The sequence below is a fragment of the Micromonospora sp. NPDC048986 genome, from assembly GCF_040649335.1.
Lineage (GTDB): Bacteria > Actinomycetota > Actinomycetes > Mycobacteriales > Micromonosporaceae > Micromonospora > Micromonospora alfalfae.
Window position 1 is genome coordinate 115,344 of the sequence record NZ_JBEZFJ010000003.1, and the last position, 113,507, is coordinate 228,850.

At 71.2% G+C, this 113,507-nt stretch carries 106 protein-coding genes, 3 tRNA genes and 3 pseudogenes (2 of these 112 cut by a window edge); 57 read left to right on the top strand and 55 right to left on the bottom strand.

Annotation, left to right across the window (positions count from 1 at the left end):
- Positions 1–550: the end of a PQQ-dependent sugar dehydrogenase gene (locus tag AB0B94_RS08360; protein WP_357270148.1), read on the top strand. It extends 623 nt beyond the left edge of the window; the window shows 550 of its 1,173 coding nt (coding positions 624–1,173); the start codon falls outside the window, past its left edge; it ends in the stop codon at positions 548–550.
- A gap of 60 nt (positions 551–610) precedes the next feature.
- Positions 611–2,215 carry a metallophosphoesterase gene (locus tag AB0B94_RS08365; RefSeq protein ID WP_357270151.1) on the top strand — a complete coding sequence of 535 codons (1,605 nt, stop codon included), beginning with the start codon at positions 611–613 and terminating at the stop codon, positions 2,213–2,215.
- A 44-nt stretch (positions 2,216–2,259) separates the two neighbouring features.
- On the opposite strand, the gene AB0B94_RS08370 is transcribed toward AB0B94_RS08365, so the two are convergent.
- Positions 2,260–4,617 (bottom strand): pyruvate dehydrogenase, encoded by a 2,358-nt coding sequence (locus tag AB0B94_RS08370; RefSeq protein ID WP_357270154.1) that lies wholly within the window; start codon positions 4,615–4,617, stop codon positions 2,260–2,262.
- Between the two features lie 125 nt (positions 4,618–4,742).
- The gene (gatB, locus tag AB0B94_RS08375) at positions 4,743–6,242 is read right to left on the bottom strand and encodes an Asp-tRNA(Asn)/Glu-tRNA(Gln) amidotransferase subunit GatB (protein ID WP_357270157.1); all 1,500 of its coding nucleotides are present in this window, start codon (positions 6,240–6,242) and stop codon (positions 4,743–4,745) included.
- Between the two features lie 121 nt (positions 6,243–6,363).
- Between gatB and AB0B94_RS08380 the strand changes: the two genes are divergently transcribed.
- Positions 6,364–6,609 (top strand): hypothetical protein, encoded by a 246-nt coding sequence (locus AB0B94_RS08380; protein WP_357270160.1) that lies wholly within the window; start codon positions 6,364–6,366, stop codon positions 6,607–6,609.
- Positions 6,606–7,163, top strand: a complete 558-nt coding sequence (locus AB0B94_RS08385) for a hypothetical protein (RefSeq protein WP_357270163.1) — start codon at positions 6,606–6,608, stop codon at positions 7,161–7,163. The genes AB0B94_RS08380 and AB0B94_RS08385 overlap by 4 nt, the downstream gene beginning before the upstream one ends.
- Positions 7,164–7,235: 72 nt before the next feature.
- On the opposite strand, the gene gatA is transcribed toward AB0B94_RS08385, so the two are convergent.
- The 4 genes from gatA to ligA form a co-directional block, all read right to left on the bottom strand.
- Positions 7,236–8,711 (bottom strand): Asp-tRNA(Asn)/Glu-tRNA(Gln) amidotransferase subunit GatA, encoded by a 1,476-nt coding sequence (gatA, locus tag AB0B94_RS08390; RefSeq protein WP_357270166.1) that lies wholly within the window; start codon positions 8,709–8,711, stop codon positions 7,236–7,238.
- 76 nt (positions 8,712–8,787) lie between these two features.
- A complete protein-coding gene (gene gatC, locus AB0B94_RS08395; RefSeq protein WP_357270168.1) occupies positions 8,788–9,093 on the bottom strand; it encodes an Asp-tRNA(Asn)/Glu-tRNA(Gln) amidotransferase subunit GatC in 306 nt (101 codons plus the stop codon).
- Positions 9,094–9,238: 145 nt separating this feature from the next.
- Complete coding sequence (locus AB0B94_RS08400; protein ID WP_357270171.1) at positions 9,239–11,917, bottom strand: EAL domain-containing protein; 2,679 nt, start codon at positions 11,915–11,917, stop codon at positions 9,239–9,241.
- Between the two features lie 157 nt (positions 11,918–12,074).
- A complete protein-coding gene (gene ligA, locus AB0B94_RS08405; RefSeq protein ID WP_357270174.1) occupies positions 12,075–14,210 on the bottom strand; it encodes an NAD-dependent DNA ligase LigA in 2,136 nt (711 codons plus the stop codon).
- A 326-nt stretch (positions 14,211–14,536) separates the two neighbouring features.
- Here ligA and AB0B94_RS08410 point away from each other — a divergent pair, with 326 nt between their 5' ends.
- On the top strand, positions 14,537–15,109 hold the full coding sequence (locus AB0B94_RS08410) for a type II toxin-antitoxin system PemK/MazF family toxin (protein WP_357270177.1): 573 nt from the start codon (positions 14,537–14,539) through the stop codon (positions 15,107–15,109).
- Between the two features lie 264 nt (positions 15,110–15,373).
- Here the strand turns inward: AB0B94_RS08410 and AB0B94_RS08415 are convergent, their stop codons facing one another.
- The 7 genes from AB0B94_RS08415 to AB0B94_RS08445 form a co-directional block, all read right to left on the bottom strand.
- The gene (locus AB0B94_RS08415; RefSeq protein WP_357270180.1) at positions 15,374–16,378 is read right to left on the bottom strand and encodes an ADP-ribosylglycohydrolase family protein; all 1,005 of its coding nucleotides are present in this window, start codon (positions 16,376–16,378) and stop codon (positions 15,374–15,376) included.
- A 39-nt stretch (positions 16,379–16,417) separates the two neighbouring features.
- Complete coding sequence (locus tag AB0B94_RS08420; protein WP_357270183.1) at positions 16,418–16,783, bottom strand: VOC family protein; 366 nt, start codon at positions 16,781–16,783, stop codon at positions 16,418–16,420.
- A 36-nt stretch (positions 16,784–16,819) separates the two neighbouring features.
- Positions 16,820–17,824 carry a methionine synthase gene (locus AB0B94_RS08425; RefSeq protein ID WP_357270186.1) on the bottom strand — a complete coding sequence of 335 codons (1,005 nt, stop codon included), beginning with the start codon at positions 17,822–17,824 and terminating at the stop codon, positions 16,820–16,822.
- A 37-nt stretch (positions 17,825–17,861) separates the two neighbouring features.
- Positions 17,862–18,935, bottom strand: a complete 1,074-nt coding sequence (gene mnmA, locus AB0B94_RS08430) for a tRNA 2-thiouridine(34) synthase MnmA (RefSeq protein ID WP_357270189.1) — start codon at positions 18,933–18,935, stop codon at positions 17,862–17,864.
- A 245-nt stretch (positions 18,936–19,180) separates the two neighbouring features.
- Positions 19,181–20,356, bottom strand: a complete 1,176-nt coding sequence (locus tag AB0B94_RS08435) for a cysteine desulfurase family protein (RefSeq protein WP_238670980.1) — start codon at positions 20,354–20,356, stop codon at positions 19,181–19,183.
- Positions 20,357–20,460: 104 nt separating this feature from the next.
- Positions 20,461–21,114 carry a class F sortase gene (locus AB0B94_RS08440; protein WP_357270193.1) on the bottom strand — a complete coding sequence of 218 codons (654 nt, stop codon included), beginning with the start codon at positions 21,112–21,114 and terminating at the stop codon, positions 20,461–20,463.
- Positions 21,111–21,941 carry a DUF4397 domain-containing protein gene (locus AB0B94_RS08445; protein WP_357270196.1) on the bottom strand — a complete coding sequence of 277 codons (831 nt, stop codon included), beginning with the start codon at positions 21,939–21,941 and terminating at the stop codon, positions 21,111–21,113. The genes AB0B94_RS08440 and AB0B94_RS08445 overlap by 4 nt, the downstream gene beginning before the upstream one ends.
- A gap of 230 nt (positions 21,942–22,171) precedes the next feature.
- On the opposite strand from AB0B94_RS08445, the gene AB0B94_RS08450 reads away from it, so the two are divergent.
- Both AB0B94_RS08450 and AB0B94_RS08455 read left to right on the top strand, forming a co-directional pair.
- On the top strand, positions 22,172–22,774 hold the full coding sequence (locus tag AB0B94_RS08450; protein WP_357270199.1) for an RNA polymerase sigma factor: 603 nt from the start codon (positions 22,172–22,174) through the stop codon (positions 22,772–22,774).
- Positions 22,728–23,537, top strand: coding sequence for an anti-sigma factor (locus AB0B94_RS08455; RefSeq protein ID WP_357270203.1), 810 nt, complete (start codon positions 22,728–22,730; stop codon positions 23,535–23,537). Before AB0B94_RS08450 ends, AB0B94_RS08455 begins: the two co-directional genes overlap by 47 nt.
- A gap of 94 nt (positions 23,538–23,631) precedes the next feature.
- Here AB0B94_RS08455 and AB0B94_RS08460 read toward each other — a convergent pair whose 3' ends face one another.
- The 4 genes from AB0B94_RS08460 to AB0B94_RS08475 all read right to left on the bottom strand — a co-directional run bounded on the left by AB0B94_RS08460 (position 23,632) and on the right by AB0B94_RS08475 (position 26,780).
- On the bottom strand, positions 23,632–24,591 hold the full coding sequence (locus tag AB0B94_RS08460) for an electron transfer flavoprotein subunit alpha/FixB family protein (RefSeq protein ID WP_238670975.1): 960 nt from the start codon (positions 24,589–24,591) through the stop codon (positions 23,632–23,634).
- A gap of 14 nt (positions 24,592–24,605) precedes the next feature.
- A complete protein-coding gene (locus AB0B94_RS08465) occupies positions 24,606–25,385 on the bottom strand; it encodes an electron transfer flavoprotein subunit beta/FixA family protein (protein ID WP_112582103.1) in 780 nt (259 codons plus the stop codon).
- Between the two features lie 187 nt (positions 25,386–25,572).
- A complete protein-coding gene (locus tag AB0B94_RS08470) occupies positions 25,573–25,986 on the bottom strand; it encodes a hypothetical protein (protein ID WP_357270206.1) in 414 nt (137 codons plus the stop codon).
- Positions 25,983–26,780, bottom strand: coding sequence for a GNAT family N-acetyltransferase (locus AB0B94_RS08475; protein ID WP_357270209.1), 798 nt, complete (start codon positions 26,778–26,780; stop codon positions 25,983–25,985). The genes AB0B94_RS08470 and AB0B94_RS08475 overlap by 4 nt, the downstream gene beginning before the upstream one ends.
- Positions 26,781–26,822: 42 nt before the next feature.
- Here AB0B94_RS08475 and AB0B94_RS08480 point away from each other — a divergent pair, with 42 nt between their 5' ends.
- Genes AB0B94_RS08480 through AB0B94_RS08490 form a run of 3 tightly spaced genes read left to right on the top strand, consistent with a single transcriptional unit; the run spans position 26,823 to position 27,958 of the window.
- Positions 26,823–27,215: a DUF202 domain-containing protein gene (locus tag AB0B94_RS08480; protein ID WP_357271009.1), complete on the top strand. Its 393-nt coding sequence runs from the start codon at positions 26,823–26,825 to the stop codon at positions 27,213–27,215.
- A complete protein-coding gene (locus tag AB0B94_RS08485; protein ID WP_357270212.1) occupies positions 27,212–27,517 on the top strand; it encodes a DUF202 domain-containing protein in 306 nt (101 codons plus the stop codon). The genes AB0B94_RS08480 and AB0B94_RS08485 overlap by 4 nt, the downstream gene beginning before the upstream one ends.
- A gap of 27 nt (positions 27,518–27,544) precedes the next feature.
- A complete protein-coding gene (locus AB0B94_RS08490) occupies positions 27,545–27,958 on the top strand; it encodes a PLD nuclease N-terminal domain-containing protein (protein ID WP_357270215.1) in 414 nt (137 codons plus the stop codon).
- A 48-nt stretch (positions 27,959–28,006) separates the two neighbouring features.
- Here AB0B94_RS08490 and AB0B94_RS08495 read toward each other — a convergent pair whose 3' ends face one another.
- Both AB0B94_RS08495 and AB0B94_RS08500 read right to left on the bottom strand, forming a co-directional pair.
- On the bottom strand, positions 28,007–29,629 hold the full coding sequence (locus tag AB0B94_RS08495) for an acetolactate synthase (RefSeq protein WP_238670970.1): 1,623 nt from the start codon (positions 29,627–29,629) through the stop codon (positions 28,007–28,009).
- Positions 29,630–29,778: 149 nt separating this feature from the next.
- Positions 29,779–30,552 (bottom strand): enoyl-CoA hydratase-related protein, encoded by a 774-nt coding sequence (locus AB0B94_RS08500; protein WP_357270220.1) that lies wholly within the window; start codon positions 30,550–30,552, stop codon positions 29,779–29,781.
- 98 nt (positions 30,553–30,650) lie between these two features.
- On the opposite strand from AB0B94_RS08500, the gene AB0B94_RS08505 reads away from it, so the two are divergent.
- From AB0B94_RS08505 to AB0B94_RS08520, 4 genes are all read left to right on the top strand, one after another.
- Positions 30,651–31,130: a DUF6232 family protein gene (locus tag AB0B94_RS08505; protein WP_357270223.1), complete on the top strand. Its 480-nt coding sequence runs from the start codon at positions 30,651–30,653 to the stop codon at positions 31,128–31,130.
- 499 nt (positions 31,131–31,629) lie between these two features.
- Entirely contained in the window at positions 31,630–32,112 is a 483-nt protein-coding gene (locus tag AB0B94_RS08510; RefSeq protein WP_238670967.1) for a DUF6232 family protein, read from the top strand.
- A complete protein-coding gene (locus AB0B94_RS08515; RefSeq protein ID WP_357270226.1) occupies positions 32,109–32,498 on the top strand; it encodes a hypothetical protein in 390 nt (129 codons plus the stop codon). Before AB0B94_RS08510 ends, AB0B94_RS08515 begins: the two co-directional genes overlap by 4 nt.
- A gap of 47 nt (positions 32,499–32,545) precedes the next feature.
- Positions 32,546–33,274, top strand: coding sequence for a hypothetical protein (locus AB0B94_RS08520; protein WP_357270229.1), 729 nt, complete (start codon positions 32,546–32,548; stop codon positions 33,272–33,274).
- A gap of 45 nt (positions 33,275–33,319) precedes the next feature.
- Here AB0B94_RS08520 and AB0B94_RS08525 read toward each other — a convergent pair whose 3' ends face one another.
- Together AB0B94_RS08525 and AB0B94_RS08530 are read right to left on the bottom strand one after the other, a co-directional pair.
- Positions 33,320–34,216, bottom strand: coding sequence for a ribokinase (locus tag AB0B94_RS08525; protein ID WP_266303494.1), 897 nt, complete (start codon positions 34,214–34,216; stop codon positions 33,320–33,322).
- A 23-nt stretch (positions 34,217–34,239) separates the two neighbouring features.
- Complete coding sequence (locus tag AB0B94_RS08530) at positions 34,240–35,082, bottom strand: ABC transporter ATP-binding protein (protein ID WP_091397101.1); 843 nt, start codon at positions 35,080–35,082, stop codon at positions 34,240–34,242.
- A gap of 131 nt (positions 35,083–35,213) precedes the next feature.
- Between AB0B94_RS08530 and AB0B94_RS08535 the strand changes: the two genes are divergently transcribed.
- Together AB0B94_RS08535 and AB0B94_RS08540 are read left to right on the top strand one after the other, a co-directional pair.
- On the top strand, positions 35,214–36,212 hold the full coding sequence (locus AB0B94_RS08535; protein WP_357270233.1) for an ATP-binding cassette domain-containing protein: 999 nt from the start codon (positions 35,214–35,216) through the stop codon (positions 36,210–36,212).
- A complete protein-coding gene (locus tag AB0B94_RS08540; RefSeq protein ID WP_357270236.1) occupies positions 36,209–37,219 on the top strand; it encodes an ABC transporter permease subunit in 1,011 nt (336 codons plus the stop codon). The genes AB0B94_RS08535 and AB0B94_RS08540 overlap by 4 nt, the downstream gene beginning before the upstream one ends.
- Positions 37,220–37,337: 118 nt before the next feature.
- Here AB0B94_RS08540 and AB0B94_RS08545 read toward each other — a convergent pair whose 3' ends face one another.
- Positions 37,338–38,513, bottom strand: a complete 1,176-nt coding sequence (locus AB0B94_RS08545; RefSeq protein WP_238670961.1) for an ROK family transcriptional regulator — start codon at positions 38,511–38,513, stop codon at positions 37,338–37,340.
- A 169-nt stretch (positions 38,514–38,682) separates the two neighbouring features.
- Between AB0B94_RS08545 and AB0B94_RS08550 the strand changes: the two genes are divergently transcribed.
- The 4 genes from AB0B94_RS08550 to AB0B94_RS08565 all read left to right on the top strand — a co-directional run bounded on the left by AB0B94_RS08550 (position 38,683) and on the right by AB0B94_RS08565 (position 41,994).
- On the top strand, positions 38,683–40,137 hold the full coding sequence (locus AB0B94_RS08550; RefSeq protein WP_357270239.1) for a glycoside hydrolase family 3 N-terminal domain-containing protein: 1,455 nt from the start codon (positions 38,683–38,685) through the stop codon (positions 40,135–40,137).
- 135 nt (positions 40,138–40,272) lie between these two features.
- Complete coding sequence (locus tag AB0B94_RS08555; RefSeq protein WP_357270242.1) at positions 40,273–40,842, top strand: hypothetical protein; 570 nt, start codon at positions 40,273–40,275, stop codon at positions 40,840–40,842.
- On the top strand, positions 40,839–41,333 hold the full coding sequence (locus AB0B94_RS08560; protein ID WP_238670958.1) for a DCC1-like thiol-disulfide oxidoreductase family protein: 495 nt from the start codon (positions 40,839–40,841) through the stop codon (positions 41,331–41,333). Before AB0B94_RS08555 ends, AB0B94_RS08560 begins: the two co-directional genes overlap by 4 nt.
- A complete protein-coding gene (locus AB0B94_RS08565; RefSeq protein WP_357270245.1) occupies positions 41,296–41,994 on the top strand; it encodes a TetR family transcriptional regulator in 699 nt (232 codons plus the stop codon). Before AB0B94_RS08560 ends, AB0B94_RS08565 begins: the two co-directional genes overlap by 38 nt.
- A 341-nt stretch (positions 41,995–42,335) precedes the next feature.
- Here AB0B94_RS08565 and AB0B94_RS08570 read toward each other — a convergent pair whose 3' ends face one another.
- The gene (locus AB0B94_RS08570) at positions 42,336–42,998 is read right to left on the bottom strand and encodes a GNAT family N-acetyltransferase (protein WP_357270248.1); all 663 of its coding nucleotides are present in this window, start codon (positions 42,996–42,998) and stop codon (positions 42,336–42,338) included.
- Positions 42,999–43,169: 171 nt separating this feature from the next.
- On the opposite strand from AB0B94_RS08570, the gene AB0B94_RS08575 reads away from it, so the two are divergent.
- Positions 43,170–43,364 (top strand): DNA repair protein, encoded by a 195-nt coding sequence (locus tag AB0B94_RS08575; protein ID WP_357270251.1) that lies wholly within the window; start codon positions 43,170–43,172, stop codon positions 43,362–43,364.
- 152 nt (positions 43,365–43,516) lie between these two features.
- Positions 43,517–44,035, top strand: a complete 519-nt coding sequence (locus tag AB0B94_RS08580; RefSeq protein ID WP_357270254.1) for a hypothetical protein — start codon at positions 43,517–43,519, stop codon at positions 44,033–44,035.
- 10 nt (positions 44,036–44,045) lie between these two features.
- On the opposite strand, the gene AB0B94_RS08585 is transcribed toward AB0B94_RS08580, so the two are convergent.
- Positions 44,046–44,774: a Clp protease N-terminal domain-containing protein gene (locus AB0B94_RS08585; protein WP_357270257.1), complete on the bottom strand. Its 729-nt coding sequence runs from the start codon at positions 44,772–44,774 to the stop codon at positions 44,046–44,048.
- A gap of 59 nt (positions 44,775–44,833) precedes the next feature.
- Complete coding sequence (locus AB0B94_RS08590; protein ID WP_357270260.1) at positions 44,834–45,844, bottom strand: glycosyltransferase; 1,011 nt, start codon at positions 45,842–45,844, stop codon at positions 44,834–44,836.
- A gap of 124 nt (positions 45,845–45,968) precedes the next feature.
- On the opposite strand from AB0B94_RS08590, the gene AB0B94_RS08595 reads away from it, so the two are divergent.
- Complete coding sequence (locus tag AB0B94_RS08595; RefSeq protein ID WP_357271012.1) at positions 45,969–46,784, top strand: DUF72 domain-containing protein; 816 nt, start codon at positions 45,969–45,971, stop codon at positions 46,782–46,784.
- A gap of 9 nt (positions 46,785–46,793) precedes the next feature.
- Here the strand turns inward: AB0B94_RS08595 and AB0B94_RS08600 are convergent, their stop codons facing one another.
- Positions 46,794–48,623, bottom strand: coding sequence for a glycoside hydrolase family 15 protein (locus AB0B94_RS08600; RefSeq protein ID WP_357271015.1), 1,830 nt, complete (start codon positions 48,621–48,623; stop codon positions 46,794–46,796).
- Positions 48,624–48,791: 168 nt separating this feature from the next.
- Between AB0B94_RS08600 and AB0B94_RS08605 the strand changes: the two genes are divergently transcribed.
- A complete protein-coding gene (locus tag AB0B94_RS08605; RefSeq protein ID WP_357270263.1) occupies positions 48,792–49,217 on the top strand; it encodes a VOC family protein in 426 nt (141 codons plus the stop codon).
- A 68-nt stretch (positions 49,218–49,285) separates the two neighbouring features.
- Here the strand turns inward: AB0B94_RS08605 and AB0B94_RS08610 are convergent, their stop codons facing one another.
- The 3 genes from AB0B94_RS08610 to AB0B94_RS08620 form a co-directional block, all read right to left on the bottom strand.
- Positions 49,286–50,500, bottom strand: a complete 1,215-nt coding sequence (locus AB0B94_RS08610) for an FUSC family protein (protein ID WP_357270266.1) — start codon at positions 50,498–50,500, stop codon at positions 49,286–49,288.
- A 65-nt stretch (positions 50,501–50,565) separates the two neighbouring features.
- Positions 50,566–50,862, bottom strand: coding sequence for a DUF6582 domain-containing protein (locus tag AB0B94_RS08615; protein ID WP_238670950.1), 297 nt, complete (start codon positions 50,860–50,862; stop codon positions 50,566–50,568).
- Between the two features lie 352 nt (positions 50,863–51,214).
- Positions 51,215–53,917 carry a ricin-type beta-trefoil lectin domain protein gene (locus AB0B94_RS08620; protein ID WP_357270270.1) on the bottom strand — a complete coding sequence of 901 codons (2,703 nt, stop codon included), beginning with the start codon at positions 53,915–53,917 and terminating at the stop codon, positions 51,215–51,217.
- A gap of 1,078 nt (positions 53,918–54,995) precedes the next feature.
- Between AB0B94_RS08620 and AB0B94_RS08625 the strand changes: the two genes are divergently transcribed.
- The 4 genes and pseudogenes from AB0B94_RS08625 to AB0B94_RS08640 all read left to right on the top strand — a co-directional run bounded on the left by AB0B94_RS08625 (position 54,996) and on the right by AB0B94_RS08640 (position 58,497).
- Entirely contained in the window at positions 54,996–55,598 is a 603-nt protein-coding gene (locus AB0B94_RS08625) for a DUF4956 domain-containing protein (RefSeq protein WP_357270273.1), read from the top strand.
- Positions 55,595–56,416, top strand: coding sequence for a polyphosphate polymerase domain-containing protein (locus AB0B94_RS08630; protein WP_357270276.1), 822 nt, complete (start codon positions 55,595–55,597; stop codon positions 56,414–56,416). Before AB0B94_RS08625 ends, AB0B94_RS08630 begins: the two co-directional genes overlap by 4 nt.
- A pseudogene (locus AB0B94_RS08635) lies at positions 56,413–56,820 on the top strand (chitobiase/beta-hexosaminidase C-terminal domain-containing protein); the annotation flags it as partial. The gene AB0B94_RS08630 and the pseudogene AB0B94_RS08635, both read left to right, overlap by 4 nt.
- Before the next feature lie 129 nt (positions 56,821–56,949).
- Complete coding sequence (locus AB0B94_RS08640; RefSeq protein ID WP_357271018.1) at positions 56,950–58,497, top strand: CotH kinase family protein; 1,548 nt, start codon at positions 56,950–56,952, stop codon at positions 58,495–58,497.
- Between the two features lie 52 nt (positions 58,498–58,549).
- Here AB0B94_RS08640 and AB0B94_RS08645 read toward each other — a convergent pair whose 3' ends face one another.
- Positions 58,550–61,534, bottom strand: coding sequence for a glycoside hydrolase family 3 C-terminal domain-containing protein (locus AB0B94_RS08645; protein ID WP_357270279.1), 2,985 nt, complete (start codon positions 61,532–61,534; stop codon positions 58,550–58,552).
- A 12-nt stretch (positions 61,535–61,546) separates the two neighbouring features.
- Here AB0B94_RS08645 and AB0B94_RS08650 point away from each other — a divergent pair, with 12 nt between their 5' ends.
- On the top strand, positions 61,547–61,672 hold the full coding sequence (locus tag AB0B94_RS08650) for a hypothetical protein (protein WP_357270282.1): 126 nt from the start codon (positions 61,547–61,549) through the stop codon (positions 61,670–61,672).
- 156 nt (positions 61,673–61,828) lie between these two features.
- Here the strand turns inward: AB0B94_RS08650 and AB0B94_RS08655 are convergent, their stop codons facing one another.
- Together AB0B94_RS08655 and AB0B94_RS08660 are read right to left on the bottom strand one after the other, a co-directional pair.
- Positions 61,829–62,179 carry a DoxX family protein gene (locus AB0B94_RS08655; protein WP_357270285.1) on the bottom strand — a complete coding sequence of 117 codons (351 nt, stop codon included), beginning with the start codon at positions 62,177–62,179 and terminating at the stop codon, positions 61,829–61,831.
- A gap of 76 nt (positions 62,180–62,255) precedes the next feature.
- Positions 62,256–63,191, bottom strand: coding sequence for an oxidoreductase (locus AB0B94_RS08660; RefSeq protein WP_357270287.1), 936 nt, complete (start codon positions 63,189–63,191; stop codon positions 62,256–62,258).
- A gap of 95 nt (positions 63,192–63,286) precedes the next feature.
- Between AB0B94_RS08660 and AB0B94_RS08665 the strand changes: the two genes are divergently transcribed.
- The 4 genes from AB0B94_RS08665 (at position 63,287) to AB0B94_RS08680 (ending at position 65,549) form a co-directional block, all read left to right on the top strand.
- Entirely contained in the window at positions 63,287–63,922 is a 636-nt protein-coding gene (locus tag AB0B94_RS08665) for a TetR family transcriptional regulator (RefSeq protein ID WP_357270290.1), read from the top strand.
- Between the two features lie 469 nt (positions 63,923–64,391).
- A complete protein-coding gene (locus AB0B94_RS08670; protein ID WP_357270293.1) occupies positions 64,392–64,724 on the top strand; it encodes a hypothetical protein in 333 nt (110 codons plus the stop codon).
- On the top strand, positions 64,721–65,170 hold the full coding sequence (locus tag AB0B94_RS08675; RefSeq protein WP_357270296.1) for a MerR family transcriptional regulator: 450 nt from the start codon (positions 64,721–64,723) through the stop codon (positions 65,168–65,170). Before AB0B94_RS08670 ends, AB0B94_RS08675 begins: the two co-directional genes overlap by 4 nt.
- Positions 65,171–65,204: 34 nt before the next feature.
- Positions 65,205–65,549 (top strand): YnfA family protein, encoded by a 345-nt coding sequence (locus tag AB0B94_RS08680; protein WP_357270299.1) that lies wholly within the window; start codon positions 65,205–65,207, stop codon positions 65,547–65,549.
- 239 nt (positions 65,550–65,788) lie between these two features.
- Here the strand turns inward: AB0B94_RS08680 and AB0B94_RS08685 are convergent, their stop codons facing one another.
- The 4 genes and pseudogenes from AB0B94_RS08685 to AB0B94_RS08700 all read right to left on the bottom strand — a co-directional run bounded on the left by AB0B94_RS08685 (position 65,789) and on the right by AB0B94_RS08700 (position 67,581).
- Complete coding sequence (locus AB0B94_RS08685; RefSeq protein ID WP_357270302.1) at positions 65,789–66,358, bottom strand: kinase; 570 nt, start codon at positions 66,356–66,358, stop codon at positions 65,789–65,791.
- A gap of 15 nt (positions 66,359–66,373) precedes the next feature.
- Positions 66,374–67,036, bottom strand: a complete 663-nt coding sequence (locus AB0B94_RS08690; protein ID WP_357270305.1) for a pentapeptide repeat-containing protein — start codon at positions 67,034–67,036, stop codon at positions 66,374–66,376.
- 59 nt (positions 67,037–67,095) lie between these two features.
- A pseudogene (locus tag AB0B94_RS08695) lies at positions 67,096–67,257 on the bottom strand (YdcF family protein); the annotation flags it as partial.
- 248 nt (positions 67,258–67,505) lie between these two features.
- A tRNA-Lys gene (locus tag AB0B94_RS08700) sits at positions 67,506–67,581 on the bottom strand.
- A 187-nt stretch (positions 67,582–67,768) separates the two neighbouring features.
- Between AB0B94_RS08700 and AB0B94_RS08705 the strand changes: the two genes are divergently transcribed.
- Positions 67,769–69,031: an Ig-like domain-containing protein gene (locus tag AB0B94_RS08705; RefSeq protein ID WP_357270308.1), complete on the top strand. Its 1,263-nt coding sequence runs from the start codon at positions 67,769–67,771 to the stop codon at positions 69,029–69,031.
- Between the two features lie 249 nt (positions 69,032–69,280).
- Positions 69,281–70,573: an Ig-like domain-containing protein gene (locus AB0B94_RS08710; RefSeq protein WP_357270312.1), complete on the top strand. Its 1,293-nt coding sequence runs from the start codon at positions 69,281–69,283 to the stop codon at positions 70,571–70,573.
- Positions 70,574–70,683: 110 nt separating this feature from the next.
- Here the strand turns inward: AB0B94_RS08710 and AB0B94_RS08715 are convergent.
- Positions 70,684–70,759, bottom strand: a tRNA-His gene (locus tag AB0B94_RS08715).
- Between the two features lie 104 nt (positions 70,760–70,863).
- A complete protein-coding gene (gene orn, locus AB0B94_RS08720; protein ID WP_308193549.1) occupies positions 70,864–71,454 on the bottom strand; it encodes an oligoribonuclease in 591 nt (196 codons plus the stop codon).
- Positions 71,455–71,526: 72 nt separating this feature from the next.
- On the opposite strand from orn, the gene AB0B94_RS08725 reads away from it, so the two are divergent.
- The gene (locus tag AB0B94_RS08725) at positions 71,527–72,810 is read left to right on the top strand and encodes a glycosyltransferase 87 family protein (RefSeq protein WP_357270315.1); all 1,284 of its coding nucleotides are present in this window, start codon (positions 71,527–71,529) and stop codon (positions 72,808–72,810) included.
- 381 nt (positions 72,811–73,191) lie between these two features.
- Here AB0B94_RS08725 and AB0B94_RS08730 read toward each other — a convergent pair.
- From AB0B94_RS08730 to AB0B94_RS08740, 3 genes and pseudogenes are all read right to left on the bottom strand, one after another.
- A pseudogene (locus AB0B94_RS08730) lies at positions 73,192–73,407 on the bottom strand (hypothetical protein); the annotation flags it as partial.
- Positions 73,408–74,099: 692 nt separating this feature from the next.
- A complete protein-coding gene (locus AB0B94_RS08735) occupies positions 74,100–74,834 on the bottom strand; it encodes a YcnI family protein (RefSeq protein WP_357270317.1) in 735 nt (244 codons plus the stop codon).
- A gap of 17 nt (positions 74,835–74,851) precedes the next feature.
- On the bottom strand, positions 74,852–76,519 hold the full coding sequence (locus AB0B94_RS08740; RefSeq protein ID WP_357271021.1) for a copper resistance protein CopC: 1,668 nt from the start codon (positions 76,517–76,519) through the stop codon (positions 74,852–74,854).
- Between the two features lie 172 nt (positions 76,520–76,691).
- Between AB0B94_RS08740 and AB0B94_RS08745 the strand changes: the two genes are divergently transcribed.
- From AB0B94_RS08745 to AB0B94_RS08760, 4 genes are read left to right on the top strand one after another with little or no spacing between them, the layout of a single operon-like run.
- Positions 76,692–77,282 carry a sigma-70 family RNA polymerase sigma factor gene (locus AB0B94_RS08745; RefSeq protein WP_357270320.1) on the top strand — a complete coding sequence of 197 codons (591 nt, stop codon included), beginning with the start codon at positions 76,692–76,694 and terminating at the stop codon, positions 77,280–77,282.
- 32 nt (positions 77,283–77,314) lie between these two features.
- Positions 77,315–77,839: a MauE/DoxX family redox-associated membrane protein gene (locus AB0B94_RS08750; protein WP_238670924.1), complete on the top strand. Its 525-nt coding sequence runs from the start codon at positions 77,315–77,317 to the stop codon at positions 77,837–77,839.
- Positions 77,832–78,548 (top strand): thioredoxin domain-containing protein, encoded by a 717-nt coding sequence (locus AB0B94_RS08755; protein ID WP_238670923.1) that lies wholly within the window; start codon positions 77,832–77,834, stop codon positions 78,546–78,548. Before AB0B94_RS08750 ends, AB0B94_RS08755 begins: the two co-directional genes overlap by 8 nt.
- Entirely contained in the window at positions 78,545–79,627 is a 1,083-nt protein-coding gene (locus tag AB0B94_RS08760; protein ID WP_357270324.1) for a hypothetical protein, read from the top strand. The genes AB0B94_RS08755 and AB0B94_RS08760 overlap by 4 nt, the downstream gene beginning before the upstream one ends.
- 88 nt (positions 79,628–79,715) lie before the next feature.
- Here AB0B94_RS08760 and AB0B94_RS08765 read toward each other — a convergent pair whose 3' ends face one another.
- From AB0B94_RS08765 to AB0B94_RS08780, 4 genes are read right to left on the bottom strand one after another with little or no spacing between them, the layout of a single operon-like run.
- The gene (locus AB0B94_RS08765) at positions 79,716–80,474 is read right to left on the bottom strand and encodes an ABC transporter ATP-binding protein (RefSeq protein WP_357270327.1); all 759 of its coding nucleotides are present in this window, start codon (positions 80,472–80,474) and stop codon (positions 79,716–79,718) included.
- Complete coding sequence (gene cbiQ, locus AB0B94_RS08770) at positions 80,471–81,241, bottom strand: cobalt ECF transporter T component CbiQ (protein WP_238670920.1); 771 nt, start codon at positions 81,239–81,241, stop codon at positions 80,471–80,473. Before cbiQ ends, AB0B94_RS08765 begins: the two co-directional genes overlap by 4 nt.
- Positions 81,242–81,255: 14 nt before the next feature.
- Positions 81,256–81,681, bottom strand: coding sequence for a PDGLE domain-containing protein (locus AB0B94_RS08775; RefSeq protein ID WP_357270330.1), 426 nt, complete (start codon positions 81,679–81,681; stop codon positions 81,256–81,258).
- Positions 81,678–82,394, bottom strand: coding sequence for an energy-coupling factor ABC transporter permease (locus AB0B94_RS08780; RefSeq protein WP_112582195.1), 717 nt, complete (start codon positions 82,392–82,394; stop codon positions 81,678–81,680). The genes AB0B94_RS08775 and AB0B94_RS08780 overlap by 4 nt, the downstream gene beginning before the upstream one ends.
- A gap of 174 nt (positions 82,395–82,568) precedes the next feature.
- Here AB0B94_RS08780 and bcp point away from each other — a divergent pair, with 174 nt between their 5' ends.
- The 4 genes from bcp to AB0B94_RS08800 all read left to right on the top strand — a co-directional run bounded on the left by bcp (position 82,569) and on the right by AB0B94_RS08800 (position 84,373).
- Positions 82,569–83,045 (top strand): thioredoxin-dependent thiol peroxidase, encoded by a 477-nt coding sequence (gene bcp, locus AB0B94_RS08785; protein ID WP_357270333.1) that lies wholly within the window; start codon positions 82,569–82,571, stop codon positions 83,043–83,045.
- 30 nt (positions 83,046–83,075) lie between these two features.
- A complete protein-coding gene (locus AB0B94_RS08790; RefSeq protein ID WP_357270336.1) occupies positions 83,076–83,672 on the top strand; it encodes an HNH endonuclease in 597 nt (198 codons plus the stop codon).
- Positions 83,663–83,736 (top strand) — tRNA-Leu (locus AB0B94_RS08795). Before AB0B94_RS08790 ends, AB0B94_RS08795 begins: the two co-directional genes overlap by 10 nt.
- Before the next feature lie 109 nt (positions 83,737–83,845).
- Positions 83,846–84,373 (top strand): GNAT family N-acetyltransferase, encoded by a 528-nt coding sequence (locus tag AB0B94_RS08800; RefSeq protein WP_357270339.1) that lies wholly within the window; start codon positions 83,846–83,848, stop codon positions 84,371–84,373.
- A 4-nt stretch (positions 84,374–84,377) separates the two neighbouring features.
- Here the strand turns inward: AB0B94_RS08800 and AB0B94_RS08805 are convergent, their stop codons facing one another.
- From AB0B94_RS08805 to AB0B94_RS08815, 3 genes are all read right to left on the bottom strand, one after another.
- Entirely contained in the window at positions 84,378–85,364 is a 987-nt protein-coding gene (locus AB0B94_RS08805; protein WP_357270342.1) for an expansin EXLX1 family cellulose-binding protein, read from the bottom strand.
- A gap of 111 nt (positions 85,365–85,475) precedes the next feature.
- A complete protein-coding gene (locus tag AB0B94_RS08810) occupies positions 85,476–86,294 on the bottom strand; it encodes an MOSC N-terminal beta barrel domain-containing protein (RefSeq protein ID WP_357270345.1) in 819 nt (272 codons plus the stop codon).
- A 4-nt stretch (positions 86,295–86,298) separates the two neighbouring features.
- Positions 86,299–87,132, bottom strand: a complete 834-nt coding sequence (locus AB0B94_RS08815; protein ID WP_357270348.1) for a class I SAM-dependent methyltransferase — start codon at positions 87,130–87,132, stop codon at positions 86,299–86,301.
- Positions 87,133–87,542: 410 nt separating this feature from the next.
- Here AB0B94_RS08815 and AB0B94_RS08820 point away from each other — a divergent pair, with 410 nt between their 5' ends.
- The 6 genes from AB0B94_RS08820 (at position 87,543) to AB0B94_RS08845 (ending at position 95,032) form a co-directional block, all read left to right on the top strand.
- Entirely contained in the window at positions 87,543–88,445 is a 903-nt protein-coding gene (locus tag AB0B94_RS08820) for an LCP family protein (RefSeq protein WP_357270351.1), read from the top strand.
- A gap of 86 nt (positions 88,446–88,531) precedes the next feature.
- A complete protein-coding gene (locus AB0B94_RS08825; RefSeq protein WP_357270354.1) occupies positions 88,532–90,205 on the top strand; it encodes a sugar transferase in 1,674 nt (557 codons plus the stop codon).
- A 91-nt stretch (positions 90,206–90,296) separates the two neighbouring features.
- Positions 90,297–91,262, top strand: coding sequence for a glycosyltransferase family A protein (locus AB0B94_RS08830; RefSeq protein ID WP_238666457.1), 966 nt, complete (start codon positions 90,297–90,299; stop codon positions 91,260–91,262).
- Positions 91,262–92,329, top strand: coding sequence for a glycosyltransferase (locus AB0B94_RS08835; protein ID WP_357270358.1), 1,068 nt, complete (start codon positions 91,262–91,264; stop codon positions 92,327–92,329). The genes AB0B94_RS08830 and AB0B94_RS08835 overlap by 1 nt, the downstream gene beginning before the upstream one ends.
- Entirely contained in the window at positions 92,326–93,687 is a 1,362-nt protein-coding gene (locus AB0B94_RS08840) for a polysaccharide biosynthesis C-terminal domain-containing protein (protein WP_357270360.1), read from the top strand. Before AB0B94_RS08835 ends, AB0B94_RS08840 begins: the two co-directional genes overlap by 4 nt.
- A gap of 1 nt (position 93,688) precedes the next feature.
- On the top strand, positions 93,689–95,032 hold the full coding sequence (locus tag AB0B94_RS08845) for an O-antigen ligase family protein (RefSeq protein WP_357270363.1): 1,344 nt from the start codon (positions 93,689–93,691) through the stop codon (positions 95,030–95,032).
- A gap of 63 nt (positions 95,033–95,095) precedes the next feature.
- On the opposite strand, the gene AB0B94_RS08850 is transcribed toward AB0B94_RS08845, so the two are convergent.
- Positions 95,096–97,234, bottom strand: coding sequence for a sialate O-acetylesterase (locus AB0B94_RS08850; protein WP_357270366.1), 2,139 nt, complete (start codon positions 97,232–97,234; stop codon positions 95,096–95,098).
- 182 nt (positions 97,235–97,416) lie between these two features.
- Here AB0B94_RS08850 and AB0B94_RS08855 point away from each other — a divergent pair, with 182 nt between their 5' ends.
- Positions 97,417–98,445: an acyltransferase gene (locus AB0B94_RS08855; protein WP_357270369.1), complete on the top strand. Its 1,029-nt coding sequence runs from the start codon at positions 97,417–97,419 to the stop codon at positions 98,443–98,445.
- Here the strand turns inward: AB0B94_RS08855 and AB0B94_RS08860 are convergent.
- Together AB0B94_RS08860 and AB0B94_RS08865 are read right to left on the bottom strand one after the other, a co-directional pair.
- Positions 98,442–100,430 (bottom strand): trypsin-like peptidase domain-containing protein, encoded by a 1,989-nt coding sequence (locus AB0B94_RS08860; RefSeq protein WP_357270372.1) that lies wholly within the window; start codon positions 100,428–100,430, stop codon positions 98,442–98,444. The two genes, AB0B94_RS08855 and AB0B94_RS08860, sit on opposite strands and share 4 nt — an antisense overlap.
- Before the next feature lie 90 nt (positions 100,431–100,520).
- Positions 100,521–102,041: a DUF6541 family protein gene (locus AB0B94_RS08865; RefSeq protein ID WP_357270374.1), complete on the bottom strand. Its 1,521-nt coding sequence runs from the start codon at positions 102,039–102,041 to the stop codon at positions 100,521–100,523.
- Positions 102,042–102,256: 215 nt separating this feature from the next.
- On the opposite strand from AB0B94_RS08865, the gene AB0B94_RS08870 reads away from it, so the two are divergent.
- The 6 genes from AB0B94_RS08870 (at position 102,257) to hutH (ending at position 110,296) form a co-directional block, all read left to right on the top strand.
- Positions 102,257–103,108 carry a MurR/RpiR family transcriptional regulator gene (locus AB0B94_RS08870; RefSeq protein WP_357270377.1) on the top strand — a complete coding sequence of 284 codons (852 nt, stop codon included), beginning with the start codon at positions 102,257–102,259 and terminating at the stop codon, positions 103,106–103,108.
- Between the two features lie 17 nt (positions 103,109–103,125).
- A complete protein-coding gene (hutU, locus tag AB0B94_RS08875; protein ID WP_357270380.1) occupies positions 103,126–104,784 on the top strand; it encodes a urocanate hydratase in 1,659 nt (552 codons plus the stop codon).
- Positions 104,781–105,983, top strand: coding sequence for an allantoate amidohydrolase (locus AB0B94_RS08880; protein WP_357270383.1), 1,203 nt, complete (start codon positions 104,781–104,783; stop codon positions 105,981–105,983). Before hutU ends, AB0B94_RS08880 begins: the two co-directional genes overlap by 4 nt.
- Before the next feature lie 232 nt (positions 105,984–106,215).
- A complete protein-coding gene (locus AB0B94_RS08885; RefSeq protein WP_357270386.1) occupies positions 106,216–107,577 on the top strand; it encodes a formimidoylglutamate deiminase in 1,362 nt (453 codons plus the stop codon).
- Entirely contained in the window at positions 107,574–108,761 is a 1,188-nt protein-coding gene (gene hutI / locus AB0B94_RS08890; protein ID WP_357270389.1) for an imidazolonepropionase, read from the top strand. Before AB0B94_RS08885 ends, hutI begins: the two co-directional genes overlap by 4 nt.
- Positions 108,758–110,296: a histidine ammonia-lyase gene (gene hutH / locus AB0B94_RS08895; protein ID WP_357270392.1), complete on the top strand. Its 1,539-nt coding sequence runs from the start codon at positions 108,758–108,760 to the stop codon at positions 110,294–110,296. The genes hutI and hutH overlap by 4 nt, the downstream gene beginning before the upstream one ends.
- 62 nt (positions 110,297–110,358) lie before the next feature.
- Here the strand turns inward: hutH and rdgB are convergent, their stop codons facing one another.
- The 4 genes from rdgB to AB0B94_RS08915 form a co-directional block, all read right to left on the bottom strand.
- Positions 110,359–110,976 (bottom strand): RdgB/HAM1 family non-canonical purine NTP pyrophosphatase, encoded by a 618-nt coding sequence (gene rdgB, locus AB0B94_RS08900; protein WP_357270395.1) that lies wholly within the window; start codon positions 110,974–110,976, stop codon positions 110,359–110,361.
- Between the two features lie 49 nt (positions 110,977–111,025).
- On the bottom strand, positions 111,026–111,751 hold the full coding sequence (gene rph / locus AB0B94_RS08905; protein ID WP_238666472.1) for a ribonuclease PH: 726 nt from the start codon (positions 111,749–111,751) through the stop codon (positions 111,026–111,028).
- A 119-nt stretch (positions 111,752–111,870) separates the two neighbouring features.
- Positions 111,871–112,614: an MBL fold metallo-hydrolase gene (locus AB0B94_RS08910; RefSeq protein WP_030331266.1), complete on the bottom strand. Its 744-nt coding sequence runs from the start codon at positions 112,612–112,614 to the stop codon at positions 111,871–111,873.
- Between the two features lie 223 nt (positions 112,615–112,837).
- A protein-coding gene (locus AB0B94_RS08915; RefSeq protein WP_357270400.1) for a pyridoxal-phosphate dependent enzyme crosses the window boundary here: on the bottom strand, positions 112,838–113,507 show its 3' portion. The gene runs 296 nt beyond the window's last position; 670 of the gene's 966 nt are visible here — the last part of the coding sequence; its start codon lies beyond the right edge, outside the window — the gene reads right to left on this strand; the stop codon is at positions 112,838–112,840.

A 113,507-nucleotide genomic window follows, 5' to 3' on the forward strand; every position in this document is an offset into this window, starting at 1 on the left:
CGGCAAGATCCTCCGGATCACCCCGGACGGCAAGCCCGCCGCCGGCAACCCGTACCCCAACTCCCCGGTCTGGTCCCTGGGGCACCGCAACGTGCAGGGTTTCGCCTGGGACGCCGCGAAGCGGATGTACGCCGTCGAGTTCGGCCAGAACACCTGGGACGAGATCAACCAGATCACCAAGGGCGGCAACTACGGCTGGCCGGAGGTCGAGGGCCAGGCCGGCGACAAGCGGTTCACCGATCCGATCGCACAGTGGGCGACGTCGGACGCGTCCTGCTCGGGTCTGGCCGCCACGGACCGGCTGCTGGTCACCGGCTGCCTGCGCGGCAAGCGCCTCTGGGTGATGGAGCTGACCGACACCGGCACCCTGCTCGGTCAGCCCAGTGAGCTGCTCACCAACCGCTACGGTCGACTGCGTGCGGTGGCCGCGGCACCGGACGGGTCGCTCTGGGTGAGCACCTCCAACCACGACGGCCGGGGCGACCCGGCGGGCGACGACGACCGGCTCCTGCGGGTGGTCTTCGCGGGCGGTGACGGCGGACGCAGCTGATTGCGTCACCATCCGTTCAGGTTTGCCAAGATCTTCCGACGGGCAGGTCAGACTTTCAGCATGGACGGGCAACGCGACGAGCGGCACGACGACGCCGATGACCGGGACGACCCGGTGACCGGCGGCGATCTGCCGCGCCGGACGGGTTGGTGGGTCGGCGCCGCCGGCCCGCTGCGCCGCCTCGGGCTGATCGTCGCCGTCCTCGCCGTGGCCCTGGCCGGGGCGGTGCTCGGGGTGTTGGCCGGCGGCCAGGTGAGCACCGACATCGGCCCGTTCCGGGCCAACCTCAGCATCTCCCCCGCCCGGGACGGCGGCACCACCGTCGACATCCCGCCGCTCGGCGCGCTGCTGCTCGACAGCCACAACGGGCCGACCCATCTCACCGTCCGGCTGGGCGCCCTCGACCAGGGGCGCACCGAGGCGTTGATCGACGACCCGGCCAGCATCAGCCGGGCCAGTCAGAGCGCCGTGGAGGACGTCCGCTCCGGGGTGATGCGCCTCGGCCTGCGTACCCTCGGCGCGTCGGTGCTCGTCACGTTGATCCTGGCCGGGCTGATCTTCCGCGACGTCCGGCGGACCGCCTGGGCCGGAGGGTTGGCGCTGCTGGTCACCGCCGGCAGCCTCGGCACGGCGGCGGCGACCCTTCGCCCACAGGCCATCGAGGAACCCCGCTACGAGGGGTTGCTGGTCAACGCGCCGGCCATCGTCGGTGACGCCCGACGGATCGCCAACGACTACACCAAGTACGCCGAACAGTTGCAGCGCCTGGTCGGCAACGTCAGCCAGCTCTACACCACAGTGTCGGCGCTTCCGCTGTTGGAGCCGACCCCGGGCACCACCCGGGTGCTGCACGTCTCCGACATGCACCTCAACCCGACCGGCTGGCAACTGATCCGGACGGTGGTGGAGCAGTTCGGCATCGACGTGGTGATCGACACCGGGGACATCACCGACTGGGGCAGCGAACCGGAAGCCTCCTTCGTGGCCTCGATCGGCCTGCTGAAGAAGCCGTACGTCTTCATCCGGGGCAACCACGACTCCGGCAAGACCGCCGCCGCGGTGGCCCGCCAGCCGAACGCGATCGTCTTGAACAACACGACCACCACTGTCGCCGGGCTGACCATCGCCGGCATCGGCGACCCGCGCTTCACCCCGGACAAGAACACCTCCCCGGCCGGCAGCGGGTTGACCCAGCAGGTGGCCGACCAGGTGATCGCGGCCGGCAACCAGCTCGCCGCGACGGTCCGCAGCTCACCGCGACCGGTAGACATCGCGCTCGTGCACGACCCGGCGTCGGCCGGGCCGCTCGCCGGCACCTGCCCGCTGGTGCTGGCCGGGCACACCCACTCCCGGCAGGTCTCCGAGCTGCCACAGGCGCCCGGGCAGCAGCGCACCACGCTGATGGTGGAGGGCTCCACCGGCGGCGCCGGGCTGCGCGGACTGGAGGGCGAGAAGCCCACCCCGCTGTCGATGAGCGTGCTCTACTTCGACCAGCAGAAGCTGCTCCAGGCGTACGACACCATCACCGTCGGCGGCACCGGGCAGGCCCAGGTCAACCTGGAACGTCGCCTGGTGGAGAACCCGAGCGCCGGCGTCCCCGCCACACCCACACCGACGCCGAGCGGCGGTGTCCCCGCCACACCCACGCCGACGCCGACCGGCTGAGCCGACGTCGACGCCCGCCAGCCGACCGGCGGGCGGTCGACGGCTCAGCGGAGGGCGATGGCGGCCAGCGCGGCGTTGACGATGCTGCCGGGCAGCAGGTCGTGCAGTTCGTACAGCTCAGAAACGCTGCCCGACTGGCCGAACTCGTCCACGCCGAGCGGCACCGCCGGTGCGCCGACCGCCGAACCGAGCCAGGCCATCGCGTGCGACGCGGCGTCGTGCACCGTCACCACCGGCACCCGATCGGCGAACGCGGACCGCAGCGCGCCCGGCACGCTGGGCACCGTGGCCGTCCGTACGCCCTGACGAAGGGTGCGCTGCCAGGCCCGGTACAGCCGGTCGAGACTCGTCACGTCGACAACGTGCGCGGCGACGCCCTCGTCGGCCAGCTCCGCCGCCGCGGCCAGCACCTCGGGCAGCACCGCGCCGGAGGCGGCAAGCTGCACCACCGGGGCGTCGACCAGGTGCGGATACGCCTGGTGCGCGTCGACCAGCCGGTACGCCCCGGCGACGACCTGCCGGCGCAGCACCGCGTCACCGAGCCGGGCACGGGCCGCCTCGAACGGCGCCTGATCCAGCGGTCGGGTGCTCAACCGGAAGTAGTACGCGCCGTCCTCGGCGGGTGCTGCCGTCGCGGCCGGAGCCGCCCCACCGGCGATCTGACCGAGCGCGTCGCAGAGCAGCCAGTCGAGGGTGGCCGCGTACGCCGGCTCGACGAACGTCACCCCGGGCAGCTCCAGGCCGACCGACGCGGTGATCGTGGACTGGTGGGCGCCGCCCTCCGGGGCGAGGGTGATACCGGACGGGGTGCCGGCCACCACGAACCGGGAGCCGGAGTAGGTGCCGTACAGGAACGCGTCGAGGCCGCGCAGCACGAACGGGTCGTAGACGGTGCCCACCGGCAGCAGCGGCTGCCCGGACAGGTCCCAGGACAACCCGAGCTGGCCGAGCAGCAGGAACAGGTTCATCTCCGAGATACCCAGCTCGATGTGCTGCCCGGCGGGGCTCTCCGTCCAGCGCAGCATCCGGTCCTCGGTCCAGGAACGCTGCTCGGTGGGGGCGAACACCCCGGTCTTGTTGATGAACCCGGCGAGGTTGGTGGAGGTGGCCACGTCCGGGGCGGTGGTGACCAGGTAGCGGCCCACCTCCCGGTCCCGCGCCAGGTCCACCAGCACCCGACCGAACACCTCCTGAGTGGAGATCGGCTTGGTTGCGCGTACTCCAGTGCTCTCCGGAACGGTGACCCCCAGCGCGCGCTCGCGCGGCGCGCGGGACAGCGCCTCCCGGCGGGCGCCGGCCTGGATCCCGGCGGGTGACGCCGGGTCGAGGCGGTCCCACTCGGTCTCGGCGGTCAACCCCTGCGCGGCGCGCAACGTGTCGACCTGCTCGGAGCTGAGCAGCGCGGAATGGTTACGCGGATTGCCGGCGATGGGCAACCCCCAACCCTTGACCGTGTACGCGAAGACGACGCTGGGCCGGTCGGTGACCGCGTCGCACTGGGCGTACGCGTCAAGCATCGCCTGAAGGTCGTGCCCGCCCAGGTCGGTGACGAGCGGGCCGAGCTCCTCGTCGGATACGTCGGCGATCAGCTCGGCGACGCCGGCCGGAGCGCCGTCCAGGAACTGCTTGCGCAGCGCCGCCCCGACCAGCCCGAACAGCGACTGGTACTGCTCGTTCGGCATCGCGTCGATCCAGTCACGCAGCGCCTCACCACCCGGCCGGGCGTACGCCTCGGCGAGCCGACGGCCGTACTTGACCTCCACGACGTGCCAGCCGGCCGCCTCGAACTGGCCCCGCCACTGGTTGATCCGGATGCCGGGGACCACCCGGTCCAGCGACTGGCGGTTGAAGTCGACCAGCCACATGACGTTGCCCAGCCCGGTGGTCGCCGGGTCGGCGACCGCCTCCCAGATGTTTCCCTCGTCCAGTTCGGCGTCGCCGATCAACGCCACGAACCGGGAGTGCGGGCGGGCCCCGAAGTGCGCGTCGACGTACCGCCGGGTGGCGGCGGCGAAGAGCGGCGCCGCCGCGCCCAGGCCGACCGAACCGGTGGAGAAGTCCACAGCGTCCGGGTCCTTGGTGCGCGACGGGTACGACTGGAGGCCGCCACGGGCCCGCAGCCGGGGCAGGTAGGAGCGGTCCAGGTTGCCGAGCAGGTACTGGATGGCGTGGAACACCGGGGACGCGTGCGGCTTCACGGCGACCCGGTCCTCGGCGTCCAGGTGCGCGAACCAGAGCGCTGTCATCGCCGTGACCAGCGAGGCGCTGGACGCCTGGTGGCCGCCGACCTTCACACCGTCGCCGGTGGCCCGGTCATGGTTGGCGGCGTCCACGATCCGGGTGGCGAGCCAGAGCACCCGCCGCTGGATCTCGTCGAGGACATCGAGGTCGTGCTCGGTCACGGTGGCTCCATCCAGGCGTCGTCGTTGACGCCCTCGCGAGGGGTGCGGGGTGGCCGCGTGGGTCGACAGGGGGTGGCGGAAGGCCGCCGCCGGGTCGCGGCGGCGGCCTGCTCCGGGTGGGTCTCTCAGCCCTGGACGCCGAGGCGCTCCAGGATCAGCTCACGCAGGGTCTTCGCGTCGGCCTGCCCACGGGTGGTCTTCATCACCGCGCCGACCAGCGCGCCGACCGCAGCGACCTTGCCGCTACGGATCTTGTCGGCGATGCCCGGGTTCGCGGCGATCGCCTCGTCCACGGCGGCGGTGAGCGCGCCGGTGTCCGACACGACCTCCAGGCCCCGGCTGGTCATGATCTCGGTGGGCGAGCCCTCACCGTCGACAACACCCTCCAGCACCGTGCGGGCCATCTTGTCGTTGAGCTTGCCGGCGTCGACAAGACCCTGAAGCTCGGCGACCTGGGCGGGCGTGGCTCCGATCTCGGCCAGCTCCACGCCGCTCTCGTTGGCCCGGCGGGACAGCTCACCGAGCCACCACTTGCGGGCCGCGGCCGGAGTGGTGCCGGCGGCCACCGTCGCCTCGATCAGCTCGACCGCGCCGGCGTTCAGCACCGACTGCATGTCCAGGTCAGAGAGGCCCCACTGCTCCTGGAGCCGATGCCGGTGCACCCGGGGCAGCTCCGGCAGGGCGGCCTTCAGCTCGGCGACCCAGACCGGGTCCGGGGCGATCGGCACCAGATCCGGCTCGGGGAAGTACCGGTAGTCGGTGGCCGTCTCCTTCGAGCGACCCGGCGTGGTGTCACCGGTGTCCTCGTGGAAGTGCCGGGTCTCCTGGGTGATCCGGCCGCCCGCGTCGAGCACCGACGCCTGCCGCAGCATCTCCGAGCGGACCGCCCGCTCCACCGACCGCAGCGAGTTGACGTTCTTGGTCTCGGTGCGGGTGCCCCACTCCGCGCCCGGCAGGTTGAGCGAGGTGTTCACGTCACAGCGCAGCGACCCCTCCTCCATCCGCACGTCGGAGACGCCGAGGGTGCGGATCACGTCGCGCAGCTCGGCGACGTACGCCTTGGCCACCTCGGGGGCGAGCGCACCGGTGCCCGTGATCGGCTTGGTGACGATCTCGACCAGCGGGATGCCGGCCCGGTTGTAGTCGACCAGCGACTCCGTCGCGCCGTGGATGCGGCCGGTGGCGCCGCCGACGTGCAGCGTCTTGCCGGTGTCCTCCTCGAGGTGCACCCGCTCGATCTCGATCCGCACCGTCTCACCGCCCACCTCGACGTCCAGGTAACCGTCGACGCAGATCGGCTCGTCGTACTGGCTGATCTGGAAGTTCTTCGGCATGTCCGGGTAGAAGTAGTTCTTCCGGGCGAACCGGCACCACTCGGCGATCGAGCAGTTCAACGCCAGGCCGATCCGGATGATCGCCTCGATGGCCGCCTTGTTGGCCACCGGCAGCGAACCGGGCAGGCCCAGGCACACCGGGCAGACCCGGGTGTTCGGCTCGCCGCCGAAGTCGGTCGGGCAACCGCAGAACATCTTGGTGTTCGTGCCCAGCTCGACGTGGGTCTCCAGGCCGATCACCGGTTCGAAGCGCGCAACGACCTCGTCGTACGCGGGCAGTGTCGTGGTCATGAGACGCTCCAGGCGCGATCCGGGACAGAACCTGTCCAGCCTAATGGGGTTGCCCGATCAATCCTCGGCCGGGTTTCGTCCGGCGTGCGTGGCGTCGCCACCGGCAGGGTACGGAGCGACAATGACGAATACGGGGAGAGAGCGAGGAGTGCGGATCCGGCCGGTGCTCGTCGGGGTGGTAGCGGTGTGGGCGGTGGCCGTCGTGGTGACACTGGTCGGCTGGTTCGCCTACGGGGAGGACCGCCAGCCGGACACGGCCGTCGAGCTGGTGATCGGCATGGTGCTGCCCGGGGTGGTGGCGGTGGCGATCGCGTACGCCGTTGTGCACCTGGTGAACCGGCGGCGCGTTGATCGGGGGCGGCCGTGACGAGCGGGGGACGTGTCGCCGCTGACGAACAGGTGCCGCGGCGGCGGCAACGCCGCAGCACGTACGTCGTCGCCGCGGTCGTCGTGGTCGCCACCGCCGCGCTGGGCACCGCCACCTTTGTCGGCCGCGACACCGTGAAGTCCGACCAGTTGCTCGTGTCGTTCGGGCTGATGCTCATCCCGCCGCTGGTCGGCGCGGTCGTCGCCCTCGCCTTCGGCCGCCGGCTGATCAGGCGGCTGCCCCGGACGACCGGTGCCGACCCGGCGACGAAGCGGCAGGTCGCGCAGGTGTTACGCGACGGGTCCACCGACGACCCACGTCTCGACGCGCTGGCTCGCAGTGAGGCTCGGTCCCGCGTCCGTCAACGCTGGTTGCTGGTGCTGTTCACGGCAGGCTTCCTCAGCCAACTGCCACCCCTGGTGAGCCCGGTCCGCCCGTTCACCCGCGTGCTGGCCGTACTACTGCTCCTGCTCTGGGGAGGTGCCGCCTGGTATCGCTGGCGTGGCCTGCGGGAGGCCCGCCGCTACCTCACCGGGCCGCCGAGCCAGCCCTGATCGACACCCCACCTGCCCGGACGCGCGATCGGCGCCGAAGGACACGTCCCTCGGCGCCGATGCGGTTGCGGTCTAGAGCGTCGGCGGGGTGAACGTGCCGACGGCGGACTCCAACGCGGCGGCGACCCGGTACATCCGGTCGTCGGCCATCGTCGGGGCCATCACCTGCATACCGACCGGCAGCCCCTCGGAGAGCCCACAGGGCACCGAGATGCCCGGCCCGCCGTACAGGTTCGTCGGAATCGTGTACAGGTCGGCCAGGTACATCTGGTACGGGTCGGCGGTCCGCGCGCCGATCGGGAACGCCACCGACGGGGTGGTCGGCGAGATCAGCGCGTCGACCCGCTCGAACGCGGCGGTGAAGTCCCGGGTGATGAGCGTCCGGACCTTCTGCGCCTGCCCGTAGTACGCGTCGTAGTAACCCGACGACAGCGCGTACGTGCCGATCATGATGCGGCGCTTGACCTCCGGGCCGAAGCCGGCCTCCCGGGTCAGCGACATGACCTCCTCCAGCGACCGGTTGCCGTCGTCTCCGACCCGCAGGCCGAACCGGACACCGTCGAACCGGGCCAGGTTGGAGGAGCACTCGCTCGGGGCGATCAGGTAATACGCCGGCAGCGCGTACGCGAACGTCGGGCAGGACACCTCGACAACCTCGGCACCCATCTTGGTCAGCGCGTCCACCGACTCACGGAACGCGGCCATCACACCCGGCTCGGCGCCCTCGCCGACGAACTCGCTCACGATGCCGAGCCGCACACCCGTCAGGTCGCCGGTGGCACCGAGCTTCGCCGCGGCCACCACGTCCGGCACCGGCTGCGGGATGGACGTGGAGTCGCGCGGGTCGTGCCCGCCGATCACCTGGTGCAGCAGGGCCGCGTCGAGCACCGTCCGGGCACACGGGCCGGGGGTGTCGAGCGACGAGGAGAACGCCACCAGCCCGTAACGGGAGGTGCCGCCGTAGGTGGGCTTGGCGCCCACGGTGCCGGTGACCGCACCGGGCTGGCGGATCGAGCCGCCGGTGTCCGAACCGATCGCCAGCGGCGCCTCGTACGCGGCCAGCGCGGCGGCGCTGCCACCACCCGAACCACCGGGGATCCGGCTCAGGTCCCACGGGTTGTGCGTCGGGCCGTACGCCGAGTATTCGGTGGAGGAGCCCATCGCGAACTCGTCCATGTTGGTCTTGCCGAGCATCACGGTGCCGGCGTCGCGCAGCCGCTGCACGATCGTCGCGTCGTACGGCGGGCGCCAGCCCTCCAGGATCTTCGACCCCACGGTGGTCGGCACGCCCCGGGTGGCGAGCACGTCCTTGACCGCGACCGGCACACCCGCGAGCGGGCCCAACTCCTCGCCGGAGGCCCGGCGCTGGTCCACCGCCCGGGCCGCGGCGAGCGCGCCCTCGGTGTCGACGTGCAGGAAGGCGTGCACCCGGTCGTCGACAGCGGCGATCCGGTCCAGGTGCGCCTGGGTCACCTCGACGGCGGAGGTCTCGCCCCCGGCGACCAGGGCCGCGATCTCCGTCGCGGTCATTCTGATCAGATCGCTCATGCCGTCACTCCGCTTCGCTCCGCGACGCCATGAGGCACCACCGCGCTGCACTGCTGATTCGCTCGCTGCCGCTCGCTCATGAGGCCACATCCTCGGTCAGGATCCGCGGTACGCGGAACCGCTGGTCCTCGGCGTCGGGCGCGCCCGACAGCGCTTCCTCCGGGGTCAGGCACGGCGTGACGACGTCCTCGCGGAAGATGTTGGTCAGCGGCACCGAGTGCGAGGTCGGCGGGATGTCCGCGGCGGCGACCTCGCCGACCTGGGCGACCGCCTGGAGGATCCCGTCGAGCTGACCGGCGAACGTGTCCAGCTCCTCCTCGGTGACGGCGAGCCGCGACAGGCGCGCCAGGTGCGCGACCTCCTCGCGGGAGATGGCGGCCATCAGTGCCCCCTTCTGAATTCCTGCTGGTCGGGCGGTGTGCCGGCCGCGCGACAGGTGGAGCGTGACACGCGGTGACCGGAGCGAGTCTATTGTTCCGCTCCGGTGCCGCGTCCCCGACTCCCCCTCCGGCGGCCCTCGTGCGGGGTCAGCGGGTGGGGCGGCGAGCGACATCCGGCTGTGGGAGCCCGCCGGTCGGGCGCACCGGCCGGTACCGGGCCAGCCAGGTGACCAACTCCTCGGCCGGCATCGGGCGGGCGTAGAACCAGCCCTGAGCGGCATCGCAGCCGGCGGCGTGCAGCATCCGCCAGGTCCGCTCGTCCTCGACACCCTCGGCGACCACCCGCAGCCCCAGCGCGCCGGCCAGCTCGATCATGGATCGGACGATCGCCGCGTCGTCGGCGTCGTCGGCCATGCCGAGAACGAACGACCGGTCCACCTTCACCTCGGACAGCGGCAGGCGGCGCAGGTGCTGGAGCGAGGAGTAGCCGGTGCCGAAGTCGTCGAGCGCGATGGCCACCCCGATCCGGTGCAGCCGGGAGATGGTGGCCAGCACCCGACGCGGGTCGGCCATCAACGCGCCCTCGGTGATCTCGACCTGAAGCCGCTCGGCCGGCACCCCGTAGCGGGCCAGCCGATCGGCGATCTGGTCGGCGATCTCGCCGGTGTGCAGGTCGCGCACGCTCACGTTCAGCGCCGCGCGCAGGCCGATGCCGGCCGCCGACCACTTGGCGAGCTGTTCCACCACGTCGTCGACGACACGACGGGTGAGCAGTCGCATCACGGCGCTCTGCTCGGCGACCCGGATGAGTTCCTCCGGGTCGACCATGCCCCGCCGGGGGTGCCGCCACCGCAGCAGCGCCTCGACGCCGACCACCTCGCCGGTCGCGATGGCGATCTGCGGCTGGTAGTACATGGTGATTTCCCCGGCGTCGTCGGCCGGCTCATCGTCCGCGTGCGCCCACCCGGTCGGTTCCAGTGGCTGCCCGGACGCACCCGGCCCGACGTCCCGCCGCCCCCTGGTCCGGCCCCTGCCCACGGCGCTTCCGTTCGGGGACCGCCGACCGACCCCGCCCCCGGCGCGCCGCTCCCGGGCCGAGCCGGAACGGGCGCCGGCGACAGTGGCACGGGCGTTGCGGCCCCGAATGGGGTCCGCTCCGGTGGCGATCCGGTTGATCAGCTCATCGGAGTGCATCAGCTCGGCGTCGGTGCGCCGACGCCGTGGCCACCACCTTGCCGCTCCCGGTGACGCCGGGGCGAGCGTCGGCGCCGGGTCCGTCGCTGGCGCGGACCGGTCCGACGCCGCGGTGGGCAGCGCGCCCTCGGCCGGGGCGCCGGTGGGCAGCGCCGCCCCGTCACCGCCGCGCACCTCCGCCGACGCGACAAGGGGTACGTCGGCGGTCCGCTCGGCGTCGCCCGGCACGCCGTGCCGGCCGTTCCCGTCCGGCTCCACACCCTCGCCCTGGCCCTGGCCCTGAACAGCCGACTCGGCGTCGCCGTCGAACGGCCCTTCGGCCGAGGGGCTGGTCTCCAGTACGCGGCGCAGGTCGGCGAGGAGGCCGAGTCGCTCGGCGGAATTGTGGTCGGACTCCGGGGCGTACACGGCCACCGTGTCGTTGCGGTGTTTGGCGTCGTACATCGCCACGTCGGCGTGGCGCATCAGGGTGGCGAAGTCCTCGCCGTGCTCCGGGAACAGGGCGATCCCGATCGACCCGCCCACGTCCAGCGGCAACCCGTCGAGCGGCACCGGCTCGGCCAGCGCCTGAACCACCCGGTCGGCCAACTCCCGCGCCTGACCGACGTCGGTCAGCCCGGTCATCACGATGGCGAACTCGTCACCGCCCAGCCGGGCGATCATCTGCGGCCGGGGCTGCATGTCGGTGAGCCGGGCGCTGACCTCGACCAGCAGCCGGTCGCCCACGGCGTGCCCAAGGGCGTCGTTGACGTTCTTGAAACGGTCCAGGTCGATGAGCAGGAGCGCGAGCTGCCCGTCGGGTTCACCACGGGCGGTCCGCTCCGCATGCAGGTGCACCTGCTCGGCCACCTCGGCCAGCAGTGCCTTGCGGTTGGGCAGCCCGGTCAGCGGGTCGGCGGCGGCAAGGTGCTGCTGTTCGTTCGTCAACCGCGCCATCCGGTAGACGGCGAAGAGCGGCACCAGCACCAGCGGGATCAGCGCGGCGCTGACCCGGGCCGCCGCGACCAGCACCGGGGCGAGCAGCAGCAGCGAGCCGGTGGACAGCAACTCGAAGCCGAGGCCCTGACGGACGGTGGGCCACCAGCGGTCCCCGAACCGCAGCCGCACCGCCCAGCTGACCAACCCGTAGTTGACGACGAACCAGGCCAGCACGGCACCGCCGACGGCGGCCACGTCGGTCCAGTGCAACCGCCCGCCGGAGAAGATGGTGCCGGAGCTGAGCTGGATCACCCCGTACGCGGCGGCGAGGGCACACGCGTACTGGCCGACGTTGAACGCCGTGCGCCACGCCGCGTGCCGCATCCGCCAACCCGAGACGACGACGCCCACCGCCTGCACCACCACCGCCGGGCCGAGACCCCAGCCGAGCAGGATCGCGAAGGTGAAACAGGTGGACGGAAACACCGCCGACGTCTGCCGGCGCCCCGGTGGCACGAACGGGCGCGCGTCACAGATCACGGCGAGCGCGGCCATCGTCCAGAACGCCACCGGCAGCTCGGACAACTCGCCGGGGAGCGTCGCGAGTGGAACGGCGGCGGTCAGCGCGGCGACCGCCAGGATGCCGGCGACGAAGGCGGCGAACGGTGCGACCCGTCCCGCAGGAAGCGAGTTGCGTGGGTCGGCGACCTCCACCACACCTCCCGACCGACCATCGGCGCGCCGGTGCGCGCGCCGTGACCCAATGAAACGCCCTCGGCCCCCAGTTTCCCGGTATGACAGTCACGAATCGGTCGTAGTCGTAATTAAGTTGGTATACGCGGCCAGTCGCCGTTCCCGGCCGCCGGCCGGCTCAACCCCCCGTCTGAGCGACCTCCCGGGCGGCGTCCGGGCCCGCGTCCAGCAGGAGCCGGAACCCGTCCTCGTCGAGCACCGGCACCTTGAGACTGACTGCCTTGTCGGCCTTCGAGCCGGGGTTGTCCCCCACCACCACGAAGCTCGTCTTCTTGGAGACCGACCCGCTGACCTTGCCGCCCCGGCTCTGCACGGCCTCGGCGGCCTGGTCCCGGGAGAAACCGGCGAGGGTGCCGGTCACCACGACTGTCAACCCCTCCAGCGGGCGCGGGCCCTCGTCGACCGCCTCCTCCGCCATCCGTACGCCGGCCTCAGCCCACTTGCGGACCACCTCGCGGTGCCAGTCCACAGCGAACCACTCCCGGATGCTGGCGGCGATGGTCGGCCCGACCCCGTCGACGGAGGACAGCTCCTCCTCGGTGGCCGCGTCGATGGCATCCATCGAGCGGAAGTGCCGGGCGAGCGCCTGGGCCGCGGTCGGGCCGACGTGCCGGATGGAGAGCGCCACCAGCACCCGCCACAGGTCCCGTTCCCGGGCGACCGCGAGATTGTCCAGCAACTTGGTGGCGTTGCTGCCCAGGCTGCCGTCCTTGTTGACGAAGAACGGCGACCGGGACAGCTGCTCGGCGTCGAGGTGGAAGAGGTCGCCCTCGTCGCTGATGATCTCCGCGTCGAGCAGGGCTGCCGCGCCCTTGTAGCCGAGCACCTCGATGTCGAAGCCACCGCGGCCGGCGAGGTGGAACACCCGCTCCCGCAACTGCGCCGGGCAGCTGCGGGTGTTGGGGCAACGGATGTCCACGTCGCCCTCCTTCGACGGCGCGAGCGGGGTGCCGCAGGCCGGGCAACTGGTCGGCATCACGAACGGCCGGGCATCGGCGGGCCGCAGGTCGACCACCGGGCCGAGCACCTCGGGGATCACGTCGCCGGCCTTGCGCAGCACCACCGTGTCGCCGATCAGCACCCCCTTGCGCTCCACCTCACGGGCGTTGTGCAGGGTCGCGAGCGCGACAGTGGAACCGGCCACCCGCACCGGCTCCAGCACGGCGAACGGGGTGACCCGGCCGGTGCGCCCCACGTTGACGTCGATGTCGAGCAGCTTGGTGGTGACCTCCTCCGGCGGGTACTTGAAGGCGATCGCCCAGCGAGGGGCACGACTGGTCGACCCGAGCCGGCCCTGGATGGAGACCGGATCGACCTTGACCACCACGCCGTCGATCTCGTGCTCGACGTCGTGCCGGTGCTCGGCGTAGTAGGCGATGAACTCCGCCACGCCGGCCAGGTCCGGGACGACCCGCCACCGGTCGCTGGTCGGCAACCCCCACGACTTGAGTGCCGCGTACGACTCGGACTGCGCCGTGGGCTGGAACCCACGGCGGGCGCCGATGCCGTGCACCACCAGGCGCAGCGGCCGGGTGGCGGTGACCCGTGGATCCTTCTGCCGCAGGCTGCCGGCGGCGGCGTTGCGGGGGTTGGCGAAGGGCGCCTTGCCCTGCTCCACCAGCCCCGCGTTGAGGTCGGCGAACGCGGCGATCGGGAAGTAGATCTCGCCCCGGACCTCCACCAGCTCGGGAACGTCCGGGAACTCGCCGGACGGTACGAGCTGGCTGGGCACGTCCCGAATGCTGCGCACGTTTGCCGTGACGTCCTCACCGGTACGCCCGTCGCCTCGGGTGGCGGCCCGGACCAGCCGGCCGTTCTCGTAGGTCAGGTTGATCGCCAGCCCGTCGACCTTCAGCTCGCACAGGTAGGGCACCGGACCGCCCGCGTCCCGTTCGACGCGCTCGGCCCAGGCCGCCAACTCCTCGTCGGCGAAGGCGTTGTCGAGCGAGAGCATCCGTTCGGCATGGGTGACCGGCGTGAAGTCGGTGGAGAACGTGCCACCCACCCGTTGGGTCGGCGAGTCGGGCGTCCGCAGCGCCGGAAACTCCTCCTCCAGTGCCTCCAGCTCGCGCAACTGCCTGTCGAAATCGGCGTCGGGGATGGTCGGCGCGTCCAGCACGTAGTAGCGGTACTGGTGTTCGGTCAACTCCTGGCTGAGCGCGGCATGCCGTTCCCGGGCCTGCGGCGTCGGCTCAGCCCCGGCCGCCGCCTCCTGCGCCGGGCTGACCTGCTGACCGATCTGTTCCTCGGACACACCGCCACCTTCGGACACGCCTGCGACCTCCCTGATCACGCTACTCCGGCACCGTATCGGTCCGGTGGGACAATCCGTCGCCCACCCGCGCCCGACGCGACCGCGCACTCAGCCGCGTCCGGTGATCGCGTGATGCTCAGCAGGCGTCGGCGGGCCGATCCAGCTACCGACCATCAAGTGATCGAGGGCGACGGCCGGGTGGCCTGGCGGCGTCGAGGTGGTCGTGCCGCGCGGCGGTGGGGCGGTGGCCGTGCAGCGCGGCGGTGGGGCGGTGGCGGTGTGGTTGGCGGGCGGCACGGGCGAGGGCGTGCAAGGATCGCCGGACGGTGCGACCGGTCGGTCGCCGGGACGCGGAGGTACGGATGCGCGAGGCACTGCTCTGGGCGGTGGCGATCCTGCTGGCCGTGGCCGCCGGCTGGGCGTGGAACAGTTGGCGGCACCGGGTGGCCAACCGGCGTCCGGGCACCCGGCCGGGCGCGGACGGCACCGGTGGCCGTCGTTCCACCCCGCCGCGGCCCCGTGGCGCCGAACGGCCGTCCAGCAGACCCCGCTCGCGCGACACCGACCGGCGCGGCGACAGCCCGTCGCCCGGCGAGATCTGGTGGGCCGACGTGCCGTACGCCGACGGCAGCGGGTCGAAGGTGCGCCCGTGCCTGGTGCTGCGCGCCGACTCCCGGGGCGCCGACGTCCTGAAGATCACCAGCCAGGACAAGAGCGACAGGGACGACCACGTGCGGATTCCCACCCGGGACTGGGATCCGGGCGCCGAGCACGACAGTTACCTCAGCCTCACCGAGCCGATCCGACTCACCTCGGCCGCCTTTGCCGACCACGCCGGCCGCTGCGACGCCGACCTGTGGCGCAAGGTCCGCAGCCTGCGCCACCTCCCGACCGCCTGACCACCCCGCGACCGCCTCCGCGACCGCTCACCGACCGCTCGCCGGGCGTGATCGAATCGCGTTCCTGAAAGTCGCGGTATCCCGAGGCCCCGGATGCCCCGACTTTCAGAACCCCGAGTCGATCATCGAGGCCAGACCAGCCGGGCCCAGACCAGGCCGGCCGCGCCGGGCCGGCCAGCCGCGCCGGGCCAGACCGGACCAGGCCAGACCGGACCAGGCCAAGCCGGACCAGGCCAAGCCGGGCCGGGCCGGCACCGCGCGGGGTCAGTCCCAGGTCGCGCCGAGCGTGGCCAGTTGGTCGGCGTACTCGATGCGGTTGGCCCATTCGCGCGGCCAGGCGGCCATGCCGACGGCCGCGCCCACGAACGCGCCGGCCAGTGCGGCGATCGAGTCGGAGTCGCCGGCGGTGGTGGCGCCCCGGGCCAGCGCCGCTACCGGGTCGTCGGCGTGCCGTACGGCGCAGAGCAGCGCGGTGGCCAGCGCCTCCTCGGCCACCCAGCCCTCCCCGGTGGCCTGACACGGGTCAGCACCGTCGTCCGGCCGCGTCAGGGTGTCTGTCAGTCGGCCCAGCACCGCCAGGCACTCGTCCCAGCCCTGGGCGATGAACTCCTGCGGAGAACCGGAACCGGCGTGTTGCCACAGGTCACCCAGCCACCGCTCCCGGTAGACCAGGCGCTGGGACAGTGCCCGCTCGGTGAGCACCGCCGGAAGGTCGCTCAGCGGCGCTCCCGCACGCAGAACGAATACCGCGTACGCGGTGAGTTCGCTGGCGGCCAGCCCGGTCGGATGGCCGTGGGTCAGCCCGGCCTGCAACTGAGCCAACCCGGCGAGCGTGTCGAGGTCCACGTCGAGCAACCCGACCGGGGTGACCCGCATGTTGGCCCCGCAGCCCTTTGAGCCGACCACGGTCGCCTCCTGCCACGGCACCCCGCGGCTCAGCTCGGCGCAGGCGCGCAGGCAGGTCACGCCCGGGGCACGGTTGTTGTCAGGGCTGACCGCCCAGGCCAGGAAGCGTCGCCGCAGCAGTGGCTCCACCGCTTCCGGCGTGAACGACGACGCCGCCTCGTGCAGCGCCCAACCCACAGCCAGGGCCATCTGCGTGTCGTCGGTGACCAGGGCGGGCTCGCCGGACAGCTCGCGTGGACCGGTCGGGCCGTACCGGCGCTCGATCTCGGCGACGGTGAGGAACTCGGTCGGCTTGCCCAGCGCGTCACCGTAGGCGAGGCCGAAGAGCGAACCGGAGGCCCGAAGCGCAGAGGTGTGGATCACGGCGGCAATGATGCCCGGCCGCCGCAACCCACGACGAGCTCAGTCCCAGCAGAGGCAGAACGGGTGGCCGGCCGGGTCGGCGTAGACCCGGAAGCCCTCGCCCTCGCCTGGCAGCCGCCGAGCACCCAGCGCCAGCGCCGCCTTCTCGGCGGCCTCGATGTCGTCCACAGTCACGTCGAGGTGGAACTGCTGTGGGCGCTCGGGATCCGGCCAGGCCGGTGGGCGCAGGTTGGGCGCCTGTTGGAAGGCGAGGCGCGGCTGGTGACCGGGTGGGCCGCCCAGCACCACCCAGTCGTCATCGGAGTCACCCTCGGCGAGCGGTACGCCGAGCAGCTCGGCGTAGAACGCCGCCAACGCCCGCGGATCCGGGCAGTCGATCACCACTGAACGCAGCTGTCCAATCATGACCGTCATCCTGCCCACCAGGTACGACAGGAAACCTCACACCTCGGCGAGGCGCCGGCCAGCGTCCCGGCACGCGGCGAGCACCGCCCGCGCGTACTCCGGGGTGGCCCCGGCGAGGCCGCAGGCCGGGGTGACCACCACCTGCTCGGCGAGTTGGCGACGCGGGAAGCCGAGGCGGTCCCAGACCTGGCGTACCCGATCGGCGATCTGCGCGGAGGTCGGCGCGCCACCGGCCGACGGCGCCCGGGTCGGCGCGGCCCCGGCCAGCAACCCGAGGCCGGCGTCGATCGCCTCGCCCAGCGGGTCGAGCTTGGTGACCAGGTCCAGGTCGAGGGCGACCGCGACGGCGCCGGTGGAGCGGATCAGCTCCAGCGGCACGTCCGGGGCGCAGCAGTGCACCAGCGTCGGCACGCCGACCGCCTCGACGACAGTGCGCAGCAGGGCGGCGGCGTCCACCGACTCGACCGCCCGGTACGCGCCCAGACCGCTCTCGGTCGGCACCCGCCCGGCCAGCACGGTCGGCAGTGACGGCTCGTCCAGTTGCAGCAGCACCGATGCCTGGGGCAGCCGGCGGGCGACCGCCGCGACGTGCGCGCGCAGCCCCTCGGCGAGGGAGCCGGTCAGGTCACGGACCGCGCCGGGATCGCGCAACAGTCGGCCACCGATCGGCAACTCCAGGGAGGTGGCCAGCGTGAGCGGGCCGGCGGCCTGCACCTTGATCGGCCCGGCGTACCCCTCGGCCTGCTCGGCGAGCTGGTCCAGGTCGCGTTCCATCAGATCGCGGGCCCGGCGCAGGTCGCGGCCTGGGCGTGGGGCGACCCGCCACCGCCCCGCGTACACCTCGACAGGCAGCTCGACGAGCAGCCCGGCGGACCGGCCGATCATGTCCGCTCCGGGGCCACGGGCCGGCAACTCGGGCAGGTGGGGCAGGTCGGGAAGCTCACCGAGGACCACCCGCTGAGCCTCGCCGATGTCGGTGCCGGGCAGCGAACCAATTCCGGTTGCCGCGCCGGCCGGCCAGGGCCACGCCTGATCTGTCACGGGCGAAGGCTATCCCGCGAACACCCAGGCCGTGCGGTCAGCCGGTGATGGTCGCGGAGCCGAGGACGACGTCGCCGGCCGGGTCCGGTCGGTACGCCACCACGGCCTGACCGGCGGCCACGCCGCGGACCGGTCGGCGCAGCTCGGCGTGCAGCCGGTCACCGTCGAGGGCGACGGTCGCCGGGACCGCGTCGCCGTGCGCGCGCAACTGCACCTCGCACTCGACCGGGGCGTCCGGACGGGCGCCGCCGGTCCAGACCGGACGTACCGCGTGCACGTCGGACACGTCCAGGGCCTCGGCCGGGCCCACAGTCACAGTGTTGGTCTTCGGCGTGATCGAGAGCACGTAGCGTGGCCGGCCGTCCGGGGCGGGCCGGTCCAGGTGCAACCCGCGACGCTGCCCCACCGTGTACGCGTACGCACCGCTGTGACTGCCGACGACCGCGCCGGTGGACGCGTCCACCACGTCGCCGGGCGCCTCACCGAGCCGGCCGGCCAGGAAGCCGCGGGTGTCCCCGTCGGCGATGAAGCAGATGTCGTGCGAGTCCGGCTTGTCGGCCACGGCCAGGCCACGCTCGGCGGCCTCGGCGCGGACCTGCGCCTTCGTCAACCCGCCGAGCGGGAAGATCGACCGGTCGAGCTGCTCACGGGTGAGCACGGCGAGCACGTACGACTGGTCCTTGGCCAGGTCGACACTGCGCCGTAGCAGCCCGTCCGCGCCGAGGCGGGCGTGGTGCCCGGTCACCACCGCGTCGAAGCCCAGGGCCACCGCCCGGTCCAGCACCGCCGCGAACTTGATCTTCTCGTTGCAGCGCAGGCAGGGATTCGGCGTACGACCGGCGGCGTACTCGGCGACGAAGTCGTCGACCACGTCCTCGTGGAAGCGGTCGGCCATGTCCCACACGTAGAACGGGATGCCGATCACGTCGGCCGCCCGTCGGGCGTCCCGGGAATCCTCCAGGGTGCAGCAGCCGCGCGCGCCGGTCCGATAGGTCTGTGGGTTGCGGGCCAGCGCCAGGTGCACCCCGGTCACGTCGTGCCCGGCCGCCACCGCCCGCGCCGCCGCCACCGCCGAGTCGACCCCACCCGACATCGCCGCCAGAACCCTCACCGACCCACTTCCCTTCCCCGTTCCGCCCGTTCCCCCACGACAACCCTATCCACCACCCCCGCAACCCCCCGAACAGCCGCGCCCTCCCACCCCGCCCCGCCCACCCCGCCCACCCACCCACCCCGCCCCACCCACCGGCGCGATCTTGCAGTTTCTGCGGCGACATATGCCGCACAAGGCGCGAACGGACAACCGAAAGTGCAAGATCGCGGGGACGGGGACGGGGGTGCGGGGAAGGGTGGGGGTTAGCGGGGGGTGCGGAGGGCGGCGGCTCGGCGGGCTCGGTCGACCGCTGCCGGGAGGGCCGCGACGAGGGCGTCGATGTCGGCCTGGGTGCTGGTGTGGCCCAGGGTGAAGCGCAGCGAGGAACGGGCGCGGTCGTCGTCGGCGCCCATCGCCAGCAGCACGTGCGAGGGCTGGGCCACGCCGGCCGAGCAGGCGGAGCCGGTCGAGCAGGCGATCCCCTGCGCGTCGAGCAGGAGCAGCAGCGCGTCACCCTCACAGCCGGGGAAGGAAAAGTGCGCGTTGCCGGGCAGCCGATCGGTCGGATCACCGTTGTAGATCACCTCGGGCACCGCCTGGCGGACCCGCTCGATCAGGTCGTCGCGGAGCGCAGCCACCCGGGCCGCGTACTCCTGCTGACCCTTCACCGCCGTCTCCACAGCGACGGCGAAGGCGACGATCCCGGCGGTGTCCAGGGTGCCGGAGCGGATGTCGCGTTCCTGGCCGCCGCCGTGCAGCAGCGGCGTGGCCGGCACGTCCCGGGCGAGCAGCAGCGCGCCCACCCCGGTCGGGCCGCCCAACTTGTGCCCGGTGACGGTCAGCGCGGCGACCCCGCTGGCGCCGAAGTCGACTGGCACCTGACCAACCGCCTGGATGGCGTCGGTGTGGAAGGGCACACCGTGTTCGGCGGCGACGGCGGCCAGTTCGGCCACCGGCTGGACGGTGCCCACCTCGTTGTTCGCCCACATCGCGGTGACCACGGCCACCTGGTCGGCGTGCGCGGCCAACTCGGCGCGCAGGGTCTGCGGGTCGAGCCGACCGACGGCATCGACCGGCAGCCAGCCGACCTCGGCGCCCTCCTGCTGGGCCAGCCAGTCGACGGCGTCCAGCACCGCGTGGTGCTCGACGGCGCTGGAGACCACCCGGCGGCGGTCGGGCCGGGCTGCTCGGCGGGCCCAGAAGACGCCCTTGACCGCGAGGTTGTCGCTCTCCGTGCCACCACCGGTGAAGATCACCTCAGAGGGCCTGGCGCCCAGCACCGCCGCCACCTGTTCGCGTGACTCTTCGACCCGGCGGCGGGCACGGCGGCCCGACGCATGCAGGGAGGACGCGTTGCCAACCTCGCGGGCGGTAGCGACGTACGCCTCCAGTGCCTCATCGAGCATGGGAGTCGTCGCCGCGTGATCCAGGTAAGCCATCGTCGTTCAGCGTACGGCCGACACCTTGGGGACCGGATGCCGGAGGGGACTGCACGCAACGGCCGGGGTGGAACTCCACCCCGGCCCGATGCGCGCGGACCTGGTCAGACGGGCACCGCGGTGACGACGATGTTGTCGCGGTACTTGCGCGCCTCGGCGTCGAACGGCCCACCACAGGTGATCAGGGTCAGTCGCGGCTTGCCGTCGCGGGCGAAGTACCGGTCCAGCGGGATCCTGGTCTTGGCGTACTCCTCCCGGGCGACGACCCGGTAGCGCCTCGCCCCGCCGTCGCTGCCTGTCGCTGTCACCGTGTCTCCCTGGTCCAGCTCACGCAGCCGGAAGAACGCCCCCTTGCCCTGCTTGGCGCTGTCCACGTGGCCGGCGATGACCACCGAGCCGGCCTCCGCCTCCAGGCCGGGGCCGTAGCGGTACCAACCGATCTGATCGACGCTGGGCGGCACCTCGAACTCGTTGGTCCGCTCGTTGATGCCGACAGCGTTGACGGTGGCGGTGACGCCGATCTCCGGGATCAGCAGCCGTACCGGCGGGATGATCTTCGGACCGGCGGGCAGTTCACCCGCGGTGACCGGCACCGACGGGGCACCGGCCGCGGTCGGTGCCGGGCTGGCCAGCGTGCTCGCCTCCTCGGCTCCCACCGTCCCGGCCGGCTGGTTGGCGCAGGCCACCAGAGCGGCGGCGGTGAGCGCGGCAACGCCGGCGGCCACTGCCGCCAGCGCGCCGCGATTGCGCACCGTCACTTGCGGCCGGTCCGCGCGGTCGCCATCCGCACCCCACCACCAAGCAGCAGGAGTACGCCGGCGCCGGTGAGCACGTACCACCAGGTGTCCACGCCCGTGCCGGCCTGGCCGCCGTCGCCGCTGGGCACGCCGCCCGGGGCGGAGTGCAGGCCGGTGATGGTCTGGGCCACCACGTCGAGGGTCTTGCCCTCGGCGGAGCCGATCGCGTAGACGATTGTGGCGGTGCCCTCCTTGAGGTTGAGGTCCGCCGGGCCGATGGCGACGGTGTCGGTGCCGGCCAGCACCACGTCCGCCTTGACCGCGCCCGCGTCGACGTCGCCCTTGGCCTCGTTCGGGTTGGTGAGGCCCTCGAAGACCGGGGTGCCACCGGCGCGCACGTCGACCGCCGGGGCGGCGGCGGTGTGCCGGACGATCAGCCGCGCCTTGCCGGCGTCGACCTTCGAGACGTCGTTCACGAACGGGGTGATCTTCGGCTTGCCGGCCGCGTCGAGGTGGGCCGCGATGCTGATGTTCGCACCGCCCGGCACGGCGGCGTCGTCGACGGTGAGGATCGCGCTGCCGATCGGCTCGCCCGGCTTGGTGAGCGCGATGTCGTAGTCGCCCTCCTCCAGGTTCAGCGGGCCGGCGACGTCGCCGGGCTTGAAGTTGTCGAGCGTCTTCTTGCCGTTGACGTAGACGTCGACCGGGGTGTCCGGAATGCCGTGCACGACGGAGACCTTCGACGTGGCGGCGTACGCGGGGCTGGCGGTGAGGGCACCGACGCCGGCGAAGGCCAGCGCGGCGGCCGCGCCGCCCGCGGCGACCCGACGGAAGTACGAGAGCTGCATGTCTGCCTCCTGGTATTTGGTGCTGATTCGTCAGGCCTGGCTTGCAGAACGGGTTACGCCGGCTCTCGGACGGGCGGATGCGCCCCGGAGGCACTTTTCTTTTTCGGCCGCGACCGCATCCGCAGCGGGGTCCGGCGACGAATAGCTGGTGAGATGAGATCGACCGGGGAAGTGGGGCGGAGACTGTGGCAGCTACAGTCGGGCATGCCCCATCGAAGGCGAGCCGCCCGATGACGGCGCTACGACAGGAACCGGATCCTCCGGTGGACGACCTCGACCGCAGGTTCCGCGACGGTGACGACTTGGCGCTCCGCGAGGCGTACGACCGCTACGGTCGTGCCGTGCTTCACCTGGCCACGTCCATGCTGGCGAACCGCAGCGACGCCGAGGACGTCACCCAGGCGACGTTCGTCGCCGCCTGGCTGGGTCGCGACACGTTCGACCCGTCCAAGGGGTCGCTGATCGGTTGGTTGCTCGGCATCGGCCGGCGGAAGGTGATCGACCGGATGCGCGCCTCGGCCCGGGAGACCCGGGTGGTGGAGACGGTCCGGCAACTGCCCGAGCCGGCGCAGACCCAGCCGGATCCGGACCGCGTGGTGGACCGGTTGGTGATCGCCGACGAGTTGGCTCGCCTCCCGGACGACCAGCGACGGATGCTGGAGTTGGCCTTCTACGACGACCTGACACACCAGCAGATAGCCACTGTGACCGGTGTGCCGTTGGGCACCGTGAAGAGTCACATCCGACGCGGCATGGCGAGCTTGAAGCGCAGATGGGAGGTGGACGGTGCAGCACCTGGACCACGACCGGCTGGTATTTCTGGCACTCGGTGAGAGCGAGGCGGACAACGGGGAGAGCACCCACCTCGGCACCTGCGCGCTCTGCCGCGCGGAGGTCGCTAGCCTTCAGCAGGTGGCGGGGCTCGGCACCGAGACGCAGGGCCTGGCCGACCTGCCCGACCCGCCGGAGCATGTCTGGCAGGGCATCGAAGCCCAGGTCAGGGCCGCGGAGGCCGGGCCGTTGCTGACCGAGACCCGTCGACACCGGGTGCCCGGGCAGGCCGACACCACGACGGCTGAGCAGAGTTTCGGCGCGGCGGCCGAGTCGACGGTGACCCGACTGGACCCGGGGCGGCGATCCCGCCGGGGTCGCGGCTGGTCCGGTTGGGTGGCCACCGCGGTGACAGCGGCCGCTGCCGCGGCGGTCGGCGTGGTGGGCACCGTCTCGGTGCTCCGACCGGACGATCCGACGCCCACCCCGACGCCGGTGGTGGTGGCGAGCGCGCCGCTGGCCGCGTACGGGACCACCCCGCCGACGGCCACTGGTGACGCCCGGGTTTTGAAGGACGGCCAACTACATCTGCATGTGGCGAATCTCCCGAGCGTCGCGGGGTACTACGAGGTCTGGCTCATCAATCCGACGACGATGGAGATGTTCTCGGTCGGCACCCTGGGTGGCGGCTCGGACGCGCTGCTACCCCTGCCCCCGAATGTCGACCTCAAGAGCTATTCGGTGGTCGACGTCTCCGCCGAGCAGTACGACAACAACACCCGCCACTCCGGCGACAGTCTGCTGAGGGGCTCCCTGACGGGCTGATCGGCGGGCCGGCTCAGCTCCCCGGCTCGCCGATCAGCTCCCGCTACGACAGTGGCCGCCCGTTCGAACGGGCGGCCACTGTCGTAGCGCTGGCTTACTTGCGCTTGCGGATCTCCTCGGCGGCCTGCGGGACGATCTTGAAGAGGTCGCCCACCACCCCGAAGTCGGCCAGCTCGAAGATCGGCGCCTCGCCGTCCTTGTTGACAGCGACGATGGTCTTCGAGGTCTGCATGCCGGCCCGGTGCTGGATGGCACCGGAGATGCCGAGGGCGACGTAGAGCTGCGGGGAGACCGTCTTACCGGTCTGGCCCACCTGGAACTGGTGCGGGTAGAAGCCGGAGTCGACGGCCGCGCGGGACGCGCCCACGGCACCGCCGAGCAGGTCGGCCAGCTCCTCGACCAGCTTGAAGTTGTCGGCGTTGCCGACGCCCCGACCGCCGGAGACGACCACGCCGGCCTCGGTCAGCTCGGGGCGGGAGCCCTTCTGCTCGGCGACCCGCTCGACGACGGTGGCCAGCTTGTCGGTGTCGGTGACCGACACACTGAGCTGCTCGATCGCCGGGGTGGCCGCTGCCGGGGCAGGGGTGACCGAGTTGGGCCGGACGGTGACCAACGGCAGGCCCCTGGTGACCTTGGACTTGACGATGGTGGAGCCGGCGAAGGCAACCTGGGTCGCGGTGCCGTCGGCGTCCAGGCCGACAACGTCGGTCAGGATGCCGTTGTCGAGCTTGACGGCGAGCCGGGCGGCGATCTCCTTGCCCTCCTGGGCCGACGCCAGCAGCACGGCGGCCGGCTGCACCCGCTTGACCAACTCGGCGAGCACTGTCGCCTTGGGGGCCACCAGGTAGCCGTCGATCTCGTCACCCTCGGCGGCGTAGATCTTCTCCGCGCCGTACTCGCCCAGCTTGCCGCTCAGCGCCTCGGCGGCGCCAGCGCCGCCGAGCACCACAGCGCTCGGGGTGCCCAGCTCACGCGCGAGGGTGAGCATTTCCAGGGTGACCTTCTTGACGCCGAATTCCTTTGTGGCTTCGACGACGACGAGAACCTCGGACATGTCAGACCCCCCTCTCACACGAACTTCTCGGTGGCGAGGAACTCGACAAGCTTGACGCCGCCCTCGCCCTCATCAGTGATCTTGGCGCCGCCGGAGCGCGGGGGGCGCTTGGTGTGCTCGACGACGGCGCTGGTGGCGCCGTCGAAGCCCACCTCGTCGGCCGCGACCCCGAGGTCGGCCAGCGAGAGCGTCTGCACCGGCTTCTTCTTGGCGGCCATGATGCCCTTGAAGGAGGGGTAGCGCGGCTCGTTGATGGTGTCCCAGACGGAGACCACCGCCGGGGTGGCGGCGGTGACCACCTCGTAGCCCTCCTCGGTCTGCCGCTCGACGGTCAGCGTCGCGCCGTCGACGGTGAGCTTGCGGGCTCCGGTGAGCGCCGCGACGCCCAGCCGCTCGGCGATCATGTGCGGCATGACCTGGACCCGGCCGTCGGTGGACTCGGCGCCGCAGATGACCAGGTCGGCATTGAGCTGACCGAGAGCGGCGGCGAGCACCTTCGAGGTGGCGACGGCGCACGAGCCGTGCAGGGCGTCGTCAAGCACGTGCACTGCCTTGTCCGGGCCCATGGAGAGCGCCTTGCGGATCGACTCGGTCGCCCGGTCCGGACCCATGGTCAGGATGGTGACCTCGCCGCCGTGCGCCTCCTTGATCTTCAGCGCCTCCTCGATGGCGTACTCGTCCATCTCGTTGATCACGTTGTTCGCCGAACCGCGGTCGACGGTGTTGTCGTCATTGCGCAGGTTGCGGTCCGCGCCCGAATCAGGCACCTGCTTGACGAGTACGACGATGTTCATCGCGCTTCGACGACCCTCCTGTGTGGTGTTGCGATTCGCTCGCCCGGTCTGGGGCGCAGCGTCGCGCGTCGGTCGACGCCAGGTCAACCGCGGGCGGTTGTGCAGTTGCCCACGACGCAATGTTACCTGCCAGTAGGTTGCGCTCCGGCAGCACTCAGAGTGACACAGCTCACCGACGCGCCGCCGGTCAGGCCGGCTCGGCCAACGCGACCCGGATCTGGTCGATGGCCGCCGCCTCGGCGGGTGCCACTCCGTCGTGCGCGCGGGCCACCTGGTCCGCGGCGGCCAACACCAGTTCGCGGTACGCGTCCACATCCCGTGGGGACTTCTCGCGCAGGATCCGCACCGCCTGCCCCAGCGCCGGCAGCACCACCGACTCGATCTCCAGCTGCGAGTCCCGGGGAAGTCGCGGCAGCGGGCCGGTGGTCAGCGCCTCCTTGACAGTGCCACTGGCACCGGCCAACGCGCCGGACGCGGCGATGCTCTCCCGGATCACCCCCAGCACACCGGGGTCGGCGTTGGAGACCAGGAAGACGGCGCCGAAGGCACCGGTCTTGAGGGTCAGCCGCTCCTCGTCCGTCAACCGCTGCTCCATGATCACGGAGTGTAGACGTACGGGGTGGTGGTGGTGACCGGGACGAGGCCGAGCCGCTGCAGGATGGGCCGGCTGTCCTCGGAACAGTCGACCTGCATGAGCGTGCGACCCCGCTGTTCGGCCAGCCGCGCCCGGTGGTTGACCAGCGCCCGGTAGATGCCCTTGCGCCGCCACTGCGGCAGCGTCGAGCCACCCCACAGCGTGGCGAAGCCGGTGTTCGCCGGGAACCGCACCCAGCCGGCGCTCACCACGGTCCCGTCGGCCTCGGCCACCACCACTGTGATCGAGTTCGGGTCGGCGTCGATCTCCTTGGCCAACCCGGTGACGAGGTGTGAACGGTCCGCCTGCCAGACCTCCTCCTCCATGGCGGCGATCCGCTCCAGATCCTCCCGGGAGGTCACCTCACGTAGGCGTACCCCCTCGGGGGTGACCGGCAGCGCGGCGGCCAGCGGCGCTACCGGGCCGACCACGACGGTCTCCCGGTCCTCCGGCACGAAGCCGGCGGCGCGCAGCCGATCCGCCAGGTCCGCCGGTTCGTCGTGCTCGTTGAGCTTCCACTCGACCGACAGGCCGCGCTCGCGGAACAGCCGCACCTGCCGGGCGATCAACTCGTCCAGCGCGGCACCGGTCAAACCACCCAGGTCGCGGTAGGTGAGGAACCCGCCGGCGTCGAGCCCGATGATGCGGACCAGCGGCCCGTCCCGCTCCACAGTGACCCCGGCCGGAACCGGGTCGGGAATCTCCGGGCGGAGTTGGTTGTCGTAGGCGGTCCGCAGCGTCTGCACGTCGAGATCAGTCACCGGACCAGGCTAAGCGGGATGGGAAGCGGATATTCTCCCACTGTGTGGGAGGCGATCAAGCGGTGGTTCGACCCGGCGGAGCTGGGCTCGGTCGGTGAGACACCTGACTACCGTTTCTCGCTGGCCAACGAACGGACCTTCCTCGCCTGGCTGCGCACCGGGTTGGCGCTGGTCGGCGGCGGGTTGGCCGCCGCGCAGTTCCTGCCACCCCTGCCGATGAGTCACCTGCGCGAGGTGATCGCGGTGGCGCTGCTGCTGCTCGGGGCGGCGGTCGCGATCCGCGCGGTGGACCACTGGGCGCGTACCGAGCGGGCCATCCGGCTCGGCCGGGAGCTGCCGGCGTCCCGGTTCCCCGCCATCCTGGCGCTCGCCGTCGGCGTCGGCGCGTTGCTGCTGGTCGCCGCCGTCCTGATGCGGGCGGTCGGCGGGCGGTGAGCACCGGACGCGACCCGGGGCTGCAACCGGAGCGGACCCGGCTGGCCTGGCGGCGCACCCTGCTCACGGTGACAGTGGTGACAGTGCTCGCCGTCCGGCTGGCGTCGACCGGCGACCCGACCGGTGCGCTGATCGCCGGTGGCGCCGTGCTGGTGTGGGGCGCCCTGCTGGTGCTCTGCTGGCCACGGGGCACCGGCACCGGTCCGGCCCGCACCGGCGGCCGGACACTTCCCCTGGTCACCGTGGGCACTGTGGTGCTGGCGTCACTGGGAGTGCTGCTGGTGCTGCGCGGACTGGGGTGACGCGCGCCGGTGCGTCATCATGGGTGCATGGCCCGGCTTGGCGTACTCCTCTTCCTGGTGCAGATTGTCCTCGCCGTCTGCGCGCTGATCAGCTGCCTCTCCGCCGAGGAGGGCAAGATCCGTGCCCTTCCCCGGATCGCCTGGGTGCTGATCATCTTGTTCTTCCCGCTGGTCGGCTCGATCGCCTGGTTCATCGTCGGCCGGGAGCCCAGCCCCGGCGCCCGCAACGGCTGGTCGGGCGGCGGCGGCGGCGAGCGCCAGCGCCCTCGGCCGGTGGCCCCCGACGACGACCCGGAGTTCCTGCGCTCCGTCGAGGAACGCGCCCAGCAGCAGGACCAGGAGCTGTTCCAACGCTGGGAGGAAGACCTGCGGCGACGCGAGGACGACCTGCGCCGCCGCGACGGTGAGCCGCCGCGGGAGGGCGACCGACCGGAGGTGTGAACGCGCCGCCGCCGCCGGCGCAGGAGCGGCGGCGGCGGCGGGTGCGACTCAGGCCAGGTTCGACGACCGGGGGTACGCGTCGGTCGGGTCGGTGAGCACGTTCACCAGGTACGGCACTCCGGAGTCGAACGCCCGCTGGAGCGCCGGGCCCAGGTCGGCCGCCTTGGCGACCGTCTCCCCCGCCCCGCCGAGCGCGCTGACCACCGTGTCGTAGCGCAGCTCCGGCTGGAGGTCGGCGGCCACGTCGTAGCCGTACATGGCCCGCATCGGGTGCTTCTCCAGCCCCCAGATGCCGTTGTTGCCGACGACGATCACCACCGGCAGCTTCTGGCGGACCAGCGACTCGACGTCCATCAGCGAGAAACCGGCCGCGCCGTCGCCCATCAGCACGCAGATCTGCCGGTCCGGGTGACTGACCCGGGCGCCCATCGCGTAACCCATGCCGGTTCCCAGGCAGCCGTACGGGCCCGGGTCCAGCCACGTGCCGGGCTGGGCCGGCTCCAGGTACCGCCCGGCGTACGACACGAAGTCGCCGCCGTCGCCGATGGTGATCGCGTCCGGGGCGAGCGCCCGACGCAGCTCGCCGTAGATCCGGGCCGGGCGGATCGGGTCGGTCTCGGCGGCCATCTCCGCGGCGTCCCGGGCCTTCGCCGCGTCCTCGGCGACGCGCAGGTCGGCGATCCAGTCGGCGTGGTCGGCCCGATCGCCGGAGTGATCGGCCAGCGCGGAGAGGATCAGGCGCAGGTCACCGGCGGGCGCGACGGCCGGCTGCACGTGCGTCGCCCGCTGGCTGGGGGCGTCGACGATGTGCACCACCTTGGCGTCACCGAAGTCACCGAAGCTGAGCCGGAAGTCCAGCGGGGTGCCCACCACCACGACCACGTCGGCACCGGAGAGGGCGGCCCGTCGGGCCTTGGCGAACGCCAGCGGGTGCTCCGGCGGGAGCGAGCCGCGACCCATGCCGTTGGTGAAGACCGGCACCTGCAACGCCTCGGCCGCCTCACGCAGCGCGGCGACCGCGTCGCCCGCGTACACGTCGGAGCCGGCGATGATGACCGGCCGCTGCGCACCGGCGATGAGCATCGCCGCGCGGCCGACCTCCTCCGGGTCCGGCGCGACCGGGTCGACACCCGTCACGGTGGGCAGCTCGGCCTCCGCGACCGAGAAGACCGTCTCCAGCGGGAAGTCGAGGAAGGCCGGGCCGCGGTGCGGGGTGAGCGCTGCGTTCAGCGCCGCACCCACCGCACGCGGGATGTCGTCGGTGCTGAACACCGTCTCGGCGTGCTTGGTGACCGGGGCGACCAGCGGCAGGTGGTCCATCTCCTGGAGGCTGCCCGAGCCCCAGCGGAACGCGGGCGCGCGCCCACCGAGCACCAGCACCGGCGAGGCGTTGAAGAACGCGCTGGTCATGCCGGAGATGCCGTTTGTGACACCGGGCCCGGCGGTGAGCACGGCGAGACCGGGGCGGCGCTGGAGCTTGGCCACCGCCTCGGCGGCGAAGACCGCGGACTGCTCGTGCCGGACGTCGTAGATCGGGAAGTCGGTCTTGTACGCGGCGTCGTAGAGCGGGAAGACGTGCCCTCCGGACAGCGTGAACATCTCCCGTACGCCGTGCGCGCGTAGTGCCGCGAGCGCCAACTCGCCGCCGTGACCCTCGATCCGCTCCGTCATGTCGCTCCCATCGTCCGTGGCCGGGATCACAGGTTACCGGCCAGTCACATGGCCCTGCGACCGTGGCCCCGGCCACCGGACGTTGCCAAGGTCAGGGCGCCGCCGGGCAGGCGGCGACGGATCACCGGCCCGGGGCGGGCCGCGTCGGATCAGCGGCCGGTGAAGCCCGGCTTGCGCTTCTCGACGAAGGCGGCCATGCCCTCGCGCCGGTCGTCGGTGGCGAACAGCGCCGCGAAGAGCTGACTCTCCCAGGCCAGGCCCGAGTTCAGATCCATGTCCAGGCCGCCGTCGACAGCCAGCTTCGCCGCGCGCAGCGCCTGCACCGGCCCGGTCAGGTACGGGGTGATCAGCGCGACGGCGCTGTCGTACACCTCGGCGGCCGGGACGACCCGGTCGGCCAGGCCGATGCGCAGCGCTTCCTGCGCGTCCACCATCCGCCCCGACATGATCAGGTCCTTGGCGCGGGCCGGGCCGACCAGGCGGGCCAGCCGCTGGGTGCCGCCGGCACCCGGGATGATGCCCAGCTTGATCTCCGGCTGGCCGAGCTTGGCGTCCTCGGCGACCACCCGCCAGTCACAGGCCAACGCCAGCTCACAGCCGCCGCCGAGGGCGTACCCGGTGATCGCGGCGACCACCGGCTTGGGGATCCGGGCGATCGCGCCGAGCGCACTGGACAGGTTCGCCGCCCGATCCGCCATGTCCACGTAGGACATATCGGCCATCTGTTTGATGTCGGCGCCGGCGGCGAAGACTTTCTCTCCGCCGTACACGATGACGGCGCGGACCTCGGGGTCGGCGGTGGCCGCCGTGGCGGCGGCGCGCAACTCCTCCTGCACCTTGGTGTTGAGCGCGTTCATCGGCGGCCGTTCCAGCCGGATCGTGCCGATGCCGTCAGTGGTCTCCAGCCGAACGAACTCGCCCACGCTGCCCTCACTTCCTCGTCGAAGTCGCGTGCCAACCTTACGACCCGGCTCGTTTGGGTAAGTAGTGTGGTGTCAGCCCCGTGGGCGGGAGTCCAGCCATGATCACGTATTACGACGACAGGTCGGTGCAGGTCACCTCCACCACCCTCCGTGTCGACGGTCGCAGCTACAAGCTGGCCGACATCACAATGATCTGGCACCGCCGTGGCACCCGTTCCTGGCGCGTGCTGGTGGGACGGGGTGCTATCGGTGCCGCGCTGGCCGGCCCGCTGCTCGCCGCGGTGCTCGGCATAGGTGTGGCCGTCTGGTTGCACCGCTCACCCACAGTGACGATCGCGATAGTCGGCGCGTCGGTGCTGGTCGGGTTGGCCGTCGGGCCGGTCGCCGACTTCCTCTTCGAACACCTGGACCGCTCGTACGCCCGGGGCAGCCGCCAACTGGAGATCTGGGCCCGTTGGCGGGGTCAGCCGGTACGTCTGCTGCGCACCGGTGACGCGCTGCGCTTCGGGCAGATCTACCGGGCGGTGCAGCGCGCGGTGGAGCACAGCCAGCCGGCCCGCCCCGGCACCCGCCGCTAGTCAGCCTGGTTCCGCCGCACGTCCCGACCTGACCGAGGGCCGGTTCCCACCGCTTGAGACCGGCGCAGCCAGCGCGGCGTTCCCGCAGCCAGCGCGGCGTTCCCGCAGCCAGCGCGCGGGCGCAACGTTCCCGCAGCGCCTATGGAGCTGATATCGAAAACGAATCGGACCGAGGGCCTGCGGTGCCGCAGTGCCATACCGCCGCAGTCGCAGCACGGCACGGCGAGACGGAGCACGGCACGGCGAGACGGGGCACGGCACGGCGAAACGGGGCACGGCGCGGCGGGACGCGGCGGGACGCGGCGAGACGGGGCACGGCGCGACGCGGGGGACGCGTGATGTCGCAAACGATTCAGCTCCAAAGGACCGCCGCAACACCACCGCTACCGTCGGGCGGCCCGTCGGATCTTCTGCGAAGAAGCGCCGATCTTCTGCGAGGAAGGCCAAGCGCCGCGGTCCGCACGAGGCGAGGTTTGCCTGGCGGTGGTTAGGCTTAGTGATGACCCTCTATTACCGGGACGACGCGGTGCAGGTGACCTCCGAGTCGATCCGGGCGGGCGGCCAGGTGATCGCCCTGTCCGACGTGACGTTCGTCTGGCACGCCCGGGGGCAGAAAACTCTCGCCGTGCGCGGCCGTGTGCTGGGGCGCGGTGTCCTGGTGCTGCTGCTCTCGCTGCCGCCGTTGGTCGCCGTGGTTTGCGTGCTGTCGCTGGCCTGGTCGGCTCAGGATCGGGGCAACTGGCAGCTGGCGCTGATCATTCTCGCCGCCTGCGCGGTCGGGGCGCTGGTGTCGCTGCCGTTCCTGGAGATCCCCCTCGGCTGGCTGGACCGCTCCTACGAGCGCGGCAGCCACGTGCACGAGTTGTGGGTGCAGCACCACGGCCGGGAGGATCTGCTGGTGCGCACCCCGGACGCGCTACGGTTCGGGCAGATCTACCGGGCCGTGCAGCGCGCCGTCGAACAGCAGGGGGACCATCGATGACCACCCGTCGCGGCGAGGCCGTCGCGCTGGCCGGCCTGCTCGCGGCGGCCGGCGTCACCCACCTGCTGCGACCCGGCGTCTACGACCCGATCGTGCCGCGCGCGTTGCCCGGCCCGCCCCGATTCTGGACGTACGCCAGCGGCGTCGCCGAACTGGCGGTGGCGGCGACGGTCGCGAACCCGGCCACCCGGCAGGCCGGCGGTCGGGCCGCCGCCGCACTCTTCGTCGCCGTCCTACCAGCGAACGTGAAGATGGCAGTGGACTGGCGCGAGCGCCGCCCGACGAAACGGGCCATCGCGTACGGCAGGGTGCCGTTGCAGGTGCCGCTGATCTGGTGGGCGCTGCGGGTGGCCCGCGCCGCCACCGCCGGTCGACGGCCCCGCTGACCGGCTCCGTCGGGCGGTTGTGGTGCGACCGACGCACACTTGACCCCATGGCGATTCCCCTCCCCACCCCGGCCGCCGTGGTCGGCCTGACCCGCTCCGCCCTCGACCAGGCGCTCGGCTCCGCTGCCTCGATGGCGGCCGTGCCCGCCCGCGCGTTCGCCGTACTGGACGGGGTGGAGGTGCTGCTGGCCCGGATCAACGGCGTGGTCGACCGGATCGAGACGACACTGGATCGGACCGATCAGGTGCTCACCGACGCCGAGGCCGCGGTCCGCGAGGTGGCAGTCATCAGCGCCGCCGCGACCACCGCCATCGACACCGCGACCGAGGTGGCCGCCGCCGCCGCAGTGGTGGTCGCCGAGGCCGACCGGGTCTCCCGGGCGGCAGGCACTGTGGTCGCCGAGGCCGACCGGGTCGCGAACCGCGCCGCCACCACGGTGGGCACCGCGACGGAGGCCGCCGCCACGGCGGCAGAACTGCTGGCGGCGTACGAGCCGGCGTTGCGCCGGGCCGCGCCGATGGCCGGACGGTTCGTGGAGGAGTTGAGCCACGAGGAGATCAGCGCGGCGATCCACCTGATCGACGAGTTGCCGAAGCTCAAGGAACACCTGACGGCGGACATCCTGCCGATCCTGGCCACGCTGGACCGGGTCGGGCCGGACCTGCACGACCTGCTGGACGTGACCCGTGACCTGAAGCTCGCCGTGGCCGGTATCCCCGGGTTGGGCATGCTGCGCCGACGCGGCGAGAAGCTCACCGACGACTCCGTCGCCTGACGACCGGCCCGCACGGGCGAGCCGGCCGGGGTGCACAGGGTGCGCTCAGGCAGGTACGTACAGCTCGTCGATCTCGGCGCGTTGCGGTAGCGCCACCGAGGCACCGAGCTTGCGGACACAGGCGGCGCCGGCCGCCGACGCCCAGCGCACCGCGTCGACCAGGTCGCGCCCTTCGCCCCAGCCGACGGCCAGCGCGGCGGTGAACGCGTCACCGGCGGCGGTGGAGTCGACCACGTCGACAGGTACCGCCGGCACGTGCACCTCGGTGCCGTCCCGGTCGACGTACCAGGCGCCCTCTCCGCCGAGAGTGAGCACGGCCCGGGGGGTCAGGTCGAGCAGCGCGCGTGGCTCCTCCCGACCCCGGCCGGCGAGCGCCTGCGCCTCGCCCTCGTTGACTACCAGCAGGTCGACGGCGGCGAGCAGCTCGGGTGGGAGGTCCCGCGCCGGTGCGGCGTTCAGGATGACCCTGGTGCCGGCCTCGCGGGCGGCCACCGCGGCGGCCGTCACGGTCTGCACCGGGATCTCCAGTTGGGCGACGAGGACGTCCGCCGCGCGCACAGTGGTCAGCTCCTCCTCGGTGAGGCCGACCAGGGCGTCGTTCGCGCCTGGCGTGACCACTATGGCGTTCTCCCCCTGGGCGTTGACCATCACCAGCGCCACTCCGGAGGCGCCGTAGACCACGCGAAGCTGACTGGTGTCCACGCCGGCCGCGGTGATGCGGGCCTTGAGGGTCACGCCGAAGGCGTCCGAGCCGATCGCGCCGAGGAACGCGCAGGAGGCGCCGGCCCGGACGGCGGCCACGGCCTGGTTGGCGCCCTTGCCGCCGGGCACCATCACGAAGTCGGTGCCGAGCATGGTCTCGCCCTGTCGCGGCAGCGCGGGTGCCATCGCGACCAGGTCCATGTTGGCGCTGCCCACCACGGCAACCCGGGTCTGCGGCACGGCCGTCTCCGCCTGTCCGGCGCTCAGGCGGCGCGAGCCGTGAAGCGGTCGCCCGACCGCTCGACCACAAGTGGCAGCCCGAAGGTCTTGGAGAGGTTGTCACCGGTCAGCGTCTCGGCGAGCAGGCCCTGGGCGACCACCCCACCCTCGCGCAGCAGCATCGCGTGGGTGAACCCGGGCGGGATCTCCTCGACGTGGTGGGTGACCAGCACCATCGCCGGGGCGTCCGGGTCGTACGCCAGCTCGGCCAGTCGGGCGACCAGGTCCTCCCGACCGCCCAGGTCGAGCCCGGCCGCGGGCTCGTCGAGCAGCAGCAGCTCCGGGTCGGTCATCAGGGCACGGGCGATCTGCACCCGCTTGCGCTCACCCTCGGAGAGGGTCCCGTAGCGGCGTTCGGCGAGCCCACCGACGCCGAGTTGACTCAGCAGCGCCCGCGCCCGCGCCTCGTCGCCACGGTCGTAGTTCTCCCGCCAACGGCCGACCACCGACCAGGCGGCGGTCACCACCACATCGCTGACCCGCTCGTCGGCGGGCAGCCGCTCGGCGATCGCGGCGGTGGTGAGCCCGATCCGGGTACGCAGCTCGTTGACGTCGGTGCGGCCGATCCGCTCGCCGAGCACGTGCGCGACACCAGTGGTGGGGTGCAGCCGACCGGCGGCGAGGTTGAGCAGTGTGGTTTTGCCGGCACCGTTGGAGCCGAGCACGACCCACCGCTCGTCCAGTTCGACGCGCCAGGTCAGGTCCTGCAGGAGGGCGGTGCCAGAGCGGCGTACGCCGACGCCGTCGAGGCTGACCACCAGATCCGGGTCCACGAAAGCGGCGGCAGGCGCGGCGCCGGCAGCGCCGGGGATCAGGTCACCAGTCACCACACCATCCAACCACGCAGCGCCGCGGTGCCCCCCATGGGCGGCACCTCAGCCATAGGGTGAAGCGCCGTGTCGTTGATCACCAAGCCCGAAGGACGGCCCATGCCCCGCCGACGTACGGAGCCGCGCGGATGAGCGCGGTCATCGAGATCGAGGGTCTGCGCAAGACCTTCCACAGCATGCGCAGCGGCCGACGGGTGGCGGTGGACGGTTTCGATCTGCTGGTCGAGGCGGGTCAGGTCCACGGCTTCCTGGGCCCCAACGGCTCGGGCAAGACCACCACGCTGCGGGCCCTGCTCGGGCTGGTACGCGCCGACAGCGGCCGGATGACGGTGCTCGGCGAACCGTCGCCAGAGCTGCTGCCCCGGGTGGCGGGCCAGGTCGGCGCAATCGTGGAGAGCCCGCAGTTCTTCGGCAACTTCACCGGCCACCGCACGCTGCGGTTGTTGGCCCGCGCCGGTGGGGTGCCGGTCTCGCGGGTGGACGAGGTGCTGGATCTGGTGGGCCTGTACGACCGGGGCGATGAGCGGGTGAAGGGCTATTCGCTGGGCATGAAGCAGCGTCTGGCGGTGGCGTCCGCGCTGTTGAAGGACCCGCGGTTGCTGATTTTGGACGAGCCGGCGAACGGGCTGGACCCGGCGGGCATCCGGGAGATGCGCGACCTGACGCGGTCGTTGGCGGCCAACGGGGTGACGGTGCTGGTGTCCAGTCACATCCTGGGCGAGATCCAGCTGATCTGTGACCACGTCACGATCATCTCGCGGGGGCGGCGGGTCGCTACCGGTCGGGTGGACGAGGTGCTGGCGGGCCACGACCGGCACGAGTTCCTGGTCCGGGTGGCCGAGCCGGAGCGGGCGGTCGAGCTGCTGCACGCGGCCGAGCTGACGGCGGTCGTGGACGGCGGGGCGTTGGTGGTGAGCGGGGTGGACGACCCGACGGTGGTCAGCCGGGTGCTCGGTGAGCAGGGCCTGTGGGTGCGCGAGCTGACGCCGCTGCGGCCGGATCTGGAGAGCGTCTTCCTTGAGCTGACCGGCGGGTACGAGCATCCGTCGGCGCCCCGGCAGGTCGACGGCTCGTCGCTGGCGCACGGTCAGGCTGGGATCGATCTCGATCGGGGAGTGGAAGCGTGAACCTGGTGCGTGCCGAGTTGGAACGACTGTCCGCGCGTCGCTTCGTGCAGCTCATGGTCGTCCTGCTGGCGTTGGCGTTCGCCGTTACGGCGGCGACCACGCTGGCCGGTTCCCACAAGCCGACCGCCAGTGAACTGAACTCGGCGCGGCAGCAGGCCGTCGACGCGCGACGGAGTATGGAGACCACGCACCAGGAGTGCCTGGCCCGCCTGCAGGAAAGGTCGCCGACCGACACGAGCGAGTATTTCGCCGACTGCGCGGACCTCGATCCGATCCGGCAGGACCGGCTGCCGATCGCCGCCGACTTCCTGCCGGGGGTGTTCAGCTTCGCTGAGCAGGCCGAGTCGTTGCTTCATTTCCTGATCGCGTTCCTGGTGCTGTTCGGGTTCCTGGTCGGCGCCTCCTACATCGGCGCGGATCTGAACTCCGGCGGTGTGGTGAATCTGCTGCTCTGGCGACCGCGCCGGTTGACTGTGCTCGCGGCCAAGTTGGGCACCCTGTTGGGCTCGGTGCTGGTGCTGTCCCTGTTGGCGTCGGTGGCCTACCTCGCCACGTTCTGGATGATCGGGCAGAGCGCCGGGTTGCCGGGCCGGCTGGACAACGGCTTCTGGCGTTCGCTCGGTGTGGTGCACGGCCGGGGCCTGGTGTTGGTGCTGCTGGCCTCGGCAGTGGGCTTCGCGATCGCCACGTTGGGTCGGCACACCTCTGCGGCGCTGGGGGCGGTGGCGGCGTACGCGGTGGTGTGGGAGTTGGGCGGCCGTCTGGTGTTGGAGATCATCGACGTCCGACGGTCGGACCAACTGATGCTCTCCAGCTACATCGGGGCGTGGCTCAGTGGCGAGTCGCGGTTCTTCGACCCGCGGCTCTGTGCCGGCGCCTCGGGTACCGGCTACTGCTCGGGCCTCTACAGCCTGACCTGGGGCCCGGCGCTGCTGGTGCTGCTCGCGGTGACCGGCGGGCTGACCGCGGCGGCGTTCGCCGTGTTCCGTCGCCGGGACCTGATCTGAGTTTGGTCCGCCGGGGGCTGACGCGGCCTTCGGGCTCCCCGGCGGGCCGGAACCGGCAAGAGCTTGCGACTCACTATGAAGCGGTGAAATATTCCTTCATGTGACCGCCGCGACGGGCTCAGCCGACGGTGGAGCCGAACACCTCGTCGCGTACCGCGTCCAGGGCGGTGCGCAGCGCGCCGTGCAGGATCGGCTCCTCGGTCAGCCCGGTCGGCACCACTCGCGGCTGGACCAGGGTGATCGCCGCGACCTCCTGCTGCACCCGGTCGGCGAGCGCCGCGCCACCGGCCTGGCCGACCTCGCCGGCGAGCACTACCAGCGGTGGGTCCAGCACCACGCAGGTGCTGGCCACGCCGAGCGCGAGCCGTCGGGCCAGTTCGTCGAGCATCGGACCACCGTCGGCGCCGGCCGCGACGGCCGCGCGGACGGCCTCGGCGGCGTCGGCGTCCGGGTAGCCGTGCTCGCGGGCCACAGCGCGCACCGAGTCCGCACCGATCAGCTGCTGGAAGGCCGGCTTGGCACGACGGGAGACGTCGCGCGGAATGGGCGCGCCGGGCACCGGCAGGTAGCCGATCTCGCCGGCCGCGCCGCTGCTGCCGTGGTGCAACCGCCCGCCCAGCATGATCGCCAGACCGACGCCGGCGCCCACCCAGACCAGCACGAAGTCCGACAGCCCCTGCGCTGCGCCGGACTGCGCCTCGGCCACCGCGGCCAGGTTGACGTCGTTCTCGAAGACCACCGGTGTGTGCAGGTCGTCCCGCAACGCGGCGAGCAGACCGCTGTGCCAGCGTGGCAGATTGAAGGCGAAGGTGATGTCGCCGGTGCCGGGGTCGACCAGCCCCGGCGTACCGAGCACGATCCGTCGTACGCTGCTCAGCTGCGCCTGGGCGCTGCTCGCCGCCTGCACGACGGCGTTGTGCACCACGCCCACCGGGTCGTCGGTGTCCCGGGTCGACTGCTCCACCCGGCCGATGACCGCACCGGTGATGTCCGCGCAGGCGGCCACCACCCGATCCGGCCCGACGTCCACGCCGACCACGTGCGCGCTGCCCGGGCGGACGGCGTAGAGCTGGGCGTTCGGCCCCCGCCCGCCGGCCTGCTCGCCGACCCGCGCGACGAGGCCGCGCTCCTCCAGCCGCTCGACCAGTTGCGAGGCGGTGACCTTCGACAGCCCGGTCAGCTCGCCGAGTCGGGCCCGGGTCAGCGGGCCGCGTTCGAGGAGCAGTTCCAGCGCGGCACGGTCGTTGAGCGCCCGCAACAGACGGGGGGTGCCGGGCAGCCGGGTCGCACTCATGACACGTCCTCTAGTTTTAGTAAACTTTGCTAACTGTAAACCTACCTGCGAACGGGTAGCCGTAGCGTAACGGCCACTCGACTGTGGGACGCTCCGCCAAGTCGGCAGGGCCAGGACCACCACCGGTACGACGTTTCGTACCCGCAGGGCACCGAAGGGGGAAGATCACGTGGGGTTGGATCCAGGACTGCGCCGGCTCGCGCTGGGCACGCTGCTGGCCGCGTACCCGGGACCGGTCCCGCCCGACTGGGCGGTCGACCTGCTGGCCGACGGGCTGGCCGGGCACACCCTGTTCGGCACCAATGTGCACGACCCCGCGCAGGTGGCGGCGAGCACCGCAGCGCTGCGCGCCGGGCGACCCGACGCGCTGATCGCGATCGACGAGGAGGGTGGCGACGTGACCCGGCTGGCGCACGCCACCGGCAGCCCGTACCCCGGTAACGCCGCCCTCGGTGCGATCGGCGACGTGGCGCTCACCCGACGGGTCTACCAGTCGATCGGCGCCGAACTGGCCGCGCTCGGCATCACCGTCAACCTCGCCCCCACTGTCGACGTCAACACCGCCGACGACAACCCGGTGATCGGCACCCGGTCCTTCGGCGCGGATCCGGTGCGGGTGGCCGCCCACTCCGCCGCCGCCGTGGCCGGGTTGCAGGCCGCCGGCGTGGCCGCCTGCGCCAAGCACTTCCCCGGCCACGGCGCCACGGTCACCGACTCCCACCACGAACTGCCCACCGTGGACGCGCCGCTGGGCCTGCTCCGCCAGCGGGACCTACCGCCGTTCGCGGCAATCGTCGCCGCCGGGGCGCGGGCCGTGATGACCGCGCACATCCGGGTGCCGGCGCTCACCGGCGCCGACCCGGCCACCTTCAGCCGGGCCGTCCTGGTCGACCTGCTGCGCACCGAGTACGGCTTCACCGGCGCCGTCATCACCGACGCGCTGGAGATGAAGGGTGCCGCGGTGGCCGCCGGCGGGGTCGGGCCGGCTGCGGTCCGGGCCCTGAGCGCGGGTGCCGACCTGCTCTGCATCGGCGCGAAGGTGGACGCCGAACTGGTCGAGCGGGTGGCCGCCGAGATCGTCGACGCGCTCGCCGACGGCCGGCTGGCGAGGGCGCGGGTCGAGGAGGCGGCCGGCCGCGCCGCCGATCTCGCCGCCTGGACCCGGGCCGCCAGCGGGTCGCCGGTCACCGGCGACACCGAGCTGGGGTACGCGGCGGCGCGTCGGGCGGTCCGGGTGGACGGCCTGCTCAGCGGCTTGGAGCAGCCACTGGTGGTGCAACTGCACACCGAGTCGACGATCGCCGAGGGTCGGGTGCCGTGGGGCCTCGGTCCGCACCTGGACGGGGTGCCCGAGATCCGGGTGATCGCCACCGAGACCGACCCGGCCACGCTGCGCGGATTGGCGGGCGACCGTCCCATCGTGCTGGTCGGGCGACACCTGCACCGGCTGCCCGGCGGCCCGGAGCTGATCGCCGACCTGGCCGCCCAGCACCCTGTGACAGTGGTGGAGATGGGCTGGCCGGCACAGTGGCGGCCGGCAGGCGTCCGCGCCTTCGTCACCACCTACGGTGCGAGCCACGCCAACGGTCGCGCAGCGGCCGAGGTGCTCGGTCTGGCCGGCTGAGCCACGGCGTTCTCCGGCCGGGCTGAGCCGCTCGGCCGGGTGTCGCGCTCCAGCGCCGCGCCGGAGTGTCCACAGTCACTGGTCGCCACTTCTTGAACATGTTCAACAACGACCTTAGTCTGATGACATCGGTAGTTGAACACGTTCAAGAAGGGCGTCCACATGGACATCAAGGTCTGGATGTACGTGATCTACCTGGCGGTCAGCGTCGGCCTGACCATCTGGGTGGCGCGAGCGCTGTCCCGCAACGGGCTGGTCTTCCTGGAGGAGGTCTTCGCCGAGAAACGACTCGCCCAAGCGGTCAACAGTCTCCTGGTGGTCGGGTTCTACCTGCTCAACCTCGGCTACGTCACGGTGGCCATGAAGCACTCCGACCCTGTCGATTCGACAAGCCAGGCCATGGAGGAGCTGTCCCTCAAGATCGGCCTGGTGCTGCTGGTGCTCGGCGCGCTGCACTTCTTCAACGTCTTCGCGCTCGGCCGCTACCGCCGAAACCGACTCCGCCAGCTCGCCACCCACCCCCCGCTCGCCCCGATCGGCCGACTCCCCATGCAGTCCGCCCCTCCCGGATCGCAGTTGGTCGGCGCGTACCCGGGCGGACCACAGCCGACCGGCGCGCACCCGACCGGCCCGCACCCGACCGGACCCCAGCCGGCCGGTCCGCAGCCGGGCGTCGGCCCGACGAACAACCCACCAACCCGATGACAGTGCCCCCGACCGGTGGCGGCGGTCGGCTCCCGGATCCCACCGCTCACTCCGGCGGTGGGATCCGGGGGTTCACCGTCCTGTTCGACGCCGCCTGCCCACTCTGCCGCGCCGCCCGCCGCTGGTTGTCGTCCCGCGCCCAGCTCGTACCCCTGGAGTTCGTGCCGGCCGGGTCCGCCGAGGCCCGGCGGCGCTTCCCCGGCCTGGATCACGACGCGACGCTGCGCGACCTCACGGTGATCGCCGACACCGGCGAGGTGTACGCGGGCGACGGCGCCTGGTTCGCCTGCCTCTGGGCGCTGACCGACCACCGGTCCACTGCCGAGCGGCTGGCCCGACCACACCTGCTGCCCCTCGCCCGGCAGACGGTGGCCGCCGCCTCGGCGATCCGGGAGCGGATCCGCGACCCGTGGGCCGAGCCGACCGACGAACCGGCGGGATACGGTGACCCCGATGACCGAACAGCCTGCGCAGACGACCACTGCGGGTGACCCAGCCACCGCCCGAGGCGAGCAGACCCGGCAGCTGATCCGGGACACCGCGATGCGGCTGTTCCGCGAACGCGGGTACGCCCAGACCACGATGCGGGCGATCGCGCAGGAGGCCGGCGTGGCGGTCGGCAACGCCTACTACTACTTCGGTTCCAAGGACCACCTGATTCAGGAGTTCTACGCCCAGTCCCAGGTCGAGCACCGGGCCGCCGCGCAGCCCGTGCTCGACCGGGAGGAGGCGTTCGGTCCCCGGCTCGCCGGGGTGCTGCACGCGGGGATCGACGTGTTGACTCCCTCACACGGATTCGCGGCGACCTTCTTCAAGACGGCGGCGGAGCCCACCTCCCCGTTGAGCCCCTTCTCCGCGGAGTCCTCCGGCCCCCGACAGGCTGCCATCGACCTCTTCGGCGAGGTGTTGACCGGATCGACGGCCACTGTCGACGCCGAACTGCGCCCACAGCTGCCCGAGCTGCTCTGGCTCGCGTACATGGGCGTGATCCTCTACTGGGTGCACGACCGATCGCCGGGCCAGACCAAGACCCGCCAGCTCATCGACGGGGCCGTACCACTGGTCGACCGGCTCGTGGCGCTGTCCCGGCTCCGGGTCCTGCGGCCGGTGACCCGCCAGGTGCTCGACCTGATTCGCACGCTCCGTCACTGATCCGGCCGGATCCTTCGGTCGGTGAAGCAGCAGGTCAAGTCCGCTTTTCGACACTCCGAACCGACAGCTTCAACCTTGCCCCGAGCCTGTTCGATACGTAGCGTGATCGACACGTAGCGGCACGCCGCTACACCCGGAACCGGGGCCTGGGGGGAGGTTGCGGACCGTGGATCCGGCCCGGGATCCACGGTCCGCGCCCAATGCGCGTTCAGCGCCCCGCCCCGCCGCAATCCCGCCCTCCCGCGCCGATCTTGCAGTCTCGGTTGCCGAGATGTATGAAATGCCCGCTGTGCCGCAACAGAAAGTGCAAGATCGCGGGCCGCTACCGCTTCGGGCCTTGCTCAGCGCGGATAGACCCCGTACGCGCGCCAGCCCCGGTCCGGAAACCCGGCCGCTTCGGCGACCCGGGCCGAGGCGTGATTGTCCCGCTCGTGCAGGTAGGTGGGGACCGCCCCCTCGTCGAGCACCCGCCGCGCCGCCTGTGCCACCAGCCGACGGGCGAGGCCACGCCCCTGGGCGGCCGGCACGGTGCCAACTGCCAACTCGTGCCCGTACGCGTCGTGCCGCTTGATCCCGGCACCGGCCAGATAGCCGCCGTCCGGATCACGGACCACCAGCACCGGCCTGTCGAAGAGTCGCAGCCACGGCGGCAGCCCGGTGGCGGTCGGCTCGGTCCACTCCCCCACGTCGGGCAGCGGGGCGGGCGACACGCTCCACCGGAACGGGCCGTCGTGTACGCAGAAGTCGGGCCGGCCGACGGCCTCCGGCAGCGCGGCGAGCAAGCGAGCCGGCGTACGGCGAACCAACGCGCGGATCGCCGCCACACGGTCCGGCGCCACGGAGAGCACGGCACTCTGCCCGCTGTCCACGGCGAGCGCGGGGCGTAGCCGGCCGTCCCAGGCCGGTTCGGCCCGCCGCTGCGAGGCGACCACGTGCAACCCCGGCCCGGCCGGCCACTGGCCGAGCCAGGTGGCCAGGTGCAGGTGCAGCCGCCGGTCGAGCATGCGCACCTCCCCGCGTCACCCGACCCGTCGTCGATCACCGTACGCCGGACGGCGGGGCCGGGCGCAGGATACGTCAGGGCCGAGCGGGAAAGGGGTGCGGGAACCCGGCACTCGGATCGACCGTCATATGTATTTCCATATCTGGACACCTTTGTTTGGGACGGTGAACGCATGCCGATTCAGCCGAGCGACCACTACCAGCAGGACCCTGAGCGACTCTGGCAGGCGGCGGAGGCCGTCGGAGGCAATCCGCCCCAGCCGCGCTACCGGAACCCTCGGACAATCGGCGGCGGTTCCCTGTCCTGGGCCGGTCTGAACAAGCTGTCCGTCGGCAGCTCCGGTAGGCACCGCCTGAACAACCACTGACGCACCACCGAGTGGGTGATGGCACCGACGGGCAGCCTCTGACGTTGGCCGGGGCCGACACACCCGAGGAGGTCCAGCGGCGGCTTTCGCACACCTGTCGGGTAATTTCTTGGGGTCCGCCATCCCGGCCTACGACAGGAGAAGCTCCGCGCATGGGCAAGAAGACGATCCACGTCTCCGACTTCACCGGCACGGTTCTGCAGCAGGACGACGAGGTGGTCCGTGTCGTCGTGCTGGAGCACCCGGACCTGGTCGCCGGGCCCGTGCAGTTGGACGCCACCCCCGGCGAGGTGGAGAACATCGACGACGCCGCGCTGGACGTGGCGGTGGTGGAGATCCACGACCGGCACGGTGGCGGCGAGCCCCGCCGGGTGGTGTTGACCGCCAGCGAGTTCGACGCGATGGCCACCGACGTGCCGATGGCGCAACTGTTGAAGACGGCCGAGCGGGTTCGCCCGCCCAAGGCCCGCAAGACCACCGAGAAGATCGACTACGGCACGCTGGAGCACGCCGGCAAGCCCCACCGGGGCCGGGTGACCGAGGAGGAGGCCCGCCTGGTGCGCGAGCACCTCGACGAGGTCAACAAGCGCCTCGCCGACGCGGGCATACGCCAGATCGACGCTGCCGATCCGGAGCACGCCCTGCGCTACGGCTTCCCTGAGGTGTCCTGACCCCCGGTTGTTACTTCTTTCCGACGGCGGCGGCGAGGGCGGTGGCGAGGTCGGCTTCCACAGTCGCCTTCTCCAGGCCGAGGTTGGTGAGCACTCCGGCGCCGTCCTCCTGCTCCAGCAGGGCGAGCAGAATGTGCTCGGTGCCGATGTAGTTGTGCCCGAGGCGCAGCGCCTCCCGGAACGTCAGCTCCAACGCCTTCTTGCCGCGCGCGTCGTACGGGATGAGGTCCGGCACCTGCTCGGCCCGTGGTGGGAGGACGGCAGCGACCGCCTCCCGTACCGCCTCGGGGGTGGCGCCGCGACCAGCCATCACCCTGGCGGCCAGCCCGTCCGGCTCGGCCAGCAGGCCCAGCACCAGGTGCCCGGGGCCGATCTCGGCGTTGCCACTGGCGCGGGCCTCCTCCTGCGAGGCGATCACCACGTTGCGGGCACGTGGGGTGAACCGGCCGAAGCCGGCGTTGGGGTCGAGCGCGGCCGCCTCGGTCGCCTTCGGCACGAAGCGCTTCTGGGCGGCCTGCTTGGTGACCCCCATGCTGCGACCGATGTCGGTCCAGGAGGCGCCAGAGCGCCGGGCCTGGTCGACGAAGTGCCCGATCAGGTGATCGGCGATCTCGCCGAGGTGATCGGCGGCGATGACCGCGTCGGTGAGTTGGTCGAGCGCGTCGGTGTGCGCCGTCTTGATCGCCTGGATCAGGTCGTCGAGCTTGACGGGGTTACTTATCTGGAGAGGATCTGTCATGCGTCAACCATAGGTTGACGCACTCTTTGCGTCAACCCTGAGTTGACGAACGGCTTCGTTCAGGCGGCATACTCCGGCAGGAGCTGGGCGACGGCCGCCGGTGAGGGCATGGCGGCGATCTCCTCGGCGATCAGGCGTGCAGCGTCTCGCTGCTCGACCTGGCCGTACCGCGGGAGCAGGCGGTGCGCCTGCCCGGCGATGGCAACCGCGTCCACCTCGCCGGGAAGGAGCCGCACTGCGACACCGGCGGCGGCGAGCGTGTCCGCGTTGGCGAACTGGTCGGCGCCCTGCGGCAGCAGCAACTGCGGCACGCCAACCGCGAGCGCGCCGAGGGTGGTGCCGCTGCCACCGTGGTGCACCACCACGTCGACGAGTGGCAGCAACTCCGCCTGCGACACCCACTGGTGCACGCTGACGTGGTCGGGGATCTCGCCCAGTTGTTCCACTGGCACCCGGCCCGCCGCGACCACCACCTCGGCGTCCAGCGCTGCCAGGCCGGCGATGGCGGTGCGGAGCAGTTCCGGCGTGCCGAACGCGGTGCCGAGGGTCAGATAGATCAGGGGCCGGGACGTCCGACGGCCCACCCGTTCGGGCAGCCGGGCGGTTGTCGAGAAGGCGACCGGACGCAGCTCGATCCGACGTTCGGTGGCGAGGAAATTGCTGTCCTGAAGGGAGGGCGGCCAGATGTCCAGGTGCGGCCGACCGACGACCTCGGCGTTCCTGGTGGGCAGTTCCAGGCCGATGCCCTCGGGAAACATCCGGCCGAACCCGTGCCACAGACCCGGGATCCCGGCGCGGTGAGCCGCCACGGCCGCCCCCGGCAGCCCCCACTCGTGCACCACCAGGTCGGGGCGCAGCCGCGCCAACTCCGGTGCGAGGTCCTCGGCGTACACCTCGTAGAAGGCGTCGCCGGGGCGGAACGGCCGCAGGCCGTGCGCGGCGAGCGGCGGATGCACCTCCGTCCCGGCGGCGAAGTGCACCTCGTGTCCGGCGTCCCGGACCGCGATCGCCAGCGGGATCAGCGGGTAGGTGTGACCGACGGACGCAAGACTGGCGAACAGCACACGCATGGCGTCGGACCCTACCTGCCGCACCGGGGGGCGGGCCGGGTCCGCCGGCCCGTATACGGTGGGCTCCGGTCGAGCGCGGTCACCAGCGGGAAGGGCGGTCATGCGTCTGCACGTGGGGTGCGCGATGTGGAGTCACAGGTCGTGGCCGGGCCACCGGCTGCCGCCCACCGAGCGCCTGCGGCACTACGCCAGTTGGTGCGACGCCGTGGAGGGCAACACCACGTTCTACGCGACCCCGGCCCGGGACACCGTGGCCTCGTGGGCCGCCCAGACGGATCCGGGCTTCCGGTTCGTCCTCAAACTTCCCAAGGTCATCACCCACGAACGCCGGCTCACCGACGTCGACGAACCACTGCACGCCTTCCTGGACGCCATCGAACCGCTCGGCCCGCGCGCCCACGCCCTCTGGATCCAACTACCCGGCTCGTTCGCGCCCGCCGACGTCCCGGCCCTGGGCCGTTTCCTGGAGCAGCTTCCGCGGTCCCACCGGTACGCGGTGGAGGTGCGCCATCCCGCGTTCTTCAGCGACGCCCGCGCGACCCGGCTGCTCGGGGCGACCCTCGCCGCCGCCCACGCCGAGTGGATCCCCTTCGACACGACCGCCTTCTTCACGAGCCCACCGACCAGCGATGCGGAACGGGACGCCTGGACCAAGAAGCCCCGCGTGCCGCTCCGATGCCTCGCGCTGACCGACCGGCCGATCGTCCGCTACCTCGGTCGCGACGACTCGACGCGGACTGTCGAGGGGTGGCAGCGCTGGATCGACGTGGTCGTCACCTGGCTTCGCGAGGGACGCTCGCCGACGATGTTCATCCACACCCCGGACAACGCCGAAGCGCCGGCGCTCGCCCGCCGGTTCCACGACGAGGTACGGGCCCGGGTACCCGGGCTCGACGCGTTGCCCGAGCCGATCCCGATCGAGCCGTCGACGCTGTTCTGACCCGACGGGTCAGCCCTGCTTGTCGAGCAGGTCGTCGAGGTGGGCCGCCGTGCTGATCAGCGAGAGGTGGCTGAACGCCTGCGGGAAGTTGCCGATCTGCTCACCTGTCGGCGCGATCTCCTCGGAGTAGAGACCGAGCGGGTTGCTGTAGGTGAGCATCTTCTCGAAGGTCAACCGGGCGTCGTCGATCCGGCCGGCCAGGGCGAGCGCCTGCACGTACCAGAAGGTGCACATGTTGAAGGTGCCCTCGGTGCCGGCGAGACCGTCCGGCGAGGCCCTCGGGTCGTAGCGGTAGACCAGGCTGTCGGAGACCAGTCCGGTGTCCATCGCCCGCAACGTCGACTCCCACATCGGATCGGTCGGCGAGATGAAGTTCAGCCCCGGCATCGCCAGCAGCGACGCGTCCAGAATGTCGGAGCCGTAGTGCTGCACGAACGCGCGACGTTCCTGGTTGAACCCACGAGTCATCACCTGCTCGTAGATGGCGTCACGTTCGGCGGACCAGCGGGCGATGTCGCCGGGGCGGCCCCGGCGTCGCGCGATGCGGATGGCCCGGTCCAGCGCGACCCAGGACAACACCCGACCGTAGGTGAAGTCATGCCGACCGGAACGGGTCTCCCAGATGCCGTCCTCGGGCTGGTCCCAGTGCGCACAGAGCCAGTCCATCAGCCCAGCCGTCTTACGCCACCCCTCGTACGGCGCGATCAGCCCGTTGCGGTCCGCGAGCTCCAACGAGACGAGCGCCTCGCCGTAGATGTCGAGCTGGAGTTGGCCCGCGGCGCCGTTGCCGATCCGCACCGGCGCGGAGCCGCGGTATCCCTCCAGGTGACCCAGCACCTCCTCAGGGAGGTCCGGTGAGCCGTCGATGCGGTACATGATCTGCAGCGGAAGGTTGCCGTCCCGGGCCTCGCGGATGCGCGCGTCGAGCCAGAGCAGATACCTCTCGGCCTCGTCGGTGAAGCCCAGGCGCAGCAGAGCGTGCACGGAGAACGACGCGTCCCGGATCCAGGTGTAGCGGTAGTCCCAGTTCCGCTGCCCGCCGATCTGCTCGGGCAGCCCCGCGGTGGGCGCGGCGACCAGGGCGCCGGTCGGTGCGTACGTCATCAGCTTGAGGGTCATCGCCGACCGCTCGACCACCTCCCGCCAGCGGCCCTTGTACCGGGAACCGCCCACCCACCGCCGCCAGTAGTCGCGGGTCTCGGCGAGCAGTTCGCACGCCTCGTCGGTGCTGAGTGCTCGGGGCGCGTGCGGGCAGGCCGTCTCCAGGACCACTCCGCCGATGTCGCCGGCGTGCAGGGTGAACGACGCGGACACGCCGTTGGCGTCGCGGCGGACGTCCCTCGTGCCGAACTGGCGCAGCGAGTTCTTGAAGGCGGCGAGGGTGAGGGTCATCGTCTGGCTGCGGAAGACGTCGCCCTCGGGGTGCACCTCCAGTTCGTACGAATCGCGCCCGTAGTTGAACCGTGGGTGGCAGTGGAAGCGGAACTGCATGCTTCCCCGGACCATCCGGACCAGCCGGATCAACCGGTGCCGGTCGGTGGCCTCGGCACCGGTGACGGGCATGAAGTCCAACAGCTCACCGACACCGTCGGCGCTGTGGAAGCGGGTGATCAGGATCGGCGTGCCGGGCAGGTAGAGCTGTTTGCTCGTGTAGTCGACGCCGTCGGGCGAGAGCTGGAAGTGGCCGCCGTTGCGGCGGTCCAGCAGCGCGCCGAAGAAGCTCGGCGAGTCGAAGCGGGGCGCGCAGAACCAGTCGACAGTACCGTCCGTGCTGATCAGTGCCGCGGTCTGTAGATCACCGATCAGACCGTGGTTCTCGACTGCCGGGTAGCTGTCCACGCTGTCCCCCGCCACTCTCGTACTGGCAATGGCGGCGACTACCCGGGAGCCGACGAAAGATGCGGTCCGCGGCTCGACACGGCCGAGACCCAATGCTCATTGCGGAGGCAAAGCTTCCGCAATCGTCGATAGCGTCACCACCAACGACATCGACGAGGGGACAACCTGATGAGCCTGCGAGGATTCGCCACACTCAACATCTGGGCGGACGACGTGGCAGCGGCCACCGCCTGGTACGCGGACCTTCTCGGCGTCGAGGCGTACTTCATGCGCCCCGGCCCCGACGGACGCCCGGCCTACACCGAGTTCCGCACAGGGGACTACCAGGCCGAACTCGGCATCATCGACAGCAGGTACGCACCGGCCGGCGCGGCGACCGGGCCGGGCGGCGTGGTCATGCACTGGTGCGTCGACGACCTCGACGCGACAGTCGAGCGGCTGCTGGCGATGGGCGCCACGGAGTACCAGCCGATCACTCCGCACGGAGACGAGGGGTTCATCACCGCGGCGGTGGTCGACCCGTTCGGCAACGTGTTGGGAGTCATGAAGAACCCGCACTACCTGGACGTGCTCGCCTCGCTGAAGGCGACCTGACGGGGGCTCGCTCGGGATTCCCGACGGGCGGCTGGCTTCAGCGACAGCGGCGGAGGCGCCAGGGCGGCTCAGTCCCACTCGTCCCGGTCCGCCGTCCGCCGCACCAGCGCTGCCGCTTCGTCGGCGTTCAGCCCGCTGGCCATCAGCAGGTCGTGCGCCGACGTACGGAAGTCACCCGCGGCGATCATGCCCGAGTAGCCCAGCCGGTGCGTGTGCGGGCGGGTGGGATCCGAGGCGGCGGGCCCCTGCGCCTTTCCGACCAACTCGACGGCGGTCAGGATCTGCTGGCGCGCCTGTTGCGGCTCAGCCCGCGCGCGGATCGCGCAGCGCAGCGTCTGCACGCTGTCTGCCAGCAGGTCGATGGCCCCGGCCAACTCCTCCGGCATTGGTTCGCCGTCCCGCAGGGCCTTGGTGAGCCTCCTCGCGATCGCGCGCAAGCTGTACAGGGTGCGTTCCATATGCCGGACGGCATCCGTGTAGTAGGCCAGGGACGGGCGCTCCCGCCAGCGCAGTGGCGCCAGTCGCACCACCTCCTGTGCGGCGCCGAGCCCCTCGTCCAGCGCGGTCAGCCGGGAGCCGAGGCCGCGTAACGCGCCCAGGCTCCGCTGGGCGCCGTCAAGATCCCGAAGGCGCAGCGCCGCCGCCAGATCGTGCATGGCGGTGATGGCCGGGTCGAGGACGGGTTCGGCCAGACGCCGCACGGTCCGCTGCGGGTGGATGGGCACCACCAGCAGACCGACCGCCAACCCAACCAGTCCGCCGACCGCGGCATCGACGAAGCGGGGAACGGACAGGTCACGCACGGGCGGTTCCAAGGTGGCGATGAGCACCGCGGTGCCACCGGCCTGGGTGAGCAGGGAGCCACCGCCCTTGAGCAGAATGGCGACGATGATCGCCAGTACGACGACCAGGCCGGTCTGCCAGGCACCGATGCCGAACAGCGGCATGAGCGCGTCACCGGCGGCGAGCCCGAGAACGACCCCGACCAGCAGCTCGATGGTGCGCCGCAGGCGTGTGCCCATCGAGGCGGCCACGATGCCGACAGCGGTGGTGGGCGCGAGGACCGGGGCGGGATTGTCCAGGAACTGGTACCCCACGAACCAGGCGATCGTCGCCGCGACACCGGCCTGCACGGCGAGCAGCCCGTAGAGGCGAAGACGCCAGGTCCGGGTGCGCAGACCGTGCCGTACCCGCTCGCGCAGTCCGGCCCACGTTCGATCGACCCGTGACACCCCGTGCGGAGGCGGGTCGTTGTCAGCTGCCGGCTCCTGCTTGGCGGGCATCCGCGCCGCTTACCCAGTGGAGGCGAACCTATCCGGTGAGCGAGCCGAATCGTGCGGGCGTCCCGTCAGTGGGCGGGATTCGGGGTGTGCGGCAGTTTGCCGAGTTGGCGCCAGTTCGTCTCGGCGACGTCGACACCGTAGTGCTTGGCGGCGGCGAGGATGTTCTGGAAGGCCAGGTCCCGGTCCTTGTCGGTGACGCCCTGCACCTGATCGAAGCGGGCGATGGCGTTGCGGACGTGGCTGGCATCGGTCATCGGTTCCTTGCGTTTGCCGGGGAACGCGAAGACGCTCTCCGGCAGCTCGCGCTTGTCCTTGTCCGACAGGCCACCGTGCTTCTCGTGGGGCTTCCAGGTTGATGTCATCGTCTGGCATTACCCGCGCGCTGTCCGGCAGCACCTCCGAAGCCGAGATTTTCCGGACCACTGCCGACCGCAAGATCCATATCATGCCGACCGGCGGGGCGGAGCCGAAGCCCTCCACCCGCCGTCCTTTATGGAGTAGGCCACCGAACCGACCGACGTCGCGCCGCCCGCCGCCTCCCAGCGAGGACGGGAAGGCCGGTCGAGACCACCGGATTCCCGGTCTACCACCGCTCGCTCGCCAAAGTTCGAACGGCCGGACGCCGATGCCCAACGGCCTGCGCATGATCTCCGGCGACGTCCAGAAACAGCCGGGGCCAGGCCCGTGTCGGCCTGGCCCCGGGGTCTGCTCGGGTCAGCTACGCAGCGTCCACTGCTGGTTGGTGCCGCCGTTGCAGGACCAGAGGATGAGCTTGGTGCCGTTGGCGGTGGCGGCGCCATTGGCGTCGAGACAGAGCCCGGACTGGGCGTTCGTCACGGTGCCGTTGGCATTGATGTTCCACTGCTGGTTGAGCCCGCCGTGGCAGTCCCAGATGATGACCGCGGTGCCGTTGGCAGTGCCGGCCCCGGACGCGTCCAGGCACTTGTTGCCGTAGACGGTCAACTGCTTGCTGGCGGTCTGGGTCCACCGCTGGTTGGTGCCGCTGGAGCAGTCCCACAGCTGGGTCTGGGTGCCGTTCGTGGTCGAGGAGTTGGGCACCTCGGCACAGCGACCGGACTGGCCACCCACGAGCTGTCCGTTACCCGTACCGCTGCCACCGCCCTGCTGCTGCCTGACGATCGAGGTCGACTCGGCCGACCGGTTGCCCTGTGCGTCGACGACGTAGAGCCGGTACTCGCCCTGGGTGGCCGGCACGGCGATGGAGGTGGCGGTGCCGGTCGCCCTGGTCATCGTCGCCCCGGCGGTGAAGGTGGTGGTGCCGTACGGTGCCAACCAGACCGACTTGGTGGCGTCGCCGATGCTCCGGATCGGGATCGACGCCGTGGCACTGGTGACGAAGGTGCTGGCGGGCAGCGCATAGTTCGGCGCGGAGAAACTGCTCGCCGGAATGATGTCGCGGTACGCGTCCTCAAGGCCGGAGTTAGCGGCGATGCCGTACGCCGTCGCCGGCCAGACATAGTCGGAGGAGACAAGGATGTCGGCGACAGTGCTGTTCGGCAGGTTCTTGTTGGAGACCTTGTTGATCGGGCCGTAGATCTGCGTGATGCTCAGGTCGTGCTTCCGCCCGAAGTCGTCGGAGTTGATCATCCAGGTGACGTTCTTGTCGATACTCAGAACGTTGTCGCGGAAGGTGATGAACGCCGAGCCCTCGTCCGGGTGCAGTCCGTACTTGTGGCCCGACGGCACGCCCTGGAGATAGTTGTTGGTGATCGTGGTGCCGGGCTGGCTGCCGAGCGTGTAGATCGGAGCCGTGTCGCTGAGGCGCTGCACCGTGTCGATGATGTGGTTGTAGCTGATGGTGTTGTTTCTCGCCGTCGTGGTCGGCCGGTTCGGCACGATCGAGCCCGACGATCCGTCGAAGTTCCACCAGCCCCAGCCGAGCGTGATGCCCGACCACGGGGTCTTCTCGATCCGGTTGCGCTGGATGGTGAGGGTGTCGGCGAAGTACGCGGAGATGGGGCTGTGCCCGTTGAACAGGACTGCGCTGTCGTAGAGGTAGTTGTTCTTGATGTCGATGTTCTTCGGTAGCCCCTCGACCGACGCGGAGTACTTCTCGCGGTTGGTCGACGTGCCGTCCCCGATGTAGACGTGCTGGGGATGACCGACGGTGATGGCGGACCCGGCGATGTCGTTCGTGTGGTTTCCGATCAACTGGGTGCTCTGCACATCATTGATCATGTTGATTCCGTCGGCGCCGGTGTGCTGGATCCGGTTACGTTGCAGGAGGACCCCGTCGGCGTTCTGGATCTGGATGATGCCGGGCGTCACGTCCACATTCCGGTAGTAGTAGACGTGGAAGTTGCCCTTCGCGTACACCTGGGCGCCGAGGTTGCCCTGCTGCGCCTGCTTGAAGGACGAGCCGGCGACGTTGAACAGGTTCCAGTCGGAGTGTTGGACCGTCAGTCCGGAGAACGTGATGTTGCGCGCGTGGCTGCTGGTCGAGGTGCCGGCCACCCGGAGCAACGTGGTGACGTTGTTCGGCGCGTAGACCGTCGCGGTCGACATGTTCTCGGCGCTGGCCTTGTAGTAGTAGACCGTCTTGGTGCCCTTGTCGAAATAGAACTCGCCGGGCGCGTCCAGGAACTCGTACGCGTTCATGAGTTTGTGGGTGCCGCCCACCTGGGCGTTGCCGTTGAACGCGCCCTGCGCGATGGCTGCGCCCGGTTGCTGGAAGAGGGCCACCCGGTTCGCGCCGTCGGAACTCGTGGTCACCTGGCGGACACCCACGATGGCAGTGGTCCAGGTCGTACCCGTCTCGATCTCGATGTCGTCCTGGTTGCGCGGAACGGCGGGGAAGTCGTTGAGGCTGTATTTCGCACCGTCGCACTGCGACCCCGACTCCCAGGCCCACGAGGCCTGGTTGGCAGTGATGTTGTACGTGCCGTAGCAGCCGGCCGAGCTGATCGTCTTCGACGCCATGTACGCGCGCTTGTCGTTGACGTACAGCGCCCGCAACTTGTTGGTTCGGTCCAGCGGCGCCTTCCAGATGTTGCCGCTGTGCTGGCTCCACCCGGTCACCTGGACGCCACCGTCAAGGACTGGCTTCTCATTGGGGTAGGCCGCGTAACTGACCCGGAATCCGTTGGTGCCGGAGTCGCTCGTCCCGAATTCGATAGTGCTGCTCACCGGGTAGGTTCCACCGCGGAGAAAGACGTTGACGTCGCCGGTCATGTTCGTGGTTACCGTACGAACGATGTCCCGGGCACGTTGCAGGGTCCGGAATGGCGACTGCAGGGTGCCCGGATTGGCGTCGTTACCGTCCGGGGCGACATAGTAGGTCGCCTGGACCGCGGCCGAGGCCGGTAGTTGGTTTGTCAGCACTGCTGGCAGTGTGGCGGCGACAAGCGCCGCCACCGCCAGCACTGACATTCGAGCGGTGGATATGGCTGACTTCACGTCTGTTCCTCTCACTGGTCGTCGATGTGATGCCCAAAGTGCGTATCGAGCGACGAGTACGGAACAGCGACGCCACTAAGGGCCGGCGGGGACTTCCGTCGCCCCGACCGCACTCTTTGTTAACCGCCCCGAAATTTCTACTGGGAGCGTAGGTCACACGTCTGACCAATGCAACCGGCAATTGGAGGGCGTCTATGCAGAAATGCCATCGGATCGGGCAGATCAGCCATGCCGCCCGCACCCCCCTGCTTTCGTCGTCCGACGAATCCGTAGCGCCGACACGGCGCCTCGTCGTCGCTGCCCGCGACCACTCGCACGCACCTCGGCGCGCCAGGGCACGCCGGCGGTCCGGCCTTCCTTTGGAGCTGAATCGCTTACGACATCGCCGACAGCCGACCCTCGAACCGTCCCGCGACAACGCCCCCGCGATCCCCCCACGCGGGTCCCCGCGACGCCACCGCCGGGCTGTTCACCCGTGCGACGCCGCGCCACCACCAGCCAGTTCAACCACAGGACGCCGCGCCACCACCAGGCAGTTCACCCGTGCGACGCCGCGCCACCACCAGCCAGTTCACCCGTGCGACGCCGCGCCACCACCAGGCATGTTCACCCACGCGGTTCGTCGCGACACACCGCCACGAACCCCCTGCCTGATTCTTTTGCGGCATCAGCTCCAAAGGCACCGAAGGCCATCGAACCCCGCCCACAGCGGCGGTCACGAGAGGCTCAGCGGCCACCCCCGGGGCAGAGCGATGACCGTCCCGCCCGGGACCCGATCAATCGAGACGCCGTGAAGCCCGAAAGACTCCGAAAGTTTCGGCGGCCCAGCGAGTCGAGGTTGCGTCCCGGGCATGCCCATGTCAGGCGCACCGCACACCCGCCAGCCGGCCCAGGAGCCCACACGTGCGCACGGATCACACATTGACTTACGTTGATGTTCTGCTTACAGTCACCACCGATATACCGAAAGTTTACCGAAAAGTAGCCCGGGGGTCCGGCCACCTTCCGCAGGTCGCCACGCAGCGACGGCGGCCTGGCGTCGGTCCGCTCCGGCGGTGAACCAGGAGGAACCCCAGCGATGTCGCAGCTCGTCCTGTTCGCGATCGACATCTGCGCGGTGGCGCTGCTCGTCTTCGGGCTCTACTTCCCCCGGCACCGCCGACGCGACCTGGTCGTCGCCTACCTGGGGGTCAACGTGGGCGTCCTCGCGGTGGCGAGCGCGCTGAGCGCCAGCGACGTGGGCGCCGGGCTCGGGCTGGGGCTGGCGCTGTTCGGTGTGCTCTCCATCATCCGACTCCGCTCGACGGAGCTCGACCAGCACGAGGTCGCGTACTACTTCTCCGCTCTCGCACTGGGGATTCTCGGCGCACTCAGCACCACGTCGGTCTGGCTCAGCGGAGGCCTGATGGCACTCATCGTCGCTGTGATGTTCGTCGGCGACCACCGACGGCTGCTCCGGCACTACCGGCACCAGATCATGGTGCTCGACTCCGCCGTCACCGATCACGTCGCTCTCGTCGCCCAGCTGGAGCAACTGCTCAACGCCCGGGTGCACAACGCCATCGTCCAGCGGCTCGACATGGTCAACGAGACCACAGTCGTCGACGTCCGATACTCGGTCGCCCGGCGCAGCGCGGCGGCCGGCACCAGCAGGTCGGCACGGGCCGGGGCGCTCCGATGAGCGGGCCACAGCTGGCGACGCTGGCGCCGATCGCACTCGCCGAGGTGATCGACCGGGCGGCGCTGCAGTGCCGGGTGGACCGCAAGTACGTCATCGCGGTGGACGAGTTGCCGCACCTGCTGGACCAGCTCACCCCGTACGCCAGGGTGCTGGACATCGACGGCGCGCGCAGCTTCCGGTACGAGTCCGTGTACTTCGACACGCCCTGCCTGGCCAGCTACCACTGCGCCGCGTACCGGCGGCGCAGGCGCTTCAAGGTACGGACCCGGACCTACCTCGACTCCGCCCAGTGCTGGCTGGAAGTGAAGATCAGCGGAGCACGCGGACAGGTCACCAAACACCGACTGCCGTATCTCGCCGAGGACCGCCGCACCGTCCGGTCCGGGCGCGGGTTCGTCAACGAGGTGCTGGACCGGGAGTCGATCCTGTCCAATCTCACCGGCAGCCCGCTCGAGCCGGTGCTGGTCACCAGCTACCGTCGCTCCACTCTGCTGCTGCCCGCAACCGCGAGCCGGGTCACCATCGACACCGGGCTCACCTGGCAGGACGGTGACCGCACACTGCGACTGCCCGGCATCGCCGTGGTCGAGACCAAGACCAGCTCGGCCCCCTCGCTGGTCGACCGCGCGCTGTGGCAACGCGGGACCCGGCCCGTACGCATCTCGAAGTACGCCACCGGCCTCGCGGCTCTCCGCCTGGACCTTCCAGACGTGCCGTGGCGACGGACGCTACGCCGCCACTTCCGCGCCGACCCGTCCTCGGCACTCCTGGAGTTGACAGTTCCCACCCGATCAGAACAGGAGGCATCGTGCGCATGACCACCCGCACCACACGTCTTCCGGTGGCGGCCCTTCGTGCCGCCGGGATCGCCGCCACCGCCGTGTTCGTCGCAGGACTGCTCGTGGTGTCTTCGCCGCCGGCCGGCGCCGAACCCGTCGCCGCCGCCCAGGCCGCCCAACCGGTCACCGAACTACGCGCCGGCACCCCGGCCACTGATGCCGCCGCGGCGGACGACCTGGTCGGGGACATCATCTTCTCGGCGCCCAGCGGAACCTTCCAGGGCGAGGTGGCGGTGACGCTGAGCAGCACGGTCAGCGGCGCCCAGATCCGCTACACCACAAACGGGCAACCGCCCACCGCCCAGTCGTCGCTCTATTCGGGCTCGGCGCTGCGCTTCACCCGCACCACCCAGTTGCGGGCACAGGCGTTCGTCGGCCAGACACCGACGGGTGCGCCCGGCACCGCCATGTACGCCGCCCAGAACGTCACCACCGCCCACGACCTGCCGGTGGTGCTGATCGACTCCTACGGCGCCGGCCGGCCCGACCGTGAGTACTTCGACGCCACCACAATGATCTTCGAACCGACGGGCGGCGGCACGACATCGTTGGCGGCGGCCCCGACGCTCAGCACCCGAGCGGGATTCCGGCTGCGCGGCAACTCGTCGGCGACATTCGAGAAGACGCCGTTCCGGGTCGAGTTCTGGGACAACGAAGACGACGACGCCGACCACCCGGTGCTGGGCATGCCCGCCGACTCCGACTGGGTGTTGCGCGGCCCGTTCCCCGACAAGGCGCTGATCCGCGAGGCGCTCGTCTACGACCTCGGACGCGAGATGGGGCTGCCGGCTCCGCGCTACAGGTTCGCCGAGTTCTACCTCAACACCGACGCCGGTCCGGTGGGTGCCGGCGACTACATGGGCGTCTACATGTTCATGGAGACGATCAAGAACTCCAAGGATCGCCTCGACCTCAAGCAGTTGGACTCCGACGATGTGACACTGCCGAAGATCCAGGGCGGGTACATCTGGAAGTTCGAGTGGATGGCGGCCGAGGAGCCCACGTTGCCGTGCACCGGGCCGGCGGCCACCTGTTGGAACTACCTCGAGGTCGCCGACCCGTCGCCCCTGCAACCGCAGCAACGGGACTGGTTGCGCGGTCATCTCCAGGAGTTCAACGACGTGCTGCACTCGTCGAACTTCGCCGACCCGACCACCGGATACCGCAAGTACATCGACGTCGACTCGTTCATCGACCTCATGATCGTCAACGAGCTGAGCCGGGAGATGGACGCCTACGTCCGCAGCTCGCACTTCTACAAGGACCGGGACAGCAAGATCTTCGCGGGTCCGCTGTGGGACTTCGACCTCAGCTTCGGCGTCGGTGGATTCTTCGGCAACGACCAGGTGTCGGGTTGGCAGCACCAGCAGACCCGGCAACCGTCGGCCAACGACTGGTTCGCCCAGTTGCTGCGCGACCCCGCGTTCGTCAACCAGGCCCGAGCGCGCTGGCAGACGCTGCGACGGGGCCTGCTCTCCGACGCCGCGCTCCAGACCCGGATCAACGCTCTCTCGACGCCGCTGACCAACGCGGCCCAGCGCAACTTCCAACGCTGGCCCAATCTGACATCGCCGACCGTCAGCTTCTTCCGCACCCCTACCTCGCCCACCTGGCAGGGGCAGGTCCAGGTCATGCGGGACTGGATGCTGCGACGCGCCGCCTGGCTGGATTCCACCGCCGGCTGGGGCGGGTCCGTCACCACGCCACCACCCACCACGCCGCCACCCACCACCCCGCCGCCCACCACCCCGCCGCCGGCGGCCGGCTGCACCGCGACGTACGCGGTGACCAGCCAGTGGACCGGTGGCTTCCAGGGCGAGGTACGGGTCACCGCGGGAACCTCGACGATCAGCACCTGGACCGTGACGTGGACCTTCGCCGGTGGCCAAAGCATCGCCCAGGCCTGGAACGCGACAGTCACCAGCCAGGGCTCGGCGGTCACCGCCCGCAACGTCGCCTACAACGGGGCACTCGGTGCCGGCGCCAGCACCGCGTTCGGGTTCCTCGGCTCGTCCACAGGCACGCCCAGCACACCGACGTTGACCTGCACGGCGAGTTGACCAGCCACAGGCCCGGGGCCGGGTCGACGATCGACCCGGCCCCGGGCCTCGATCACCTGATGGAAAACTCGGCCAGCCGCAGCGGGGAGTCGAACACCAGGTACACGTCGTGGGTGCCGACGGCCCGGGTCAACTCGGTGCTGGTGCTGACGTAGCGGTAGTCGTCGCCGGTGCTGGGCACCGTGGCCGTGCCGAGCAGCCGGCCGGTGGGCGACCCCAACCGGACCTGGATCGTGCCGGCGCCCGCGCCGGCCTTGGCGACCTTCGCGCTGAAGGTGCCCGCACCGGCACGCAGCGCGGAACCGTCGAAGGAGATCCACTGACCGGCGGCGGTGGCACCGACCGCCGTACCGCTGGGTTTCGTCTCGTCAACGAGCTGGACCCCCGCGTACCTGTCGAAGTTCTCCGCCCTGGTGGGTCGGGACAGGTCACGGGCCGGGATGGTCTCACCGCGGACCCGGACAGCGGCGCGGGCCCGGATGTCCTCGACGGACGCCCCGACCATCAGGTCGTGGACTGACGACTCGACCACCCACCTGCTGCGGGTGACGTCCCAGTGCGCCAGGTCGGCGGCGGGCAGGCGCAGGGTTACCGTACGGGTCTGCCCGGGCGCGAGTTTCACCTGTTGGAACGCCTTGAGTTGGCGGATCGGGGTGGTGTCCCGCGAGGTGCGCTGGTGGGTGTAGAGCTGGACGACCTCGGTCCCGGACCGGCTGCCGACGTTCGTCACGTCGACACTCGCCGTGATGGTGCCGTCGGCAGCTACCGACTGCGCACCGGCACGCAGTTGGCCGTACCGGAAGCGGGTGTACGACAGCCCGTGGCCGAACGGGTAGAGCGGCTTAGCGCGGCTGTACAGGTAGGTCTGCCCGGACGAGATGATGTCGTACTCCAGCAGGTCCGGCGGTAGTTGCGAGTCCGAGCGGTACCAGGTCTGGGTGAGCCGGCCGGACGGGTTGCGGTCGCCGAACAGGACGTCGGCGACGGCGTGACCGGTCTCCGCTCCCGCGTGGGTGGTCCAAACGATGGCGGATACGTGCTCCTGCTCCCATCGGATGGTGACCGGGTAGCTGGTCTGGAGCACGAGCACGGTCCGCGGGTTGGCGGCGGCGACGGCCTTGACCAGCGCCTCCTGGCCGGCGCTCAGCGCCGTTGAGGTCCGGTCGTGTGCCTCGCGGCCGTTGATGAACGGGTTGCTGCCGACCACCAGCACGGCGGTGTCGGCAGCCTTGGCCGCCGCAACTGCCCTGTCGATTCCGCTGCTGATCAGCTCGCGACTGAAGTGGGTCGCGGCGGCCGGAGTCGATGCGCCGAGCTTGAGGGCACCGTCATCACCGATCGTCACGTACGTGTCGGCACCGAACCAGCTCTCCTTGGTCTCGTAGCCGACGTAGCGCAGCACCACGGTTCCGTCGGCCTGCGGCTCCAGCTTGAACTGCTGCTGGACGTACCAGCCGTTCGGTTGTTCGTCACGGGTGACGAACGGCCCCCAGTTGTAGCCGAGGTAGCGGCCGTTGGCGGCGTTGCGCAGCGTCACCACGTCCTGTCCCCAGTCGACAACGTCGAACTGGGCGACGAGCGCCGGGGTCGCGCCGGTCCCGAGGACCGGGTTGGCGTCGGTGGTGCCGGTGGCCGAGACGTACCGGCCGGTCGCCGTGTCCTTCAGGGCGATCCGGTCCGCCCCGTCGAGCCCGTTCACACTGGCAGAAGTGCCCAGCCGTTCGCGGATGCCGTCCAGCGCCGTCACCTGGTAGGGCAGGTCTGCGCCGTACCAGTCGGAGTAGAGGGTGTCGGCCAGCGGGCCGAGCACCGCCACCTTGCGGGTCCGGGCCGGGTTCAGCGGTAGCGCCTGCCGCTCGTTCTTCAGCAGCACCATCGCCTCGCCGGCGGCCTGCCGAGCCAGTCGCTGGTGTCGGGGGCTGTTGATGACGTCAGGGGTGATGCCGCCGTACCGGCCGCCGCCCGGGTCGAACTCACCCAGCCGGAACCGGATGCTCAGGATGTCCCGGATCCGGGCGTCGATGTCCGCCTCGGTGAGCAGGCCGGTGGCGAGGGCCTGCTTGATGGCGGTGACGGTCGGCTGGGCGTTCGTGTCGTCGGTGATGAAGCTGCTGAGTCCGGCCTTGATGATCGCCGCGTTCGCCTCGGCCTGAGTCGGGTAGTACTGCTGCGAGTTCACCAGGTTGTTCGGCGCCCAGGCGTCAGTGACGTTCATCAGGGTCTGGTCGGTCCAGCCGCGAACAACAGTGTCCAGGTCCGGGTCGACTGTGGCCGGACGACCGTTCACCAGGTTGTACGCGGCCATCATCCCGGTCGCCGCGTCGGCGGCGATGGCCGGTTTGAAGGCGGCGCGGTCGTACTCGTTGAGCACCCGAGGCGGCACGTTCGAGGAGGTCACGTCGCGCCGGACCTCGTTGTTGTAGGCCAGGTAGTGCTTGAGCGTCGGTGCGCTCTTCAGGTGGTTCGGGTCACCGCCGGTCATTCCCGACCCGTAGGCGGTGGAGATGGCCCCGGTGAGCAGCGGGTCCTCGGAGTATCCCTCCTCGTTGCGGCCCCACCGGGGGTCGCGCAGCAGGTTGACCACCGGCGCCCAGAGGTTGAGCCCCCAGACCCGGGGGTTCTGCGCGTGGTAGCCGCGCGCCTCGTCGCCGACGGCCGAACCGACCTGCCGGATCAGCTCGGTGTTCCAGGTGCTGGCCATGCCCACCGGCTGGGGGAAGGTTGTGCCGCGAGCCTTGACCACAGCGCCGTTGTTGTCGATGTCGGTGGACCAGGCCACCCCGTGCAGCGCCTCGGTGCCGGTCTTGAACAGGCCGATGCCCAGCCGGGGAATGGCCGGCTGGTACTGGTGCAACCAGGAGATCTTCTCGTCCAGCGTGAGGCGGCCGAGCAGGTCGTCAACCCGGGCGTTCACTGGCAGGCGGGGATCTCGGAACGGGTAGGTGGGCTCGGCGAGCGCGGTGCCGGGAACGGCCGGTAGGGCTAGCAGGGCGAGCGCGAGCGCGGTGATTCCGCGCCGAAGGCGCCAGTTCCGCATGCGGTTCTCCTCATGTCGTACGACAGACGCCCAGCGGGCGCCCAGACCGACGTGACCAGGCTCGACACCCGGCTGACGGGCCTGAACGACGAATCGTCGAAGCGCTTCGACGACCCGGCCGCGTCACCACGGCCATGATTGTTGTGATCCGCGCAACTATAGATGTGCGCCAATGACCCGGCAATACCTGCCGGCCTACCCGGCGTTCGACCCGAGGAGGCGGTGGCTACGTCGTCGTCGCGTCCGGTCCGGGCAGTCCGGCGGTGGCGATGGCTGCACGCCGGAGCTGACGATTCACCAGTGGTAGAGGACGTTCACTGTCAGTGCGGCCACCACCGTGACGAAGAAGACGGCCCATCCCACCAGCTGACGGGACCCGACGCGCAGGTGCGCGATGAGCGCGCCGATGAAGTACAGCACCAGCCCGGCGGCGGCGAGGGTGCCCAGCAGCGGTACGGCGAAGCCGGCCAGCAACCCCAACGAGCCTGCCGCCAGCGCCATGCCCAACCGCGGCAACCACGACCGTGGCACGCGCTTCATGTCCGCCTGGGCCTTCGGATAGTCGTGGCCGATCAGGTAGGTGACGGCGGCGAGGCCGGTAAACAGCGACGCGAGGATGGTGACAGTGACATAGGCAGCGAACATTCTTCCTCCGTTGTGTTTGCTCGCCTCGTCGACGATCTGGCGCTGTGGAATGTGACGCCTGCCGGATGCGCCGCGATCAGCTCGCCGGTCGCAGCGCGCCGAACCGTACGCCGGTGGCCTGTTCGGACAGTTCCCACAGACGGCGGCCGTGCTTGGGGTCGGTCGCGGCGCTGGAGAGCTTCGCCGGCGCGGGGTGGCCGCGCAGCTCGCCCGGCCCACCTGGGGCGACGAGTTGGCCCGGCTGCGCGCCGGGGTCAGTGGCGGCGAACAACTGCGGCCAGACACCGCGATCGGCCGGCTGGGCGAGGAGTGGGTTGCCGATTCGACCCAGCAGCAGTCGCCAGATGGGCGTGGCGCCTCCCTGCAGATTCGTCGTGGTGTAGCCGGGGTGGGCGAGGAAGCTGCCCAGCGGGCTCGCCACGGCGCTGAGCCGCCGGTGCAGCTCGTAGCCGAAGATGGCGTTGGCCAGCTTGGACGTGTTGTAGAAGCCCATCGGTGAGTAGGCCCGCTCGCCGGTCGGGTCGGCGAAGCGCATCTTCGCCTGCCGGTGGTTGACCGAGGTCACAGTGACCACCCGTGGATCTCGGCCGGCCAGCAGGAGGTCGAGCAGGAGCCCGGTGAGAGCGAAGTGCCCGAGGTGGTTGGTGGCGAACTGCATCTCGTGACCCTGCGGGCTGAGGGTGCGTGGCAGGGCCATCACCCCCGCGTTGTTGATCAGCACGTCCACCCGAGAGTGGTCGGCGTGCATCCCGTCGGCGAAGGTCCGCACCGAGTCGAGGTCGGCGAGGTCGATCCGTCGGACGTCCAGGTCGACGCCGGGTCGGGCTGCGGCGATGTCGGCCGCCACCCGGCGACCTCTCTCCTCGTCGCGCACGGCCAGCACGACGCGCGCACCGCGAGCGGCGAGCGCCCGAGTCGTGACCAGGCCGAGGCCCGCTGTGGCACCGGTGACGACGAAGGTACGGCCACTCAGGTCGGGGATCTGTGCAGTGGACCAGCCATTGACAGTCATGCGACCCACTGTGCTATCGGTGGCACTCAGTGTCAAGCAGTGCGCGTGATGCCAACAAGGGCATGATGTGGCACCGGATGACGTAGCATCGGCGGATGAGATCCCATGCCGACAACAGCCTGGCCGAACGCAAACGCCAGCTCGTTGCCGACGAGCTGCGCGACGCCGCCCTGATGCTGCTCGCCACAAAGGGTTTCGACGCGGTGACCGTCGACGACATCGTGGCGGCGGCCGGCATGTCGCGACGCACCTTCTTCCGCTACTTTGCGTCCAAAGAGGACGTCGTCGTCCGGTTCCTGGCCGACACCAGCGCGGACATCATCACCGAACTCGCCGCCCGGCCGCCCGCCGAGCCACCGTCGGTCGCGCTGCGCCACGCTCTCTGGGTGCCGCTCGCCGCCTGCAACGACCACCCGGAGCACTCCGAGCGAGCCCGGGTCGTCGTCCGTCTGATCCTCGACACAGCCGCCCTGCACGCCCGCTGGCTGGAACGCCAGATCGAGTGGCGAGCCGAGCTGGCCGCCGAGTTGGCCAACCGCCGTCGCGTCGACCCGCACACCGACCCCTACCCACGGATGGCCGCCGGGATGGCACTGCTGGCACTCGACACGGTGCTTCAGCGGTGGCAGCCGGGCGACGACGAGCAGCACCTGGCCGAGCTGATGGACCAGGCGTTCGCCGTCGTGGCACCGGCCCTCGACGCGCCCGCCGCGTCACAGGCCGCCGGCTGATCGGCACCCTGCGCGAGTCAGCGCGGTTTCAGTGCCCTTCCCGGCCAGCTCAATCCAGTGATGATCACCATGTTCGGTGAACTCTCCAGTGACGGAAGGGTAGCTTCGCTGTCGGCGCTCAAGGCAAGGCCGCATTGCTCCCCCGGCGACCGTGACGTGTCCGGGCGATGCCGCCCTGACGCCGATCTACCGGCTGTCGCTGATTCCCGGGTAGCTGCCGAGCGCGTCCACGGGACGCCCGAGTGGAAATGGCTGTATGTCTTCTGTGCTGTCCGCGGTCAACCGGCCGCGTCTGTCCCGTCCGTCCTGGCTGTCGCCGAAGGTGTTCCCGCCGAACTCGACCACCACAGAGGCCCGACTGTCTGAACGCCTCCGGCATCGGTGGCCCTGAACTGTGCCGACCGGTCGGCGGGCTTGCTCCGCGTCCGGCTTGCATCCGGTACCCAGGTACAGGCTTACCGTCGTTGGTATGACCACTGACTCCCAGGCGTGGGTGCCCGAGTCGTGCACCTTGCCGAGCGGGCAACGGCCGCTGCGGCTGGCCGAATTCGACAACCTGTTCGCCACCGCCCTGCTGGGGCAGCAGCGGCTGTCCCCCACCGAACTGCTGTGGCATCTCGACCCGACCGCCGAGGCGACCGCCCGGGACCTCATCGGCCGGGAAAGCTCCTGCTGCTCGTTCTTCTCGTTCACCCTCGGCGTCGACGCCGGCACGCTGTGCCTCGACGTGCAGGTACCGGCCGCGCACGTCGACGTCCTCGACGCGCTCGCGCTGCGAGCCGCCGCCGGGCCGACGGCGTGAGCGGATTGCGCAGCGGTCAGGTCGCCGCCGCAGCCGGGGTGAACCCGCAGACGCTGCGCTACTACGAACGCCGCGGCCTGCTCGCCGAACCAGGCCGAAGCCTGGGTGGACACCGCCTCTACCCAGCCGAAACGGTCACCGTACTGAGAGTGATCAAAGCGGCGCAGCGGCTCGGGTTCACCCTCGACGAGGTCGCCGAGCTTCTCGACGCGGGCCGACACCGTCACGGACGCCACCCCGACGCCGGCCTGCGGGCCCGCGCCCAGGCGAAGCTCACCGAGGTCGAGGTGAAGATCGCTGACCTTCAGGTCATCGCCGGCACACTGCGCGCCGCGGTGAAGGCCGGCTGCGACGACCTCGTCGAGTGCGCCGACCAGCCGTTCTGCCCCATCCCCTTCGCCACCATCGCTCCACCAGGCGCCTGTTCGACCGGGTCACCGGCATGATCGGGGACCACGGGCGCATCGGTACGGTCCACCCATGACCGTCGTCCGCTCGATCCTGCTGTTCATCGTCGCCGCCCTGTTCGAGATCGGCGGGGCGTGGCTGATCTGGCAGGGCTGGCGCGAGCACCGCGGCCTGTGGTGGATCGCCGCCGGAGTCATCGCCCTCGGCGCGTACGGATTCGTCGCCACCTTCCAACCCGACCCGAACTTCGGGCGCATCCTCGCCGCCTACGGCGGCGTGTTCGTGGCCGGATCCCTCGCCTGGGGCGTGATCGTCGACAAGTTCCGGCCCGACCGGTGGGACGTCATCGGCGCCGGCATCTGCCTGATCGGCGTCGCCCTGATCATGTACGCGCCGCGTTCGGCGGCCGGCTCCTGACAGTTGGCGAAGGTGCCGGCGAAAGCACGAGAACTTCTTGTTTCAGGTGTGGATTGTGGTGTTGCTGGTCGGGTCACCGGCACCGCCGGAGCGGAAAGGATCCGGTGAGATACGCCCCGGCACCGCCCCTGCCGTGGTCGCCGTCGGAGGCGCACGCCTGCCGGGCTGTCTGGCCACTCGGGGCTGATGTTGGCGAACGGTGCGCCGCAACGGCGACACCGGTAGCCGGCTGAGCTGCTCTACAGGGACGCAACGTCCGGTAACAGGTCGTCGTCGCGTCCGGTCTGGGGTAGCCCGGCCACAGCGGCGATGGCGTTGACGGCCTCGTTCAGTCCGGTGGTCTCGGGGAGGACGAGCTCGTCGGGCCAGTCCAGGACGTCGTGGGCGGCGTACCAGCCGCTCATGTCCTCGGCGGTGAACTCACTGGCCTGCGGACGGGTGAGGTGCCGGCGCAGGGTCTCGGCCAGCGACACGTCGAGATAGCAGAACAGCGACCGGCCGCGGTGGTCGTCCCGCAGTGAGGTCAGCATGCTTCGGTAGCGGCTGCTGTGCATGATGCCCTCCAGCACGACGTGGTACCCGTGGTCAAGCGCGAACCGAACGGTCTGCCCGATCAACGCCGGTGCCGCGCCGCCGGGTTTGTCCCGTTCGCGCAGCAGGATGCGGCGCAGGTAGTCCTGCTCGACCAGGGCGCACCCCCGGCCGTGCCGGCGTCGTAGCTCGCGAGCGATGCTGCTCTTGCCCGAGCCGGAGTTGCCCCGGACGCAGACGAGGATCGTGTCCGGGCTGCCAGTGGGTCCAGCGAGCACGACGCCTCCTCGGCTTCAGTCGTTGCGCACGGTGAGATTGAGGGCGGCGACGGTCAGCTGGGTGAGGTCAGGAAGTTGGCCCTCGTCGAGGGTGACGCCGCGCAGGTTGTCCAGCGGCGTCTTGAGGCCCTGGATCCGGCTGCCCCGCAGGTCGGTGCCGTCGAGCTGGCAGGAGTCCCATTCCAGTCCGGCGAGGTCGCAAGACCGCAGCGCGATGCGCGGTAGTCGGCAGGAGGACCACGCGCCGTTGATGAGAGTGCAGTCGGTGAACGCGACCGAGCCGGCGGCGGTGACGCGGTGGAAGGTGGCGTAGTCGAAGCGGCAGCCGTCGAACAGGACGTCCTTGAGGCGCACGTCGGTGAGTCTGGTGCCGGTGAACCGGGAGCCGGTAACGGCGCAGCGTTCGATGGTGATCCCGGTCAGGGTCGCGCCGGAGAAGTCGGTGCGGGTGATCTCGCAGCCGTAGAGGCTCCCTGCTTCCCAGGTGCTCTCGCTCAGGTCCACGCCGGTGATCAGGCTGCTGCGGATGTTGGCGTTCTCAAGCTGGACACCGCGCCACGCTGCGCCCTCGACGAGGGCCTCGGTGAGGCCGCCGGCCAGGTCCGTCGTGGTGTCGAGGTCGTCCGGTTCGAGGTCCGGCAGCAGGACCTTCACGTCGCCGATCGTGGTGGTGCGCATGTGTCCTCAACCTGTGCGGGCGCGGGGTGGGCACGCACCCCGCGCGTCCCATGGTGGGCTCAGATCAGCCGGCTCGGGTAGCCAGCCTCCACCAGGTGGTCGAGCGCCTCCCGCACTTCGTCCGGCGCCTCCTGCGGGACCGCGAACCCGCGATCGGCGTACACCTCGATCCGTTGCGTGTCGACTACCAGCATGTCCACCACCCGTCGCCGGTCGCCGACGCCAATGGCGATACAACACATGCTCCGTGGTCGTGGCGACAACGTCCGGCAATGTCTCGCGGAGCAGGTCGGCCCGCAACCGTTCCTCGCGCTCGGCGTCCCGATCGATCAACAGAACCGCCCCAACCGGCACCAGCCGCCCCGCACGCGGGGATAGGCCGCGAAACCCACCGAGCGACGACCCACCACCCGGGTACGCGAAAAAGGCCCTGCCCCAGTGTGAACCACCAGGTCAGGACCTTGATCGTTGGTGCGCCGCCAGGGACTCGAACCCCGAACCCGCGGATTAAGAGTCCGCTGCTCTGCCAGTTGAGCTAGCGGCGCTCGTCGGCAACGGAGAGAACATTAGCACCCCTCCAACACGGGCTCCAATTCGGTTCCCCGGGTCCCCCCTTCGGTCGAGCTTTGCCGGCAAAAAGCCCCAAACCGGCCACCGCCGCCAAGATCGGGGCGTGGGTTGCGGCGGTGATGCGGCACGATGTCCGCCAGGTACGCGAGAACAGAGGTGGGCATGGCACGGTTCACGCGAGCCGGGGCGGTGGTGGGCGCCCTGACTCTGGCGGCGTCGCTGGCACTGACCGGATGCGGCGGCGGCGAGAAGAAGCCGGAATTCGTTGGCGGGGCGTCCTCGGACGTGAGCGCCACCCCTGGCTCGGCCGCACCTTCGACACCGAGCACGCCGAGTGGGCCAGCGCTCACGCTGAGCCCGGCGAACGGCACGAAGAACAGGCCGGTGAGTACGGAGATCAGCGCGAAGCTCCCGGACGGCGGGAAGGTGTCCGCGGTCACCCTGACGGCGGACGGCGGCGGCTCGATCGAGGGCAAGCTGCGTACCGATGGTTCGTCCTGGGTGCCGTCAGCTCCGCTGAAGTGGGGCACCCGCTACACGGCGACTGTGACGGCGAGCGCGTCGGACGGCACGAGCAGCCAGGGCACCAGCAGCTTCACCACGATGGCCAAGCCGAAGTCGACTATCGGTTCGGGCCTGTACCTCTTCGACGACAAGAGCTACGGGGTGGCCATGCCGGTGGTCACCGAGTTCCACCCGGGTATCCCGAAGAAGGACCGGGCGGCGGTGCAGAAGCGGATGTTCGTCCAGACCGACCCGCCGCAGCCGGGCGCGTGGCACTGGGTCAGCAATGGCACGCAGGCCTACTACCGGGCTCCGAAGTACTGGAAGCCGGGCACCACGATCACCGTGCGGATCGCGCTGGCGGGGATGCCGCTGAGCAACGGCAAGTACGGCGACATCGACCGCAAGGCCACTGCCAAGATCGGCCGATCGTTCGAGATGAAGGTCGACAACGCCAACAAGAAGATGACTGTGTACGAGAACGGCGCGCCGGTGCGCACCATTCCGGTGAGCCTGGGCAAGAAGAGCACACCGTCGTCGAGCGGGACGTTGGTGGTGATGGAGAAGAAGGAAGCCACCGTCTTCGACACCCGCGACGACCCGGATCCGGCCAACCGTTACGTGACCGACATCCAGTTCGCCCAGCGGCTCACCTGGGGTGGCGAGTACATCCACGCCGCGCCCTGGTCGGAGCACGTGCAGGGGCGGCAGAACGTCTCGCACGGCTGCGTGAACGTGTCGATGGCGAACGCCAGGTGGTTGTTCGACAAGACCCGGATCGGTGACCCGATCACGATCAAGGGCACCGAGCGCAGGATCGCGGCCGGTAACGGTTGGACGGCGTGGAGCCTGAGCTGGTCGGAGTTCATCAAGGGCAGCGCGTTGCCGGTGCCCAGTGGTGGGGCCGGCCCGGCGGTCTGAGCCGGCGACCTCGTTGCGCCGGCTCGGCCGTTGGCCGGGCCGGCGTACCCTTGCACTCCCGCCGCTCGATGACTGCGCGGCGACCCCCACGCTCCCGGTACGGAGACGAACCAGGCTCACGAAACGCCGGATAGTAGCAGGATTCGGGCACTATTGATGGCGTGTTTCGGTTCACCCTCGGCAACCGGGGCCGGCTCTGGCGCGTCAGTAAGAGACGATGGGGCAGCGACCACAATTGTGAGGGAATGCATGCGAGCTAGCCAGGACCAGCTGATCAGGCCCGGTGGGCGACGCCGCGTGTTCGCGGCGGGGCTTCTCGCCGTGGCGCTGGCTTTCACCTCGGCCTGCACCGACGGCGACGGCGGCAAGCCGTCCTCGTGGCACGGCGGGGGCGAGAACCCGGCGCCGAAGGCCGCCGCGACGATCAGTGAGCCGGCGGCCGACGCCAAGGACGTGCCGGCGTCCACCGGCGTCACCTTCACCACGAAGGACGCCGTGGAGACCGCTGTCGAGCTGAAGGACGCCGCCGGCAAGGCGGTCGAGGGCACCCTCGCCAAGGACGGCAAGTCGTGGCTGCCGACCGGCGCGCTGGCCTACGGCACGAGCTACACGGCCACAGTGACCGCCAAGGGCGACGACGGACGTCCGGCCACCGCGACGAGCACCTTCACCACAATGGCCAAGCCCGGCAATCAGGTACGGGTGAGCAGCTTCCTCGGCGACAACCAGGTGGTCGGGGTGGGCATGCCGCTGATCGTGAAGTTCAGCCGGGCCATCCCGGAGGATTACCGCGACGACGTGCAGCGCCGGATGACAGTCACCTCGACCCCGGCGCAGGAGGGGATCTGGCACTGGGTCAGTCCCACCGAGATCCGGTACCGGCCGAAGGAGTTCTGGAAGCCGAACAGCAAGGTCTCCTACCGGGTGCAGGCCGGTGGCCTGCCGATGGGTGCGGACTGGTACGGCCGCGCCGACCTCTCGGTGGACGTGAAGATCGGCGCGGCGGTGGTCATGACTGTGGACAACAAGACCAAGCGGATGACGGTGACCCGCAACGGCTCCGTGATCAAGACCATTCCGGTGAGCCTGGGCAAGAAGAGCACCCCGTCGTCCAGCGGCACCATGGTCGTGATCGAGAAGCTGCGCAAGACGGTCTTCGACACGTTCGAGGAGCTGGGCCCGGATGAGGGCTACCGCACCAAGATCGACTTCGCGCAGCGCCTCACCTGGGGCGGGGAGTTCATCCACGCGGCGCCCTGGTCCGAGGGGCAGCAGGGCACCACGAACGTGTCGCACGGCTGCGTGAACGTGTCGATGGCCAACGGCGACTGGCTCTTCAAGAACACCCAGATCGGCGACCCGATCACGGTCAAGGGCACCGAGCGCAAGCTCCAGAACGGCAACGGCTGGACCGACTGGAACATGAGCTGGGACGAGTACGTCAAGGGCAGCGCCCTTCCGTACGAGCCTCCGGCCGACCCGGACGCCACCACGCCGACGCCGGACGGCACTGTCACCCCGTCCCCCACGCCGACCGCCTGAGCAAGCCGACGAAAGCCCCCTCTTCGGAGGGGGCTTTCGCGTGGACCCCTCTTTGGCCCCCACAACGACTCAGGCCCCCTCCGAGGAGGGGGCCTGAGCAGTGAAACCAGTGGGGTGACTGATGGGAATTGAACCCACGACAACCGGGACCACAACCCGGTGCTCTGCCAACTGAGCTACAGCCACCATGCCGCCGTCGCCCGGTCGATCGCTCCGGGCGGGGTGCGGACCAATAATAGCCACACCACGGCCGGGCACGTCCAGCGGGTTGCCGGTCAGCGCCGCAGGCGTCAGAGTTCGGCGGCGATGGCCTTGGCGGTCTCGACGTCCGGGCCGGGCAGCGGAACGAAGACGGTGCGCCGGTAGTACTCCAGCTCCCGGATGCTCTCCCGGATGTCGGCCAGCGCCCGGTGCGCGAGCCCCTTCTGCGGCTGGCCGAAGTACACCCGGGGGTACCAGCGGCGGCAGAGTTCCTTGATCGACGACACGTCGATCATCCGGTAGTGCAGGTGGGCGTCGAGGCGGGGCATGTCCCGGGCGATGAAGCCCCGGTCGGTGGCGATCGAGTTGCCGCACAGCGGCGCCGTACGCGGATCCTTGACGAAGGTGCGGACGTATTCCAGGACCAGGTCTTCGGCCTCGGCGAGGGTGACCACCGAACGACGGACCTCCTCGGTGAGGCCGGACCTGGCGTGCATGGTCTGCACGACCTCCGGCATCCCCTCCAACGCCGCCTCGTCGGCGTGGATGACCACGTCGACACCGTCACCCAGCACGTTGAGGTCGGGATCGGTGACCAGTGCCGCAACCTCGATCAGTTTGTCCCTGCCGAGGTCCAACCCAGTCATCTCACAGTCGATCCAGACGAGGAGATCAGCCACCGGGACAGCCTACGCGCAGCCCACGCCTCGCGGCTGCGCGCTCTCGGCGGACCGGCCCGCTAGGGTTTCGGGGTGCCAGCAGAACCCGTCGCACCGCCCGCCGTCACCGAAGACGATCCCGGCGGCCGTACGGTCCGTCGTCTGGTCGCGGTGGTGGCCCTCAGCGCCGTGCTGCCAGCGCTGTATCTGCCCGGCCTCGTGCACAACTTCTTCGACCTCAAGATCTACATGTCCGCGATGGACTGGTGGCGCGTCGGCCACCCGCTCTACGACTACGTCCAACCCGACCGGGTGCAGGGCGAGTTGTACTTCACCTACCCACCCTTCAGCGCGTTACTGCTGTGGCCGTTCGGTCTGCTGCGGCTCGGCGCCACCGTGGCGATCTTCACGGCGCTCACAGTGCTGGCCGTGGTGCTGACCACCCGGTGGCTGGTGACCCCGGTGATCGCCCGACACCACCTGCCCCGAACGTTCACCCTGATCTCCGCCGTACTGCTGGTGCTGGCTGTGGAGAGCATCCGCGAGACGATCACCTTCGGCCAGATCAACATGCTGCTGGTCGTGCTGATCCTGGCCGACCTGCTGTTCGCGGTGCCGCAGGCGCGACGCTGGGCCGGGGTGGGCGTGGGGCTGGCGACGGCGCTCAAGCTCTTTCCCGGCATCTTCATCGTGTACCTGCTGGCCACCCGGCGGTGGCGGGCCGCGGCGGTGGCGAGCGCGACAGCGGCGGCGGCGACAGTGCTCGCGGCGGCGATCGCCCCACGTGACTCATGGCGGTTCTGGACGCACGAGCTGTGGACCACCGAGCGGGTGGGACGCACCGACATCGTCGGCAACCAGTCGCTGTTCGGCTTGCTCAGCCGGTTCACCGAGCCGGAGAAGCCGGACCGGCTGCTCTGGCTGCTGCTGGTCGCCGCGGTCGCCGGCTACGGGCTGTGGCGGGCCGCCCGCGCAGCGCGGGCCGGTGACCCGTTGACCGGGCTGACGTTGACCGGGTTGGTCGGTTCCCTGGCGAGCCCGATCACCTGGACCCACCACATCTACTGGTTCGTGCCGGCGGTGGTGCTGCTCGCCGACGCGGCGTTGAGCGCGGACCGCCCGGACGAGGCACGCCGGCGTCGCTGGCTGGCCGGGCTCGCGCTGGGCATCACCGCCGTGACCATCTACGGCGTGGTGACGTTCCAGGCCTGGGGGGCGGGACCGGTCCGCACTCATGACCCGGTGGACTTCGTCGTGCAGAACACCTACGTGCTGCTCAGCCTGCTGCTGCTGGCGGTGTTGCCGGTGCGCTCGGGACCCAGTGCGGAAAATCGCACCAATTGGACAGACCTCCCGAGTAGCCACGTTCAACGCTAACCTGTCCTCATCTACCTCAAGCGTCGCTCGGGTAGCACCGATCCCCCGGTGAGGGTGGCCCTCCGCGTCGGCAGCGCGGAGGGCCACTCGCTGTCTCACCCACCGCCACCGTCTGGGCTGTCACCCGACCGGGCCGCCACGGGCCGGGTCGTCGCCCGGTGCGGCCGCCACCGGCCGGGTCGTGGGCTCTTCCACGTCGGCCGGCGGCCAGGCGAGGCTCAGCGTCACCTCCGGCGGGCGGGGCAACCGGACCGGTTCGTCCAGGTCGGCGAGGGTGGCTGCGCGGGCCCCGCCGATCGCCGACCGGGCGGATTCCAGGGCCCCGGCGCCGACCGGGGCGAGTTGTCGCGTCGGCGACGGCGGGTTCGGATCGGGTCGGCGGGAACCCAGGCCACTCAGCGAGGTGACCCCGAGCCGCCCGGCGAGCACCGGCACCTGATCCGGCTCGACCACGAAGATCACCTCGCGTGGCCGTAGCGGCCGCAGCAGGAGCAGCGCCGCGCACACCACCAGCAGCACGCCGACGGTCAGCAGACCCCAGGTGGCCAGGCCGGTCCACCCGACCCGCAACTCGGCGTGCAGGTCCAGGGCCAGGTCGCCCTCGCCGTCCGGGCGCATCACCACCAGGCTCATGGGTTCGCCGGCGAGGTCGTCCGCGCTCCACTCCAGCGAGCCGATCCCCTCGCGTACCCAGAAGGGCCGGCCCAGCGGCGTGACCGGCCCGTCGGCCGGTGCGACGCCCGGGGTGTCGGCGGCCGGACCGGCCGGATCGAGCCGGACCGGCAGCGGACCCCGGGCCAGCGCCACCCGGCGGACCGTGGCGTGCGGCACCGCCTCCAGCCAGCCCCGCACCTCGGCGGTGGGCGCCAGTCCGACGAAGGCCGGCCCGCCCGTGGTGCGGGCGTCCAGACGCAGCCGGGTCTGCTCGGTACGCGCGAAGGGCGCCTCCTGCCGCAGCAACCGGTCGAGGTCGGTGACGACGATCGCGTGACCGGGTGTGCGGACCGTTTCGAAACGGGCGGCGAAGGACCCGTCGGGATCGGCGTGTCGGGTCACCAGCCACAGCCCGCCACCGGCGAACAGCGCCGGAATTCCCACCACCAACAGCAGCACTCCGGCGATCACCCGCACGAACCGCATCCGCACCGTCCCCCCTCCGTAGCCAAACACCCGGCCGACCTTACCGACGTACACCGTCTGATCAGGGGATATCCACGGCACGGCCGACATCGACTCCGAAAAGCACACTGGCCCGCCGGAAGATCCGGCGGGCCAGCGGATGAACAGGGTCAGGCCTTGGCGACCGGCTCCCGACGGGTACGCGTGAACGCGAGCCCACCCAGCACCAGGCCGGCCAGACCGGCGACGAGACCGGCCACACCGAGGCCGACAGCGAGCCCGTTGCCGTCGTCGTCGTCATCGTCGTCGGGCGAGGCGACGGCTGCGGCCGGCGACGCCGAACCCGACGGCGCCGCCGCGGCGGCAAGGGTGAGCACCGGGGCCGGGTGCTCCGGCTCCTCGGCACCCGGCGCCGGTTCGTCGATCCACCGCGAGATGTTGCCGTCCGAGTAGGTCTGCAGGGTCTTGAAGACCATCGAGTCGACCTGCGGCAGCGGCCCCAGCGAGACAGGGAACTCCTGGAACTGACCCGGCTTCACCCCCGCGTCACCGGAGGCCGTCCAGGTGATCTTGGAGACCGCCTCGGTGAGCTGACTGCCGTGCACCTCGATCGGCGGGTCCACCTTCCGCTTCTCCGTGGCGACAGTCCAGCCGGGCACCGGCATCGTCGACACCGAGCCGACCGGGGCGTTCTCCGGCAGCACCACCTCCAGCTTGGTGGTCGACGCGCTGTCGCTCTCGTTGGGCACCCGGAACGCCACCCGGGCGTAGCCACCCTGGGTCGCCTCCTTCGGGTTCACTGTGACGTGCGCGGACGCCGGTCCGGCAAAGCCGAGCACAGCGGTGGCGGCGGCGGTGAACGCCAGGGCGGCAGCGGCGGTTGCGGTACGCCGGAATCGGGTCATGGGTTTCGCGAACCTCTCTAACGGATGGGCACGGTGGCGGTCACCGTGGCCTGGTCGATGTCGGTCGTTCGGGCGGTGATCTTCAGCTGCCACTCGCCGGGGGTCGGCAGACTGATGTCGCCGTAGGCGTGACTGTCGGTCAACCGGAGCAACGGCACCTCGATCGGCTCGATCCCGGCCGAGGGCAGCGCGACCGTCGCCTTCCACTCCGCGACCAGCAGTGGCTGGTTGGCCTTGTCGTACGCGTACAGGTGCACCGAGTTGTTGCCCCGCTCGGCCGGGCTCACCTCGACCTCGACGGTCAGCAGCGGGTTGGACAGCCTGGTGCTGAAGAAGCCGGCCTCGGCCCCGGCGGACGGGCCGGCCGCGGCGGTGCGGGCGGGCGTGGTCTGCACGAGCGTGGCGGACACGGCCAGCACCACCACTGTGACGGCCAACTCCACCAGGACCGCCCGGCGCACCGGTGCCGGGCGTTGCGCCGCGACGCGGCTGCGCACCAACTTCCGGGAGTACGCGGCAACAGCGATGACCAGCGCGAACAACCCGATCTTGGCGAGCAGCAAGCGCCCGTACGTGGTGTCGAAGAGCGCCTGCGGGGTGGCCACCTCGATCAGCGCCTGGACGGTGCCGGCCAGCAGCAGCGCCGAGACGGCGAGCGCCGCCCAGCGCGACCAGATCGGCAGGATCGCGCCCAACTCCCGCTCGTCGGCCTGGCGCAGCAGGAAGACGGCGAGCATGAGCAGACCGCCCAGCCAGACCGCCATGCTGCCCAGGTGGACCGCGTCGACCACCACGGAGACCGCCGGCGCCGGGGAGGCCGCCGGGTGCCCGGCCAGCGGCCAGGTCAGCAGGGCGGCGCCACCGAGCACGGCCAGGATGATCGCGTCCGCGCGGCCGGCGGGCCGGGCCAGCAGCGGGCGGAGCAGGAAGACGGACGCCGCCAGCAGGCCGAGTCGGACCAGGTGGGCGGCGCCGAAGGCACTGCCGAACACGCTGCCGAACCCCTCGCCGGTGACGTCGAAGAGACCACCGCCGGCCGTGTAGGGCACCTGCAACCACAGGTCGGCGACTGTGGCGAAGGCAACCAGACCGAGGCCGGTCCAGGCCAGCCGGGTCGGCCCCCGCCGGGAGAGCCGTCGCGGCCAGAGCGCGGCGAGCACCAGCGCCGGCCCGACCAGCAGCACCAGGCCGGCGTAGCCGAGGAAGCGGGCCACCTTCACCGCCGTGCCCACCACCGGGTTGGCGCGGCTGTCAGTGCCGGAGTCGACGGGTGGGGTCGAGGGTGCGCCGACCGAGTAGGTGTACGCCCCGGAGACCGGATGGCTGTCGGCGGAGATCACCCGGAAGCTGACCAGGTAGGTGCCGCGGGCACCGGCCGGGTCCACCGGAATGGTCACCACACCGCCGTTGAACGACGGTTCACCCCGGTCGGCCCGGGAACCGTCCGGCGCGATGACGCGGATCTTGCCGGGCACCTTGCGGACCGACTCGCTGAACGTGAGGACCACCTCGGACGGCCCGCTCGGCACGATGGAGGCGGCGGCCGGGCTGCTGCTCTCCAGCACCGCGTGGGCGCTCGCGGAAGTGGCTGGCGCGATCAACAAGGCGACGACGGTGACCAGGAGGCCGGCGGCTGCGGCCAGCCTGGCGGCCCAGCGGCGGGGGGCGACAGTCATGCCGGCCATGGTCGCCGATGGGTGTCCCATTCGGCGACCCGAGGGGGGTGGGCGCGTCGGTTGTCGCACGTCATGAAGTGGTAGTCGGCTCGGATCGGGGAAAAGTTCCCGACGTGGCGCAGACCATCCACGGGCCGAACGACCCTGACGCGCCGCCGGCTGCCGCGTAACCTGATGTGTCGTGATCCCTGTCCCGCGTGACCCCGGTGCCGCCGGTCCGGCAGAACCGGTCGACGAGGTCGCCCGGGACCCGGCAACCGGGTGGGCGCTGACCGCCCGCGACGGTGACCCCACCGCCCAGGCGGCGTTCGTCCGGCTGACCCAGGCCGACGTCTGGCGGTTCGCCGCCGCCCTGGTCGACCCGGACAGCGCCGACGACCTGACCCAGGAGACCTACCTTCGGGCGTTCCGTGCCCTCCCCGCCTTCGAGGGTCGCTCCAGCGTCCGCACCTGGCTGCTCGGCATCGCCCGCCGGGCCTGCGCCGACCACCTGCGCACTGTCGTCAGGCGTCGGCGCCTCGACGAGCGCCTGGCGGCGAACGCGTACACCGACCGACCGCACCCGGACCCGGCCGGTCAGCTCGGCGCCGCCGACCTGGTCCGCCGCCTCGGCCCCGACCGCCGCTCCGCGTTCGTGCTGACCCAACTGCTCGGCCTGTCGTACGCCGAGGCCGCCGCCGTCGAAGGGGTGCCCGTCGGCACCATCCGTTCCCGGGTCGCCCGGGCCCGGGACGACCTGGTCGAGGCGGTCGGCGACGCCCTGACCGGCTGAACGCGGAACTTCCGGCGCGGACGGGACGACAAATGAGCGTGACAGCACCTTCCACCCGGGGCGGCCGTTGGCCACTGGTCCGCCCGTGGCTCGGCATCGCGGCCCGGCTCGGCCTCGCCGCCGTCTGGTTGGTCGCCGGCGCGTCGAAGGTCAGCGATCTCGCCGCCTCCGGGCGGGCGGTCAACGCGTACCAGGTGATGCCGTACGACGTGGCGACGGTGATTGGCGCGGCCCTGCCCTTCGTCGAGCTGGCGTTGGGTGTGCTGCTGCTGCTCGGGCTGGCCACCAGGCTCGTCGCCGGGGTGTCCGCCGCGCTGCTGGTGGTCTTCATCGCGGGGATCGCCTCGGCCTGGACGCGTGGGCTGGCCATCGACTGCGGCTGCTTCGGCAGCGGCGGGCAGTTGGCGGCGGGGCAAGCACCCAGTTACCTCCCGGAGATCCTCCGGGACCTGGGATTCTTGGTGCTGGCCGGATTTCTGCTGATCTGGCCGCGTACGCCGGTATCGGTGGACGGGTGGCTGTCCGGCGAACCCGTTGTGGAGGACGAGGATGAGTAGTCGCAAGGGGCAGCGGGACGCCGCCCGGGTGGTCCGCGAGCAGTTGGCCCGCGAGCGGCGCCGCCGCCGCACGATCTGGGTCTCCGCCGCCGCAGTAGTCGTCCTGGTCATCGCCGGCGTCGTCGGGTGGGTCGTCTGGTCCAACCAGCGTTCCGACAGCTTCACCACGCCACCCGGCGCCAACGCGGACGGCACCGGCATCGTCACCGGCGGCGGGCCCGTCACTGTCGACGTCTACGAGGACTTCCTCTGCCCGGCCTGCAAGCAGTTCGAACAGACCAGCGGCTCGACGCTCGAACAGTTGGTGGCCGAGAACAAGGCGACAGTGGTCTACCACCCGGTCGCGTACCTCAACCGTTTCTCCACCACCCAGTACTCCACCCGCTCCTCGGCCGCCTCCGGCTGCGCGGCGGCGGACGGCAAGTACCACGAGTACGCCAAGGCGCTCTTCGCCCAGCAGCCGCCGGAGGGCAGCGCCGGGCTCACCGACGACCAGCTCATCGACATCGGCACCAGCGTGGGCCTCGACCGGGGCTCCTTCGGCGGCTGCGTGAAGGACGAGACGTACCGGACCTGGACCGAACACGTCACCGACGACGCCAGCCGGAGCAACGTCACCGGCACCCCGACCGTGAAGGTCAACGGTCAACAGGTCGAGAACCCCACCCCGGACGCTCTCACCGCAGCAGTGGCGGCGGCCGGCAAGTGATTCGTACCCTGCTGAGCCGCGCCGGCCTGATCGCCGCCGCAGCCGGCCTGGTGACGGTGATCAGCGCGGCGCCCGCCGCCGCGCACGGCGCGGACGCACCGGACGGCACCGACTACCGCACCCGGACCACAGGGGTCGCACCGGCGCGGCCAGGGCTTGAGGTACGCGTCATCGAGGCGGGCGCCCGACTGGAACTGACCAACCGCACCGGCCGTGCCATCGAGGTCATCGGCTACTCCGGTGAGCCGTACCTACGCGTCGGCCCGGACGGGGTCTTCGAGAACAGCCACTCCCCCGCCACGTACCTGAACCGCACCATCGCCGGGGACACCGCGCTCCCGGCCGAGGCAGACCCGGCCGCCGCACCCTCCTGGAAACGGATCGACGACGGCACCACCGCGCGCTGGCACGACCAGCGCGCGCTGTGGCAGGAGTCGGCACCACCGGCCGCGGTACGCGCCGCACCAGACCGCGAGCACCGGGTCCGGGACTGGACCATCCCCCTGCGCGACGGCACCGACCCGGTGGCCATCGGCGGCACGCTGGACTGGGTGCCGCCGCCGGACGCGTACACCTGGTGGGCCGTGACCATCGTGGGGCTGCTCGCGGTGGGCGCGCTGGGCCTGTTCGCCGCCACCGCCCCGGCCGGCGCACGCGCGCTGTCCGCGCTCGGCGTGTTGCTGATCGTCGGCGGCGTGCTGGCCGTCGGGTACCCGGTGGGACGGGAGTTGGACGCTGGCGCCCAGGGCGTGGGCGGCGTGCTGGTCGGGCTGCTCTCCGGGCAGATCTGGTCCCTGCTCACCGGCCTCGGCGCGATCGCCGCCGGTTGGTACGCGCTGAGCCGCCGCCCGGCCGCCGACTTCGTGACCGCGCTGGCCGGAGCCTGCCTGGCGCTCTTCGCCGGAGCGTCGAACGCCGCCGTGTTCGCCAACGCCATCGCCCCGGTGCCCTGGTCACCGGTGGCCGCCCGGGTGATGGTGGCGCTCTTCCTGATCACCGGCGCCGGCGCGACAGCCGCCGGCATCCTGCGCCTACACGCCACCTCCCGCACGACCGCACCCGCCGTACCAACCCCCTGACGGAACGCGCAGGGCGAGGCGCCCGCCCTAATCGATCATGGAGTTGTGGTGCCCGTTTGGTTCCATAGCGGTCCGGTCGGGGGGCGGGTTACGGGTTTGGGGTGAAGCCGTAGGGGAGTTCCAGGCGGTGCTTCGCCAGCAGCGGGGTGTCGTTGAGCAGGGTGCGGGTGGGGGCGTCGGCGACGATCCGGCCGTCGTCCAGGATCACCGAACGCTCGCACAACTCCGCCGCGTACGGCAGGTCGTGAGTGACCATCAGCAGGGTCACCGGCAGGCCGCGCAGGATCTCGGCGAGTTCCCGACGCGCCGCCGGGTCCAGGTTCGACGACGGCTCGTCGAGCACCAGGATCTCCGGGTGCATGGCGAGCACCGTGGCCACCGCCACCCGGCGGCGCTGCCCGAACGACAGGTGCTGCGGGGCCCGGTCCCGATGCTCACTCATCCCCACCGCGGCGAGCGCCTCGTCCACCCGGGCGGCCAGCTCGGCCCCCCGCAGACCCAGGTTCGCCGGCCCGAACGCCACATCCTCGGCCACCGTGGGCAGGAACAACTGGTCGTCCGGGTCCTGGAAGACGATGCCCACCCGGCGGCGCACCTCGGCCAGGGTGGCCCGATCCGGGGTGACAGTCAGCCCGCCGACGCTCACGCTGCCCTCGGTCGGGGTGAGGATGCCGTTGAGGTGCAGCACCAGGGTGGTCTTGCCGGCGCCGTTGGGCCCGAGCAGCGCCACCCGGTCGCCACGCGGCACGTTCAGGTCGACCCCCTGAAGGGCGACGTGCCCGTCCGGGTACGCGTAGCGAACGCCCCGAACGTCCAGCGAGGCAGCGGTCTGCACGACACCGATCATGACAGCACGACGGCGGTGGCGGCGATGGAGGCCGCCAACACCGGCACCGTCGCCGCTACCAGCCACTGACCAGCGCTCGCCGCACCCTCGCCCTGCCACACGGCTGGCATCCGCCCGGTGTAGCCCCGGGACAGCATCGCCAGATAGACCCGCTCGCCACGCTCGAAGGCGCGCAGGAACAACGCCCCGACCCCGGCGGCGAAGCCGCGCAACTGCCACAGGAAGCGCGGGTCGTCGCCCCTGGAGATCCGGGCCACCCGCATCCGCCGCGCCTCGCCGACCAACACGTCGAGGTAGCGCAGCATGAACGTGGCGATCTGGGTGAGCACCTGCGGGCAGTGCAGCCGGTCCAGTCCCACGATCAGGTCCCGGGTGGTGGTGGTGGCGGCGAGCAGCAGCGAGGCGAGCACCCCCAGGGTGCCCTTGGCCAGGATGTTCCACGCGCCGTGCAGCCCGTCCTCGGACAACCGCAGGCCCAGCACCTCGACCCGGTCGCCGCTGCCGAGGAACGGCAGTGCCACGGCGAACAGCACGAACGGCAGCTCGATCAGCGCCCGGCTGAGCAACCACCGTGGGCCCACCCGGGCCAGCGCCGCCACCGCCGCCACCAGCACGGCGTACGCGCCGAAGGCCCAGAACGCCTCGCGTGGGGTGGCCACCACGGCAAGGGTGAAGACCACCATCGCCACGATCTTGACCTCGGGCGGGAGCCGGTGCACCGGCGAGTCCGACTCGCGGTACAGCACGTGCCCGTGACCGGCCCCCATCCGCGTACCCCTGCTCAGCTGGCCGCGTCGGCGCGACGCCGGACGTCGCCGGACGTCACGGGGTCGCCCTCGGTGGGCGTCGCCGCGTCAGCATCGGTCGGGGTGCCACCTCGACGCCGCAGCAGCCAGAACCCGCCGGCCCCGATCGCGAAGGTGAGCAGCACCCCGAGCACCCCGGAGAGGCCGGTGGAGACGAAGCTGTTCCGCACGCCCCGGACGCCGTAGTCGGCGAGCGGACTGTCGGCCAACTCGTGGTCACGGGCCTGCTGGGCCGGGCAGCTACCCCCGACGATGTTGTCGTCGGCGTCGACCGTGCAGCCCTTGAGCAGTGACGAGTCCAGCCCATCCGGGTGCGAGGAGGCGTAGTTGCTCACCACGCCGGCGAGCAGCAGGGCGACCAGCAGGCCGCCGGCCAGGAAGGCCCAGGAGCGGTTCTTCATCGGACACCTCCGGCGACCGGGACGGCGGGGGCGGCGGGCGCGCGCAGGGATCGCAGCGCGTACACCAGGTCGGGGCGCACCTTCGCGACGGTGAGCACAGTGGTCGCGGTGATCAGGCCCTCGCCGATGCCGATCAGCAGGTGGACGCCGGCCATCGTGCCGGCCAGGCCACCCAGGTTGTTACCCAGGTCGGTGGTGCCACCCAGCCAGTACTCCAGGACGAAGCCCTGCGACGCCACCACCACGCTGAGCGTCGCGGCGACGAACGCGGTCACGGCCAGACCGGCCCGCGTGCGGGGCAGCACCCGCAGCAGCAGTGCGATCAGCGCGTACGCCGCGGCGGTGCCGAGCAAGGCCATGTTCGTGATGTTGAGGCCGAGCATCGCCACGCCGCCATCGCCGAAGATCAGCGCCTGCACGACAAGCACCACTGCCACGCAGAGCGCGCCGACCCACGGGCCGACCAGCATGGCGGCGAGCGCGCCCCCGAGCAGGTGACCACTGACACCGGCCGTGAAGATCGGGAAGTTGAGCATCTGGACGGCGAAGATGAACGCCGCCACCAGGCCGGCCATCGGGGCCAGCCGGTCGTCCAGGTCGCGTCGGCCGCGCAGCACGCAGGCGGTGAGCGCGGCAAGAGCGAGCGCAGCGAAGATCGCTGCCACGGGACCGTCGATGATCCCGTTCGAGATGTGCATCGCCAGTGTCTCCACGCGACCTCCCACGCGTCAGCGGGCCCGACCGGGCCGGCGTGGGTCAGCCTATTTCCCAACCGTCGTTGTTGCCAGACTCTGGCAACAACGCATGGGCTTGATCACTCCAGGTCAGGCCCGCCGACGCGTCCCGCCGACGGCAGCGCCCGCCGCCACGGCGGTAGGGTCGGGACCATGACCTCGCCCGACCGCCTCTCCCCCGGTGACCCCGCGCCCGAGTTCACCCTCGCCACCGACACCGGCGACCAGCTCTCCCTCGCCGACCTGCGAGGTCGCAAGGTCGTCCTGTACGCCTACCCGGCCGCGATGACCCCCGGCTGCACCAAGCAGGCCTGCGACTTCCGCGACTCGCTCGCCTCACTCCAGGCCGCCGGCTACGAGGTCGTCGGCATCTCCCCGGACAAGCCGGAGAAGCTGGCGAAGTTCCGCGAGCGCGACGCCATCACCTTCGCGCTGGTGTCGGACCCGGACAAGACCGTGCTGACCGCCTACGGCGCGTACGGCGAGAAGCAGCTCTACGGCAAGACCGTCACCGGCGTGATCCGCTCGACGTTCGTGATCGACGCCGACGGCAAGGTCGAGCGGGCGCTCTACAACGTCAAGGCCACCGGGCACGTCGCCAAGCTCCGCCGCGACCTCGGCCTGGACTGACCTGTCGGACCGGTTCGCTACGGTCCGTCAGTGGTTCGATACAAATACACGCCCGAAGCGCTGGCCTGCGCTGCCGCCGCCGCACACAACATCACCGAGGTGATGCGGTTGCTCGGCGTTCGCGTCAGCGGTGGCTCGCACGCACACATCAGCCGACAGCTCAAGAGGTTCGGCATCGACACGTCGCACTTCACCGGCAGCGCGCACAACAAGGGACGGCGTTGGCGGCGGATGTCCCCTACAGAGCTGCTGGTAGTACTGCCAGACGGATCTCGCCGGATTCCGGGCATCCGCCTCAAACGCGCCTTGGCGACAATTGGTCTCCCCGAGACCTGCGAGGTGTGCGGCATCGGGTCAACGTGGCAAGGCGCCCGTCTGACCCTGCATGTGGACCACATCAATGGCGATTTCCTCGACAACCGGCCACGCAACCTCCGCCTGCTCTGCCCCAATTGCCACAGCCAAACCTCCACCTACGCTGGCCAGCGACGGCCTGCACTCGTCGAGCCCGAGGTGGTCTACGATTCCAATGCGGTTACTCCGACCGGCTTTCCGTTAGGCAGGCGACTGCCGCGTCGGTTTGAGTGGCCGTGGACGCTGGTGGAGTACAGCTTCAAGGGGCCGTAGCCCAACGGCAGGAGGCATGCGGTTTAGGTCCGCACCAGTGCGGGTTCGAATCCCGTCGGCCCTACATCAGCATTGCGTGACGCCGGCTCCTGGCTCGGACAGAGCCAGGACCGGTTGTCGGGCGCGTCACTGTCGCGGGCCATGGGCCTGGTCGTCGGGTCAGGATGGCGAGCGTGAGTCTGCGCTTCGTCCTCGATCCTGACCTGACCCCGCAACTGCGTGCCGAGATCGTCGACCTGTGGGTGGACGTCAGCAACGCCGGTGGGGCGGTCGGTTTCGTGCCACCGGTCACCGCCACCGACGTGCTCGTCACCGCCGATCCGACCTTCGCCGGCATCGCCGACGGACCGGACCGGCTGCTGGTCGGCTACTCCGGGGATCGGCTGGCGGCGATGCTGATCTTCAGTGACAACCGTTTTCCGCTCACTGCGCACTGGTGTGTGCTGAAGCGGGTGATGGTCCACCCGGACACCCAGGGCGCCGGCTACGGCTCGGCGCTGATGCTGGAGGCCGCCCGACTGGGCAGGACGTTTGGCCACGAGGCGCTGCACGTCACGGTGCGCGACGGGCTGGGGTTGGACAAGTTCTACGGGCGCCTGGGGTACCGGGAGATCGGCCGGCTGCCGGGCGCGTTGCGGGTCGCCTCCGATGATGACCGGGACGAGATTCTGATGTGGCTGGATCTGAGGGTGGCCGACTGAGCGGTCAGCCCTCGCACCATCGGGCGTTGGCCCGGGCCGAGCTGGTGGTCGGCGCGTCGGTGGCCGGGGCGCTCGTCCTCGCCACCTCGACCGAGCGACGAGTAGGCGTCGGCGTGACGGAGGGTCGGCTGCTCGGCGGTCGGGTCGACGCGGACGGGCGACGCGGGGCGGCCCCGGCACCGGGCGCGTACATCCGGACCGTGCTGTTCTGCACCTGGCCCGGCGCCATCCGGATGCCGCCGACGGTGACCCGGTTGCCGTACACGTCGGTGACCCGGACGTTGAACGGGCCCGGCCCGGCGCCGGAGGCGATCAGCCAGTAGTTGTAGTCCTGCCGGGCGGCCGACTGCCACGGGTCGCTGTCACGCTGCCGGACCTCGACGGACCGCAGCGGGTTGCCGTGGTTGCCGACGCGGACGGCGAACCACCACTGCGACGCGCCCTCCTTGATCCGGAAGGTGAGCGGTCCGGGCAGCGGTGGGTTGACCACCGCGCGGTAGGTGACCGCAACGAGGCCCTGGACGGGGTCGGCGATCCGGGCGAACGCCTCGCGGGACAGGTCGAGGTGGCCGGGCTCGCACTCCGGGCACTGGTCCATGATGAGCACCCGGACGGTGCCCTTGGGGCCGACGACGTCGAGGAATCCGCCGCAGGCGGCACCGGCGGAGTATTCCGTCGGACCGAGCGCGACGTAGAGCCGGTTGGCCGGGGCAGCCGGGTTCGAGCAGTTGCCGCCGGCACCCTCGGAGTCGTAGAAGGTGGCCTTGCCGGTGTGCGTGGCGTTGCCGGTGGGCGGCGCGGCCAGCGTCCGACCGGCGGCGCAGGCCGGGGTGGAGCCGGAGCGCAGGGTGAGGGTGAGTCCGAGAGTCGCCGCGAGGATGGTGACGCCGGTGGCGACCAGCCAGGGCTTCGCGCCGGACGACGGCGCGGGCCGGTCCGCTGGAGGATGGTCCAGGTCGATGGTGATGTCGACAGCGCTTCCGTCCGTCACGACGGCGATGCTGCCGGACCCGATCGGGTGCCGACAAGCGGGCTAAGCCAAAGCTAAGACAGCATCGACGGACGGTGACCGTGGGGTGCCGATTGCCGGTCGGCGGCCCGGTCAGGGCGCGATGACGATCGGGGCGTCCACCGCCAGCGGTCCGCTGTCGAGCGGCACCAGATTGAGTCCGAAGAGGAGTTTCTGCCTGACGTTGCGGTGCCGCCCGAGGGTGCGCAGCGGCTCCTTGGTGCGTACCCCGGTCTCCTGGTCGGTGGTGGTCACCACGCAGCGGTCGCACGGCCCGGCGGCCTGGAACGACCGCTCGCCGATGCGCAGCCGCCGGCCCACCCAGTCGTCCTCGGCCCAGGCCGGCGCACCGTCGATGACCAGGTTGGGTCGGAACCGGGTCATCGGCACCGGTTCCTCCCCCGCTTCGGCCAGCCAGTCGTTGAGGGCGTCGAGGGAGGTGGCGTTCGCCAGCAGCACCGGGTAGGCGTCGGCGAAACTGACCTGCTCACCGGTGTCGTGTTCGCGGGTCCCGGCGGCCAGGTGGCGGGTCGGCTGGGCCAGCCAGACCAGTCGGACCGGTCGGCCGAGCAGGGCGCCGAGCCAGTCGTCGGCCGCCTGGCCGGCCGGCAGCGCGGGGACCGGGAAGGTGCGGCTGCGGAACGTACGGACCGCTACCGGTTCGCCGCCGGCCGGCTCGGGCACGTCGAGGTCGGGTTGCCCGTCGGCGCGCAGCGACAGGCCCCCGGGGCGCACGGCGGCGCGCAGGTTGACCAGCCGGGTCGTGTCCCGCTGGGTGACGCCGACGCCGTCGGCGTCCACGACCATCCAGCGCCGGTCGCCGGCCAGGCCCCACTGGTGCACGAACGCGCCGTCGTGGTCGAGCCGGTGACAACCCTTGACGGGGTACGTGTGGATCGAGGTCAGCCGCACCCGGTTACCATGCCACGCCGATCCCGTCGCCCGGGTACCAGTGGTTGGCTGGGGTCTCCCGGTAGGCGAGGAACCGCCGGCCGGTGCGTTCGGCGTGCTCGGCGAGCACGTTGGTGCTGGTGACGTTGTCGGTGAGCAGGATCGCGCCGGGGGCGAGCTTGGGCTCCACGGCGTCGAACTCACGCTTCTCGTGGGCACGGCTGTGGTCGCTGTCGTGCAGGAACAGGTCGACGGGGCGGTCCAGCGCGCCGATCGAGGCGATCGAGTCGCCGATCACCAGGTCGACGACCTCCGACCATGGCGTGACCCGGGCGAGGTAACCGGCCTCGGGGTTGATGTCCAGTGAGGTGACCCGGCCCGGGTGCCCCTCCTGGGCGTTGCGCAGCAGGGCCGACGCCAGGACGACGCTGCCGAGTCCCTTGTCGACACCGGTCTCGACGACGTGGGTGGGGCGGGTGGCACGGACGATGGCGTACCAACCGATCCGTCGGGCGTAGCGGATCTCCTTGTCGGCGAGGCCGCGCCGGTCGGAGGCGGCGATCGCCGCGAGGAGGTGCTGGCGCAGGCCGTCGTCCGACTCGATCTCGCCGAGGTACGCCCGTACCTGCTTGATCGGGATGTCGCAGACCACGCTGACGAACCAGGCGAGGTGGTTGCGACTCAACGAGGTGAGGTCGTACGTGTAGTTGTGGTGCTCGCGGGAGGTCAGCAGCCAGCGCGCCGAGCGGCGCAGCACTTTGGCGTCGTGCCGCGCGACAGTGCGAAGCCGCTTGGGAAAGGCGGCAATCGGGGCGAGTGGGGTACGCGCGACAGCCCGTCGGAGCTTGATTCGATCCACGGGTGCCGTTGTAGCAGGGTTCGGGCGGCGGCGGGAGGGTCATCGCGAAAGCCGGTGACCACGTTGTTTCCGTCCTCCCACCGGGGCAGCAGAATAGGGCCCGCAGAGCGCTCCTGGGCCGGCGTTACCGGCAGTCCGTCCGAACGCAGGGCCGGGTTCGCCGCACCGGTCGGCAGGCACGCGATACCCGAAAGGACGAGGGTGCACGACAGCGACGCGCAATCAGTAGCATCGCCGGCATGTCTGGTGCTCAGCGGTACACCGATGCCGACACCGAGTTCGTCGATCCACACGCTGTCGATCCGTACGAGGATGTCCCGGCCGGGGGCAAGCGGCGACGTCGTGGCCCTCGCTGGCGTCGCGTCCTCGTCATCTGCCTGGTAGTCGCGGCGATCCTGGGCGGCGGCAGCATGATCGGTGGCGCCCTCTATCTCCGCTCGGTCGAGAAGGACGTCGACCGGGTGGATGCCTTCGCCGACGTTCCCGAGGAGGGGCGTCCGCAGGCGGTGGCCAACGGCGCGATGAACATCCTGATCCTGGGGAGCGATTCCCGCGACCCGGAGAGCACGGGTGGCTCGCGCACCGACACCATCATCGTCGCGCACATCCCGAAGGACCGGGCCAGCGCGCAGCTCGTCTCGATCCCTCGGGACACCTGGGTGAACGTGCCGAAGGCCAAGAACGGCGGGCACGGCGGCCGCGATGCGAAGATCAACGCAGCGTACGCCTGGGGTGGCATTCCGCTGATGGTGCAAACAGTCGAATCGTTCACCACGGTGCGAATCGACCACGTCATGATTATCGACTTCGCTGGCTTCAAGGAAATCATCGACGCCCTGGACGGCGTCGACATCAACGCGGAGAAGTCGTTCACGTCGATCCACCCGCCGTTCCGCAAGTTCGAACAGGGAATGCAGCGGATGGACGGCGAGACGGCCCTCGACTACTCCCGCCAGCGCAAACAGTTCGCCGACGGCGACTTCGCCCGCATCCGTCACCAGCAGCAGGTCATCAAGGCCATCCTCGACAAGGCCGTGTCCGGCGGCATCGTCACCAATCCCGGGCGGCTCAACTCCTTCGTCAAGGCGACCTCGAGCGCCGTGTCGGTGGACGAGAACATGTCGCTCGTCAGCATGGCGACAGACCTGCGGAGCCTTCGCGGCCGTAACCTCACCTTCGTCACCAGCCCGACGAAGGGCACTGGCCGAGTGGGCAGCGAGAGCGTCGTCTTCGCGAACACCGAGAAGGCAAAGACCTTCTACGATGCCGTGCGCCGTGACTCCGTCACCGAGATTCTCGCCAGCGCCAAGTAACACCCGGCCGGTGGCTGTTGCCGGCCGCCGCCTTGTCTCGAATTACGGACCGGCCAGGTCAGCCGGCCCTCACGGGGAGGTCCATGATGTCCAACCAGCCCGCCATGTGGCACCGGCCGGCACCGCCCGATGACCGCGACGGCAACGCCACCGATGCCCAGGGCGACGGTGAGGGGGACGACGAGGGGAGCCGCGGCGGGAGTCGCCCTCCCGCCTACCAGTTCCCCGGCTACCAGCCGGCCAGCTACCAGCCTCCCGGTTACCAGACTTCCGGTTACCAGCCTCCCGGTCACCAGACTTCGGGTCACCAGACGCCGGCCGTGCCGTCGCCCGCCGACCGGCGCTCGGCCCCGCCGGCACCCGCGCCCGCGCCTGTGGAGCACGAGCCTCGCGCCGGCCTGGACACGACCGCCGTCCTGCCGTACGCCGGCTCACGTGCCTCGACCCGGACCCGGTGGCTGCGGGCCTGGATGATGACGGCGCCGGTCGACGTTCTGGCACTGCTGACGCCGCTGCTGGTCACTCAGCAGTACTGGCGCGGGACGCTGGCCATGACGGTCCTGACCGTGATCGTCTTCGCCAGCGGCGGCCTCTACCGGGCACGACGTCACGTGAGCTTCCTCGACGAGGTGCCGAGCCTCTGCGGGCGCCTGCTGGCAGCGGCGTCCGCTGTCGCCATCGTCGCGGCGATGCGTCACGAGTCCGCCGAGTACGTCTTCAGCTTCACCCGGGGTGTCGCCGCCTCGGCGGGGCTGGTCATCCTCGGGCGGGCTGTCACCCGCGAATTCGCCATCGTCGCCCGCAAGCGCCGGTGGGTCGAGCACAACACCATCATCGTCGGCAGCGGCCCCACCGCCGTGGAACTCGCCCGGCTCCTGCGCCGCTACCCCCAGTACGGCCTGCGCTTCGTGGGTTGTGTCGACACCCCGGACGGCCCGTCGGCGCTGCCGCTGATCGGGTCCCTCGACGACCTCGACAGCCTGGTACGGCTGCGCGAGTGCGACGTGGTGATCGTCGCGGACGCGAACTGCTCCGAGACCTCACTGATGGAGATCCTGGCCCGGCCACGGACCGCAGAGTGCGACCTGTGGGCGGCCACCCCCCTCTGGGGGTCCCGTTCGCACGGCGACCACATCGGCGCGGTACCGGTCGTCAGCATCGGCGACATCACCCTCTCCGGCCCGCAGTCCGCGCTCAAGCGCGCGTCGGACATCGCGTTCGCCTCGGTGGCGCTGCTCCTGCTGAGCCCGGTGCTCCTCATCTGCGCTGTCGCCACGCTCATCGACGGCGGCCCCGGCATCTTCTTCTACCAGGAGCGAATCGGTCGGCACGGGAGACCTTTCAACATCATCAAGTTCCGGTCCATGCGCCCCGTCGACGAGCACGAGTCGCAGACCAACTGGTCCATCGCCAACGACCGGCGGGTTGGGCCGATCGGTCGGATCATGCGCAGGACCTCCCTCGACGAGCTTCCGCAGCTCTGGAACATCCTCCGTGGCGACATGAGCGTGGTCGGCCCCCGACCCGAGCGCCCCTACTTCGTCGAGAAGTTCTCGGCCGAATACCCCCAGTACGCGATGCGCCACCGCGTCCCGGTCGGGCTCACCGGCTTGGCGCAGGTCAGCGGGTTGCGCGGCGACACCCCGATCTCCGACCGGGCCCGCTTCGACAACTTCTACATCGAGAACTGGTCCCTCTGGCTCGACGTCAAGGTGGTGCTCCGTACGGTGACCGAGGTGTTCCGCGCCGGCGGCCGCTGATCCGCCCACGCACCGGCACACCGCCGGGTACGGCCAACGGCCGTGCCCGGCGGCCGTGTGCCGGTCGTACCCCCAACGCATGGAGAACGCAATGCCGAACGTATCCGTCGTGATCCCCACCACGGGCCGCCCCAGCATCGCCGACGCGGTGCTCTCCGCCCGATCCCAGCAGGGCGCATCCGTGCACATCGTGGTCGTCTGTGACACCCCGGAGGTGCCGCAGACAGTGCGGAACCTGGGGCAGCACATCGACCGGGTGGTCTGCACCGGCGGCGGCCGGCGCGGGTCGTACGCCCGCAACCTCGGAGTCACCCACGCCATCCCGGGCAGCCACGTCGCGTTCCTCGACGACGACGACACCTGGCTGCCGACGAAGCTGGCGGCACAGGTGCCCGCGCTCGAGCGGGTCGCGGCGGCCGGGTTCCGCCCCGTCGTGTCATCCCGGATCCTGCAACGCAAGGACGGCGCCGAGCCGCTGCCGGCACCGGCCCCGGCCGAGGTGATCCCCGACGGCATGCTGCCGGAGGACTACCTGTTCCGCCGCCGTCACCTCGGCATCGGCCGGCAGTCGCTGCCCACGTCGACGCTCCTGACCACGTACGAATTGGCAACCGAGTGCCGCTGGGACGAGACGCTCCCCCGACACCAGGACTGGGACTGGCTGGTCCGGGTCGCCCGGCTGCCCCGGGTGAAGATCGTCCAGGTGGAGGAGGCGACGGCCGTCTACACGGTGGGCAGCCCCGGGTCGATCTCGGCCGGCGCCGACTGGCGTACCTCGTGGCACTGGGCCCAGCGTTGGGAGGGAGTGTGGGCGCCGGGGACCTTCTCGGACTTCATCGCGGCCCAGACCCTCCGCTACGCTCTCCAGGCCCGAGACCGGGAGGGCGTACGGGAGATGGTGCGGGCGATCCGCCGCAACTCGCCTCCGTCCGCCCGGAACGCGGTGCTGGCGGCGCTCGGGCTGGTACCCCGGTCGACCCTGGAACGGGTCGCCATGCGCAAGTCGAAGGCCCCCAGCAGCCCCACTCGACCGCTTGATACCGAACGGCCACACTGATGCGTCTGCACTTCGTACTGCCGCAGCTCGAGCCGTACTACGGCATGGAGCGGGCTGCGGTCCTGGTGATGCGTGGGCTCGCACGCCACGGCGTGGAGGTGTCCGCGACCGTCCTGTCCCGGGGAGTCCCGCAGGGACTCGACGATCTCCGTGTCGACACCCTGGACCTCGGGTCGCGGCTCACCCGCCTGGTGGAAGCTGTCCCCCCGCTGCGCCGCCGGTTGCGGAGCCTGCCGCCGGACGTGGAGGTCGTCGCCAGCGGTTTGTGGGGCAGCGTGCCCGTCGGGGCGGCTCTGGCTGGCTCATCTCGGACGTTCATCGCCTGGGAGCACTCGCTGCTGCCCGAGCGGATGCGGGCCGACCGTCGGGTGCGGATGCTCGCCCGCGCGTCCGGGTTCGGTGCTCTCCGGCCGCGGCTGGTCGTGGCCGTGTCCGACGGGGTGGCCCGGACGGTGCGCGATCTCCACTCCGGGTCACGCGTCGTCACGATCCCCAATCCGGTGCCGACCGCGCCGTTCGTCCCGCCCCGGCCAATCGCCGACCCGGCGCGGATCCGGCTGGTCACCACCGGCGCGCTCCGCCCCCTGAAGAACCACCTGTGCGCGATCGACGCGCTCGCGGAGCTACCCACCGCCTACCACCTGACGCTTGCCGGAGACGGCGAGGAGCGGACACTGCTGCAGACCCGGGCGCGCGAGCGCGGCCTGGCGGACCGGGTGACCTTCCTCGGCCGGATCCCCGACGTCCACGGGTTGCTGGCCGACGCCGACCTGCTCGTTCACCCGTCGCTGGCGGAGACCTTCGGTTTCAGCCTCGTGGAGGCAGCCGAAGTGGGACTGCCGGTCGCCGCGATGCCGGTGTCCGCCGTCGACGAGATGGTGCCGGACCTGGTGCCGGGCGTGCTGACGACGGCCCCGACCTCGACCGCCCTCGCCGAGGCGATCAGGCACCTGACGGGTTTCGGCCGGCCCGGGCCCGTCGAGTTCGAGAAGGCCTGGCACGCCCGCTCGGTCGCCTTCGATCCGGCCGGAATCAGCCGACAATGGGTGGAGGCGGTACGACGATGACCCTCGCCCAAGGAGCGGTCGACCTCGTGGGCGAGCCGGACCGCAGCGCATCACCACGGCACCGGGCGCCTCGCCGGGGAGACGCCTTCCTGCGCAAGTCCGGCAGATTCTTCGTGGGAACCCTGCTGCGGACTCTCGCCCAGGGAGCGCTCTTCGTGCTGCTGGCGCGGGAAATGCCCATCGACACGTACGGCCTCTTCGTCGGCATCACGGCCCTGGTGGCGGTCATCTCGCCGTTCGCGTCGGCCGGGGCACCGAGCCTGATCTTCCAGAGTCACGCCGACGCGCCCGCCGAGTGGGCCCGGCACCTGGCCCGAGGGCTGATGTTGTCGGTGGTGTTCGGCGCTGGTGCCACAGTGCTTGTCGCTGCGGCGGGCGCGCTGATCTGGGGTGCCCAGGCGAGCCTGATCGACCTCTTCTGTCTGGCCTTCGCCGATCTGGTGGCCTGGCGCCTCATCGAGGCGGTGGCTGCCTCGGTCCAGGCCCGGGGCCGGATCCTGCTCGCCTCCGTCATTCCCGCGTTGCTGCAGGTCGCCCGGTTGGCCGGAGTCATCGCGCTGGCCGCGGCGGCCGGACCGGTCACCCTACACGCGTGGGCCGTGACCTCGGTGCTGCTGTCATCGGTGGTGTGCGTGGCAGTGGTCCTGGGTGGCCTACGAGGGGCAGGTCGGACTCCGCTGGAAGTCCGGGGATCGTTGGCGCAGGCGCGTACCGGCATGCTGTTCGCCGTGGGTCTGTCCGCTCAGACCGTGTACAACGATCTCGACAAGGTGATGCTCTCCAAGCTGGGGACCACGGAGAGCGCGGCCATCTACGCCGCGGCGTACCGCGTCGTCGACTTCGCGTACACGCCCGCCAGGTCGATGGCGGCTGTCGCGTACCCCAACTTCTTCGAGGCCGGGCGAAACGGACCTCGAGCCGCCCTGCGGCTCACCCGCAAGCTGCTGCCGCGCTACCTGGCGTTCAGCGTGCCGGCATCCCTCCTCCTCGTCGCGTTCGCCTGGATGATGCCGGTGGTCTTCGGTGCCGAATACGAGGCCGCGACCCTTGCCCTGCAGGGCCTGAGCGCGCTGCTGGTACTGAAGGCGATCCACTACCTCGCCGCCGATACCCTGTCCGGTGCCCGGATGCAGGGACGCCGGACGGTAGCCCAGATCGCGGTCGGCGTGGTCAACGCCGGCCTGAACGTCTGGCTGATTCCGGCGTACGGGTGGCAGGGTGCGGTCGTGTCGAGTCTGGTGTGCGACGCTCTGCTCGCCGTCCTGCTGTGGGGGTGCCTCGTCGCTGCCCTGCGACGCGACCCGCCCCGCGACGCCGACGCCGAGGCGGCATCGGCAGCTGACCGAGAAAGGGTCTGACGTGACCACCATCTTCGGTGTCCTACTGACCGTCGGTGGCGTCGCGGTAGCCCTGTGGTTGATCCGAATCCGGCGCAACATCGCCGCCTCCTTCGGCGACAGTGCGACAGCTGTCGCCCTGGTCGGGTTCGCCGTGCTCACCAACGCGGCGCCAGCGGTCGCCGGCGACAAGAGCTCGGTGCTCATCGGCGTGCTGCTGATCGCCCTGCTGGCCTGGCTGGTGTTGTCCGGCCGGGCGGTGCTGCGCGGACCATCCGACGTGTGGCTGCGGATCTCGATCGCGATGGCCGGGGCGCTGCTGGTGTGGTCTGCCGGCGTCGACGCCCTCACCGGTGGCGGGTTCTACGGTTCGCGGCTGCCGGCGTACGGGGCGGCAGCGCTGCTGCTGCTCGCCATCTGGTTGATGGCTGCGCGCACCGCGGTGAGTGTCCGGACGATGGCCTACACCGGGCTGGCGGTCCTGGCGCTGCTGACCATCCCGACCGCCGTGTACGAGCAGTCGTGGCGACTCTGTACCGGCGGGAAGCTGGAGAAGTGCTCGGTGGCCGGGGCGCTGTTCAAGAGCTTCTACAACTCCGAGAACTACGTGGCGATGCTCGCGTCGTTCACCCTGGTGGCCGCGTTCTGCGCGATGCGCCGCAATGAGTTGCTGGTGACGACGTCGTTCTGCCTGCTGGTGATCGTCGCCACCGGCTCCCGCACCAGCTACCTGGCCGTCGGGGCGGTATGCGCCTGGGTGCTGGCCGCGCTGCTCGTGCAGCGCCTGCGGCCGAGCCTGCAGATCCCCTTCGCGATCTGCGTCGCGTTCGTCATCGCCGCACTGACAGCTGCCACGTACCTGACCTGGAGCGCGTCGAAGACCACGCTGAGCAACAGGGGCAACATCTGGGTCGCCGCCCGCGAGTACCTCAGCGGTCGGGAGGCCGTCGGGGTCGGCGTCTCGAAGTGGTTCCACCTGCAGGACATCGGAGCGGCACCCACCCACTTCTTCCACTCCGGGTACGTCCTGGTCATCTTCTCCGGCGGGCTTGTCGCACTGACCCTGTTCGGCCTCTGGGCGGCCACCCTGATGCACCGGGGCGTCGAAGACGGGCAGGCGTTCACCGCCAAGGCGCCCCTCGTGCTTCTGATCGTCTACTCGTTCACCGAGGTCGTCTGGAACCCACTGTCGGTGGACGGGCTGACCTGGATCGTCGTGCTGCTGGCTCTCACCACTTCGGTGTCCGCTCCCCCCGCGCGCACTCCGGCGCCGGGGCCGGTGGACCTGGCGGACCGACCGGCACCCCTGGCCGGGCTCCGGCGACTCATCGGCCGGCAGGACAGCCGGGCCGCCGCCCTCAACTGAACCCGCGAAGCGCAAGCCAGCCCTCGCAGTCCCCGGCGCTCGACCGGGCCGTTGCTGGGCGGACTACCCGCCGGCTATCGGAAGCCCCTGGAAGGCCAGCAGGCCGGCCCCGGCGGCGTTCACACACCAGGGCCCGGCATCGCCCCGGTAACTCAACCGGTTTGCGCCGTCGGCCGGGCCGGAAAGGCTCAGCACGAGCCGCCCTCCCTCGCGGTACTCGACGCCGGTGACGGTGGCGGTGCTGCCGTCGATCGTGAAGTCGGTGCCCGCACCGGCCCGGACGGTCAGTGGGTCGACGCTACGGAGCTGAACCACCACCTGGGTACGCCGAGCGTCGGTGAAGGCGGCCGACCGAGGGTTCGGGGCCGCCACCCCCTCGCCGGGGCCACGGTGGATGTCGCGGGCCAAGACGGCGAACGCCTGGTCGCCCAACTCCCGGTAGCCCTGTTCCCAGGCGAAGTGGCAACCCTCCCGGCCCGACAGGGCGGTGGTCGACAGCACAGTCACCTTCAGGGTGTCGGCCATCCGTCGCTGGGCCTCACGCAGCGGGCCGCCGGAGGTGTTTCCGCACGGTGAGCTGCCGACCTGGACGACGTAGTACCGGGTGCCGCCGTCGGTCCGGAAGCCGACCTCCCGCCGCCAGTCGGTCAACAGCGCGGTGACCCCGGCGACGTGCCCGGCGGCGTCGTTGTTGTCGGCCTCGCCCTGGTACCAGAACACCGCCCGGACCTCGCCGATGACGCTGGCGGCGGTGAGTCGTTGCCGCAGGCGGCCGTAGTTGGTGCGCAGGTCACCGGGGTTGCCGTCGTTGCGTTGGAAGAACGACACGACCTTGCTGCTCTCCGCGCCGTTGATCACGGCCACCGGCACCTGGTAGGTGTCCATGAGTCGGTGGGCCGCGCGGATCCCCCACTGGCCGACCGAGCCGGGCTGCCGGACCGTACCCGAGACGGCGTAGTTCCAGGTGCGGTCCGCGCCGGAGAGGACCCGGTCGCCTGTGGTCGAGCCGAAACTGCGGACGTACGGGGACTCCTCACCGATCGACGAGCCCCGCTGACTGGCCGCCACCGCGTTGGACTGGCCCTGGATGACGTACACGTCGCCGGACACCACGCCCTCCCACAGGGCCGCCCGTCGGGCAACGCCGTCGCCGAGCACGTGCAACTCGAATCGGTACTCCCGAAGCGCGGCGGTGATCCGCTGCCGAAAGGCGAACTCGCCGCGAGCCCCGACGGGCACCGTCTCGTCCCAGCCGTCAGCTCCGCTGACGACCTTGAGTCGGACGGCGCGGACCCGCGGGTCGGTAGTCCTTCCCGCCACCGGCACGACAGCGCCGCCGGTCGCGTCCCGGGGGTACAGCTGCCGGTCCCGGGGGTGCTGGCTGACGGTGAGCACCGACGCGCGGGCGTAGGTGGTCAGCCGACGTTGGGTGTACGTGCCGGCATTACCGGCGCTCGTCCAGTCGGGCTGACCGGTGGGGGCGGTCCCGATGCCCACTGACAGCGGCTGGTCGGTCGAGGTGAAGCCGTTGACCGCGAGAACCGTCTGCGGGGGGGCGGGCGCCGGGCGGGTGGCCGCGACCGTGTGCACCTGGAAGGAGCCGTACCCGATCGACGAGTACACGTCGTCGTCGGCGTCGTACCGGTCGGCGGCGGCACCGGCGATCTGGCCGGAGCTGGCCGGCCCGTACTTGTTCGGCCACATCTCCAGATAGCCGGTGAGACCGGTGCCGGTGGCCAGGCCCGGCGCGTTGGTGGCGACCTCCAGATCGGCGATCCGTTGCCTGACGATCTGACCGGCCCGGGTCGGCAGGCCGAGGCGTCGAGCATCGGTGGTGAACGGCGACATGGCGGTCCACACCCACTGCGTACCGGTGGGGCCGGTCAACTCCAGGCAGTAGCCGATCCGGTCGAACCCGCCGGCCACCACGCCGGCCCGGTCGAACGAGAGAGCCATGGGCCGCTTGGGGTCGTTCCGCTCGGGCAGGTCGAGGGCGCTGACCGGGGTGAAGCCGGCCATACCGTGCGCGTTCGCGGCGCAGGCGGTGCCGTCTATGGGCGCGACGGGCGGCGGAGTGTCCACGTCGGCCGCCGACCAGGCCGCGTCCGGTGCGCCGGTCCTCGTCGGCCACCAGCCGAGCACGGGGACGGCCGCCAGCAGCAGGACGACCACCCCGAAGCCGATCCAGGCCGGTCGGGGCACCGATCGGAGGCGGGCCCACGGAGGGTGGGGAGGAGACACCCGGAGAACCTCCACGGTGTGGGCAGCGTGTCGTGCCCCAGATTAGGCGATGCGCCGTGCCCGACGACGCCGGCACGACCTACGGCCGAACCGGTGCCGATCCGGGGCGTAGGTCGGTCCCGCTGTCTGAAATGATGCCGGCCATGGCCGCAACGAGCACGACAACGGCGGCGGGTAACCGCTCCGCCGGTGTCGACCTCCTCCGGATTGTCGGGATCGCCGCGGTTGTCGCGGGCCACGTCTGGAGCGACAGCTTGACCCGCGCGTCCATCTACACCTGGCACGTTCCCGTGTTCTTCGTCCTGACCGGCTACTTCTGGTCGCCCGGTCGACCGCTCGGTGGGGAACTGCGCAAGCGGTGGACGACCCTGGGCGTGCCCTACGTGGTCTGGTTCCTCATCCTGGTCGCGGCGCTGCTCGCCGCGGACGCCGTGACAGGCCAGGTGGCACCGGGGACCATCGGTGACGCGCTCTACGGCGGCACGGCCGCGGTCCGACCGTTCTCCGCCTTCTGGTTCGTCTCGGTGCTCTTCATCGCCTCTGTCGCGTTCCGGTGGCTGGAGCGGTTCCCCGCCGCTGTCGCCTGGACGGTCGCGGTGATCGGCCTGGTCACGGCGTACCTCGCGCCCAGCGTTGTCACCGCCGGCCCGCTCGGGCTCTTCCTGGTCCCGGCGTGCCTGGTCTTCGTGCTGGCCGGGCGGCTGCTGCGGCGGCTCCGCCCGCGCCTTCCGGCCAGCGCCGGTGCGGCGTCACTCTCGATCGGCGTCGGCTTCGTGCTGCTCGGCCTCAACCGGGATCTGGACCTCAAGGCCGGCGACTTCGGCTCGCCGGTGCTGGGGGTGCTGACCGCGATCCTGATCAGCGTCGGTCTCATCCGGCTCGCTGAGGAACTCGACCCGCGTGTCAGCGTGCGGGCGTCGCGGGTGATCAGTCGACTGGCCGGCTGCGGCATCGCCGTCGTGCTCAGTCACGCGGGCATCCTGTGGGTGCTGAAGACACCCCGCTCCGGTGGGGTGGTCGACCTGGTCGCCGCGCTCGTGGTCCCTTGGGCGTTCGCGTGGATCGTCATCAGCACGCCGCTGGGCCCGTGGTTGACCGGCACCCGGATCGGCGGTTCCGCGCGGGCCGCCAGCGGCGTGGCGTCTCGGCCGGGCGCCGCCCAGACCCACTAGAAACGGCTGTTGCGCCGTCGCGCCAGGAGCATCGCCACCGCCACCACGATGGCCACCGCGAGCGCGCCTCCGGCCGCGGCGATCACCGGCACGGCCCAGCTCGACCCGCCCGAATCGTCTGGCCCCCGGCTGTCGACGGCCGCCTGTCGATACGACTGGGCCAGCAGATTGGCCGGGGAGTTTCGCGCGGCCTCGTCGAACCGGGCGATGGCTGTCGACTCGTCTCCGGCGAAGTACGCGTCGAGGCCGCTGCGGTACTGGTTGTCGGCCTTGCCGAGCGCGTTGGTGACGCCGCCGGCCTGGAGTAGGGCGGTCATGGTGGAGACCGGCACGACGAGCCGGTTCGCCTTGTCGGGCCGCAGCACGTCGTTGTCGAGCATCCCGACGACCCGTCCGCTCGGGTCGATGGCGATCCCGCCCCGCGAATAGAGCCCGAGATCCTCATTGATCCGGAACGGGTTCACCGGTGTCGAGGTGTCGATCCCGGTCACTGTCACGGTCTTGGACAGCACCGTGTAGGTCGCGGCGCGGAAACTGGTGTCGCTGGTGCCGTAGCCCAGGACGAGCAGTGAGGTCTCCGGGCTGACGCTGGCCGACGTGTTCAGCTCCGCAGTGGGCAGGTTCTTCTGCTCCAGCTTGACCAGGGCGACGTTCCCCGCCTCGATCGGGAGGGCCCGGACGACGGTGCCGGGAATCGCCGGGCTGTCAGTCACCTCGCCCTTGGCGATGTTGAGTTGCCCGTACAGCCGGGACTCCGGCTGATCGGCGGCGTTCGCGCCGGTCAGGACCGAGGTGTTCACCCGGCTGCGGGTGTAGGTGCTGATGTCCTTGGCCTGGAGGCTGCCCTCGGCGACGAGTCGGTTGGCCACGGAGTTCAGGGCGCTCCCGACCAGGACGTCAGGGGTGGGCTGCACGCACTGGCTGTTGGTGAGGACGTGCCCCTCGTGTTGGACGACCACCCCACTACAGCGCCGGCTGAAGGTCACCGGTGCCTTGTTCAGCAGGGCGCCATCGGCCTTGTTGCGGACGTACCCGGTGAACATGACCTCCACGAAGACCATGGACGGGCCGGCAACGGCAAGTGCCCGCTCCTCGGGGCTGCGCAGCGCGGCCTGCGCCCAGGGCTTGAGGCCGGGGGCGAGCGGGGTCGCGGCCGGAAAGCCGGTGGAGCCGGCGGTCGGCGGGGGATCCGGCTCGCCGGGCTCATCCGAGCTGAGGGCGTAGATGCCGGCCCCGCCACCGACCACTGCCACCAGGGCCAGCGCGGCCACACCGGCCCACAGGCCGGTACGCCGCTTGGGCGGTGCCGAGGGCTTGATCCGCCGTACGGGGGCGGCGTAGGGGTCGAACTGTGGCACGTCGGCCGGTGGGCCCGACACTGTGGCCGGCGTCGGGGCGACGTCGTGGCCGGCCGGCCCGGCGGGCGAGGCGGGTGCGCTCGACGCCGGCGCGGCCGAGACGGGATGGGCAGGCGGCTGGTTCGGGATCGCTGCCGACTGCACCGCCCACGGGGCATGCGGCATGTCGACGACCGGCTGCGGCGCACCCGACACGGGTTGCGGCACACCGGACACGGGTTGCGGCACACCGGACACGGGTTGCGGCACACCGGACACGGGTTGCGGCACACCGGACACCGGCTGGGGAGGGGCGGAGACGGGGCGGGGGGCGGCGGGCACCGGTTGGTAATCCACGCCGAGCGCGCGGAACAGCTTCTCCGGGGCGGGTCCGGCCTCGGCGGCGTACGCCACCCAGGGCGCGGCGGCCGAGAAGTCGGCGTACGTGATCGGGGGTCCGTCGGGTGACTGGGCGAGCGCGTTGGCGACCTCGGCGAACGCCTCCCGCCAGCCGGGGGCGGCGGCAACCGTCGCGTCCAGCACTGCCACGCTCACGAACCGGCCCTGCTCGTCGATGGCGGCCCAGGCCTTGCCCACCGGCGAACCGCCCAGCAAGTGGGTGAACCTGTAGGGGCCTTCCGGCTGCATGCCAACTCCTCCGCTCGACCGCCAGGCGCATGGTACCGACAGGTGCCACAGTCAGTCGCCCGGCGGTCACCCGTCAACTCGTCGCCGCTGTCACCATTTGCTGATCACGACCACCGGCTCCGGCCCGGACGTGACGCGTTGCACGCGATAGTCGGCGAGCGCCGCCTGCCACACCGGCTCACTCGGGTGGGTGTACGCGCGGACCAGCCAGACCCGGGTGCCGGGCGGCTGTTTCGCAGCCCGGGCGAGGATCCCGTCGAGGGCGTCTTTGATGGACGGCGCATCGGCGGCTTTCGGGAGGATCACATCGGCGCGGGTGGGCATGGTGACTGTCCAACCGACGGTGCCGGTGACCGGCGCGACCAGCTTCAGCGGATCCTGGTCGGAGTAGAGCGCGAACCCGAACCAGGCGGGCCCGCTGACGACGACGAGATCGTGTGGTCCCTTGTGCGCCGCGACGTAGCGGGTCGACGATCCGATGTCGGTGATGGCCTGGTGTGCCCGCCATACCCCGGGTTCGTCGCCGTCCAGGCGGTACCAGCGGTGGTTGACGGCGGCGAAGCTGGCGAGCAGGACGGCGCAGGTCACCGCGGCCACCACGCCCTGTGGTAGCCGGGGGAGCCCGCGGCGAACCAGGACGACGGCCAGGTCGGCCAGACCGACGATGCCGATGCCGGCCACCAGACCCGTCACCACGATCAGGAAGTGGGAGGTGCGCGGGTCGAGCAGGGGGTAGATCCCCGCGACACCCAGCCCGATGGCCGCCACCGGCAGCAGGAGAACGGCGATCGCCGGGGCGGCGTGTCCACGGCGGAACAGCGTGAGGACGCCGAGCACGAGCAGTACGGCGAGGATCGGCACGGGTGCGCCGAGCATCGGCGACAGGGCCTTGATCTGCCGCGAGAGGTGTGCGGGCAGCTCGGAGATGCTCGGCAGGAAGGCGTCCCAGTAGTCCCGCATGGCGTCGCTGTTGCCCCTGGCTGACACTCCGAAGTAGACGGCGGCGACGAGCGCGCCGGCGACCAGGCCGGCGACTGTCGCCTCGACCGTCCTCGCCCATTGCCGGCGCACGGCGACGGAGAGCAGCAGGCCGCCGAGTACGCAGACCGAGACGATGGCGGTGGTGTGACTGATCAGCATGCCCAGGCCCACCGCGGCCACCACCACAGCGAGCCGTCGCCGAGACCAGGAGCGTTCCGTCCAGGTGGCCAGGGTGAGCAGGCAGACGGCCACTGCGGCGTCCGCTGTGTACTGCTTCAGGTCGTGGCGGGTCTGCTGGACCGGCAGGAGCAGGACGGTGAGCCCGGTGACGATGCCGATGAGGATGCCCTGGGCGCGTTCGGACGCCAACGAGCGGCCCAGCAGGTAGGCAGCGACAACTGCCAGCAGTTGGAAACCCAGGGGTACGACCCGGAGGTGGTCGATGTCCGGGACCAGCCTGAGCAGGAAACTCCACCCGATCGGGCTCGACGAGGTCGTCACCGGCAGGTCGGTGAGGGGGAAGCGGACCGAGAGCGCGACCCACGCCTCGTCGCCCCAGTACTGGGCTGTCAGCCACGACCGGATGTCGTTGGCCACGAAGAAGACGCCGAGCAGGGCGATGACCGGCACCGTCTCCCCTACCGTCGCCCGGACGCGTCGAGGAGGGGCCGGACGAGAGGCACGAATGGGCGGGGCGTCCTCGACTGCGACCACAGCGCTCCTTCTCGGTGACGCGATCCTGATCACGCTGGCCGCCCGCATGGTACGAGTCGCGCCGGCTGAACGGGGGGCGGGGGTGAGCCGAGGTGGTTGTCTATGAAAGTTTCTATGCATAGAGTCAGCTCATGAATGAAGGAGCTGTCGCGGCACCCGCTGACCGGGTGCTCGACCTGTTCCAGGGGGTGCGGCTCACCCCCACCCAGCGTCGAATCGCGCACTGCCTGGTGCAGCACGCCCCCGGCGTGGCGTACCTGTCCGCCGCCGAGGTCGCCGAACTGGCCGGCGTGAGTCAGCCGTCGGTCACCCGGTTCGCCGTCGCGCTCGGCCACGACGGCTACCCGGCGCTGCGCCGCCGGCTGCGGGACCTCACCGGCTCGGCTCCGGGCGGGTCGACGGACGCCGGCAACGAACTCCAGCAGGCGGTACGCGCGGAGATGGGCAACCTCGACCGACTGGCCGGTCAGCTCGCCGACCGGGACCGGATCGCCGAGACGGGGCGGTTGCTCGCCGAGAGTCGCCCACTGCCGGTGCTCGGCCTGCGCGCCGCCGCGCCGCTGGCCGCGTACTTCGCCTACTTCGCGGCGAAGGTGCACCCGGACGTACGGGTCCTCGACGACGGCGGCAGCCTGCTCACCGACCGCCTGGAGCAGGCTGCCGAGGCCGGGGCGTCCGCCGTCCTGGCCTTCGTGCTCCCCCGCTACCCCCGGGAAACCCTCGACGCGCTGCGCGACGCCCGCCACGCCGGGCTGACAGTGGTGGCGATCACCGACTCACCGGTCAGCCCGGCCACCGAGCACGCCGACGTGGTGCTCGCCGCCGCGGTCGGCGCGCAGCTCGTCTTCGACCTGCACACCGCCCCGATGACCCTGGCCATGGTGTTGTTGCAGGCGATCTGCGACGCCGCGCCGGCCGACACCCAGCGCCGACTGGAGGCGTTCGAAGCCTCCGCGGCCCGCCGACAGTTGTTCCTCGGTTGACCGGAGGAGAAACAGAGATGACCCAGCCCATTCGTGCCGCACGGGGCAGCCAGCTCACCACCCGCGGGTGGCAGCAGGAGGGCGCCCTGCGGATGTTGATGAACAACCTCGACCCTGAGGTGGCCGAACGCCCCGACGACCTGGTGGTCTACGGCGGCACCGGTAAGGCGGCGCGGGACTGGCCGTCGTACCACGCGTTGGTCCGCACGCTGACCGACCTGCGTGAGGACGAGACGATGCTGGTGCAGTCGGGCCGCCCGGTCGGGGTGATGCGCACCCACGAGTGGGCGCCCCGGGTGCTGCTGGCCAACTCCAACCTGGTCGGCGACTGGGCGACCTGGCCGGAGTTCCGCCGCCTCGAACAGCTCGGTCTGACCATGTACGGGCAGATGACCGCCGGTTCGTGGATCTACATCGGCACCCAGGGCATCCTCCAGGGCACCTACGAGACGTTCGCGGCGGTGGCCGCGAAGCGGTTCGCGGGGACGCTCGCGGGCACACTGACGCTGACCGCCGGCTGCGGTGGGATGGGCGGCGCGCAGCCGCTCGCTGTCACGATGAACGGCGGCGTCTGCCTGATCGTGGACGTGGACCGCACCCGGCTCGACCGTCGGGTGCACGACCGCTACCTGGATGAGGTCGCGGACTCCCTGGACGACGCGATCGCTCGGGTCCGCGCCGCGAAGCGGGAGCGCCGGGCGCTGAGCGTGGGCGTGGTCGGCAACGCCGCCGAGGTCTTCCCGAAGTTGCTGAACCGGGGCGTCGAGATCGACGTCGTGACCGACCAGACCAGCGCGCACGACCCACTGGCGTACCTGCCGGTGGGGGTGGAACTGGCCGAGGCCCGGGACTACGCCGCCGCGAAGCCGGCCGAGTTCACCGACCGGGCGCGCGCGTCGATGGCGACGCACGTCGAGGCGATGGTCGGCTTCCTCGACGCGGGCGCCGAGGTGTTCGACTACGGCAACTCGATCCGCGGTGAGGCGCAGCTCGGCGGCTATCAGCGCGCCTTCGACTTCCCGGGCTTCGTGCCCGCGTACATCCGGCCGTTGTTCTGTGAGGGCAGGGGTCCGTTCCGGTGGGCGGCGCTCTCCGGCGACCCGGCCGACATCGCGGCCACCGACCGGGCCATCCTCGACCTGTTCCCGGAGAACGAGTCGCTGGCCCGTTGGATCAAGCTGGCCGGTGAGCGGGTCGCCTTCCAGGGCCTGCCGGCCCGGATCTGCTGGCTCGGTCAGGGCGAACGGGACAGGGCGGGCGTGCGGTTCAACGACATGGTCGCCTCCGGCGAACTCTCCGCCCCGGTGGTGATCGGCCGGGACCACCTGGACACCGGCAGCGTCGCGAGCCCGTACCGGGAGACCGAGGGGATGGCCGACGGCTCCGACGCCATCGCCGACTGGCCGCTGCTCAACGCCCTGGTCAACACGGCCAGCGGGGCTTCCTGGGTGTCCATTCACCACGGCGGCGGGGTGGGCATCGGCCGGTCGATCCACGCCGGGCAGGTGTGTGTGGCCGACGGCACCGCCCTCGCCGGTCAGAAGATCGAGCGGGTGCTCACCAACGACCCGGCGATGGGCGTCATCCGGCACGTCGACGCCGGCTACGAGAGCGCCCGCGAGGTCGCCGACCGCACCGGCGTCCGGGTTCCCATGACCGAGGGCGGACCCGCGTGAGCGGCGACCTTTCCGCCCGGTTCCGGGCGCTGTGGGACGAGATCGCGCCGGTCGGACGGGACGCCGACAGCGGCGGCTACCTGCGGTACGCGTTGACCGAGCCGGAGCGGGAGCTGCGCGCCTGGTTCCGGGCGCAGGCCGAGCGCCGTGCCATGCCGGTCACCGAGGACGGCAACGGCAACCTCTTCGCCCACTGGGGTGACCCGGAGGCGTCCGACGCGGTGCTCACCGGCAGCCACTTCGACTCGGTGCCGCACGGCGGGGCGTACGACGGGCCGCTCGGCATCGTGAGCGCGTTCCTCGCCGTGGACGAGCTGCGCGCAGCGGGCGTCACCCCCTGCCGGCCGCTGGTGCTGGGTGCCTTCGTCGAGGAGGAAGGGGCGCGCTTCGGCGTACCGTGTCTGGGCTCGCGGCTGCTCACCGGGGCGCTGTCTGCCGAACGCGCAGCCGGCCTGCGCGACGCGGCCGGGGTGAGCTTCGCCGAGGCGCTCGGTGACCGGCCGGCGGGCGCCCGCCCGGAGTTGCTGGGCCGGTTCGGCGCCTTCGTGGAGTTGCACGTCGAGCAGGGTCGCGCGCTCGTCGACACCGACGCGCCGGTCGCCGTGGCCAGCGCGATCTGGCCGCACGGCCGGTGGCGCTTCGACGTCGTCGGCGAGGGCAACCACGCGGGCACCACCCGGATGGCCGACCGCCGCGACCCGATGCTGACCTACGCGTTCACTGTGCTGGCGGCGAACAAGGAGGCCCGGCTGCGCGGCGCGCACGCCACCGTGGGCCGGGTCGCCGTCGAACCCAACGCCACAAACGCGATCCCGTCGAAGGTGACCGGCTGGCTGGACGCCCGGGCTGCCGACCCGGAGACGCTGACCGGGCTCGTCGACGCGGTACGCGCCAAGCTCGCCGAGCGGGCCCGTCGCGACGGTACGACGGTGACGGTCACCGAGGAGTCGGCCACCCCGGTGGTCGCCTTCGACAGCGGGCTGGCCAACCGCCTGGCCACACTGCTCGACGCGCCGGTGCTGCCGACCGGCGCGGGGCACGACGCCGGTGTACTCGCCGCGTACCTGCCCACCGCGATGCTCTTCGTGCGCAACCCGACCGGTGTCTCGCACTCCCCCGCCGAGGCCGCCACCGACGACGACTGCGCCGCCGGGGTGCGGGCGCTGGCCCGGGTGCTGGAGGAGCTGACATGCCGGTAGTCGAGGTGCTGTCGCATCCACGGGTGCTGTTGTTCAGGTGCGGCGGGGACCGACTCCTCGTGTCGACGTCCTTTGGAGCTGATGTCGCAAACGAATCGCAGCGAACCCCAACTCCGACCGCGACCACGACCCCGACCACGACCCCCACCACGACCACGACCACGACCCCCACCACGACCACGACCGCGCCGCTGATGTCACGAACGATTCAGCTCCAAAGGAGGCGAGCGGCATGACCACCACCCGCTGGCTGGCCGAGTACGCCTGGCTACCCGAGCACGCCGAGCCCACCCCCGACGTGCTGATCGAGGTCGAGGACGGCCGGATCACGGCGGTGACGCCGCTGACCCCCGGCAGCAGGCCACCGGCCGGGGTCGAGGTGTACGCCGACGCGGTGCCACTGCCCGGCCTCACCCTGCCGGGCCTGTCCAATGTGCACTCGCACGCCTTCCACAGGGCGCTGCGCGGGCGTACCCACGGTGGGCGGGGTGACTTCTGGACTTGGCGGGACCAGATGTACGCCGTCGCGGACCGGTTGGACCCCGACACCTACCTCGCGCTGGCCCGGGCCGTCTACGCCGAGATGGCGCTCGCCGGGATCACCTGCGTGGGCGAGTTCCACTACCTGCACCACCGACCGGACGGCGGCGCGTACGACGACCCGAACGCGATGGGCGCGGCGCTGGTGGAGGCCGCCGCGCACGCCGGGATCCGGCTCACGCTGCTGGACACCTGCTACCTGACCTCCAGCGTGGACGGTCGGCCCCTGGCCGGGCCGCAGCGCCGCTTCGGCGACGGTGACGCGGGCCGCTGGGCCGAGCGGGCCGCAGCGCTGCAACCGACCGACCCGCACGTCCGGGTCGGCGCGGCAGTGCACTCGGTGCGGGCCGTCCCGGCCGATCAGCTGCGCACTGTCGCTGACTGGGCCCGGGAGCGGCAGGCGCCGCTGCACGTGCACCTCTCCGAGCAGCCAGCCGAGAACGACGAGTGCCGGGCCGTGCACGGGCGCTCCCCCACCGCGCTGCTCAACGAGCACGGCGTGCTCGGGCCGCACACCACGGCCGTCCACGCCACCCACCCCACCAGCGCGGACCTGTCACTGCTGGCCGACAGCCGGACCGGGGTGTGCCTCTGTCCGACCACGGAGCGGGACCTCGCCGACGGCATCGGCCCGGCCCGGCTGATGGCCGACGCGGGCATCCGGTTGAGCCTCGGCAGCGACAGCCACGCCGTGATCGACCTGTTCGAGGAGGCTCGGGCGGTCGAGCTGGACGAGCGGCTGCGCACCCGCCGGCGCGGTCACTTCGCGCCGCTCGACCTGCTGACCGCCGCCAGCGTCGCCGGGCACGCCGCGCTGGGCTGGGCCGACGCCGGGAGGATCGCGGTGGGTGCCCGCGCCGACCTGGTGACGGTACGCCTGGACAGCGCCCGCACCGCCGGGGTGCCGCCGGTGGGGGTGTTCTTCGCCGCGACCGCGGCGGATGTGGAGCAGGTGGTGGTGGACGGCCGGGTGGTGGTGGCCGAGGGCCGACACCTGAGCGTCGACGTGCCGACCGAACTGGCGTCAGCGATCGAGGCGGTGACACCCGCATGAGCGGCAGCCTGCTTGTCGACAACATCGGGGAGCTGGTCACCAACGGCGCCGGCGAAGGCCCGCTCGGCATCCGTCGCGACGCCGCACTGCTGGTCGAGGAGGGCCGGGTGGTCTGGGTCGGGCAGTCCGCGTACGCGCCGGCCGCCGACCATCACATCGACGCCGGTGGGGCCGCCGTGCTGCCCGGTTTCGTGGACAGCCACGCCCACCTGGTCTTCGCCGGGGATCGGGCCGTCGAGTTCGCCGCCCGGATGGCTGGTCAGCCCTACACCGGCGGCGGCATCCGGACCACAGTCGGTGCCACCCGGGCCGCCACCGACGAGGAGCTGCGCGGCACAGTGCGCCGGCTGCGTGGGGAGGCGCTGCGCCAGGGCACCACAACCATGGAAATCAAGAGTGGGTACGGCCTGACCGTCGCCGACGAGGCCCGCTCGCTGCGGATCGCCGCCGAGACCAGCACCGAGACCACCTTCCTGGGTGCGCACGTGGTGCCCGCCGAGTACGCCGACCGCCCCGACGACTACGTGGGACTGGTCTGCGGGCCGATGCTGGCCGCCGCCGCTCCGTACGCGAAGTGGATCGACGTGTTCTGCGAGCGGGGCGCCTTCGACGTGGACCACGCCCGCGCCATCCTGGCCTGCGGCCGGGCCGCCGGGCTGGGCGTACGGCTGCACGCCAACCAGCTCGGCCCCGGCCCCGGGGTGCGGTTGGGCGTGGAGCTGGACGCGGCCAGCGTCGACCACTGCACCCACCTGAGCGACGCCGACGTGACCGCGCTGGCCGACACCGCCCACAGCGACGGCTCGGGCACCCGCACTGTGGCGACGCTGCTGCCCGGCGCGGAGTTCTCCACCCGCTCGCCCTACCCGGACGCCCGTCGGCTGCTCGACGCCGGTGTCACCGTGGCGCTGGCGACGGACTGCAACCCCGGTTCGTCGTACACCTCGTCGATGCCGTTCTGCGTCGCGCTCGCGGTCCGCGAGATGCGGATGACACCGGCGGAGGCGGTCTGGGCCGCCACCGCCGGTGGCGCGCGGGCGCTGCGCCGCGACGACATCGGTGTCCTCACCCCCGGCGCGCGGGCCGACCTCGTCATCCTCGACGCGCCGTCACACCTGCACCTTGCCTACCGGCCCGGTGTCCCCCTGATCCGCCAGGTAATACGCAACGGAGTTCCGCAATGACGCACGTGACCATCCAGCCCACCGGGATCTCCGCCGACGACGTGTTCGCGGTGGCCCGCGGCACCGCCACTGTCGTCCTCGCCCCGGCCACCATCGACGCGATGGCGACCAGCAGGGCCATCGTGGACGGCATCGAGTCGTCGGGCCGTCCCGTCTACGGGGTCTCCACCGGGTTCGGCGCGTTGGCCAACACCTTCATCGCACCGGAGCGACGGGCCGAGCTGCAACACGCGCTGATCCGCTCGCACGCCGCCGGGGTGGGCGCCCCGATGCCGCGCGAGGTGGTCCGGGCCATGATGCTGCTGCGGGTCCGGTCCCTCGCCCTGGGCCGATCCGGGGTCCGCCCGCTGGTGGCGGAAGCCCTGGTCGACCTGCTCAACCACGACATCACCCCCTGGGTGCCGGAGCACGGCTCGCTGGGCGCCTCCGGTGACCTGGCGCCGCTGGCGCACTGCGCGCTGGTGCTGCTCGGCGAGGGCTGGGTGCTCGGCCCCGCCGGCGAGCGGCAGGACGCGGCCGACGCGTTGACAGCCGCCGGGCTCAAGCCGATCGAGCTGGCCGCCAAGGAGGGGCTGGCGCTGATCAACGGTACCGACGGCATGCTCGGCATGCTGCTGCTGGCCATCCACGACGCGGCGCACCTGTTCGCCATGGCCGACGTGACGGCAGCGCTGGCCATCGAGGCGATGCTCGGCTCGGAGCGTCCGTTCCTGCCCGAGCTGCACGCGATCCGACCACACCCCGGTCAGGCGGCGTCGGCGGCGAACATCCACCGCCTGTTGCAGGACTCCCGGGTGATGGACTCGCACCGCGACGACCTGGCGCACGCCGTGCAGGACGCGTACTCGATGCGCTGCGCGCCGCAGGTGGCCGGCGCGGCCCGCGACACCCTGGACTTCGTCCGCACCGTCGCCGGGCGGGAGCTGGTGTCAGTGGTGGACAACCCGGTGGTGCTGCCGGACGGCCGGGTCGAGTCGACCGGAAACTTCCACGGCGCACCGCTCGGCTTCGCCGCGGACTTCCTCGCCATCGCCGCCGCCGAGGTGGGCGCGATCGCCGAGCGGCGGGTGGACCGGCTGCTCGACGTCACCCGCTCCCGGGAACTGCCGGCGTTCCTCTCCCCCGACGCCGGGGTCAACTCCGGGCTGATGATCGCCCAGTACACGGCGGCCGGGATCGTCGCCGAGAACCGTCGACTGGCCGCCCCCGCCTCGGTGGACTCGCTGCCCACGAGCGGCATGCAGGAGGACCACGTGTCGATGGGCTGGGCGGCGGCCAAGAAGCTGCGCACCGTCCTGGACAACCTGACCAGCCTGCTCGCTGTGGAGCTGCTGGCCGGGGTACGCGGCCTCCAGCTACGTGCCCCGCTGGAGCCGTCCCCGGCCGGCCGGGCGGCCGTCGCCGCGCTCGGTGCGGCAGCCGGCGAGCCCGGCCCGGACGTGTTCCTCGCCCCGGTGATGGAGGCGGCCCGTGCCGTCGTCGCCGGGCCGGAGTTGCGCGCCGCCATCGAACGGGAGGTCGGCCCGCTGGGCTGATCTCCGGCGGGTCGCTGTCGTCCGCCGCGGGTCAGGCGGCGGGCGGCAGCACCTCGCGCCCGTCAGGCGGCGGGCGGCAGCACCTTGGCGATCAGTTTGGCCAGCTCGCGCAACGCCTTGCCCCGGTGACTGATGGCGTCCTTCTCCGCCGGGGTCAGCTCGGCGTTGGTCCGGTCCTGTCCGTCGCCCAGGAAGATCGGGTCGTAGCCGAACCCGCCGTCACCGCGCGGCGCCCGCAGCACCCGCCCGGACTGCCGGCCGTCGACGAGGTGCTCCTTGCCGCCGGGCAGCACCAACGCCACAGTGCAGACGAACGAGGCGGCCCGTTGCTCGTCCGGAACGTCGCCGATCTGGTCCAGCACCAACTGAAGGTTGGCCCGGTCGTCGCCGTGCTGGCCGGACCAGCGGGCGCTGAACACCCCCGGCATGCCGTTGAGCGCGTCGACAGCGAGCCCGGAGTCGTCAGCGATGGTCGGCAGCCCGCTCTGCCGGCAGCCCTCCCGCGCCTTGATCAGCGCGTTCTCGCCGAAGGTCAGGCCGGTCTCCGGCAGCTCGGCGTACTGCTCGACGTCGTCCAGCCCGAGCAGGGCGATCCGGTGCGCGCCGAGCGCGCCGTCCAGAATCCGCTGTAGCTCGACCAGCTTCTTGCGGTTACGGGTGGCGAGCAGGACCTTGTTCATGCTGAGACACCTTTGTTCGCGACTGCGGGGCTCGCAGGCTTCCTCGTGCTCACGCGAGAGCCTTCCGCTGGGCTTCGGCCAACTCGGCGCAGCCGGCGACGGCCAGGTCGAGCAGGGCGTCGAGCTGGTCGCGGGCGAACACGCCCGCCTCGCCGGTGCCCTGCACCTCGACGAAGTCGCCAGTGCCGGTGCAGACCACGTTCATGTCGACCTCGGCGGCGACGTCCTCCTCGTAGCAGAGGTCGAGCCGGGCCTCCCCGGCGATGATCCCCACGCTGACCGCCGCCACCGAGCGGTGCATCACCTTCTCCGGCTTACCAGCCAACGACTTGCGGGCGGCAAGCCAGCCCACCGCGTCGTGCAACGCGACGTACGCGCCGGTGATCGCGGCCGTGCGGGTGCCGCCGTCGGCCTGGAGCACGTCGCAGTCGAGCACTATCGAATTCTCGCCGAGCGCCTTCAGGTCGATGCTGGCCCGCAGGCTACGGCCGATCAACCGGGAGATCTCGTGGGTACGGCCACCGACCCGACCCTTGACGCTTTCCCGGTCGGAACGGGTGTTCGTGGCCCGGGGCAGCATCGCGTACTCGGCGGTCACCCAGCCGAGCCCGGAGCCCTTGCGCCAGCGAGGCACCCCCTCGGTGACGCTCGCCGTGCAGAGCACCCGGGTGCCGCCGAACTCGACGAGCACCGAGCCCTCCGGATGGGTGCTCCAGCCTCGGGTCACTGTCACCGGTCGAAGTTGAGAGGGCCCTCGCCCGTCAGGTCGCGCCATGCCTGCACCCTATGCGGTGCGGCGATCCACCTCGCCCGCGGTGCCCCGGGGAACGCCCGCGCCGTGCACACCGGGCAACCGGCGACGGTGGCCCGGCCTCGCGAACCGGGCGTGCTGCGTCAGACGTCGTAGCTGGCGCCGGGCCGGACCACCTCAAGCGGACCGGTGTACGCGGAAGCGGCCGACTCCAACGTGTGCGCCTCGCTGCCCCAGGCGGGCACCAGGTGGGTGAGCAGCAACCGACCCACAGCGGCCTTGGTCGCCGCCTCGCCGGCCTCCCGACCGGTCAGGTGCAGATCCGGCGGGTTGTCCATGCCGTCGAGGTAACTGGCCTCGCAGAGGAACACGTCGGCGTTCTGGGCCAGCCGCAGCAGCGCCTCACAGGGCGCGGTGTCCGACGAGTAGCACAGCGAACGGCCGTCGTGCTCCAGCCGCACACCGTACGTCTCGACCGGATGGTTGACCCGGTCGACGGTGACGGCGAATGGGCCGATCGGAAAGGTGCCCGGCTGCAGCGCGTAGAACTGGTACACGTCCTCCACCGAGCCGTCGTCGCCGTACGCGGCGCTGAGCCGGTCCGGCGCGCCGGCGGGCGCGTACACCGGCAGCGCCGGGTAGGGGCCGTCCGGGGCGTAGCGGCGCACCACCACGTACAGCACGGCGTCGAACATGTGGTCACAGTGCAGATGGGTCAGCAGGATGGCGTCCGGGGCGTGCAACCCCGCGTAGCGCTGGAGGCTGGACAGCGACCCCGAGCCGAAGTCGACCAGGAGCCGGAAGCCGTCGGCCTCGACGAGGTAAGCCGAGCAGGGCGACTCGGGGCCAGGGAAACTGCCGGCGCTTCCCAGAACTGTCAGTCGCATCGAGTGGTCTCGCTGTCACTATCAGTAGCACCCGCGCCGGTGACGGTCCCGGCCATGATCTCTACCGACGCGTACGCCACGCTGCGCAGCCTACGCTGGCGCACCCGGCAGCAAGAATCATCCAACGGAAGTTGTCACGAACGTGACACCCGCTCGCGGTCCGCCGGGAAGCGCACGGGCCGTCGACGAATGTCGACGGCCCGTAATCGGCAGATCGGATCGGTCAGGCCCAGAGCTGCCCCTCCAGGGCGTCCTCGGCATCGGCGAGCGTGCCGCCGTACGCGCCGGTGGACAGGTACTTCCACCCGCCGTCACAGACCACGAAGGCCACATCGGCCCGCCGGCCGTCGCGCACCGCCTCGTGCGCCACCGCCAGCGCGGCGTGCAGGATCGCACCGGTGGAGAACCCGGCGAAGATGCCCTCCACCTCCACCAACTGGCGGGTGCGCAACACCGCGTCCCGGGTGCCCACCGAGAACCGCCGGGAGAGCACCGAGGCGTCGTAGAGCTCCGGAACGTACCCCTCGTCGATGTTGCGCAGGCCGTAGACCAACTCGCCGTAGCGCGGCTCGGCGGCCACGATGTGGATGCCCTCGACCTTTTCCCGCAGGTAACGCCCGGTGCCCATCAGGGTGCCGGTGGTGCCCAGCCCGGCCACGAAGTGCGTGATGCTGGGCAGGTCGTGCAGCAGCTCCGGCCCGGTCGTCTCGTAGTGCGCCCGCGCGTTGGCCTCGTTGCCGTACTGGTAGAGCATCACCCAGTCCGGGTGCTCGACGGCGATCTGCTTCGCCGTGGCGACCGCCTGGTTGGAACCACCCGCCGCCGGCGAGAAGATGATCTCGGCCCCGTACATCCGGAGCAGTTGCACCCGCTCGGTGGAGACGTTCTCCGGC

Bases quoted from the DNA above. Each gene is read 5' to 3' on its own strand.
- bcp (WP_357270333.1), top strand. From the start codon at position 82,569: ATGACCTCGCCCGACCGCCTCTCCCCCGGTGACCCCGCGCCCGAGTTC.
- AB0B94_RS08840 (WP_357270360.1), top strand. From the start codon at position 92,326: ATGACCCTCGCCCAAGGAGCGGTCGACCTCGTGGGCGAGCCGGACCGC.
- AB0B94_RS08765 (WP_357270327.1), bottom strand. From the start codon at position 80,474: ATGATCGGTGTCGTGCAGACCGCTGCCTCGCTGGACGTTCGGGGCGTT.
- AB0B94_RS08465 (WP_112582103.1), bottom strand. From the start codon at position 25,385: ATGAACATCGTCGTACTCGTCAAGCAGGTGCCTGATTCGGGCGCGGAC.
- AB0B94_RS08855 (WP_357270369.1), top strand. From the start codon at position 97,417: ATGGCCGCAACGAGCACGACAACGGCGGCGGGTAACCGCTCCGCCGGT.
- hutH (WP_357270392.1), top strand. From the start codon at position 108,758: ATGACGCACGTGACCATCCAGCCCACCGGGATCTCCGCCGACGACGTG.
- AB0B94_RS08495 (WP_238670970.1), bottom strand. From the start codon at position 29,629: ATGACGGAGCGGATCGAGGGTCACGGCGGCGAGTTGGCGCTCGCGGCA.
- AB0B94_RS08625 (WP_357270273.1), top strand. From the start codon at position 54,996: ATGTCGCAGCTCGTCCTGTTCGCGATCGACATCTGCGCGGTGGCGCTG.
- AB0B94_RS08680 (WP_357270299.1), top strand. From the start codon at position 65,205: ATGACCGTCGTCCGCTCGATCCTGCTGTTCATCGTCGCCGCCCTGTTC.
- AB0B94_RS08445 (WP_357270196.1), bottom strand. From the start codon at position 21,941: ATGCAGCTCTCGTACTTCCGTCGGGTCGCCGCGGGCGGCGCGGCCGCC.
- AB0B94_RS08560 (WP_238670958.1), top strand. From the start codon at position 40,839: ATGACAGTGCCCCCGACCGGTGGCGGCGGTCGGCTCCCGGATCCCACC.
- AB0B94_RS08825 (WP_357270354.1), top strand. From the start codon at position 88,532: ATGTCCAACCAGCCCGCCATGTGGCACCGGCCGGCACCGCCCGATGAC.
- AB0B94_RS08505 (WP_357270223.1), top strand. From the start codon at position 30,651: ATGATCACGTATTACGACGACAGGTCGGTGCAGGTCACCTCCACCACC.
- AB0B94_RS08830 (WP_238666457.1), top strand. From the start codon at position 90,297: ATGCCGAACGTATCCGTCGTGATCCCCACCACGGGCCGCCCCAGCATC.
- hutU (WP_357270380.1), top strand. From the start codon at position 103,126: ATGACCCAGCCCATTCGTGCCGCACGGGGCAGCCAGCTCACCACCCGC.
- AB0B94_RS08380 (WP_357270160.1), top strand. From the start codon at position 6,364: ATGACGAATACGGGGAGAGAGCGAGGAGTGCGGATCCGGCCGGTGCTC.
- AB0B94_RS08750 (WP_238670924.1), top strand. From the start codon at position 77,315: ATGAGCGTGACAGCACCTTCCACCCGGGGCGGCCGTTGGCCACTGGTC.
- rph (WP_238666472.1), bottom strand. From the start codon at position 111,751: ATGGCGCGACCTGACGGGCGAGGGCCCTCTCAACTTCGACCGGTGACA.
- AB0B94_RS08510 (WP_238670967.1), top strand. From the start codon at position 31,630: ATGACCCTCTATTACCGGGACGACGCGGTGCAGGTGACCTCCGAGTCG.
- AB0B94_RS08735 (WP_357270317.1), bottom strand. From the start codon at position 74,834: ATGACCCGATTCCGGCGTACCGCAACCGCCGCTGCCGCCCTGGCGTTC.
- AB0B94_RS08660 (WP_357270287.1), bottom strand. From the start codon at position 63,191: ATGACTGTCAATGGCTGGTCCACTGCACAGATCCCCGACCTGAGTGGC.
- AB0B94_RS08740 (WP_357271021.1), bottom strand. From the start codon at position 76,519: ATGGCCGGCATGACTGTCGCCCCCCGCCGCTGGGCCGCCAGGCTGGCC.
- AB0B94_RS08580 (WP_357270254.1), top strand. From the start codon at position 43,517: ATGGGCAAGAAGACGATCCACGTCTCCGACTTCACCGGCACGGTTCTG.
- AB0B94_RS08910 (WP_030331266.1), bottom strand. From the start codon at position 112,614: ATGCGACTGACAGTTCTGGGAAGCGCCGGCAGTTTCCCTGGCCCCGAG.
- AB0B94_RS08490 (WP_357270215.1), top strand. From the start codon at position 27,545: ATGGCCCGGCTTGGCGTACTCCTCTTCCTGGTGCAGATTGTCCTCGCC.
- AB0B94_RS08665 (WP_357270290.1), top strand. From the start codon at position 63,287: ATGAGATCCCATGCCGACAACAGCCTGGCCGAACGCAAACGCCAGCTC.
- AB0B94_RS08640 (WP_357271018.1), top strand. From the start codon at position 56,950: ATGATCTTCGAACCGACGGGCGGCGGCACGACATCGTTGGCGGCGGCC.
- AB0B94_RS08705 (WP_357270308.1), top strand. From the start codon at position 67,769: ATGGCACGGTTCACGCGAGCCGGGGCGGTGGTGGGCGCCCTGACTCTG.
- hutI (WP_357270389.1), top strand. From the start codon at position 107,574: ATGAGCGGCAGCCTGCTTGTCGACAACATCGGGGAGCTGGTCACCAAC.
- AB0B94_RS08450 (WP_357270199.1), top strand. From the start codon at position 22,172: ATGACGGCGCTACGACAGGAACCGGATCCTCCGGTGGACGACCTCGAC.
- AB0B94_RS08590 (WP_357270260.1), bottom strand. From the start codon at position 45,844: ATGCGTGTGCTGTTCGCCAGTCTTGCGTCCGTCGGTCACACCTACCCG.
- AB0B94_RS08545 (WP_238670961.1), bottom strand. From the start codon at position 38,513: ATGAGTGCGACCCGGCTGCCCGGCACCCCCCGTCTGTTGCGGGCGCTC.
- AB0B94_RS08515 (WP_357270226.1), top strand. From the start codon at position 32,109: ATGACCACCCGTCGCGGCGAGGCCGTCGCGCTGGCCGGCCTGCTCGCG.
- AB0B94_RS08595 (WP_357271012.1), top strand. From the start codon at position 45,969: ATGTGGAGTCACAGGTCGTGGCCGGGCCACCGGCTGCCGCCCACCGAG.
- AB0B94_RS08605 (WP_357270263.1), top strand. From the start codon at position 48,792: ATGAGCCTGCGAGGATTCGCCACACTCAACATCTGGGCGGACGACGTG.
- AB0B94_RS08690 (WP_357270305.1), bottom strand. From the start codon at position 67,036: ATGCGCACCACCACGATCGGCGACGTGAAGGTCCTGCTGCCGGACCTC.
- rdgB (WP_357270395.1), bottom strand. From the start codon at position 110,976: ATGAACAAGGTCCTGCTCGCCACCCGTAACCGCAAGAAGCTGGTCGAG.
- cbiQ (WP_238670920.1), bottom strand. From the start codon at position 81,241: ATGGGGGCCGGTCACGGGCACGTGCTGTACCGCGAGTCGGACTCGCCG.
- AB0B94_RS08775 (WP_357270330.1), bottom strand. From the start codon at position 81,681: ATGAAGAACCGCTCCTGGGCCTTCCTGGCCGGCGGCCTGCTGGTCGCC.
- AB0B94_RS08520 (WP_357270229.1), top strand. From the start codon at position 32,546: ATGGCGATTCCCCTCCCCACCCCGGCCGCCGTGGTCGGCCTGACCCGC.
- AB0B94_RS08365 (WP_357270151.1), top strand. From the start codon at position 611: ATGGACGGGCAACGCGACGAGCGGCACGACGACGCCGATGACCGGGAC.
- AB0B94_RS08755 (WP_238670923.1), top strand. From the start codon at position 77,832: ATGAGTAGTCGCAAGGGGCAGCGGGACGCCGCCCGGGTGGTCCGCGAG.
- AB0B94_RS08575 (WP_357270251.1), top strand. From the start codon at position 43,170: ATGCCGATTCAGCCGAGCGACCACTACCAGCAGGACCCTGAGCGACTC.
- gatB (WP_357270157.1), bottom strand. From the start codon at position 6,242: ATGACCACGACACTGCCCGCGTACGACGAGGTCGTTGCGCGCTTCGAA.
- AB0B94_RS08570 (WP_357270248.1), bottom strand. From the start codon at position 42,998: ATGCTCGACCGGCGGCTGCACCTGCACCTGGCCACCTGGCTCGGCCAG.
- AB0B94_RS08610 (WP_357270266.1), bottom strand. From the start codon at position 50,500: ATGCCCGCCAAGCAGGAGCCGGCAGCTGACAACGACCCGCCTCCGCAC.
- AB0B94_RS08650 (WP_357270282.1), top strand. From the start codon at position 61,547: ATGTCGTACGACAGACGCCCAGCGGGCGCCCAGACCGACGTGACCAGG.
- AB0B94_RS08630 (WP_357270276.1), top strand. From the start codon at position 55,595: ATGAGCGGGCCACAGCTGGCGACGCTGGCGCCGATCGCACTCGCCGAG.
- gatA (WP_357270166.1), bottom strand. From the start codon at position 8,711: ATGAGCGATCTGATCAGAATGACCGCGACGGAGATCGCGGCCCTGGTC.
- AB0B94_RS08655 (WP_357270285.1), bottom strand. From the start codon at position 62,179: ATGTTCGCTGCCTATGTCACTGTCACCATCCTCGCGTCGCTGTTTACC.
- AB0B94_RS08420 (WP_357270183.1), bottom strand. From the start codon at position 16,783: ATGATTGGACAGCTGCGTTCAGTGGTGATCGACTGCCCGGATCCGCGG.
- AB0B94_RS08710 (WP_357270312.1), top strand. From the start codon at position 69,281: ATGCGAGCTAGCCAGGACCAGCTGATCAGGCCCGGTGGGCGACGCCGC.
- AB0B94_RS08835 (WP_357270358.1), top strand. From the start codon at position 91,262: ATGCGTCTGCACTTCGTACTGCCGCAGCTCGAGCCGTACTACGGCATG.
- AB0B94_RS08585 (WP_357270257.1), bottom strand. From the start codon at position 44,774: ATGACAGATCCTCTCCAGATAAGTAACCCCGTCAAGCTCGACGACCTG.
- AB0B94_RS08435 (WP_238670980.1), bottom strand. From the start codon at position 20,356: ATGGCTTACCTGGATCACGCGGCGACGACTCCCATGCTCGATGAGGCA.
- AB0B94_RS08565 (WP_357270245.1), top strand. From the start codon at position 41,296: ATGACCGAACAGCCTGCGCAGACGACCACTGCGGGTGACCCAGCCACC.
- AB0B94_RS08885 (WP_357270386.1), top strand. From the start codon at position 106,216: ATGACCACCACCCGCTGGCTGGCCGAGTACGCCTGGCTACCCGAGCAC.
- AB0B94_RS08860 (WP_357270372.1), bottom strand. From the start codon at position 100,430: ATGCAGCCGGAAGGCCCCTACAGGTTCACCCACTTGCTGGGCGGTTCG.
- AB0B94_RS08535 (WP_357270233.1), top strand. From the start codon at position 35,214: ATGAGCGCGGTCATCGAGATCGAGGGTCTGCGCAAGACCTTCCACAGC.
- gatC (WP_357270168.1), bottom strand. From the start codon at position 9,093: ATGGCCGCCATCTCCCGCGAGGAGGTCGCGCACCTGGCGCGCCTGTCG.
- AB0B94_RS08820 (WP_357270351.1), top strand. From the start codon at position 87,543: ATGATCGGTGGCGCCCTCTATCTCCGCTCGGTCGAGAAGGACGTCGAC.
- AB0B94_RS08670 (WP_357270293.1), top strand. From the start codon at position 64,392: ATGACCACTGACTCCCAGGCGTGGGTGCCCGAGTCGTGCACCTTGCCG.
- AB0B94_RS08645 (WP_357270279.1), bottom strand. From the start codon at position 61,534: ATGCGGAACTGGCGCCTTCGGCGCGGAATCACCGCGCTCGCGCTCGCC.
- AB0B94_RS08615 (WP_238670950.1), bottom strand. From the start codon at position 50,862: ATGACATCAACCTGGAAGCCCCACGAGAAGCACGGTGGCCTGTCGGAC.
- AB0B94_RS08460 (WP_238670975.1), bottom strand. From the start codon at position 24,591: ATGTCCGAGGTTCTCGTCGTCGTCGAAGCCACAAAGGAATTCGGCGTC.
- AB0B94_RS08870 (WP_357270377.1), top strand. From the start codon at position 102,257: ATGAATGAAGGAGCTGTCGCGGCACCCGCTGACCGGGTGCTCGACCTG.